Annotated in this window: 95 protein-coding genes, 1 tRNA gene and 1 pseudogene (2 of these 97 only partly in view); 69 read left to right on the top strand and 28 right to left on the bottom strand. The window is 55.8% G+C overall.

From position 1 onward, the window contains the following. The 4 genes in view from OR1_RS01675 to OR1_RS01660 are tightly spaced (at most 39 nt apart) and all read left to right on the top strand, a layout consistent with a single transcriptional unit that may run on beyond the window. Window positions 1-782 carry the 3' portion of a hypothetical protein gene (locus tag OR1_RS01675; RefSeq protein WP_041969511.1) on the top strand. It extends 406 nt beyond the left edge of the window, so the window shows 782 of its 1,188 coding nt (coding positions 407-1,188); its start codon lies off the left edge, out of view; the stop codon is at window positions 780-782. 22 nt (window positions 783-804) lie between these two features. Beyond that, window positions 805-1,719, top strand: coding sequence for a leucine-rich repeat domain-containing protein (locus tag OR1_RS01670; RefSeq protein ID WP_041969510.1), 915 nt, complete (start codon window positions 805-807; stop codon window positions 1,717-1,719). Continuing rightward, entirely contained in the window at window positions 1,716-2,900 is a 1,185-nt protein-coding gene (locus OR1_RS01665) for a hypothetical protein (RefSeq protein WP_041969509.1), read from the top strand. Before OR1_RS01670 ends, OR1_RS01665 begins: the two co-directional genes overlap by 4 nt. Before the next feature lie 39 nt (window positions 2,901-2,939). Further along, on the top strand, window positions 2,940-4,259 hold the full coding sequence (locus OR1_RS01660; protein ID WP_041969508.1) for an OmpA family protein: 1,320 nt from the start codon (window positions 2,940-2,942) through the stop codon (window positions 4,257-4,259). A 69-nt stretch (window positions 4,260-4,328) separates the two neighbouring features. On the opposite strand, the gene OR1_RS01655 is transcribed toward OR1_RS01660, so the two are convergent. The 3 genes from OR1_RS01655 to OR1_RS01645 all read right to left on the bottom strand — a co-directional run bounded on the left by OR1_RS01655 (window position 4,329) and on the right by OR1_RS01645 (window position 5,850). After that, the gene (locus tag OR1_RS01655; RefSeq protein ID WP_041969507.1) at window positions 4,329-4,592 is read right to left on the bottom strand and encodes a hypothetical protein; all 264 of its coding nucleotides are present in this window, start codon (window positions 4,590-4,592) and stop codon (window positions 4,329-4,331) included. 134 nt (window positions 4,593-4,726) lie between these two features. After that, complete coding sequence (locus tag OR1_RS01650; protein ID WP_041969506.1) at window positions 4,727-5,143, bottom strand: secondary thiamine-phosphate synthase enzyme YjbQ; 417 nt, start codon at window positions 5,141-5,143, stop codon at window positions 4,727-4,729. A gap of 35 nt (window positions 5,144-5,178) precedes the next feature. Then, a complete protein-coding gene (locus tag OR1_RS01645; protein ID WP_041969505.1) occupies window positions 5,179-5,850 on the bottom strand; it encodes a metallophosphoesterase in 672 nt (223 codons plus the stop codon). A 288-nt stretch (window positions 5,851-6,138) separates the two neighbouring features. Between OR1_RS01645 and OR1_RS01640 the strand changes: the two genes are divergently transcribed. The 4 genes from OR1_RS01640 to OR1_RS01625 all read left to right on the top strand — a co-directional run bounded on the left by OR1_RS01640 (window position 6,139) and on the right by OR1_RS01625 (window position 9,978). After that, complete coding sequence (locus tag OR1_RS01640) at window positions 6,139-7,056, top strand: metallophosphoesterase (protein ID WP_052440190.1); 918 nt, start codon at window positions 6,139-6,141, stop codon at window positions 7,054-7,056. A 96-nt stretch (window positions 7,057-7,152) separates the two neighbouring features. Then, window positions 7,153-8,328 (top strand): 8-amino-7-oxononanoate synthase, encoded by a 1,176-nt coding sequence (gene bioF, locus OR1_RS01635; protein ID WP_041969581.1) that lies wholly within the window; start codon window positions 7,153-7,155, stop codon window positions 8,326-8,328. Then, a complete protein-coding gene (locus tag OR1_RS01630; RefSeq protein ID WP_041969504.1) occupies window positions 8,328-9,155 on the top strand; it encodes an alpha/beta fold hydrolase in 828 nt (275 codons plus the stop codon). Before bioF ends, OR1_RS01630 begins: the two co-directional genes overlap by 1 nt. Beyond that, window positions 9,142-9,978 (top strand): methyltransferase domain-containing protein, encoded by an 837-nt coding sequence (locus OR1_RS01625; protein WP_041969503.1) that lies wholly within the window; start codon window positions 9,142-9,144, stop codon window positions 9,976-9,978. The genes OR1_RS01630 and OR1_RS01625 overlap by 14 nt, the downstream gene beginning before the upstream one ends. Window positions 9,979-10,040: 62 nt before the next feature. Here the strand turns inward: OR1_RS01625 and OR1_RS01620 are convergent, their stop codons facing one another. The 4 genes from OR1_RS01620 to OR1_RS01605 all read right to left on the bottom strand — a co-directional run bounded on the left by OR1_RS01620 (window position 10,041) and on the right by OR1_RS01605 (window position 14,514). Continuing rightward, window positions 10,041-10,316: a helix-turn-helix transcriptional regulator gene (locus OR1_RS01620; protein ID WP_041969502.1), complete on the bottom strand. Its 276-nt coding sequence runs from the start codon at window positions 10,314-10,316 to the stop codon at window positions 10,041-10,043. An 80-nt stretch (window positions 10,317-10,396) separates the two neighbouring features. Beyond that, window positions 10,397-11,371 (bottom strand): ABC transporter ATP-binding protein, encoded by a 975-nt coding sequence (locus OR1_RS01615; RefSeq protein ID WP_041969501.1) that lies wholly within the window; start codon window positions 11,369-11,371, stop codon window positions 10,397-10,399. Beyond that, the gene (locus OR1_RS01610; protein ID WP_041969500.1) at window positions 11,368-12,321 is read right to left on the bottom strand and encodes an ABC transporter ATP-binding protein; all 954 of its coding nucleotides are present in this window, start codon (window positions 12,319-12,321) and stop codon (window positions 11,368-11,370) included. Before OR1_RS01610 ends, OR1_RS01615 begins: the two co-directional genes overlap by 4 nt. Window positions 12,322-12,426: 105 nt before the next feature. After that, window positions 12,427-14,514, bottom strand: a complete 2,088-nt coding sequence (locus tag OR1_RS01605) for an HD domain-containing phosphohydrolase (protein ID WP_041969499.1) — start codon at window positions 14,512-14,514, stop codon at window positions 12,427-12,429. A 373-nt stretch (window positions 14,515-14,887) separates the two neighbouring features. Between OR1_RS01605 and OR1_RS01600 the strand changes: the two genes are divergently transcribed. From OR1_RS01600 to OR1_RS01470, 27 genes are all read left to right on the top strand, one after another. Next, a complete protein-coding gene (locus OR1_RS01600; RefSeq protein WP_370543315.1) occupies window positions 14,888-16,000 on the top strand; it encodes a SpoIID/LytB domain-containing protein in 1,113 nt (370 codons plus the stop codon). Between the two features lie 3 nt (window positions 16,001-16,003). Beyond that, window positions 16,004-17,035: a tRNA preQ1(34) S-adenosylmethionine ribosyltransferase-isomerase QueA gene (queA, locus tag OR1_RS01595; protein ID WP_041969498.1), complete on the top strand. Its 1,032-nt coding sequence runs from the start codon at window positions 16,004-16,006 to the stop codon at window positions 17,033-17,035. A 21-nt stretch (window positions 17,036-17,056) separates the two neighbouring features. Continuing rightward, complete coding sequence (gene tgt, locus OR1_RS01590; protein ID WP_041969497.1) at window positions 17,057-18,178, top strand: tRNA guanosine(34) transglycosylase Tgt; 1,122 nt, start codon at window positions 17,057-17,059, stop codon at window positions 18,176-18,178. A gap of 82 nt (window positions 18,179-18,260) precedes the next feature. Beyond that, window positions 18,261-18,584, top strand: coding sequence for a preprotein translocase subunit YajC (gene yajC, locus OR1_RS01585; protein WP_041969496.1), 324 nt, complete (start codon window positions 18,261-18,263; stop codon window positions 18,582-18,584). Window positions 18,585-18,615: 31 nt separating this feature from the next. After that, window positions 18,616-20,217, top strand: coding sequence for a protein translocase subunit SecD (gene secD, locus OR1_RS01580; RefSeq protein ID WP_041969495.1), 1,602 nt, complete (start codon window positions 18,616-18,618; stop codon window positions 20,215-20,217). A 14-nt stretch (window positions 20,218-20,231) separates the two neighbouring features. Further along, window positions 20,232-21,149 carry a protein translocase subunit SecF gene (gene secF / locus OR1_RS01575; protein WP_041969494.1) on the top strand — a complete coding sequence of 306 codons (918 nt, stop codon included), beginning with the start codon at window positions 20,232-20,234 and terminating at the stop codon, window positions 21,147-21,149. 16 nt (window positions 21,150-21,165) lie between these two features. Then, complete coding sequence (locus OR1_RS01570; RefSeq protein WP_041969493.1) at window positions 21,166-21,747, top strand: tetratricopeptide repeat protein; 582 nt, start codon at window positions 21,166-21,168, stop codon at window positions 21,745-21,747. A 174-nt stretch (window positions 21,748-21,921) separates the two neighbouring features. Then, window positions 21,922-23,637: a single-stranded-DNA-specific exonuclease RecJ gene (recJ, locus tag OR1_RS01565; protein WP_041969492.1), complete on the top strand. Its 1,716-nt coding sequence runs from the start codon at window positions 21,922-21,924 to the stop codon at window positions 23,635-23,637. Continuing rightward, window positions 23,637-24,536, top strand: a complete 900-nt coding sequence (locus OR1_RS01560; RefSeq protein ID WP_041969491.1) for a cation diffusion facilitator family transporter — start codon at window positions 23,637-23,639, stop codon at window positions 24,534-24,536. Before recJ ends, OR1_RS01560 begins: the two co-directional genes overlap by 1 nt. Before the next feature lie 304 nt (window positions 24,537-24,840). Next, a complete protein-coding gene (locus tag OR1_RS01555; protein ID WP_041969490.1) occupies window positions 24,841-26,052 on the top strand; it encodes a hypothetical protein in 1,212 nt (403 codons plus the stop codon). A gap of 15 nt (window positions 26,053-26,067) precedes the next feature. Further along, window positions 26,068-26,784: a hypothetical protein gene (locus OR1_RS01550; RefSeq protein ID WP_041969489.1), complete on the top strand. Its 717-nt coding sequence runs from the start codon at window positions 26,068-26,070 to the stop codon at window positions 26,782-26,784. A 33-nt stretch (window positions 26,785-26,817) separates the two neighbouring features. Then, complete coding sequence (locus tag OR1_RS01545) at window positions 26,818-29,088, top strand: hypothetical protein (protein WP_041969488.1); 2,271 nt, start codon at window positions 26,818-26,820, stop codon at window positions 29,086-29,088. A gap of 251 nt (window positions 29,089-29,339) precedes the next feature. Beyond that, window positions 29,340-29,849 (top strand): DUF4019 domain-containing protein, encoded by a 510-nt coding sequence (locus OR1_RS01540; RefSeq protein WP_041969487.1) that lies wholly within the window; start codon window positions 29,340-29,342, stop codon window positions 29,847-29,849. A 129-nt stretch (window positions 29,850-29,978) separates the two neighbouring features. Continuing rightward, window positions 29,979-31,157 (top strand): hypothetical protein, encoded by a 1,179-nt coding sequence (locus OR1_RS01535; RefSeq protein ID WP_041969486.1) that lies wholly within the window; start codon window positions 29,979-29,981, stop codon window positions 31,155-31,157. A gap of 52 nt (window positions 31,158-31,209) precedes the next feature. After that, window positions 31,210-32,046, top strand: coding sequence for a cytochrome c biogenesis protein CcsA (ccsA, locus tag OR1_RS01530; protein ID WP_041969485.1), 837 nt, complete (start codon window positions 31,210-31,212; stop codon window positions 32,044-32,046). Window positions 32,047-32,067: 21 nt separating this feature from the next. Next, window positions 32,068-33,417: a cytochrome c biogenesis protein ResB gene (locus OR1_RS01525; protein WP_041969484.1), complete on the top strand. Its 1,350-nt coding sequence runs from the start codon at window positions 32,068-32,070 to the stop codon at window positions 33,415-33,417. A gap of 143 nt (window positions 33,418-33,560) precedes the next feature. After that, window positions 33,561-34,553 (top strand): WG repeat-containing protein, encoded by a 993-nt coding sequence (locus OR1_RS01520; RefSeq protein ID WP_052440189.1) that lies wholly within the window; start codon window positions 33,561-33,563, stop codon window positions 34,551-34,553. A gap of 2 nt (window positions 34,554-34,555) precedes the next feature. After that, on the top strand, window positions 34,556-34,972 hold the full coding sequence (locus OR1_RS01515) for a hypothetical protein (RefSeq protein WP_041969483.1): 417 nt from the start codon (window positions 34,556-34,558) through the stop codon (window positions 34,970-34,972). Window positions 34,973-35,169: 197 nt separating this feature from the next. Next, window positions 35,170-36,414 (top strand): efflux RND transporter periplasmic adaptor subunit, encoded by a 1,245-nt coding sequence (locus OR1_RS01510; RefSeq protein WP_041969482.1) that lies wholly within the window; start codon window positions 35,170-35,172, stop codon window positions 36,412-36,414. Then, window positions 36,404-37,624: an ABC transporter permease gene (locus OR1_RS01505; RefSeq protein WP_041969481.1), complete on the top strand. Its 1,221-nt coding sequence runs from the start codon at window positions 36,404-36,406 to the stop codon at window positions 37,622-37,624. Before OR1_RS01510 ends, OR1_RS01505 begins: the two co-directional genes overlap by 11 nt. Further along, window positions 37,617-38,312 carry an ABC transporter ATP-binding protein gene (locus tag OR1_RS01500; protein ID WP_041969480.1) on the top strand — a complete coding sequence of 232 codons (696 nt, stop codon included), beginning with the start codon at window positions 37,617-37,619 and terminating at the stop codon, window positions 38,310-38,312. The genes OR1_RS01505 and OR1_RS01500 overlap by 8 nt, the downstream gene beginning before the upstream one ends. A 122-nt stretch (window positions 38,313-38,434) precedes the next feature. Beyond that, complete coding sequence (locus tag OR1_RS01495) at window positions 38,435-39,661, top strand: FtsX-like permease family protein (RefSeq protein ID WP_041969479.1); 1,227 nt, start codon at window positions 38,435-38,437, stop codon at window positions 39,659-39,661. Window position 39,662: 1 nt separating this feature from the next. Then, the gene (locus tag OR1_RS01490; RefSeq protein ID WP_041969478.1) at window positions 39,663-40,823 is read left to right on the top strand and encodes an ABC transporter permease; all 1,161 of its coding nucleotides are present in this window, start codon (window positions 39,663-39,665) and stop codon (window positions 40,821-40,823) included. 10 nt (window positions 40,824-40,833) lie between these two features. Then, window positions 40,834-41,508 (top strand): ABC transporter ATP-binding protein, encoded by a 675-nt coding sequence (locus OR1_RS01485; protein ID WP_041969477.1) that lies wholly within the window; start codon window positions 40,834-40,836, stop codon window positions 41,506-41,508. Next, complete coding sequence (locus OR1_RS01480; RefSeq protein WP_041969476.1) at window positions 41,508-42,845, top strand: DUF2318 domain-containing protein; 1,338 nt, start codon at window positions 41,508-41,510, stop codon at window positions 42,843-42,845. The genes OR1_RS01485 and OR1_RS01480 overlap by 1 nt, the downstream gene beginning before the upstream one ends. Further along, entirely contained in the window at window positions 42,842-44,107 is a 1,266-nt protein-coding gene (locus OR1_RS01475; RefSeq protein ID WP_041969475.1) for a hypothetical protein, read from the top strand. The genes OR1_RS01480 and OR1_RS01475 overlap by 4 nt, the downstream gene beginning before the upstream one ends. A gap of 80 nt (window positions 44,108-44,187) precedes the next feature. Then, complete coding sequence (locus tag OR1_RS01470; RefSeq protein ID WP_041969474.1) at window positions 44,188-46,035, top strand: tetratricopeptide repeat protein; 1,848 nt, start codon at window positions 44,188-44,190, stop codon at window positions 46,033-46,035. 21 nt (window positions 46,036-46,056) lie between these two features. On the opposite strand, the gene OR1_RS01465 is transcribed toward OR1_RS01470, so the two are convergent. Further along, on the bottom strand, window positions 46,057-47,649 hold the full coding sequence (locus OR1_RS01465; protein WP_052440188.1) for a tetratricopeptide repeat protein: 1,593 nt from the start codon (window positions 47,647-47,649) through the stop codon (window positions 46,057-46,059). 3 nt (window positions 47,650-47,652) lie between these two features. Continuing rightward, window positions 47,653-49,161 carry a hypothetical protein gene (locus OR1_RS01460; RefSeq protein WP_041969473.1) on the bottom strand — a complete coding sequence of 503 codons (1,509 nt, stop codon included), beginning with the start codon at window positions 49,159-49,161 and terminating at the stop codon, window positions 47,653-47,655. Window positions 49,162-49,314: 153 nt separating this feature from the next. On the opposite strand from OR1_RS01460, the gene OR1_RS01455 reads away from it, so the two are divergent. Continuing rightward, the gene (locus tag OR1_RS01455) at window positions 49,315-49,797 is read left to right on the top strand and encodes a hypothetical protein (protein ID WP_041969472.1); all 483 of its coding nucleotides are present in this window, start codon (window positions 49,315-49,317) and stop codon (window positions 49,795-49,797) included. A gap of 36 nt (window positions 49,798-49,833) precedes the next feature. Here the strand turns inward: OR1_RS01455 and OR1_RS01450 are convergent, their stop codons facing one another. The 10 genes from OR1_RS01450 to OR1_RS01405 all read right to left on the bottom strand — a co-directional run bounded on the left by OR1_RS01450 (window position 49,834) and on the right by OR1_RS01405 (window position 60,371). Beyond that, window positions 49,834-50,835: a glycosyltransferase gene (locus OR1_RS01450; RefSeq protein ID WP_370543319.1), complete on the bottom strand. Its 1,002-nt coding sequence runs from the start codon at window positions 50,833-50,835 to the stop codon at window positions 49,834-49,836. A 91-nt stretch (window positions 50,836-50,926) separates the two neighbouring features. Next, a complete protein-coding gene (locus OR1_RS01445; RefSeq protein WP_052440186.1) occupies window positions 50,927-51,892 on the bottom strand; it encodes a glycosyltransferase family 2 protein in 966 nt (321 codons plus the stop codon). Further along, window positions 51,889-53,130 (bottom strand): glycosyltransferase family 4 protein, encoded by a 1,242-nt coding sequence (locus OR1_RS01440; protein ID WP_041969471.1) that lies wholly within the window; start codon window positions 53,128-53,130, stop codon window positions 51,889-51,891. The genes OR1_RS01445 and OR1_RS01440 overlap by 4 nt, the downstream gene beginning before the upstream one ends. Continuing rightward, window positions 53,127-54,101: a polysaccharide deacetylase family protein gene (locus OR1_RS01435; RefSeq protein WP_041969470.1), complete on the bottom strand. Its 975-nt coding sequence runs from the start codon at window positions 54,099-54,101 to the stop codon at window positions 53,127-53,129. Before OR1_RS01435 ends, OR1_RS01440 begins: the two co-directional genes overlap by 4 nt. After that, a complete protein-coding gene (locus tag OR1_RS01430) occupies window positions 54,098-54,748 on the bottom strand; it encodes a methyltransferase domain-containing protein (RefSeq protein ID WP_160295191.1) in 651 nt (216 codons plus the stop codon). Before OR1_RS01430 ends, OR1_RS01435 begins: the two co-directional genes overlap by 4 nt. A gap of 15 nt (window positions 54,749-54,763) precedes the next feature. Further along, window positions 54,764-55,915, bottom strand: coding sequence for a GNAT family N-acetyltransferase (locus OR1_RS01425; RefSeq protein ID WP_152609773.1), 1,152 nt, complete (start codon window positions 55,913-55,915; stop codon window positions 54,764-54,766). Between the two features lie 80 nt (window positions 55,916-55,995). Beyond that, the gene (locus OR1_RS01420) at window positions 55,996-56,976 is read right to left on the bottom strand and encodes a hypothetical protein (protein ID WP_052440185.1); all 981 of its coding nucleotides are present in this window, start codon (window positions 56,974-56,976) and stop codon (window positions 55,996-55,998) included. Further along, the gene (locus OR1_RS01415) at window positions 56,973-58,304 is read right to left on the bottom strand and encodes a flippase (RefSeq protein ID WP_041969467.1); all 1,332 of its coding nucleotides are present in this window, start codon (window positions 58,302-58,304) and stop codon (window positions 56,973-56,975) included. Before OR1_RS01415 ends, OR1_RS01420 begins: the two co-directional genes overlap by 4 nt. A 10-nt stretch (window positions 58,305-58,314) precedes the next feature. After that, complete coding sequence (locus OR1_RS01410; RefSeq protein WP_272946184.1) at window positions 58,315-59,319, bottom strand: glycosyltransferase family 4 protein; 1,005 nt, start codon at window positions 59,317-59,319, stop codon at window positions 58,315-58,317. 68 nt (window positions 59,320-59,387) lie between these two features. Next, window positions 59,388-60,371: a glycosyltransferase family 2 protein gene (locus OR1_RS01405; RefSeq protein ID WP_041969465.1), complete on the bottom strand. Its 984-nt coding sequence runs from the start codon at window positions 60,369-60,371 to the stop codon at window positions 59,388-59,390. Window positions 60,372-60,567: 196 nt separating this feature from the next. Between OR1_RS01405 and OR1_RS01400 the strand changes: the two genes are divergently transcribed. From OR1_RS01400 to OR1_RS01380, 5 genes are all read left to right on the top strand, one after another. Then, the gene (locus OR1_RS01400; protein WP_370543318.1) at window positions 60,568-62,046 is read left to right on the top strand and encodes a cobalamin-dependent protein; all 1,479 of its coding nucleotides are present in this window, start codon (window positions 60,568-60,570) and stop codon (window positions 62,044-62,046) included. Window positions 62,047-62,049: 3 nt separating this feature from the next. After that, window positions 62,050-62,358, top strand: a complete 309-nt coding sequence (locus OR1_RS01395; RefSeq protein ID WP_041969463.1) for a rhodanese-like domain-containing protein — start codon at window positions 62,050-62,052, stop codon at window positions 62,356-62,358. Continuing rightward, window positions 62,358-63,095, top strand: coding sequence for a response regulator transcription factor (locus OR1_RS01390; protein ID WP_237754193.1), 738 nt, complete (start codon window positions 62,358-62,360; stop codon window positions 63,093-63,095). Before OR1_RS01395 ends, OR1_RS01390 begins: the two co-directional genes overlap by 1 nt. Continuing rightward, window positions 63,096-64,169 (top strand): cell wall metabolism sensor histidine kinase WalK, encoded by a 1,074-nt coding sequence (locus tag OR1_RS01385; RefSeq protein ID WP_052440184.1) that lies wholly within the window; start codon window positions 63,096-63,098, stop codon window positions 64,167-64,169. It abuts the gene before it with no gap. Window positions 64,170-64,351: 182 nt separating this feature from the next. Continuing rightward, the gene (locus tag OR1_RS01380) at window positions 64,352-65,818 is read left to right on the top strand and encodes a B12-binding domain-containing radical SAM protein (RefSeq protein WP_041969462.1); all 1,467 of its coding nucleotides are present in this window, start codon (window positions 64,352-64,354) and stop codon (window positions 65,816-65,818) included. Window positions 65,819-65,878: 60 nt separating this feature from the next. Here OR1_RS01380 and OR1_RS01375 read toward each other — a convergent pair whose 3' ends face one another. Genes OR1_RS01375 through ubiE form a run of 3 tightly spaced genes read right to left on the bottom strand, consistent with a single transcriptional unit; the run spans window position 65,879 to window position 67,332 of the window. Further along, window positions 65,879-66,256, bottom strand: a complete 378-nt coding sequence (locus OR1_RS01375; RefSeq protein WP_041969461.1) for an HsmA family protein — start codon at window positions 66,254-66,256, stop codon at window positions 65,879-65,881. A 9-nt stretch (window positions 66,257-66,265) separates the two neighbouring features. Then, window positions 66,266-66,622: a DUF4124 domain-containing protein gene (locus OR1_RS01370; protein WP_041969460.1), complete on the bottom strand. Its 357-nt coding sequence runs from the start codon at window positions 66,620-66,622 to the stop codon at window positions 66,266-66,268. Beyond that, a complete protein-coding gene (ubiE, locus tag OR1_RS01365; protein ID WP_041969459.1) occupies window positions 66,622-67,332 on the bottom strand; it encodes a bifunctional demethylmenaquinone methyltransferase/2-methoxy-6-polyprenyl-1,4-benzoquinol methylase UbiE in 711 nt (236 codons plus the stop codon). Before ubiE ends, OR1_RS01370 begins: the two co-directional genes overlap by 1 nt. Before the next feature lie 45 nt (window positions 67,333-67,377). Between ubiE and cdaA the strand changes: the two genes are divergently transcribed. The 3 genes from cdaA (at window position 67,378) to OR1_RS01350 (ending at window position 71,673) form a co-directional block, all read left to right on the top strand. Beyond that, window positions 67,378-68,841 (top strand): diadenylate cyclase CdaA, encoded by a 1,464-nt coding sequence (cdaA, locus tag OR1_RS01360; protein ID WP_370543317.1) that lies wholly within the window; start codon window positions 67,378-67,380, stop codon window positions 68,839-68,841. A 114-nt stretch (window positions 68,842-68,955) separates the two neighbouring features. Next, window positions 68,956-69,975, top strand: coding sequence for an NlpC/P60 family protein (locus OR1_RS01355; protein ID WP_370543314.1), 1,020 nt, complete (start codon window positions 68,956-68,958; stop codon window positions 69,973-69,975). 48 nt (window positions 69,976-70,023) lie between these two features. Further along, a complete protein-coding gene (locus OR1_RS01350; protein ID WP_152609772.1) occupies window positions 70,024-71,673 on the top strand; it encodes a B12-binding domain-containing radical SAM protein in 1,650 nt (549 codons plus the stop codon). Window positions 71,674-71,748: 75 nt separating this feature from the next. On the opposite strand, the gene OR1_RS01345 is transcribed toward OR1_RS01350, so the two are convergent. From OR1_RS01345 to OR1_RS01335, 3 genes are all read right to left on the bottom strand, one after another. After that, window positions 71,749-72,165, bottom strand: coding sequence for a hypothetical protein (locus tag OR1_RS01345; RefSeq protein WP_041969456.1), 417 nt, complete (start codon window positions 72,163-72,165; stop codon window positions 71,749-71,751). Between the two features lie 77 nt (window positions 72,166-72,242). Continuing rightward, window positions 72,243-75,479, bottom strand: coding sequence for an AsmA-like C-terminal domain-containing protein (locus OR1_RS01340; RefSeq protein WP_041969568.1), 3,237 nt, complete (start codon window positions 75,477-75,479; stop codon window positions 72,243-72,245). Between the two features lie 107 nt (window positions 75,480-75,586). Continuing rightward, window positions 75,587-75,961 (bottom strand): PilZ domain-containing protein, encoded by a 375-nt coding sequence (locus tag OR1_RS01335; protein ID WP_041969455.1) that lies wholly within the window; start codon window positions 75,959-75,961, stop codon window positions 75,587-75,589. A 299-nt stretch (window positions 75,962-76,260) separates the two neighbouring features. Here OR1_RS01335 and rpoH point away from each other — a divergent pair, with 299 nt between their 5' ends. From rpoH to OR1_RS01295, 8 genes are all read left to right on the top strand, one after another. Next, window positions 76,261-77,118, top strand: coding sequence for an RNA polymerase sigma factor RpoH (rpoH, locus tag OR1_RS01330; protein ID WP_041969454.1), 858 nt, complete (start codon window positions 76,261-76,263; stop codon window positions 77,116-77,118). A gap of 72 nt (window positions 77,119-77,190) precedes the next feature. After that, window positions 77,191-77,946: a molybdopterin-synthase adenylyltransferase MoeB gene (locus OR1_RS01325; protein WP_041969453.1), complete on the top strand. Its 756-nt coding sequence runs from the start codon at window positions 77,191-77,193 to the stop codon at window positions 77,944-77,946. Between the two features lie 80 nt (window positions 77,947-78,026). Continuing rightward, the gene (locus tag OR1_RS01320) at window positions 78,027-78,605 is read left to right on the top strand and encodes a superoxide dismutase (protein WP_041969452.1); all 579 of its coding nucleotides are present in this window, start codon (window positions 78,027-78,029) and stop codon (window positions 78,603-78,605) included. Between the two features lie 71 nt (window positions 78,606-78,676). Further along, window positions 78,677-79,891 (top strand): efflux RND transporter periplasmic adaptor subunit, encoded by a 1,215-nt coding sequence (locus tag OR1_RS01315; protein WP_041969451.1) that lies wholly within the window; start codon window positions 78,677-78,679, stop codon window positions 79,889-79,891. Window positions 79,892-79,951: 60 nt separating this feature from the next. Continuing rightward, window positions 79,952-80,659 (top strand): ABC transporter ATP-binding protein, encoded by a 708-nt coding sequence (locus OR1_RS01310; RefSeq protein ID WP_041969450.1) that lies wholly within the window; start codon window positions 79,952-79,954, stop codon window positions 80,657-80,659. 2 nt (window positions 80,660-80,661) lie between these two features. Beyond that, entirely contained in the window at window positions 80,662-81,816 is a 1,155-nt protein-coding gene (locus OR1_RS01305; RefSeq protein WP_041969449.1) for an ABC transporter permease, read from the top strand. Between the two features lie 218 nt (window positions 81,817-82,034). After that, window positions 82,035-87,071, top strand: a complete 5,037-nt coding sequence (locus OR1_RS01300) for a CxxxxCH/CxxCH domain-containing protein (RefSeq protein WP_237754192.1) — start codon at window positions 82,035-82,037, stop codon at window positions 87,069-87,071. 16 nt (window positions 87,072-87,087) lie between these two features. Then, complete coding sequence (locus OR1_RS01295; protein ID WP_237754191.1) at window positions 87,088-94,047, top strand: fibronectin type III domain-containing protein; 6,960 nt, start codon at window positions 87,088-87,090, stop codon at window positions 94,045-94,047. Between the two features lie 139 nt (window positions 94,048-94,186). On the opposite strand, the gene OR1_RS01290 is transcribed toward OR1_RS01295, so the two are convergent. Together OR1_RS01290 and OR1_RS01285 are read right to left on the bottom strand one after the other, a co-directional pair. Beyond that, on the bottom strand, window positions 94,187-94,795 hold the full coding sequence (locus OR1_RS01290; RefSeq protein WP_041969448.1) for a hypothetical protein: 609 nt from the start codon (window positions 94,793-94,795) through the stop codon (window positions 94,187-94,189). Further along, entirely contained in the window at window positions 94,792-96,000 is a 1,209-nt protein-coding gene (locus tag OR1_RS01285; protein WP_041969447.1) for an ExeA family protein, read from the bottom strand. Before OR1_RS01285 ends, OR1_RS01290 begins: the two co-directional genes overlap by 4 nt. Before the next feature lie 137 nt (window positions 96,001-96,137). Between OR1_RS01285 and OR1_RS01280 the strand changes: the two genes are divergently transcribed. From OR1_RS01280 to OR1_RS01210, 15 genes are all read left to right on the top strand, one after another. Further along, entirely contained in the window at window positions 96,138-97,304 is a 1,167-nt protein-coding gene (locus OR1_RS01280; RefSeq protein WP_041969446.1) for an ABC transporter permease, read from the top strand. A 7-nt stretch (window positions 97,305-97,311) separates the two neighbouring features. Then, window positions 97,312-98,055 carry a hypothetical protein gene (locus OR1_RS01275; RefSeq protein WP_041969445.1) on the top strand — a complete coding sequence of 248 codons (744 nt, stop codon included), beginning with the start codon at window positions 97,312-97,314 and terminating at the stop codon, window positions 98,053-98,055. 109 nt (window positions 98,056-98,164) lie between these two features. Further along, window positions 98,165-99,553 carry a hypothetical protein gene (locus OR1_RS01270; protein ID WP_041969444.1) on the top strand — a complete coding sequence of 463 codons (1,389 nt, stop codon included), beginning with the start codon at window positions 98,165-98,167 and terminating at the stop codon, window positions 99,551-99,553. Window positions 99,554-99,608: 55 nt separating this feature from the next. Further along, window positions 99,609-101,123 carry a LysM peptidoglycan-binding domain-containing protein gene (locus tag OR1_RS01265; RefSeq protein WP_041969443.1) on the top strand — a complete coding sequence of 505 codons (1,515 nt, stop codon included), beginning with the start codon at window positions 99,609-99,611 and terminating at the stop codon, window positions 101,121-101,123. Window positions 101,124-101,157: 34 nt separating this feature from the next. Beyond that, window positions 101,158-103,089 carry a GspE/PulE family protein gene (locus OR1_RS01260; protein ID WP_041969442.1) on the top strand — a complete coding sequence of 644 codons (1,932 nt, stop codon included), beginning with the start codon at window positions 101,158-101,160 and terminating at the stop codon, window positions 103,087-103,089. A gap of 121 nt (window positions 103,090-103,210) precedes the next feature. Further along, a complete protein-coding gene (pheA, locus tag OR1_RS01255; protein WP_041969441.1) occupies window positions 103,211-104,287 on the top strand; it encodes a prephenate dehydratase in 1,077 nt (358 codons plus the stop codon). A gap of 151 nt (window positions 104,288-104,438) precedes the next feature. Continuing rightward, on the top strand, window positions 104,439-105,335 hold the full coding sequence (locus OR1_RS01250; protein WP_041969440.1) for a prephenate dehydrogenase/arogenate dehydrogenase family protein: 897 nt from the start codon (window positions 104,439-104,441) through the stop codon (window positions 105,333-105,335). Continuing rightward, window positions 105,332-106,618 (top strand): 3-phosphoshikimate 1-carboxyvinyltransferase, encoded by a 1,287-nt coding sequence (gene aroA, locus OR1_RS01245; protein WP_041969439.1) that lies wholly within the window; start codon window positions 105,332-105,334, stop codon window positions 106,616-106,618. The genes OR1_RS01250 and aroA overlap by 4 nt, the downstream gene beginning before the upstream one ends. Further along, entirely contained in the window at window positions 106,618-107,349 is a 732-nt protein-coding gene (gene cmk / locus OR1_RS01240) for a (d)CMP kinase (RefSeq protein WP_041969438.1), read from the top strand. The genes aroA and cmk overlap by 1 nt, the downstream gene beginning before the upstream one ends. Next, window positions 107,349-108,197 (top strand): 4-hydroxy-3-methylbut-2-enyl diphosphate reductase, encoded by an 849-nt coding sequence (gene ispH / locus OR1_RS01235; protein WP_041969437.1) that lies wholly within the window; start codon window positions 107,349-107,351, stop codon window positions 108,195-108,197. The genes cmk and ispH overlap by 1 nt, the downstream gene beginning before the upstream one ends. A gap of 77 nt (window positions 108,198-108,274) precedes the next feature. Then, on the top strand, window positions 108,275-110,026 hold the full coding sequence (locus OR1_RS01230; protein ID WP_041969436.1) for a 30S ribosomal protein S1: 1,752 nt from the start codon (window positions 108,275-108,277) through the stop codon (window positions 110,024-110,026). Between the two features lie 49 nt (window positions 110,027-110,075). After that, on the top strand, window positions 110,076-110,357 hold the full coding sequence (locus tag OR1_RS01225) for an integration host factor subunit beta (protein WP_041969435.1): 282 nt from the start codon (window positions 110,076-110,078) through the stop codon (window positions 110,355-110,357). Between the two features lie 37 nt (window positions 110,358-110,394). Beyond that, window positions 110,395-110,481, top strand: a tRNA-Leu gene (locus OR1_RS01220). 327 nt (window positions 110,482-110,808) lie between these two features. Further along, complete coding sequence (locus OR1_RS01215) at window positions 110,809-111,993, top strand: AAA family ATPase (RefSeq protein WP_041969434.1); 1,185 nt, start codon at window positions 110,809-110,811, stop codon at window positions 111,991-111,993. A 287-nt stretch (window positions 111,994-112,280) separates the two neighbouring features. After that, the gene (locus OR1_RS01210) at window positions 112,281-112,529 is read left to right on the top strand and encodes a hypothetical protein (protein WP_041969433.1); all 249 of its coding nucleotides are present in this window, start codon (window positions 112,281-112,283) and stop codon (window positions 112,527-112,529) included. Window positions 112,530-113,038: 509 nt separating this feature from the next. Here the strand turns inward: OR1_RS01210 and OR1_RS01205 are convergent. Beyond that, the gene (locus tag OR1_RS01205) at window positions 113,039-113,584 is read right to left on the bottom strand and encodes a hypothetical protein (protein ID WP_052440183.1); all 546 of its coding nucleotides are present in this window, start codon (window positions 113,582-113,584) and stop codon (window positions 113,039-113,041) included. Window positions 113,585-113,801: 217 nt separating this feature from the next. Here OR1_RS01205 and cysE point away from each other — a divergent pair. Next, window positions 113,802-114,480: pseudogene (gene cysE, locus OR1_RS01200) on the top strand (serine O-acetyltransferase). Window positions 114,481-114,610: 130 nt separating this feature from the next. Beyond that, window positions 114,611-115,343, top strand: partial view of a tRNA 2-thiouridine(34) synthase MnmA gene (gene mnmA / locus OR1_RS01195; protein ID WP_041969432.1) — the 5' portion only. It continues 332 nt past the right edge of the window; 733 of the gene's 1,065 nt are visible here — the first part of the coding sequence; the start codon lies at window positions 114,611-114,613; the stop codon falls past the right edge of the window.

Raw genomic sequence — 115,343 nt, 5'->3', positions numbered from 1 at the left:
ATAGAGATAGAATGGCGCGGACAACTCTGAAAAATGCCGGCTACGGCGATATTGACCCTGCCGAACTGAATAAGAAGCGGTCAAAGGCAGAGGATGATGCGCTTGCAGACAGGATCCTTCAGGAAAAATACGGCATTACGAGGGAACAGGCGAAAACGATATCAAAATCATCGACCGAAACTAAACGCGCCTATATGCAGAATCTTTCCGCGCAGAAAGAGGCTGACGACCTGACAAAATCGAAATCCGAACTCGAAGCGGAGAAGGATGCCAAGACAACCGAAAAAGAGTTCCAGGCGCAAATGGAAAAGATCATCGGCATTCACAAAAAGTTTGCCGCCAAGGTGAGTGAACTCGACCAGGATAAATCCGCCAAGGCGCTTGAGAAAAGCACCTCCCGCTATGAGGAGCTGCGGCGAAAATACGCCACTGGCGGAAAAGTCAGCTGCAAGGAACTGGTCGCCGAGGCGCAGAAAAACTACGAGCAAAAAGAACAGTTCTGCAGCAGTCATGCACCGAAATACCTGAAGCTGCTCGCTGAATACCGGGGTGCGATCGAGAAAAACACCCTGGAGTACAATCGGCTGGACGAACTGTTGAGCGCAAAGCAGAAAAACGATATTGGGGTGGGGTTACCGGAGGCGGCCTTCGGCATGTCCGAACTCTCGGCAATCAGCAGTTATGCCGGTGCCCTCGGGGACGCCTACAAGTACGATCTGACCCCCCGCGGCGAAGGTCGACCTGATACTGATTCATGCAGTTCAGGCATGGGGGTGTACTGACAGCTTCCGCAGGAGTTGATGCATGGTTAGATCGATTTTCGTCATACTTGTCTTTGCGCTACTGATTCTTGTGCCGCCTGGTGGCGCATACGGGGCTCAACCATCTGACGACCCGGAAACTATCCGCAAGGAGCTGAAAAATATCAACAAAAGCACCAACTGGAGCGACCCGGCATCGGTCAAAAAAGCCAGCGAGCGGACGAAGCAGTTGCGGAAACAGCTGCTGAAACTCCAGGTGCAGCGCACCGCGGACGCACCAGCACCGCCGCCGCACCCTACAGCTGAACAGCAGGAAGAGGCCGCCAAGCAGTCAGAAATCACCGGAAAGATGTTGGACAAGATCCAGGAGGCCGCTGACAAGGGGGAAGGGGCGCTGTTTGACCTGGCTGAGCCGGTGCGGCAGGAAATCGAAAAGGAGTATGAAGAGGATCGGGACAAATCGATCAAGAACCAGGCCTACTACCGGGGGCTCACCACCCTGGTGATTGATCTCTCCCGCAAGGAGGCACCAGTGCTCATCAACTTGCTGGAGAAGTTCACAGGCATTAAGATCCTGGTGTTGACCGGCGGCGCAAACGGCGCCCCGGTCGATCTGCCGATGATTCTGGACAAGGCGAAAAACATGCCGCTGACCGAGCTGCACATTTTCAATTTTCGTGGATTCCTGGTCAACGTGCCGGAATCTATTGGCGCCTTCAGCGGCTTGACCAAGCTCTCGCTGTTCAACAACAGCCTTACGAAAATCCCGGAGGCGATCGCCACCATGAAGGAGTTGCAGGTTCTTTACGTGGACATCAACCCGATAACTACCCTGCTGCCTACGGTCAAGGGTCTTACCAATCTCACCGAACTTGGCGTCGGCAAAACCAAGATCAGTGCGGCGGAACAGGAGCAACTGGCAAAGCTGCTGCCGAACTGCAGGATAGTCACCCAATGAAAAGACTGGTATTGCTACTTCTCTTTATGTTTGCCACGGTTGTGAATGCCGGTGCCTATGAGGATGATGCAGTATTCATTTTGAAATCGGCAGATATAACTGATGATTCGTATTTTCTGGTGGATCTTGCACACACCAAGATTCTTAATAAGTTGATGAAATCATTTCCATGTCTGCGTATCGTATCTCAAGGTGATATAAACAACTTAGTGGCATATGCCAGACAACTGGAACTGAAAGGTGATAATTCAGGGTTGGATGCTAAGATCATAAATGGTGTAAAAAATGTCATGGGCGCAAAATACCTAATCGCATTAGTTGCCTCGCATGACTCCAGAACAGGATATCGTTTGTTAATCTCAGCAATTTCGATGAAACAGAAAGGAGACACTGAATTTTTTAGGGATGGAGGTCTTTTCTCTACGCTTGATAAAGCTGAGGATGAACTCGAACCGCTGGTCGATAAACTGGCCAAAGCATTTGTAAAAAGGACTAGCGACTCCAAATGGGATAATGAAGTCTGCCCATTCAAGGGGCGGGTAGATGTAACGTTCACGTCCAAGCGCAAACAGCATAAGGAAGACACCTATTACAGCTACTGCAACGGCGATGACCAGCAGGGAAAGAAGTCCGAGACGATCACGGCGGATGGTAAAGAGCTCTGGAAGCTGCAGCGCTTTGGTAATCCGAACACATACGGAACAATGGACTATTCGTCCACGGAAACTTACATGAAAGAAGAGGTTGACGGTTGCCACGTCTGCTCATCAGGACGAAAGGGGCCGTGGAGGTTCAAGGATGAAGTGAAGTCCAGCATTGGGGTAAGCGGTCTTTTTGACAGTACCAGCAGTACAGAAGCAGGCCAATACAAAAACAAGGATACGACGATCAGGCTTCATTTTTCCGGTGACGGCACCTATGAGATAATAGTCAGGGCAGTATCGGCTGAAGGGAAAAAGAACACCACCCACACCACAACTGCTGAAGGAACCTGTGATCTGCTCAACAAGCGCGATGCCCAAAAAGCAACCTTTACCAAATCGTTGGACAAGAAGTTCGGCCCGTTCAACGGTACCGTGTTCGACAAGAAACTGACCGGGAAACAGACATTTAATATACCGAAGGAAGAGATTGGCGAAGAGAACGAATTGACTATCGATTTTGAACTGGAACGAAAGTAAAGACTGTACATCGTGCTGAAAATATCAAGGAGGAGCCAAATGAAAACAAGAATACTGTTGAGTGTGATACTGCTGGTTGCCGGTACCGGCCTCTGCCAGGCGGGCTGGCTGGGAGACACGATACAAGGGGTCGGGAAGCGGCTTGGCAACCGAGGAGTGAATGACGCCGGCAACGGCGCCTATGATGCGGCCAAGGGGGGCCTTAAAGATGCGGTGAAGGGAGATACGGACGCATCTTCGAAACAGCCGTCTGGATCTAAGCAATCAACGCAGGGGGCTCCGCAGGATGTTCAGTCTGCATCGGCTTCTAATGGCGAAAACCTGTCCATCGAAGAAGCGGAAAAAGTCCTGACCAAGTTCGATTTTGTCCCCGGCGACAAGATGATCTTCTTTGACGACTTCTCTGATACGGACGTGGGTGAGTTCCCGCGCAAGTGGCACCTCAACGGCCCCAAGCCTGGGAACAACGGCGCCGTAGAGGTCGTCGAGTACCAAGGGAGAAGGTTGCTGAGGAGCAACCCTGCGAGCAAAGGTCAGGAGCAGTACCCGTCGGTCCAATACATACGTCTGAACCAGAAGGGGGATATGCCAGAGAAATTCACCGTCGAGTTTGACGCCCTTCTCAGCAACGCTCTGAAGTCGAATGCGAAGTTTCCCAACCGGTACTTCCTCTTCCTGCTTGGGGATAAGCAGGGGTGGCCAGGGACCGGTGCCGGTCATGGAAAACAGGCAGGCAAGATCCAGTTCTCCGGGGTGGAGAACATCTCGCTGAATACGTCAACGAAACTAAACGTGCAGGATGAGAAGATCCACCATATCTCCGTCACGATCAACGGGACGTTCGTCAAGGCTTACGTCGACGGCACCCGCGTCATTAACGATCCAGACGGCGTCAAGAGGCCGATTCGGCAGATCGGCGTTGGAATGGCGAACATCGCCGGGTACCAGACCGATATGATGATGTTCACAAACTTCCGCCTGGCTGCAGGGGGGAAGGATATCAAGTCTGCGCTGGATACGGACGGCAAGATCATTACCCACGGCATACTTTTCGATACCGGTAAGGCCACCCTCAAGGCCGAGTCGTTGCCGACCCTGAAGATGATACTCGGCCTGTTGACTGACGATCCGGAACTGAAATTCTCCATCGAGGGACACACCGACAATCAGGGGAACAAGAAAATCAATCAGCCGCTGTCCGAGAACCGGGCTGAAGCAGTGAAAGCCTGGCTGGAAGGGAAGGGGATCGAGTCGTCACGGCTGAAGACGGCAGGTTTTGGTGACACCAAGCCGATCGATTCCAACAAGACCCTGGAGGGACGGGCCAACAACCGGCGGGTGGAGTTCGTGAAGTTCTGATTCCTGGAATAAAGAGAGCCGCTTCCCGGTGTGGAAGCGGCTCTCGATGATTTTCAAGCCATGATTGGCTTATTTCTTGTCATCAGCCTTCTTTTGCTCTTCTTTCTTTTCTACCTTTTTCCCCTTTTTTGAATCTTTCTTTTCCTTTTTTTCTTCTTTCTTTTCCGTTGGCTCTTTTTTGGTGCTGTCATCGGCCTTTGCGTGCGGGACTTTGGGGGCGTTCCCCGTTTTCTTAGGCGGGGCCTTCGGCACGTTGGTTTCGGTGGCCATGGTGGCGCCGGCAAATACTAAAACCAGCAGCAGCGAACAGAGTACGGCAGATATTCTTTTCATGCGCTTCCCTCCAAACTGTAGTGGTGCTGCAAATTGGAAAAACTTTACAATAGGGTAAGCCCGTGGTCAAGAAAACTGAGGTATTGTATGAAAGTATAATCCGGGAGATGCTCGGCTGTCTCGCCTCCTGGCGCTTATTCGCCGATAATCTTGACCAGTACCCGCTTGCGCCGTTTCCCGTCGAACTCCCCGTAGAATATCTGCTCCCATGGGCCAAGATCGAGTTTTCCCCCGGTTACGGCCACCACAACCTCTCTTCCCATGATGGTCCGCTTCAGATGGGCATCGGCATTGTCTTCGTAGCCGTTGTGCCGATATTGCGAATACGGTTTCTCGGGTGCCAGCCGTTCCAGCCATACCTCCAAATCGTTATGGAGCCCGGCTTCATCGTCATTGATGAATACGCTGGCCGTGATGTGCATGGCGTTGCACAGGAGCAGTCCTTCCCTTATCCCGCTCTCCTGCAGGCAGTCTTGGATGGTTGCGGTGATGTTGACAAATCCTCGGCGGGTGGGGATGTCGAACCAGAGCTCTTTCCTGAAGTGCCGCATGAGATTCTCCTTGGGCATTGTGGTAACTGTGTTATCTAAAGATCGATATTGGGGGTGTGGTGCAGGGTCAGCGTCTGCATTTCCAGGGCTACGAGGTTGCCGAACTGGCCGCGCCCCTTGAACACACATCCTCCATCCAGTACGATCCGGTCGGATTCGAGGCTGGCATATATCTCCGGGAGGCTGTGCACGGTATGACCGCAAACGATCCGCCGGTTTCCGACCCGATCGGGAACTGCCGGGAGATCGCGGCCCCACAACATGGAAACGGTGTCCGCAAACGGTTCGCTGGCAGTGCAGTTGATCCCGGCATGGCTGAGGACGAAGTTGTCGAGCAGGATATAGTAAGGGAGAGTATCGAGAAACCTGCGATACGGTAAGGGGATTTCGCAGGCGTCCTCCACATTGAAGCTGCGGAGTGTCGCCAAGCCGCCATTTTCTATCCAAAGGGAAAAATCGCTCCGGTTGCTGCATGCGTTCAGCAGCATCTCTTCATGATTCCCCCGCACCGATCTGATGAAATACCCGGCATCCTGCAGCCTGATAATGGTATCTAGAACTTCCTTGCTGCGCGGTCCGCGGTCGATAAGGTCGCCCAGAAGGTAGATCTTGTCGCTGTTGCGCACTGCCAGGATCTTGAAGAGCAGGTTCCGGAGCGTGAGGGCACAGCCGTGGATATCGCCGATAACAAATGTTCTTGAGCTCATGGCAATATTCTATATCACGCTGATAGGCAAGTAAACCCGGGTATGATATAGAATAACCCCAAGGAGTTGCCATGTCGCTGTTTCTTCTGACCTTCTTCGCCCTCTACTGTTTGATGCACGCCTATATCTACCTCAGGGTCAGGCTGTTGATTACCGGCCCTATTAAGAGAAGGCTGATCATTGGCCATCTCTTTTTGATGGTCATCGTGCCGCTAGTGGTCCGGATGGCCGAAAAAAAACGGTTTTGCCGACCTCTCCGTAGTCATCGCCTGGATTGGCTACCTCTGGATGGGGTTTGCATTCATTCTGATCGTTTTTCTGGCCCTGTTCGATCTCGGGATGATAATAGCGGCGGTTGCCCGCGCTTTGGGCGCAAAAAGGGTCGGGGAACGGCTGAAACTGCGCTTGTTGCGTGTTGTGGTTGTGGCTGCGGTTGTTTGCACCTGTTACGGGTTCTGCGAAGCCCTTATGATCCGGACTGAACACCTCACGATACACAGCCCCAAGATCCCTCCTGGAACCGATAGAATCCGGATTGTCCAGATCTCCGACGTTCATGTCGGGGTGATGATCGGCAAGTGGCGGCTGAAGCGGATGCTCGAACCGGTCCTGGCTGCCAGGCCGGATATCCTCCTGGCCACAGGGGATATGGTCGACGGCCAGATCCACAGGCGCAACGGTCTTGTCGAGCTGTTCCGGGGGGTGACGCCCCGTTACGGCTCATTTCTGGTTCTCGGAAACCATGAGTTCTATGCCGGGCTGGAGAATTCACTGGCCTTCCTTAAGGATTCCGGATTCCGCATTCTCAGGAAGGAGACGATTCCGGTACTTCCGTATCTTTTGCTCGCCGGGGTTGACGACTCTGCCGCGCAGCGCTGGGGTGATGCCGGCAGCAGCGACGAGCACGGGTTGTTGCCGGCGCAGGGTAATGCTGCTTACACGATCCTGATGAAACACCGTCCTGCGATTGCCCCGGAGAGCAGGGGAAAATTTGATCTGCAGCTTTCCGGCCATGTCCACAAGGGGCAGATATTCCCTTTCAATTTTCTCACCTACCTGTCGTTTCCGGTCTGTTCCGGAGAAAACCGGCTGGCAGACGGTTCCATGCTCTATGTCAGCCGCGGGACCGGTACCTGGGGCCCGCCGATCCGCTTTCTGGCCCCGCCTGAAGTGACTGTAATCGATCTTGTTCCGGCATTGCCATAGGCTGGTCAACCATTGTTCCGGTGAGGGTTGACCAGCACGCTTCATTATGATAGGTATTGACCTTTACTGCCATACTGTTACAGGGAGAATGCCGTGCTGCAAGGTTTTCGGAGAGAGCTTGATCTGTTGAAGGACCAGGGACTTTATCGGCAGCTTCGGCTCATGGAGAGTGAGCAGGGGAGCCGGGTCACCATGAATGGCCGGCAACTGTTGCTGCTTTGCTCCAACAACTATCTGGGGCTTGCGACCCATCCGGCGCTGAAAGAAGCCGCCATCAATGCGATTGAACGTTACGGCACCGGCAGCGGCGCAGCTCGGCTGGTATCCGGCAACATGGAACTCCACGAATCCCTCGAAAAGCGGATCGCACGTTTCAAGGGAACGGAAGCGGCATTGCTCTTCAACTCCGGTTATGCGGCCAATACCGGCATAATCCCGGCGCTGGTGGGAAGGGGTGATACGGTATATTCCGATCGCCTCAATCACGCCAGCATCCTTGACGGGGCATTGCTCTCCCGGGCAAGACTGGTCAGGTATCCGCACAACGATCCCGCAGCCCTCAGACGGCTTATGGGGAAGAGCGGCAATAACGGGCGCAAATTGATAGTAACCGACGGCGTCTTCAGTATGGATGGAGATATTGCCCGCCTTGAAGAGCTGGTTTCGATTAAACGGGAGTTCGGGGCACTGCTGATGGTGGATGATGCCCATGGAACCGGCGTCCTGGGCGAGGGGGGAAGAGGAAGCGCCGAATTGTACGGGGTTGCGGCAGATGTGGATATCCAGATGGGTACGCTTGGTAAGGCGCTCGGCAGCTTTGGGGCATATGCGGCAGCAAGGCAAGAGCTGATCGACTACCTGGTGAATACCTCGCGGAGCTTCATTTTTTCGACCTCGCTGCCACCGGCAGTAGTGGCCGCATCCCTGGCTGCCATCGATCTGGTTGATGGCGACGAGGGCGCTGTATTGAGAACCCGGCTGCAAAGAAACTGCACGCTGTTTCGGGAACGGCTCGTTGCCGCAGGTTTTGAACTGTCCGGGAGCTCGACCCAGATTGTGCCGATCATGGTAGGAGATGCGGCGCTGACAATGGAATATACCCGATTGCTTTTGAATGAAGGTTATTTCGTGCAGGGGATCAGGCCGCCAACAGTACCTGCCGGCACCTGCCGGCTGCGCTGCACCATCATGGCGACCCATGCCGAGGAGGATCTTGCCGGTGCCGCAGTTGCGCTGACCCGAGTGGGGCGGCAGCTGGGAGTGATTAAATAATGCCGTTCATAACCACTGAAAACGGCGTAGCGATTCATTACGAAGATCACGGGGCCGGCCGTCCCCTTGTCTTTATCCATGGCTGGGGGATGAGCGGGCGCGTATGGAAGTTTCAGGTCGACGCATTCAAATCCGGCTACAGGATAATTACTCTCGATCTGAGAGGGCATGGAGAATCGGTTCTACCGGAAGATGCCGGATTGTCGATGCCGGACATTGCCGGTGATATAGGGCAGTTGTTCGCTGATCTCAACCTTGCCGATGCGACGCTGATCGGCTGGTCCCTGGGAGCCCAGGTAGCTCTGGAGGCCTTCCGGCTGGCCGGCAGCAGGCTCTCGGCGCTGGTGCTGACAGGTGGAACGCCTCGCTTCAGCGCCGGAGAAGGGTACGAGTTCGGGTTGCCTCCGGTCGAGGTCCGCGGCATGGCGCTCCGGATCAAGCGAGACCGGTCGAAAACCATGGGTGATTTCTTCAGGAGGATGTTTGTCGAAGGGGAGATGACAAAGGAACAGAACCAACGGGTGGTCAAGGAGATCGTTATCCCCTCGCGACAGCCGGAATCAGCAATTTTGTTGAGGGCGCTGGAGACGCTGGCAGAGTCCGATCAACGGGAGATACTGACTGCAATCGGCATTCCTGTGCTGCTGATTCACGGGGCCGCGGATACAACCTGTCTGCCGGATGCCTCTCGTTTCATGGCGGCCAGGATCAGGAACGCAGAGCTGTGCATAATCGACGGGTGCGGCCATGCTCCGTTCATGTCGAAGCCGGACGAATTCAACCGCCTGCTCGGCGGTTTTCTGGCGAGGGTATATGCCGGGCATTGATCGACTGAAGGTGCGCCGCTCTTTTGACGCCCAGGCACATGAATACGATCGTCACGCGGTGGTGCAAAAAAGGGTGATCGATCGCATTGTCCGGTTGCTGCCGCCGGATATCTCCCCGGGCCTGATCCTCGATATCGGTTCAGGTACCGGTGCGCTTCTGCAAAGGATGGCCGCTCGTTATGCGGAGTCCCGATTGATGGGGCTCGATATGGCGTTCGGTATGGGGGTGGCGGCCCGTGACAGGCTGGCCGGGAACAGCCGGGTGCAATTCGTCACTGCGGATGCCGAACATCTGCCGTTCAGCGACGGATCGTTCGACCTGGTGCTCTCGACATCGACATTTCAATGGCTTGAGAGACTCGAACCGGCATTTATGGAGCTGCGGCGGGTTTTGCAGCCAGAGGGGCGTTTCTGCTTCGCCCTGTTCGGGGAGCAGACCCTGTTCGAGCTGCGTGATTCATACCGGGCTGCTTTGGCGAAAGAGGGGAAAGGATCTCCGGATCGAACCCATAGATTCAAGAGTTCGGATAATGTGGCAACTGCGCTGGCGGTTGCCGGCCTTGAGTTGGAGTACTTGGTTTCGGAACTGGAAGTAGACCATTACCCGGATGTCCCGCACCTTCTGCGCTCAATCAGGCGTATCGGAGCCGGTAATGCCGCCCCCGGGAGTTCAAGGGGGTTGTCGGAACGCCGGGTCATGCTGGGAATGATGGCAGAGTATCAAAGGGTATTCGGTGGGGACGGAAGAATTCCCGCTACCTACGAGGTAATTTACGGAGTTGTCAGGAAGAAGAGTGCTGCCACCGGCAGGAGCGCCGGATAATGTCGCTGCGATGAGCTCCTGAATTCTACGGATTTGTTCTCCGGGCCATAACCCGGAAAAGCTCAGGTTAAAATTTCGATCAGTTTTTTCGCCAAGGGGTGCACGACCGTGTAATGTACTTCTACCCCGTCACGCTTCCCCTCGATGATCCCCTTGTTTTTCATCAGCGCCAGGTGCTGTGATACGGTGGCCTGAGGTAGTCCGAGACACTCCCAGATATGTTTTACATTGCACTCTTTTGCGCAGAGTCCTGCGACTATTTTCAGCCTTATCGGGTGACCGAGCACTTTGAAGATTTCAGCCTCAGAATCAAAGTTCCTGCTTTTGTCGAATTCCATTTTTGAAACCCTCCTGCTGAGTCAGCCAACCGTAAATGCTTTTGTATAGTGCTGTTTATGAGAATTGTCAATAAAAAGAGTTAACTAAAAATTTCATTGCTGAAATGACATGCGGCAAAATGGCCGGGAGATTTTTCCTCCAGGGTGGGGCGCTCATGCCGGCACAGCTCTCGGGCGTATCGGCAGCGGCTTCTGAACGGGCATCCCGTCGGGATCTCCAGGGGTGAAGGGACGTCGCCGGCAAGCACAATCCGACCGGTTTTAGCGGAGGGGTGAACCTTCGGTATTGCCGAGATCAGGGCTTCGGTGTAAGGGTGCCTGCAGGAGGAAAAGACCTCATCCCTGCTGCCGAGTTCCACAATCCTGCCGAGGTACATGATTGCGATACGGTCGCTGACATGACGAACGACCGAGAGATCGTGGGCTATGAAGGCGAGGGCAAGGCCATGGCCCTCTTTAAGCTCCATCAGCAGGTTAATGATCTGGGCCTGTATGGAAAGATCAAGGGCAGAGACCGGTTCGTCGGCTATCAGCACTTGCGGTCCCGATGCCAGTGCCCGGGCTATGCCTATTCTCTGGCGCTGTCCCCCGGAGAATTCATGGGGGAATCTGTTTGCGAGTTCAGGCTGGAGACCGACCTGAAGAATGAGGTCAGAGACCCGTTCCTTCAATGCTGTTCCTGAAGCGATTCCGTGGATGACAAATGGTTCGCCGATTATGTCCCCGATGCGCATCCGTGGGTTCAGGGATGAGAATGGGTCCTGAAAAACCATCTGGACCGATTTCCTGAAATCGGACCGGCCCGCTTTCGACATCTCGTTCAGAGGGGTGCCCCGGTAGAGCACCTGGCCGGAAGAGGGAGGGATCAGCCCCATCATGATTCTTGCCAGCGTCGACTTGCCGCATCCTGTTTCCCCGGCAATTCCGAGGGTTTCGCCAGCTGCAAGCGCAATGCTCACATCCGCAACGGCCATGAGCAGTTTACCGGCACCGAATGGGCCTGAACTGGAAATAAAATGCCTGCTGACGGCTCTTGTTTCGATCAGTGCAGTCATGTCTTTTTCCAGCATCTGACCATGTGGCCGTTGGCTGTTTCCCTTACCGGCGGGGGTTCTATGCGGCATTCCTTCTCCGGGTCACGGCAGCGGTCGCAGAAACCGCACCCCCTGACTTCATTGTCAAGACCGGGAACCTGTCCGGGGATAGTCGGCAGTCTGATTCCAGGGGCTGCCTTTTGGGGGAGCGAGTCCAACAGCCCCTTGGTATAGGGGTGCAGCGGATTGTCGAACAGTTCCTTCGTGGAAGCGGACTCGACGATCGTTCCCGCATACATGATCGCGGTCCTCGCAGCGTTCTCGGCTACTATGCCGAGATCATGGGAAATCAGGATCATCCCCATGCCGCTCTCTCTTTTTACCTGGTTAAGCAGATCGAGTATTTGCGCCTGGATCGTGACATCCAGGGCCGTAGTCGGTTCGTCGGCAATCAGGATCAGCGGCTTGCAGGAAAGGGCCATAGCTATCATTACTCTCTGGCGCATGCCGCCCGAAAGCTGGTGCGGATAATCGCCGCACCTTGCCTCAGGAGAAGGTATTCCGACCTGATGAAGCAAAGATACGCTTTCCCTGAACGCCTCCTGCTTGCTGAGACCCCGATGGAGCCTGAGCCCTTCGGAAACTTGCGCGCCAATGGTAAGGACCGGATTGAGCGAGGTCATCGGCTCCTGAAAGATCATTGAGATCCGGGATCCTCTTATCCGGCGCATCTCGGTCTCGCTGAGCGTGGTCAGCTCGACGCCGTCGAGTGTTATCGAACCTCTGTCAATTCTCCCTCCAGGTGGGAGAAGCCTGAGCAGGGAAAGGGCAGTCATGCTTTTCCCGCAGCCGGATTCACCGACTATTGCCAGGGTTTCACCTTCGGCGACATTGAAACTGACACTTTTGATCGCCCTGACTTCACGTCCTGCTGAGTTAATACAAACGGAGAGATCACGGACTTCTAGCAATTGATACTCCGGCTATGATCGGAATTGGGATTTGAAACGGCTAGGAATATTTCCGCTTTATAGCATGAATTGTCAGGATGCTGCAAACGGTTTGGGGATTGATAATTATGCGATACTGTTTGAGATTGATTCAGAGAACTCTGTTGGCCGAATATCGGGTTTCACCCATATTCCTGCGGCAATGAGCTCAGCTACGAACTTATTGACGAGTTCCGGGTCGAACTGGGTTCCGGCATTCCGGTACAGCTCCCGGACGGCTTCAGCGACAAGCATCGCATTGCGGTAGGGGCGGTCTGAGGTCATGGCATCAAAGGCATCGGCAATGGCTAGAATCCTGGATTCGAGAAGCAGCAGATCTGCGGGATGTCCATACGGGTAACCCCCACCGTCAAAGCGCTCGTGATGCTGACCGATGCAGGTTCGGACATCCTGAAGAAAGCCAATCGGTTCCAGTATCCTCATTCCGATGAGAGGGTGGTCCCTGAGATGGAGAATCTCCGCCGGAGTAAGGGCGCCGCGCTTGTGCAGAATGGCAAGGTCGATGCCGATCTTGCCGATATCATGCAGTATTGCGGCCCTCTCTATTATGCAGAGCCGTTCTGCGGAGAGTTCCAGGCCTCTGGCCAGCATGAGGGAATAGTTGGTCACTCGTTCCGAATGTCCGCGGGTGTAGCTGTCGCTGGCTTCGATTGCCGAAACAAGAGACTGTATCGTGCTCAGGTAGTTTCTTTGCTGATCCTCGTACAGTGAGGCATTTTTGATGGCAATGTCGGCCTGGCTGCCAATGGTGATGAGCAACTCCAGGTCTTCGCCGGTAAAAGGCGATTGATCAATGCGATTGACGACATTGATGGTGCCTATGACATTGCCGCTTGCATGGAGCGGAACGCAGATGACCGATTTTTGCTCGAACCCCAGAGGGCTGATCTTGCCGAACTGAGGGTACTCATTCAGGTCCGGGATAAGGAGCGGGAGCTTGTTGGCAATAACCCACGAGCAGATGTTCAGTGTTTGGGCGTTCATTGTGATCGGCTCTGCGCCGTGGTAATGATGCCCATGGAGCGTTGAGACGGTAATGGTATCGGATTCGGGTTCATAGAGGGTAATAAACCCTTTTTCCCCCTGAAGGGTCTCCATGGTGGACTTGACAATAAGATCGAAGAGCGGTGCCGTCTCCATTGTGGAGCTGATCCCCAACCCGACCTTCTGAAGGGTCGAGAGCCGGGCTACCGCTTGTTCCAGGGTTGTGTTCTTGTCTTCCAGTTCACCGGCAAGGTCGGCAATCTTGTAATTTGCTTCTTCGATCTCTTCGATCCGCTCTTTAAGCGAGATGTTGAGCGATTCGATCTCCCTGAGCTGTTCTTCAAGCTGCTCGTTCATAAGGTGAATTTCCATGTGATGAGCCAGCTTTTCCTGTGTCCTGACCAGCTCGCCTTCATTTTTCACCGCAGAATCCATCAGTATCTGCAGACGCTTTACCATGCGATTGAACTGACGTGACAAGGTATGCATCTCCCTGCTGCTGGTGCAGATAGGAGAAGTGACAAATTTCCCTTCTTCAATCTGTTGCATGGAAAAGAGAAGCGATTTAAGCGGGGTATCGAGGTAGATGACCAAAAAGAAGAAGATGGAAACAAGTTGCAGCAGAATGATGATTGCAGCGGTAAAGATGGTTTCTCGCTTCGTGGTTGACAGGAAACCTTTGAGATAATCGGTCGGCGTTTCAATTTCGAGCAGCCCCAGCACTTTTACCGAGCGATCATGGCACTCTAGGCAGGCCGGGGAATTCAGAATCGGCGAAATACTGACGAACTCATTATCGCCGAGGTATGTTCCCGCAGCGGTGATTCCTTTTTTATAGGCCAGCAGCGATCTGCTGAAAGCGGTTTTGCCTATTTCTTCAGGATTGGCGGAGTTCAGGACCTTGCCGGATTCATCGATGATTCTGAGGGTCTTTATCAGTTTCTGATTCGAAATCTGGGAAAATATTTTGCGGATATCCCCTGAATGCCCGGAGAGCATGGCATCGGTAATCGATCCCTTTATGGTTTCGGTGAGCATGGCGGTGTTGCGCTGCGCAATCCCGGTGATAGTGGCGTTCTGCTGTTTCAGGGTCACCAGTGATGAAACAGAGACGATTGTTACCACTATGATGGTAATTATCCCGAATATTTTTGTTTTAAGGGAAGTCATTGCAACCGGTATCCTGAAAAGTTTCTCGCTTTGGCAGAGCGGTCAAAAGTCATTTGGCGGTTAATGTTTGCTAACAAGCCAGTATTATGAGTGTTTTTTAGCAGAGGGGCTGCCGGGATCGGCAACCTTCAAGAAGCAGTTTGATTTCCGGAAGCCGATGTTTATGGCGGATTCGTTGCGAATAACCGATACCCTTGACAAGAGAAGCTGCTCCAAATATCATTGCCGCCGCCATGAACAGGCATGAGTCATTTTTCTCATTAAAGCAAAACGTCGGCCAACTTGCAAGAAGACTTCTCATTAAGGACAAAAACAATTGACTTTGATCGATGATGTATGATTTCATCATTAAGTTTTTGCAAAGGTTAAGAATTTGCGCCTGACAATCTCAATTTTATTCCTGGTTATCCTGCTGCCGTCAATGACGGCGGGGAACAGCGGTTTTCGTCAGGAAATGATACGAGTCGCACTTTTCAGAGGTGTCGAAAGCGTCAGACTCGACGGCAACGGCATCCTGGCAACCGATGAAAAAGGGGAGCCGTTGCGGCTTTCGTTCCCGCTCGAAATTGCAAAAACCAGGGGCGGGATCTCTGTAAACGAGACGGTGCTGCGAGGCCTCAAGGTTTCGGCGCCGGTGTTTGTGAACGTAAACGGTAAAGGGTACCGCGGTGTCATAGAAATCAGTGCCGCAGATAAAGGGCTCCAGGTAATAAACGAGCTCCCTCTGGAGGATTATCTGGTCGGGCTGATAAACTGCGAGATATCATCGCAGTGGCCGATGGAAGCAATAAAGGCCCAGGCTGTAATAGCAAGGTCGTATGCGATTTTTCAGCGAGATGCCCGTAAAAACGCGCCGTATCATCTTGAATCGACCGTAATGGACCAGGTCTATGAAGGGTGTGACATAGAAGACAGCCGCGCTGCAAGAGGGGTAAAGGAGACTGCCGGAGAAGTCCTTACTTTCGGAGGCTCGACCATACAGGCGTTTTATCATTCCAACTGTGGCGGTCATACCGAGGCATCTGAGAATGTCTGGGGGTATAAACTTCCTTACCTGCCGGGAGTCGCTTGCCGATACTGCCAGAACGTTAACTCCTACCGTTGGGAACAAAGAATTCCCCTGCGAAAGGTGGAAACACAACTGAAGGCGGCCGGGATCAATATCTCGGGGCTACGGGACATTCGTCCCGGCTCTCGTAACAAAAGTGGCAGGGTTTCGGAACTGTCTCTCTTTGGCACCCGCGGCAAGGTGACGGTTTCAGGGGTTGCCCTGCGCAAGGCGCTCGGTTACAGCATCATAAAGAGCACGAACTTCGAGCTGCGTATCGACGATGGTGACGTTCTGTTTTCCGGTTCCGGCAATGGCCATGGCGTCGGCTTGTGCCAGTGGGGGGCAAAGCAGCGTGCTGCCGATGGTTTCGATTACCGGGAGATCCTTTCTTACTACTACCCCGGCACAAGGCTTACGGCGTTGGCCGTTGATTGATCGATGCAGCTTGCTGATTTTGACTACGAACTCCCTACGGAGCTGATTGCCCAGGAAGCTACCGAAAAGCGCGACGCCTCCAGGCTCATGACCTTGAACCGCGTCAGCGGCGAGGTCGGGGACACATCCTTCGGCTTGATCACGCGTTTGTTCCGGCAGGGAGACCTGCTGGTCCTCAACGATACCCGGGTTATCCCGGCAAGGTTGTTCGGGTGCAAAGAGAGCGGCGGCAAGGTCGAAGTGTTTTTAGTCCGCCGCCTGGAGTTTCCCGGCGAAATCTGGGAGGCGATGCTAAGATGTTCGAAACCTCCCCGGCCCGGCGTGCGGATATTCTTTAGCGGAGGGATGACGGCGTCTGTAGCCGGAAGGGTAAATGACGAGTGCTGGCAGATTGATTTTGACCGGCCCGATTTATTCCGGGAATGGCTTGATTGCCACGGCATGGTGCCGCTTCCTCCGTACATAAGGCGCCAGGCGGATCAAAAGGACCGCGATCGATATCAGACGGTCTTTGCCGCTGCCAGTGGGGCAGTAGCAGCCCCGACAGCAGGTTTGCACTTTACCGAAGAACTCCTGGCAGAGGTGGGGCGAGGTGGTGTCGCCATTGCACCCTTGACACTTCATGTGGGTTTGGGGACGTTCCTGCCGGTACGGTGCGATGACCTGAGCCAGCACCGTATGCACCGGGAGCGCTATATTATTCCACAGGCCACCGCGGAAAAAATCTTTGCCACCCGGCGTAACGGAGGGAGAGTGATCGCCCTCGGCACAACAACCGCCAGAGCACTGGAACACGCAGCATGCGACGACGGCACGGTGATGGCAGGGGAGCGGGATGCCGATATCTTCATTACTCCCGGTTACCGGTTCAGAGTGGTGGACGCGCTTATAACAAATTTTCACCTCCCCAAATCGACCCTGTTGATGCTGGTCTCGGCATTTGCAGGTAAGGAGAGGCTTTTTCAGGCATACGCCGAAGCGGTAAAACGCGGGTACCGGTTTTACAGCTATGGTGATGCCATGTTCATTTACTGAATTCAGAGTACGAAGGTTTTCTTGGCAGCCATATCTTTCAAGCTTATCAAGCAGGACGGCCCGGCGCGTCTAGGCTCTTTGAAAACCTCTCACGGGACCATCGATACCCCGATCTTCATGCCGGTAGGCACCCAGGCGACCGTCAAGGCGATGACCCCTGACGAGCTTTTGCAGGTAGGGGCGCAGATCATCCTCGGGAATACCTACCACCTGTATCTGAGGCCCGGACATGAATTGATCTCCAGGATGGGTGGTCTGCACAGCTTCATGGGATGGAACGGACCGATTCTTACCGACAGCGGCGGTTTCCAGGTGTTCAGCCTCGGAGAGCTCCGCAAGATTACCGAGGAGGGAGTGCGCTTCCAGTCGCATCTGGACGGTTCATACCACATGTTGACGCCCGAGCGGTCGATAGAGGTTCAGGAGGCCCTTGGCAGCGACATCATGATGTGTTTCGACGAATGTCCGCCATCGCCCGCTGACAGGAACTATGTCAGCCGTTCCCTGGAGATGACTACCAGATGGGCGCGGCGGTGCCGTGATGCCAGGAAGAGGGACGACCTGGCACTTTTCGGGATCGTCCAGGGGGGGATTTTCGAGGATCTGCGCGCGCGGAGCGCCTATGAACTCCGGGAGATCTCGTTCGACGGTTATGCCTTGGGCGGGGTATCAGTTGGCGAGGAAAAGGAACGGATGCTGGACGTGATGAGATTCACTGCTCCGTACCTTCCTGCCGACGCCCCCCGTTACGTCATGGGGATCGGCACCCCGGAAGACCTGGTGGAAGGGATCAACGCCGGTTACGACATGTTCGACTGCGTTATGCCCACCAGGAATGCCAGAAATGGCATGCTTTTTACCAGTTTTGGCCGAGTCAACATAAAGGGTGCGGTTTATGCGGAAGACTCCGGACCTGTTGATCCGGAGTGCGATTGTTATGTCTGCCGGAATTTCAGCCGGGCATATCTGCGCCATCTTTACCGGGCGGGTGAGATCCTGTCATCCAGGCTCAATACCTGGCATAATCTGCATTTTTACCTGAACTTGATGGCGCAGGCCAGAAGAGCCATCGGAGAAGGAAGGTTTACGGATTTCCGCCGGGAGTTTTACGCAAAACGACTGAATTCAGGAGAAGGGGAGTAATTGCCGTCAGGCGGCTTTAAAATTGCCGTTTGCCGGTAACCGGCCTCAATCCATAATCCCAGATATATTGGAGGTAATATCGATGTTAGGATTAGCATTTGCAATGGGGACACCGCCAGGCGGCGCTCCTGCCGGCGGCCCGCAGAGCGCCCTTATGAATCTGGTTCCGCTGGTGCTGATGTTTGCCATTTTCTATTTTCTGCTCATCCGTCCCCAGCAGAAGAAGGCAAAAGAACATCGGGCATTGCTCGACAACCTCAAGAAGGGTGACCAGGTGGTTACTGCCGGCGGCATGCACGGCAAAGTGACGGCAATGGACGAAACTGTCATAACCCTTGAAATTGCCTCCGGAGTGAACGTCAAGTTCAACAAAGGGCACATTGCTTCTGTTGTAAAAAAAGACTGATTCGCACTCATCCGAAAGGAGCATTACCGGTATGACTAAAGGTTTTGGCTCACGCGTTATTTTAACTCTGCTATTTTTGCTGCTGTCGTTTGTCTATATTACTCCGACCCTTGTCAGTAAACTGCCGTCCTGGTGGAAAGGGATTCTGCCTAACGACAAGATCCACCTGGGCCTGGATCTCCAGGGCGGGACCCACCTTGTGTTGGAGGTGGATACGGTCAAGGCGGTGGAAGGTGCGCTTGACCTGATCGCCACTGATCTGGAAGATACCCTTACTGCCCAGAACCTCCGGTATAAGCGTATCGGCCGGGTGGCTCCTGACAAGGTCCAGCTCACCCTTTATGATAAAGGGACCGCGGACAGCGTCCAGGCGCAGATCAAGAAGAAGTATCCGGAAATGGAGCTTCTCTCTCCTGTAGACGAGGGGGGATTTGTCAATCTTCAGATCCGGATGAACGACAAGGTGGCCCAGGACCGCAAGGACAAGGCAGTATCCCAGGCTCTCGAGACCATTCGGAACCGGATCGACCAGTTTGGCGTCTCTGAGCCGACGATTCAGCGTGAGGGCATCAACCATATCGTTGTGCAGCTCCCGGGTATCAAAGACCCGAAACGGGCTATCGAGCTGATCGGCAAGACCGCACGTCTTGAGTTCAAGCTGGTGGATGAGAACATCAATGCTGCCATCGCCACCCCTGGAACCCTTCCTGAAGATGATGAGCTGCTGCTGGAGAAAAAGGTCGACCAGACCACTGGCGCGGTCTCCGAAATACCGCTGGTAGTGAAAAGAAAAGCGATGATTACCGGTGACCTGCTGACCGATGCCCAGGTCCGGATCGATTCGCAGTTCAATCAGCCTTATGTGGCGATCGAGTTCAATTCCACCGGAGCCCGCCTGTTCGACCAGGTGACCGCAGCCAACGTCGGGAAAAGATTTGCCATTGTGCTGGACAGCAATATTTACTCGGCTCCGGTAATCCGCGAACGGATATCGGGCGGCAGCGCCCAGATATCAGGCTCGTTCACTGAGAAGGAAGCAGCCGACCTCGCTATTGTCCTGCGTGCCGGTTCTTTGCCGGCGCCGGTAAAGATCATTCAGAACGTGACTGTCGGTCCTTCCCTCGGCCAGGATTCCATCAACAAGGGGTTGATTGCCGGTCTCATCGGCGTGCTGCTGGTAATTGTGTTCATGACCGTTTACTACAAGGCTTCGGGGCTTGTCGCCAACCTTGGGATGGTGCTTAACATCATATTCCTCATGGGGGCGCTGGCAGCTCTGGGTGCGACCCTCACCCTCCCGGGCATTGCCGCTATCGTGCTTCTGGTCGGGATGTCGGTAGACTCGAACGTCCTGATCTTCGAGAGGATACGGGAGGAGTTGCGCCTCGGCAAAACCCCTGGCGCAGGGATAGACTCCGGATATGACAAGGCGTTCCTGACCATTATGGACTCCCATGTCACCACGCTTATTACCGCTGCGGTGCTCTTCCAGTTCGGTACCGGCCCGGTCAAGGGATTTGCCGTTTCCCTGTCCCTCGGTATTATTATCAACCTGTTTACCTCCCTGGTGGTTACCAAGGTGGTCTTCGACTTCTGCCTGAGCCGCCTCAGGGTCAAGAAGCTGAGTATTTAAGGGGGAGGAAAGACATGGAACTTATCAAGAAGACAAACATAGATTTCATTGCGATGAGGAAGATCTCTTTCATCGTTTCCGGGATAATGACCATAATCGGGATCATTGCCATGGTTCAGATCTGGCGGGGCGCGGCAAACATGGGGATCGATTTCTCCGGCGGGACATCGGTGCAGCTCAAGTTCGCCCAGCCGGTCCACATGGACCAGGCAAGGGCTGCGCTTGCCAAGCACAACCTGAAAGAGGCCAATCTCCAGGATATCAAGGAAGGTAACAAGCTTTTGGTCAAGGTAGGAAGGACCACGCTGGAGGCCGGCAAAGCTGCCGACACCATCCAGGATGTCTTCCGGAAGGAGTTTCCCGCCAACCCGTTCACAGTGGAAAGCTCCACCGAGATCGGCCCGTCCATTGGCGACAAACTCCGCAACGACACGCTGATAGCCATTGCCATCTCGTTGCTCGGAATCATCATCTACATTGCCTGGCGGTTCGATTTCAAGTTCGGGGTCGGCGCCACCATTGCGACCATGCATGACGTATTTGCCATGTTCGCGGTCTTTTTCATCTTCGGCAAGGAGTTCAACCTGCTCTTCATAACTGCGGCCCTGACCATCGCCGGCTATTCCCTGACCGACACCGTAGTCGTCTTTGACCGGATCCGCGAAAACATGCACAAGAACCTCAAGGAGCCGATAATCTCGGTTTTCAACAAGAGTATCAATGAAGTTCTGTCACGGACGATTGTTACCTCGATCACCACGTTTCTTGCTGCGATCTCGCTGTTGCTGTTCGGAGGCGAAGTGATCCACGATTTTGCCTTTGCGCTCGTTGTGGGTATTGTCGTAGCAACCTATTCATCCATTTTCGTTGCCAGCCCGATCGTTGCCCTGTGGGAAGGTAAGGCGCTGAACAAGGTCGAAGCCAAAGCATAAAAGGGAGGATATAACTTTGAACAAGGAACAGATTCTTGTAGCAGCAGTTGCACTTATCGCCGGACTTCTCATCGGGTACATGATTTTCACAAACAAGTCGGAAAAGGCCCAACAGACCCAGTCCTCGATTCCGATGGGTTCGGGAAGCCCCACGGATTATCAGGCCCGGATAGCCGAGGCGGAAAAACTGGTCGCCAAAGAACCGACCAATCGCCAGGCATGGGTTCAGCTCGGCAACGATTATTTCGACACCGACCAGGCCCAGAAGGCGATCACTGCCTATGGTAAGGCCCTGGAACTCGATCCCAAAGACCCCAACATCCTGACCGACCAGGGGATCATGTACCGGAAGATGGGATGGTATGACAAGGCACTCGCCAACTTCGAAAAGGCGAACCAGATCGATCCACGGCATTCTCAGAGCCTGTTGAATATCGGTGTTGTCTACGCCACGGATCTGAAGCAGGCCGATAAGGCGCTTGCCGCATGGAACAAGTTCCTGTCCATTGATTCCACCAGCCCCACGGCACAGCAGGTCAAAGGGATGATGGAACAGCTCAAGTCAAATCCGCAGGGGATGTCGCAAGGGATGAAATGATAGCGTTTCAATAGCTCGCAATGCTGTATTATCTACAAGGCATTGGTCTTGCGATGTGTTGACCGCGGCCCATGTCCGGTTTTTGTATGCATTGACTCCAGCTTTTCGTTGTTCCGTTGAATATTGACTAGTAGAGAAACCCCGCTTGAGCGGGGTTTCTTTTTCGAGGTTATTGTGCAGCCGGTTACGAAGAAACGATGGACAATAAGGACAGCCGATGAAGACGCAATCGGGCTTCTGGTCCGGGAGAAATCCCTTTCTCCGTACATTGCCAGGGTACTGGTCAATCGGGGAATCACAAGTTCCGAGTCGGCAACGGCATATCTTTCCCCGTCTTTGTCAGCACTGCATGAGCCGATGTTGCTGGCCGGCATGGACCGGGCCGTAGAGAGGCTTGTCGCTGCCCGCAGCAACGGCGATCCGGTCTGCGTCTACGGTGACTACGATGTCGACGGCATAACCTCGGTCGCTCTTCTGATCTCGTTTTTCCGCGCAGCCGGCATCTCATGCTTCTATCATATCCCTCGCAGACTCGAGGAGGGCTACGGTCTTTCCTGCGACGGCATTTCCTTTGTCGCTTCCCATGGGGCAAAAGTCGTGGTTTCCGTTGATTGCGGGACGACCGCCGTGGATGAGGCGCGGCTGGCTGCGACACTCGGGATTGACCTGATAATTACCGATCACCACACTCCCGGTGATGCCCTGCCGGAAGCCTATGCGGTAATAAACCCGCAACGGCCTGACTGCAGCTTCCCTTTCAAAGGGATTGCCGGAGTAGGTGTCGCCTTCAACCTGCTGATGGCGCTGCGCCGGCGGCTTCGTGAAGATGGCGCATTCAAGGACTCCCCGGAACCGGATCTGCGTGAATACTTCGATCTCGTCGCTCTCGGCACCATCGCCGACGTTGTTTCGCTCCAGGACGAGAACCGGACTCTGGCCAGGTTTGGACTTAAGGCCATTGAAACTTCGACACGCGCCGGAATCATTGCGCTCAAAGAGGTTTCAGCCGTAGCGGGAGAGGTCAGCTGCAGTTCGGTAGGGTTTCGGCTTGCGCCGCGCCTGAATGCCGCGGGACGGCTGGAAGATGCCGCTCTCGGCGTCGAGCTCCTGCTCTCCGACGATATCCACGCTGCCCGGCGGATAGCTGCGGAACTGGATGCCGGCAATTCAGAGCGCCAGGCAATAGAGAAGGAGATCCTTAGGAGCGCCGTTGCAATGATCGGCGACTCTTCCGGGATGTCATCACGGAGCAGTATCGTGCTTGCCTCGGAAGAGTGGCATCCCGGGGTCATCGGCATTGTTGCGTCACGCATCGTCGATCTCTATCATCGCCCCACCATCCTGATTGCATTGCAGGAGGGTGTCGGCCGTGGTTCGGGGCGCAGCATCCCCGGTTTCCATCTTTACCGGGCGCTGCACGCATCTGCCGATCATCTGGTAAAATTTGGAGGTCACCGTCAGGCTGCCGGGTTATCCATAGACGAGTCGACCCTGTCGTCATTCGTTGAAAGATTCGATCAGGTGGCGGCAGGCGAGCTATCCGAGGATGACCTGGTCCCGGAGCTTCTGATTGACGCCGTGCTTGCTCCGGAGGATTTGACGCTCGACCTGGCGCAGAGCCTTGCGGCGCTATATCCTTTCGGGATGGGGAATCCTGAGCCGCTTTTTCTGCTCCGGGACTTGCGGGTATCTGCGACAAAGGTTTTAAAAGGCTCGCACCTCAAGCTGGTTCTCGAAGTAGCCGGGCAGCGCATTGATGCGGTTGGTTTCGGCATGGCCGGCCGAAGCGTGCCGGAACGTCTGGACATTGCTGCCCAGCTGCAGGTGAATGTCTGGAACGGCAGGACCTGTCTGCAGCTTCGGCTTAAGGATTTCAGGGAGAGCGGGTAATGGATAGAGACGAACGTTTTGCCCGGGCCGACCGGGTAATAAAGGTCGGCTTCTGGATAAACGCCTTCCTTATGGTGATGAAACTTCTGGCCGGGCATTTCGGCAACTCGGAAGCGGTATTTGCCGACGGGGTCGAGAGCGGCTGCGACTTCATCGCCATCCTCTCAACCATAATCGCACTCAAGATCGGCCGCAAGCCGTTCGACGACAAGCACCCCTATGGTCACGGCAAGGCCGAGAGCATTTCTGCCGTCCTGGTCGCGCTGGTGATCTTTGCCACCGGTGGCGGCATCCTTTACAATGCCGTAACGACCATCATCAACCGGGAGTATGCCGAACCGCAGCTGATGGCGGTCATTGCCGCCTTTGCGACTATCGTGATTAAAGAGACCCTGTTCAGGTATTCCCGAACCGTGTCGAAGCGTCTTGAAAGCCCGGCAGTCGAGGCAATTGCCAAAGACCACCGCAAAGACGCCCTCACATCGGTCGCTACCCTGATCGGTGTCGGCGGCGCATATTTCGGCATTGTCTTGCTGGACCCGCTCGCTGCCGGTCTGACAGCATTATTCATCTTTCATATCGGCTGGGAGACGTTCCGAAGCGCAGCGCATGACCTGATGGACGGCCAGCCGCCCGAGGAACTGATTTCAGGGGTAACGGCAATCGCCGAGTCGGTTCCCGGAGTCGAACATGTCCACGAAATACGGGGTCGTCGCTCCGGCCAGTATCTCATCGTTGACCTCAAGCTCGAAATGGACCCCGAGATGACCGTCAAAGAGTCGCACGACATTGCCACCGAGGTCAAAAGGCTCATCTTCGAGCGGTTCCCCAATGTCGGCGATGTGATGATCCATATTAATCCGCATGAAGAGGAACATGAAGACCTGATACGTTTATAGCCCGCATTGCAGCATTCCTCACGAAACCTCGGTGATTTCCGGGTGTTGTCTACAATTAAAAAATTTCAAAAAAGTAATAATGAATTAATTTTAGCGGTTGGTTGAAATTGTAGGGTCCTAATGGTATATCAACCTGTGGAATAAAATATTACTAATTCATACAACTTTTTTTCGCGCTGCCCTGTAGAAAGCCAGCTGGCTGCCGATAAGAACTAAATCGCAATCAGACCATACAGAACAGGAGGTGGTTCCAGCGGGGTAGTATGGTCGCAGATGATGAATTCAATAGAAAGGAGGTCGACTGATGGGGATTATCAGGAAACTCTTGCTGACGTTGATTCTCGGCGCCGTTTCTGTAACTGCCTGCTACAGCGCTGAAATTCACGGCAGAAGTTCTACCCAGTTCATGTTTTTCAACAATGAACTGCTCGAGCGCAGGCAGGTTCTACTTGCGGAGTATCTGCGGTTGGGAATTACCAGTATCGACAAGGAAGGCAAATTCAACATCTATGGTTACGGCAGGTTAAACCAGGATCTGAATGCCGGAGAAGGGGGGGGCGGAAGGCTGTATTACCTTTACGGCGACTACCGTGATCTCTTCGACAAGATCGACTTCAGGTTGGGCCGTCAGTTTGTAAACATGGCAGCAGGGTCTGCCATCATCGACGGCGCCCAGGTTACTCTCAAGAATGTAGGCCCGGTGGCTTTTACCGTAATGGGCGGAAGAGACGTAATCTTCGGAGAAACCGGCGAACTCGGGAACAGCGGCAATACCGCATTGGGACTTGCAGCCAACCTGGTCGGTTTCCAGAAGACCGACCTAGAGCTCTCGTGGTTTCGTAAATGGGATCAGGGTGACATCGCCCGTGATCATCTCGGCGCAGCTTTCAAGCAGTACCTGTTCAACAGCATAAGGCTTTACGGTAATACCCGCTTCGACCTGGCGACCGAGTCATTCAACGAGGTTCAGGCAGGTGTAAAATACTTCCCGATGACCAACCTGATATTCACCGCAGAATGGTTCCAGAGCTATCCAACCTTTGACTACACATCCATCTACTCCGTGTTTGCTGTAGACCGTTATCAGGAAGGGATATTCCGGGTTGATTATAACTTCAATGAGATGGTTTCCGCGAATGTCGGCTACAACCGCCAGCTGTATGATGAAGGTGCGGCAGCGGATGTTTATCACGTAGGGATCGCAGTCCGGCCGATTGAGCACCTGAAACTGGGTGCCGAATATGACAAACGCAAGGGTTATTACGGCGATGCCGATGGCGTCATAGCTGACGTATCGTATGAATTGAATAAGGACGCCGAACTTTCCGGCGGCATCAATTATGATGTTTACCAGCGTGACAGTCTGACCAATGATGAGATCGCCCGGCGTTACTGGCTGGGCGGCAAATATAAGATTACCAAAAATATGGCGGTTTCGGGTCGAATCCAGAATGATGTCAACGTCCATTTTAAGGAAAATGTCAGCGGTCGTCTGGCGTTCGACTACGACTTCTAGAAAGGGGGTGCACCTGTGAGGAAGTTTTGTTTTCTTGTTTTCATCGGCGTTCTGTCTGTCTTGTACGTACAGCAGGCAGTGGCGCAAAAAAAGCAGTCACACAGCGAATATGCTGAAATGAAGATCACTGAATGCAACGACTGCCACAAGGGCGAAGGGGTGGCCCCCAACCATGGACTGGACTGGGTTCGTGAACACCGGACCATGGCAAGCCGCGCAGGCCATAACTGCGAGCAGTGCCACAAGCAGTCGTTCTGTCTTGACTGCCACTCCGGCGGCGGAATAGATGCGAGTCTCGAAAAAGATGCAGCACGGCTGAATTACATACCCAAGAGCCATCGCAGCGATTTCATGAGCCTCCATCCGATCAAGGCCTTGGACAACCCGCAGTCGTGCAAGCGCTGTCATGACCAGAAGTACTGCAACGAGTGCCACTCCCGATTCCCCGTAGGGGGGATGAGGATCAAGTCGCATCTGATGAGCGGCGGCGGCGTGGTGCCGGGTGGACCTCAGCGCCAATCGGCCTATATTTTCACAAGCGAGCATGCGTCCGAGGCACGGCGCAATCTGCAGTCGTGTGCATCCTGCCACCCGGAAGGTGATGTTTGTGTCAAGTGCCACGCAACCGGTGGGGGGGTCAGGCCGCACCCGAAGAGTTGGAAAGCCGGCAATTTCAGGGAACGGACCGACGGCAAGATGTGCCGCAAGTGTCATCTGCCGGGAACCTATTGATAGAATCAAACTATAACGCAAGGAGGAATCAGAATGAGTAGAAAAATCTTCACGTATTCAGCAATGCTTGCATTAATGCTGTCAGCGGCGGCCTTAAGCGGTTGCGGTTCGGACAACAGAGGGAGCGATACCGGGGGTGTGGCGAAAGTTGGGGAAGGCACTTGCCGGGTTTGCCACGTAGCCACCCTTGATCCGAAAACAGGTGCCAATATTGTTGAACAATTTATTCCCTCGGCACACAATAGTGAACACGCTGGATGCCAGGGGTGCCATGGCGGCGGAGCCAATCACAACGGTGCCGGTCCGATCCCGTTTCCTGACCCGTTGGCCGCTGACAGGTGTATCTCCTGTCACATCCCTAAATATACCGGTGGCAACGACCTTACCGATCTCTTCACGCTGGCCAAAACCCAGGGCTTTGCGTCTCAATGCGCCAGATGCCACACCGATCCCGTGGCCAATCCGCGCGGCGATGTTCACGGTGCCAAGGCAACAGGTAAAAAGTGCATTGAATGCCATGCCGCAGTGATTACAGGCCCGCGTCATGGAGCTGGCACAGCCGATAATAACGGCGTACGTGCCGTTGTCGGCGAATTCTCCAAGTGGTCACACCATGTAACGGGTGTCAATCTGCAGGATGCCCACTGCGCCGCCTGCCACCTCGAAGGTATGGCAGAAGGTGGGGCAATTGTTGTTAACCCCGCCTATCACATGGCTAACGGCAATACCCACCTGCGTAACGCCGATACCGATGCCGACATGGAGTGGAACCCGGACGCTCCGAACCATACCACCATGGACAACTACTGCATGAGCTGCCATGATGCCAACGGTGCAACTTCTCCACAGAGTGCTGCAATCCGTGCTATTATGATCCCTGCAGCCGGCAAAACCGCCTCTGCAAGCAACCCGTTCGGCGATACCATCTCCAACCGTTACGACAAGATGCAGCGTCCGGCCGTTGTTGATGCCAGCAGCCAGTTCAACACATCCAACAACTCGCACCATGCTGTAAAAGGCCCGCGCTACACCGGCCGTACCCGGGCAGCCGGCTCACGCCAGATCGCATCTCCTGCTACCTTTGCCCAGAACTCGTCGGCACTTCTGCAGGGTACGCGTTCCACTATCTTCGACGCCGGCAACTTCAACCAGCTCTACACCCCGCTTGAGAACGCAGGCGGCGAAGCAGCCCCGCGTACCGGCGCTGCAACACTGGGCGACGACTCGACCCTCCATTGCGGCGACTGCCACACCGTCGGTCAGTGGAAAGCAGGCGTTGCTACCAACGCTGCCGGTCAGCTGAACACTGTAGCAATCGGTGCCCACGGCTCCAACAACGAGTACCTGCTGCGTAACAGCATCGGTACCGACCAGCGCCATACCCAGAACGCATTCACCACCGACAGTAACAATGTCGTTACCTACACCAACCCGAACGGTGCCTTCCTGGTCTGCTACAACTGCCACTCCTACAACAAGTACGGCAGCATCTATATCGGTACCGGTCTCGGCAGCAACACTCCTGGCTCCATCGGCCAGCCACATGCAGGCGAATATGATTCGGCAGGTCGCTGCAACGGCATCGGTAACACCATACCGTTCAACGGCTACACAACAGGCACGGCAACTGACGGCACCCAGTTCGTCAGCCGCTTCTTGGGCCCGATCAGCAAATACTCCTCACCAGCTACTTACGCCGGCGAGCAGAATCCTGACTTCGGCAACATCTTCGGCATCCAGTGCGCCAACTGCCACAACTCCGGTATTGGCAACGCGTTCGGCGGTATCCACGGTTCCGCCAATAACCAGAACACGACAACTCAGACTGCTGATGCTTCTGTAAAAGGCGGCGCTTACGTCGACGGTATGGGCAACACTGTCAAGATTCAGCGCTTCCTGCCCGGTCTTGGTAACGCCATGCACGTCCCTGGTACTCTGGGTGGCATTACCGGTGGCTCCGTAGTACCGGTCAACACTGCAACCGGTCCTGCCTACACTTACGTCACCGGCGGTGTATCAAACGACACCAACTGGGAGCAGAAGGCCTGGAACCAGACTACCGGTACCGTATTCAATGCTGCTAACCACAGCGTTGCACCTACTGCTTCTGCCGGAGCTGGCTGCTACACCCTTGGTGGGGCAACTGCAGCTACATCTGCTCTGCGCGGTCCTTCCGTTACCGGCGCAGGTGGAGCAGCAACAGAACTGCTCGATACCTGGGGCGCCTGCGAAGACCACGACGCCGCACGAGGCAAGGGCGATCACGGCCCTGTCAAAGCTATTGTACGTCCTGTAACTTACTAATCCTAGTCGTAATGTGGAGAGGGTATCACCCTCTCCACAGTGCTGAACATGCTTTGAAGGCCGGCACCCAGGTGCCGGTCTTTTTTTGAGGAAATCCAGCATTACCCTTCACTATTTCAGCGATTATTACCGTTGACGGCAGCAAAACCTTGTTGTTATTATTCGGAGCGCCTCAACAGGCTTGTTTGTGCTCTGTTGAGACATAGCGACCCGGTATGAGTGTTATATCACCCTGATTTATGGAGTTAGAAATGAAGAACATATTCTGTAGCAAAACTGCTGTCTTGCTGTTTGTCATGCTCTCGTTAAACGGTTGCAAGTCCAAACAGGAAGCACCTGCCACGAGCACGGGCTCTCCACAGGAAAAAGCCGCGCAAACTGCACCCGCCACTGTTCAGGTTAAACCAGGGATTGCTTCGAATCAGGATAAGGCCGATGCCCAAGCAGCAGCTGTTCGCGTGCTTGCCTTACTGGAATCAGGTGATTTCCCTGCCCTCTACAGGGACGCTGCTGCGGGGTTCAAACAAATCGGCAGTGAGGATCAATTTGTCGCAAAATTTCAAGATACCCGGAAGAGAGTGGGTGTGCTCAAAAATCCGCAGCAAATCAGCGTCGGAACACTCCCCGGCAATGGCTATGTCTTACAATACCGGGTTGAGAACGATCTCTACAAAACTGATTATCGCCTGACGTTTGCCCGCTCTCAGAGTGGTAAAATGGAGCTGGCCGGATTAAATCAGCATGATGAGTTGAAGAAGTAGCCCATGTGCTGGTTTGACCGGCTTAGAGACAGAGCTTTCCGCTTACTATTTATCCTATAATCTGTTATATGCGTGTGTCGGATTGCCGATAGCAGCGACTTCAGTTTTTAGAAGGAAACTAATCGCTTTATGAATGATGAATCAAAACTTTACCGACTGGTCCTGGTTTCCCCCTGGCCTCTACTGATCTTTCTTGTCATCCCGTTGCTGGTTATTCTGAGCGTTGCGCTGCACTTTCGTATCCCCTTGATAGCGTCCACCACACCGCTTCTTGTTAACAATGTCTGTTTTGCCATTTTTATTGCCTGCCGACTGCTTCGTTATCTTGCCGTCATGAGAAAGCCTTTGAGATACGGAGCCGCTTGTTGCAGGCCGCGCCAGAGTATTACACTCCCATTGCCGGTTGCGGAAGTGCGAGCATCTCTGCGCAGCTCCGGTTATCTCTTCGGATCTGTGGGCAACTACGGGGAGAAGCAGGATCTTGGCTACCTGGGTACCACGGTTTTGTATTGTGGTCTGCTCATTCTCCTTTCTGTCGGCAGCCTGGATAACCTGAGGAAATTTTCCGGAGTGCTTCTGGACGGTATGGGTCCAACAACAGACCTGAACAATATCCTGTCATACCGCAGTATAGCCAAAGGGCCTTTGGCCGCTACTCCACGATCTCTGCCAAGAATGCAGATCACCAACCAGTTCTTTCCGGACAGTACCTATCCCTTGGGGGCGACGGAAGTCTCCTTTCATTCTGAGGATGGGAAAGCCCTCAAATATCTGCTCAAGCCCAGAGATCCGGTCACTTTTGGTGACTATGATATCTACATGGCAAAACTTGTGTTCGAGCCCCAGATAGTAATTAAACGGAGCGACACGCAGCAGCCCCTGTTTGATTCGATCGTTACGCTCAATCCTCTTGTGCAGAAACGAGGTGTGTACAGTTTTTACGGTCTGTTTCAGGGATACAATCTGGCTGGAGGGGTCTATTATCAACCCGAAAAAAGCTCTCTGTTAGTGGTTGTTAGCCGGAATGAAAAGAAGGTTGTAACTGAGATGGCTTTCCAGGTTGACAAGCAGGTGGAACAGGGAGATTTTATCATCTCCTGCGCAAAGATGGGACAATGGTCCGAGATTCATGTCGTACATAGAAGGCATAAGGTTTTACTGGTGGTCGGCGGTATCATTGCGTTAGTCGGCCTTTTGCTGAGGGTTGTGATCCGACCGCAGCGGGTCTGGCTGGAAGAGGCGGCTGAAGGATGCACGATCTGGTCATCAGGCAAGGAAACGATGAACGTGCTCAAGAGCAAAGACTAAGGAAGAAGGTCGAAGGCCTCCGCTTTCAACCACCAGATTAAGGAGTAGAACAATGGCATTCTGGGAAATGGTTTTTTATTTGGTAGCGATGGTTGCTTATGCACTTGCTGGAGGAGGCTTCATTTACTCCTTTGTTTTCAAGAACCCGAGGGTGGTTTCTAAGCTGACATTGCTGGTAGCCTTTGGTTTCCTGGCCCAGACGATTGCAATCGTCGCCAGATTCAACGCAACAGGGCATCTTCCCTGGTCGGGTCATTATGAATATACATTGATGGGGGGGTGGTTCATTATTGCCGGTACCCTTTTTGTTGGTTGGCAGAACAAGCAATTGCAGGGGTTAGCGGTCGGAACCGTTCCTCTTGTGCTTATAATGCTCGGTTACGGCTACATGCAAAATCCTGCGCTCACCCCAATGGCAGCCAGCCTTAAAACGGTATGGCTTTATATCCATGTCTATTTTGCCTGGCTTTCCTTTGGCGCCTATTCTCTGGCTATGGCAGCTGGGGTGTTATTTCTGCTGAAACAGAAGAGTGAAGCTCAGGAAGTACCGAATCCTACCTATGATCGGTTTCCCTCTCTTGGGCGTCTGGACGAGTTGATTTTCCGCTACGTGGTGTTCGGGTTTATTACCGATACCATCATGATCTCGGCCGGGGCAATCTGGGCAAAAGACCTTTGGGGAAGCTACTGGGCCTGGGACCCAGTCGAAACCTGGTCCCTAATCTCCTGGCTTACCTATGGCATTACCATCCATCTGCGGGTAACCTTTGGCTGGCGTGAAAAAAAGTTGGCCTGGCTGGCAATTGCCGCTCTCAGCACCGTCATTATCTGCTTTTTTGGCGTCAACCTGGTTGTTAATACCAGTCTGCATGTATTTCAGGTAAGGTAGAAAGGACGCCTGAAATACTTTATGTTAAATAAATTAATCAAATACCTCAGTTCTCTTCGCTTTACCATCCTGCTAATCTGTCTCCTTGCCATGATCTTTGCGGTCGGCCTATGGATACCCCAGCAGAGACTGTTAAAGACGATTTATCTCCAATGGCAAAAGAATGCGCCGGGCTTGGTGGCTTTTCTTGATGCGCTTGGGCTGACCACTATCTATACTTCTCCGATCACTATAACTTTATGGCTGCTGTTCTTTCTCAATCTGTCGCTTGTTCTATGGCAACGCTGGCCAATCATAAAAAGCCGAATAACGCTCTCTGATGCGAAAATCGCTGATCCAGTGACTGTGGGAGGGTATCCGTTCCGGAGTTCCTACCCCCTGCCGGGCGATCTGGACAGTGAGAAAATTATCGGATTGCTCCGGAAAAACCGCTACACGATACTGGGTGACGCATCCGGCTTTTATGGCGTGAAGAACCGTATGGCGCCAGTTGCCTTCATGCTCTTTCACCTCAGTTTCTTTTTGATCCTTCTTGGTGGAGTGGTCAGCGTATATACCGAGTTTGTCGGCTATCTCGATCTTGCCCAGGGAGAATCTTTCCAAGGGGAACTAAGCCGCTATAATGCATCGCCGCAGCCGAAAATGCCGGAAATCGGTTCTCCGCCGAGTGCCTCGTTTACAGTGAAGAGCATTGTGCCGCGGGTTGTCCACAATACGCCAACAGGAATCAGTGTGCTGCTGGTTGACAGCCAGGGCCAGAAACACGATGTCGACATCAACAGGCCCTACTCGACCGAGCACACATCGTTTGTCTTCAAACATCTCGGTGTATCGCCGCTCTTTGTCCTGAAGGATGCGTCCGGCAAGGAAACCGGCGGTGCCTACATAAAACTCGATGTTCTACAAAGGAAGCCGGACCGGTTTGTCCTCGGCCCGTTTTCCTACACGGCAACTTTTTACCCTGATTATGTCCTGGAGGGTGGGAAGCGGGCCACACGTTCAATGGAATTCAACAATCCGGTGTTCTTCATTGCCGTGGAACAAGCAGGGAAAAAGATCGCTGAGGGGCTTGTTCCGAAAAACGGCGCTCTGGAGTTTGCCGGCTACCGCCTTGAAATGCGTGACATGCCTTTCTGGGTGCGCTTTTACGTCGTCAAGCAACGCGGGCTCTCAATCCTGTATGCCGGTTTTGCCATTGCCACAATTGGTGTCATCTGGCGGCTGCTCTTCTACCGCAGAGAAATCGTTGGCGCCGTGCGGGAACAGGACGGCGCACGCTGTCTGGTGGTGGCTGGGCGCTCCGAATACTACAAAAGCCTTGCGGAAGATGAGTTTACCAAACTGTTCAAAGATATTTCCGGTAACGGCTGAGGTGTGTGGTTTCCTCCAGTATGAAGCTGACTTACATAAAATGGAGAATAATATGAAACGTCTACTGATTCTCACAGTTGCATTACTGACACTCTGCACCGCCTGCCAGCGGGAAGAAAAAAACGGTCGTGCTGGATAACTCATTGCGCCTTCTCGTGAAGTTCAATGGGAAATACGGTTACTGTGACCGTGGCGGGACTACGGTCATTCCACCTCAATTTGACTCGGCTTCCATCTTTTCCGAGGGACTTGCTGCGGTTCATGTCAACGGCAAAGACGGTTTCATCGATGCCAACGGGAACATGATAATCCCTCCCAGCTTCGATAAGGCATCAATTTTCCTGAATGGCAGGGCATCGGTCCAGAAGGGGGGCAAGTGGGGCTACATCAACCAGAGCGGTAAGGCGGTTACCGACATGGATTACCTGTCCACGTTCGCCTTTACGGATGGACTGGCAGCAGTGGTTGTTCCCAATGGGAGCAGTGCCAAGGCGGGCTTTATCGATGAAAGAGGCAAATATGCCATAAAGCCCCAGTTTGATGATGCCGCGCAGTTTTCCGAAGGGCTGGCTTCTGTCAAGGTCGGCAGACAGCATGGCTATATCGATAAAACCGGCAAGATGGTAATACCACCGCAATTTTATGAAGCAGCCATGTTTCGCGATGGGCTCGCCATGATCAAGATCAACGGCAAATTCGGCTTAGTAGGTTTTATCGACCATAGCGGCAAAATGGTAATCCCGGCACAATACAGTGAAGCAACCAATTTTAACGATGGGGTTGCCGCTGTAAAAAAGAAAGATACCTGGCAATTAATAGACAAAACCGGGAAACCGATAATCAACCAGGAATTCCCCTCACCAACCCTCTTCACCGAAGGGCTCGCGCCGATGATGGTCAAGGGGAAAGTCGGCTATATGGACAAGCAGGGCCAGATGGTGATCAAACCGCAGTTTGATGCCGGTTCCATCTTTGTCAGCGGTCTTGCACCGGTAAAAGTAGGTGAGAAATGCGGTTTTATCGACAAGACCGGGAAAATGGTGATAGAAGCGCGCTTTGAATGGGACCAGCGTTCAATAGACCAGTACACTCATTTCAACACGCATTTCAGTGTAGATCCACCAAAGGATAAATAGCAATGCAGATCGGCCCGGGACTTGGCGTCGCAATCATGATGAACAACTATTTCCACGACATGGCCACCGGCCTGTTGGTGGGAAGCGGCTTCGCCCTGCATGCCATTATGCGCATCCAGGCGACTATGAATACCCCTGAGGCGACGCTCTTCTTCCTGAAGACTAACAGCCATATGAAGAAGCTGTTCAAGTTCGCCCTCTGGTGGGTCGTCTTGGGCGGGATCCCGCGGACCATCTTCTACACCAGCTTCGAATGGGCCAACGCTGCCGACAAACTGCAGATCCCGGCACTGGCGGTGAAGCATGTCATGATGTTCACCGTGGTGGTCTGGGGGATAATCGCCTGGCGGCGGATGCAAAAAAAGGTCGAGCTGTTGCGGGAATCGCTGCCTCCGGAAATGCGGGCAAAGGTCGAGTAGTCTCAGATTCGTCGCTCATCTACGTATTATAATATCGCCAACTGCTCGTCCCCTGCCTGCATAACACAGAGTTGGTTATGTGGCCAGGGGACGTGCCGCATCAGGTCATTTATGCAACACTGCATTACTAATAGCTCACATTATAAGTTTGTTGTCCGCTGCATCTGCGCACGTAGAGTTTGTACGAGAGGAACTGAATGACCGCATTTCGCTTTTCATTTCGCCGGCATGTTGCCGGCGGTTTACTGATCGTGGCTGTGACCGTTTTGGCCGGTATGCAGCTGCGGGGTAAAACTGTGCAGGGATATCCGGTGGAGCGGCGGGATCTGTTGCAGACGGTTGTGACAACCGGCAGAGTTACGTCATTGGCTCGCGTTGATGTGGGGAGTCAACTGCTTGGCTCGGTTGCCATGGTCTATGTAGATTCCGGGGATCGGGTCAAGGCAGGTGATCTGCTCATACGGCTGCGTGATGAAGAGGCGAGGGCGGCACTTGAACAGGCCCAGGCCGTTGTGCGGGAACTTGAAGAGCGGCTGGCCCAGATCGGGTCAGTTGACGGGCCGGTCAGCCGGCAGAAACTTGCTGAAGCCGAAGCAACGCTACGGCACGCGCTCAACTCCTACGAGCGGGTAAAAAAGCTGTTTGATTCGGGTATCTACAGCAGGGCAGACCTTGATGAGGCGGTAAGGGCACGCGATGTCGCTGCCGGTGCAGTGGAACGCGAAAAACTGCAACTGAGCAACAGCCACCCGCAGGGGGGGGATATCAAGCAGGCCAGGGCACGCCTTGCCCAGGCGCGGGCCGCAGTGGATGTTGCCCGCGAAAAGCTTAGCCGAACCCTAATCACCGCACCGGGTGATGGGACGGTGATTGCCCGGAAAGTTGAAAAAGGTGATGTCGTGCAGGCGGGCGTATCGCTTCTGGTGCTGTCAAGGTCCGGGCGGACCCAGATAACTGCGCAGGTGGACGAGAAAAACCTTGGCTTGCTCCGTGTCGGACAGACTGCGGTCAGCTCCGCGGATGCCTATCCAGACAAGACATTCCCAGCCGGTCTTGCGACCGTTGTGCCTGCGGTTGATCCGCAGCGGGGCACGTTTGAGGTCCGTTTTGACGTTGCCGATGCCCCGGCGTATCTCGTGCCGGATATGACGGTTTCCGTGGAAATTGAGGTTGCCCGGCACCCCAAGGTCCTGACCGTTCCGTCTGAAACCGTTCGGGACGCATCAACCGCTCCCTGGGTGCTGGTAGCCCATGAAGGGCGGGCTGAGCGCCGGAACATAGTGCTCGGCATCCGCGGTAGCGGTGAGAGTGAAGTACTAAGCGGTCTTACAGAGGGGGAAACAGTCCTTGCCGACGCCGACAAAGTGGCAATCGGCAGCAGAATCTCCCTGCAGTCAGCATCAAGCAATACCAAACCCGGTGTGAAAAACAGTGCGCATTGACTGGCTGCTGGCACTTCGGTTTCTGAGAGAAGGGCGGGCCCAGACCCTGTTCATGCTTGGCGGCGTCGTCATGGGGGTGGGGGTCATCGTATTCCTGATCTCGCTTATTACCGGGCTTCAGCGCAGCATAATCGCGAAGACCCTCGGCACCCAGGCGCACGTGGTCATGAGGCCACCGGATGATGAAGCCCGGAGGATCATCAAGCCGAGCAGCACGCTGGCTGTTTCGGCCAATATCGAGCGCCGTGCCCAACGGTTAAGTTCCATCCTCCAGTGGCAGCAAGTCATACGTCTGCTGGAATCGCGAAAAGAAGTCACCGCAGTGTCGCCCCTAGTTTCAGGCCCGTCGTTTGCCGTGAGGGGGAATGCCACCAAGTCTGTTGCGCTGATGGGGGTGGAGCCGGAACGGTACACCGCAATTGTGCCGATGTCGTCGTTCATGAAGGAAGGCGCGTTCCGCATTACTGCCAACGATGCCGCGATCGGCATCGACTTGGCGCGTGATCTGGGGGCATCGCTAGGCGATAAAATCCGCCTGCAGACTGCAGATGGCCGCAGCGAGACCATCACGGTCGCCGGAATATTTGACGTAGGAATTCGCGACCTCAACCGCCGGTGGGTATTTATTACACTCCGGTCAGCACAAAACCTCCTTGATCTGGTCGGCGGAGTGTCGAGTATCGACGTTGCCATCCGGGATCTGTTCGCTGCAGAGGTCCTCAGCGGGCGGCTGGCTGCCTTGACCGGACTGACCGCCGAAAGCTGGATGAAAACGAATGCACAGTTGATGGTCGGTCTACGGTCGCAGAACGCTTCCAGTTACCTGATCCAGTTTTTTGTCATTGTTTCGGTCGCTTTCGGCATTGCTAGCGTGCTTGTCGTTTCGGTCATCCAGAAATCACGGGAGATCGGAATCCTGCGCGCCATGGGCTGCTCGCGTCAGCGGATTTTGCGGGTATTTCTGCTTCAGGGGGGGATCGTTGGGTTGGCTGGCTCCTTACTCGGCTGTGGAGTGGGGGCGGCGCTGGTGACCTTTTTTGCGCGTACCGCGATAAACCCCGATGGCACCCAGGTGTTTCCAGTGGTTCTCGAACTGCACATGTTTTTGCTTGCAGCCGGAGTGGCCACTATCACCGGCATTCTCGCGGCAGCCGCTCCGGCGGTGCGAGCGTCCAAACTGGATCCTGTGGTGGCAATCCGCAATGTCTGAGCATACGATCCACACGCCTATTCTTCAGTTGACCGATGTCCGCAAGGAGTACGGCAGCGACGGCATAACAACCGAGGTTCTGCACGGGATCAGCCTGACCATGGAGCAAGGTGAATTTACCGCACTTATCGGTCCTTCCGGATCAGGCAAAAGCACCCTGCTCAACATCATCGGCCTGCTGGAACAGCCGACCGGCGGTTCTTTGCTGATGCAGGGACGTGAGACCGGAACAATGCCGGAAGAAGAGTTGACCCGTCTGCGCGGCAAGAGCATCGGGTTTGTTTTTCAATTCCATCACCTGATTCCGGCATTCACCGCTCTCGAAAATGTGATGCTGCCTCTGATGCTCGAAGAGGGGCGACTGACTCCGGAGCAGCGTGAGCGCGCTGTCTGGCTGCTTACACGAGTCGGTTTGGCCGACCGCGTTGACTTCAAACCGGGCAAGCTCTCCGGTGGTCAGCAACAGCGGGTTGCCATTGCCCGTGCACTTGCTGTCAATCCGCCTCTTGTCCTTGCTGACGAACCGACCGGCAACCTCGATACCGCTGCGGCTGATGGGATTTTCAAGCTTTTGTATGAGATAAACCGGGAATCAGGGACAACGTTCCTGATTGTCACCCATGACCCGCGTCTGGCAAAGCGCTGTTCGAGGGTGGTGGAACTGGTTGACGGACGGGTCGTGTCGTAAACCGGTTCTCCACCTGTGTCTGCACAAGCTGACACCTCTCGTGTATTAAAGAATTCTTTTCGGCTGGAAGCAAACTATGATACATTCCACGAAAATGGCCTTAGCGTAGGAGAATATCCCCGTTGCTGTTCAGAATCCTCAAAAACTCTTTCCTCAAACGTCCCAAGGCTGTGCTCCTGATTTTCCTGTCGATCACCATGGGTGCCGCTGTTGCCACAGCTTTCCTCGGCATCTCCGGTGAGATTTCCCACAAGATGGCGCTGGAGCTGCGCAGCTATGGCGCCAACATCCTCCTGGAACCGTCTGCAGTGGAGGGCGGTTTTTTGCGCGAGGAAGACCTGCCGAAAATCAAGACCGTCTTCTGGAAGTACAATATCACCGGATTTACCCCCTATCTGTTTAGCATCGCCGAATTTTCTGCAGGGGGCAAAAAGGAACGGGGGGTTGTTTCCGGAACATGGTTCGCCAAACAGCTGGAAGTGCCGGGCGAGGACTCTTCCATTCAGGGGATAAAGGGAATTGCCCCTTGGTGGGAAGTACAAGGGCGATGGCCTGAAGATGCTGCTGAGGCAATAATCGGGGCGGCGCTGGCCAAACGGCTTAATGTCGTTGCCGGCGGTGATGTAACGACGATCGTGCGTGGCCGCAGCCAGCAGTTCCGGATTGTCGGTGTCGTCACTACCGGTGGCTATGAGGAGGAGCAGTTGTTCGCGCCACTGGTAACGGTTCAGTCGCTTCTGCAGCTGCCGGGAAAGGTTTCCCGCGTTTTGGTGAGCGCTCTTACGGTGCCCATGGATGATTTCGGCAAGAAAGACCCGGCCACTATGTCCAAGGATGAATACGAGAAGTGGTATTGCACGGCGTACGTGACCTCAGTGGCCAAGAATGTGGAAGAGGTCATGGCCGGTAGCCGCGCCAAACCGATCTGGCAGATTGCCAGCGCCGAAGGGGCTCTGCTGAAGAAGCTGAATAGTGTGATGCTGCTCCTCACCGTGCTGGCTCTGGGGGCTTCGGCCACAGCGGTATCCACCAGCCTGATGGCCTCAATGGCGGAGCGGAGTCCTGAGATCGCCCTGATGAAGGCGGTCGGGGCTGACCGTTTCCAGATCAGCGCCATTTTTGTCGGGGAAACCCTGCTCATTTCAATGGCAGGAGGGGTGGTCGGCTATCTGCTCGGTGACCAGCTCGCCGAGGTCATCAGCCGAACGGTCTTCAGCTCCACCATCGTATCCCCACTCTGGCTGTTCCCGACCGCTATAATCTCGGCCTTAAGCGTTGCCATAGCCGGTAGTGTGGTCCCTCTTCGCCGGGCGCTCCTGATCGAGCCGGTGCGGGTTCTGAAAGGATAATATGCACAGGCGCCGTTGGCTGCTCCAACTGATTTTACGTGCACTTGCCCATCGCAAGGGCCGCACCCTGCTTCTGCTGGCGGTGCTGGCCATGGCGTCGAGCCTGGCCACGGCCCTGGGTATCGTCTCGTCCTCAATGGGGAAGCGGGTGGCGGAAGAGGTCCGCAAATACGGGGCAAACCTGATCGTAATCCCCGAGTCAGCCCGTCTTGATGTCGGAAGCGGGGGGCTCAATTTCGGCGTTGTCAGCGAACCTGCCTACCTGCCGCAGCGTCAGGTGGAGGACGCCCTTAACAAAAGCGGCCTGAAGGTGGAGCGCTCCTTCCATCTGCGTGGCGCCATGCACTGGAAAGACAGCGACCTCATGGTGGAAGGGGTGAATTTCGCCGATATCCGCCGCCTTTTCCCCTGGTGGCAGCTAAAGGGCAGATGGCCCGCAGCCGGTGAGACGGTGGTCGGCAGCGATCTGGCAACCCGGCTGAAACTCAAGCCTGGTGATACGCTGGAGCTTGACGGCAAGGCTCAGACCTTAAGGCTGCGCATCTCGGGCATTGTATCTTCCGGCGGCGAGGAAGACGGCCTGCTGTTCCTGGCACTGCCGGAACTCCAGCAGGCACTCGGCCTGGACGGACAGCTCACCCTGGTCCGGCTCATGGTGACCGCCGGTAAAGACAGTCTCAAAAAGAACGCGGCCGAACTACAGCTGCTCCTGCCATCGGCAAAGGTCAACGAGGTGCGCCAGACCGCCCGGACCTCCGAGGGGTTGCTTGCCAAGGTAAAACTGCTGATGATCATGGTAACGGCAGTGGTACTGGTCTCTGCCGGAAGCAGCGTTGCCGGAACCATGAGCACCACGGTGCTGGAGAGGGGCAAGGAGATCGGGCTCATGAAAGCGATGGGCGGGACCCGTTGGGAGGTCATGCTGATCTTTTGCGGAGAAGCGGCAATGCTGGGGGTCCTGGGCGGGGTTGCCGGGTATCTCTTTGGCAGTGTTATTGCCCAGTTCATCACCAGAACGGTTTTCTCAGCCTCAGCAGAATTCATCCCTTGGTTCTCCGGCATATCCCTGGGGGTAAGTCTCTTTCTGGCTCTGCTGGGAAGTGTCGGGCCGATGATAGCGGTGTTTAAACTCGATCCGGTGAGAAGCCTAAGAGGGGAATAAAAGGATTATGATGGCAACAACAATCATTGAAACAGGCGGTCTGACCAGGAGCTACGGCGATATCTGCGCCCTGAAGCCGCTTGATCTGCAGGTCCCGGAGGGGGAATGGCTGTCGGTTATGGGGCATTCCGGCTCCGGGAAAAGTACTCTCATGAACCTGGTGGGGGGGCTTGACCGGCCCAGCGCCGGTTCTTTAATGGTTGGCGGGGAAGATCTGCTGGCGCTGTCCGAAGATGGCCTGGCACGTTTCCGCCGGGAATTCGTCGGCATAATATTCCAGCAACACCACCTTGTTCCTTACCTGACGGCCGTTGAGAATGTGATGCTTGCCCAGTATTTTCACAGTGTCCCTGATGAGGCGGAAGCCAGGTCGGCCCTGGAGCGGGTCGGGCTCGGCCATCGCCTGAAGAACCGGCCCGGCGAACTTTCGGGCGGTGAACAGCAAAGGGTCTGCATTGCCCGGGCGATAATCAACAGCCCGAAGCTCCTGCTGGGGGATGAGCCGACCGGAAACCTGGACCACAAGAGCACGGTAATGATCATGGAACTGCTCAAGGAACTGCGGGCAGAGGAGCGATTCACCGTTGTCATGGTAACGCACAACCAGGAAGTGGCAGCCTGGGGGGACCGGACCATCTACCTCGATGACGGGGTGCTGGTGCGTGAAGAACGGACGAACTCCTGATGGTTGCAGTGAAACTCATCCCCCAGCTCATCTCATGGTTCGGGATTGTCCTGGTCCTGTTGAGAGGGTTCCCCGGGCTTCGATCAGTCGTGACGACGACAAGCATATCCGGGTTCGCGATCGGGGTGTCCGGAGCTTTTTTCATGTTCCGTTCACTTCCGGCGGCGATTCCATTCGGGGCTGTAAAGTCGGCACTGGGAGTAAGTTTCCTCCTGCTCTGGGGGATATCCGTCGCTGCTATCTATCGCAGCACCGGCCGTAGGGTGACGATCTCCTCGGGAGCACGGCTTGTCAATACCTCGATCGGCGCTGGGACTGGAGCAGTTCTGGCAGGCATAATAACCGGGTTGGTGTGCGCCTGCCGGATTTCCGGAACCGACGGCAACTTCCCAAAGCTGCTGTTCCTGGTTTTGATCGCCGGAATTCTGACCGTTATCGCCCTGGCGGTGGAGAAGCGGCTGCCGGCTTCATTGACCGTGTCACCGTCGGGTATGCTGACAGCTGTTGTGGCACTCCTGCTTTTCTGCTCATCTTCAAGCCTCCGCCTCGACCTTTTTTCGCCATTAAGCATGAAGGTGATGAAGGGGGTTCATGATTTCGTTCATCAGTTCATGGAATCGGTTCTGATTCCGGATCACCTTTTCGTCCGTTCCGTTGTCTGGGGATACATCGGTCTCCTGTTCGGCAAAGAGGTAGGTTTCTGGGGGGGTATGATTATCTGGTTTACCCCGGCGATTCTGATTGCGCTGGCTATAAACTTCCAGAGATTGCCGTCGGTGGCCCATATCCGCCAGGGAGCACGCCGCCGAAAACTCCTCGCCGATGCCATCCGGAATAAACGGATGCTGCTGATAACACCTTTGTTTTCCCTGGCAATCTTTGCCGCAGCGGCTTATCAGAGCAGTTTCCCCAGTGTCGAATATTGGGACCCGAAACCTGAACCGGTCACGGCGAGCCCATCCGGGGAGATCTTCATTCCGAAGAAGGGAGAAATCAATCTGGAGGACGGCAAGCTTCACAAATACCTGTTCAAACAGGAAGGAAAGGAAGCACGTTTCTTCGTGCTGCTGTCACCAGCCGGGCAGTTGACCGTTGATCTTGATGCCTGCGCCATCTGCAAGCCGGACGGCTACGGACAGGCCGAAGGGTCGGTGATCTGCTACTACTGCAAGACTCTGATTCCGCTGGACACCGTGGGTAAACCGGGAGGATGCAATCCGGTGCCGATTCAATTCACCGAAAAAGCGGATGGTGTGGCCATTGACGGTATGACCCTCCTGAATGCCTGGAGTTCGACTGTCAGGGCAACGGCACGGGTAAAGGAGGGGGGGAAATGAAACGCCTGCTCCAAACTATCCTCACAGCGGCATCGTCCCGAGCCTTGCCCCCCCTTGTTGTCGGGTTCTTCTTTCTCGTTTATATCGGGATCGCCTTCTTCACTAATGAGACCTTGATTACTTTGATGGCCTTCACCCGCAATAGTCTTATCCTGGACGGTATTCTTGCCTTGATCCCGCTGAACAGCGCGCTCCGTATTCTGCAAGAAACGTGCTGGCACCTTAAAAAGCGCAGGGTACTGAACGGGAAAACGTCTGATGTCAAGCCGGCGCTGTTTGACGAATCCGTTGAACTGACGGCTGCGCCCTCTTTTTCGGACCTGCAGTCCCGTCTTGGCGCTGTGGGATACAAAACCCGGCGTTCGGAAAATGCAGTTACGGCCTGGCGTGGAGCCAGTATTTTCCCGGCACGGATACTCTTTCTGGCCGGGACGTTCTGCCTTTTCACCGGCATCCTCATAAGCATAACCACCCGGACCTCACACCGGCAGATGGTCGTCGAGGGCGAACCGCTGCCAGTACCGGAAGGGATCGGGGGCAGGGTAGAGCGGATCACCCTGGCCAACTCGTCCGGCCCGATACTGAGGAAGACCTTGACCATGGAGGTCGCTCCGTCGAGTTCAGGGTACGGGAAAAGGGTATTCGGGATATATCCGCCGTCCATGTATGGAGGGTCTTTCGTCTATCCCCGTTACCTGGGGCTGGCCCTTTTGCTGCGTTTCTCCGCTCCTGACTTGCCTGCGGGTATCGAGAAACACAGCATCCTGAATTGCTACCCGCCGGGAAAAGAGGCTAGCGAAGAAATCCCCGGATCACCTTATCGAATCGTGTTCAGCATTCCGGAACCGGTTGCCGGCAGTGATCGTTACATATCCTATATGACGGGTAATGTAACTCTCAAGTTCAAACTGCTGAAGGGCAAGGAAGTTCTTTTTTCCGGGAGCGCTCCAGGTGGCGGAGAATTTGTTCGCGACGGTTACCGGCTGGCTTTCCCCGACATAAGGCGTCTTGTGGTTACCGATTACATTGGGGATTATGGCGTTTTCTTTATCTGGGTGGCGGCGCTGCTATTTATTGGAGCAGGCTGTATCTGGCTGCCGGTACGGCTATTCTTCCCCCGCCGGGAGATGCTGTTCAGATATGATCAGGGTGTCGCGACCGCTTGTTCTTTGGCCGAGGGGGGAGCAAGAACGCACGCCGGGGTGTTTCACGAAATGCTCGATATGATTGATGCACGGAGAGGTGAGGCATCAGTTGTTTAGTATCCGCGGCTTGATGCATTAGCACAGCTCCTGCAGTTCCCGAATGGCAACAGCCCAAGTTTCACGGAGTAAACCTGCGAATGACGGTCCCGCAAAAACATGCCGTGTTCCGATTTGGTTTTTTAATCATCCTTATAGCAGCGCTATATGGCTCGACCCTCAGTCATGGTTTTGTGTGGGACGACGCCTTTATAATCGTCAATAACCCGCTTCTGGAAAAACTGAGCAACATCCCCCAATTCTTCCTTTCCGAAGACACAATCGAAGACTCTACCGGATATTACCGTCCTGTGACATATATCTCTTTTGCTCTGGATCGTGCCGTCTGGGGGGGAAATCCGACCGGTTACCACATCACCAATCTGGTCCTGCATATGGTGGCAGTGCTACTTTTTTACGCCGTGACTGCAGCGCTGTTCAAAAAGGAATGCCTGGCTCTTGTCGCCGCCCTGATCTTTGCACTGCATCCCATGGCAGGTGAAACCGTAAATTTTCTCTCCGGCGGCAGGAATACACTGCTCTCTGCCAGTTTTGCCCTGCTGTCCCTGCTTTTCTACATCAAGAATTATCGGATTCCTGCGGTCGCCTGTTTTGCTGTGGCAATTTTTTCCAAAGAATTCGCACTGTTGCTGCCGATGGTTTTCCTCGTTTATGATTGCCGGATACTGAGGGAAAAGATTCGTTTCAGCAGGTATATCCCGTACATGATTCCTGTTACCATCTACCTGATTCTCCGCTCTGTCGCGGTCCAGAAGGCAAATTTTCTCGCGGGAATCGGTATCTCGAACATAATTACGGCGCCATATCTGGTGGTAAGATACGCACTGAACATGATCGTCCCGGCGCAGCTGAAAGTCTTGTACAACGTTCAACCGGGCATGGTTGCCGGGATACTATGTTCAGTGGTTATTGTGGTCGTGATTGGCGCTGTTATTGCCTTCAGAAAGCATGCTGAACTCGTGTTTTCAGCCATCTGGTTTATTCTCTTTCTCCTCCCTGTCATCAATATAATCCCGATTCATTCAACGACAATGATGGCCGACCGGTATGCCTATTTTTCATTGATGGGCTTTGCTCTCTGCCTGGCGTTCATAATCTGCAGATTTAATGGGAAGGGCGTGGCAGTCGGAATCGTGACCCTTTGCACGCTGTATGCTTTTGTCGGGTTCAGTCGAAACAGCATCTGGAAATCTGAGATCGGATTTTTTACCCGCATGACAAAAGACGCTCCGGATACGTTTGTGGGGTTTAGAAATCTCGGGTTATCGTATTATAAACAGGGCCAAATCGCCCAGGCGGTGGCCAACCTTGAAGCCGCCGATTCCAAACCGGATATAGCAACAAAATATCTGATTGGAGATTCATACATATTCTGGAAGGAAAATATGCCGGGCAAGGCTGAAAAGCCATTGTTCAAGGTTATGGAACGGGAACCGCTCAATCCGGAACCGTATCTGGTATTAATGATGATGGACGAACAATATGGGAATATAAAACGGGCGCACTCATATCGCGATAAACTAAACGAAATGGGGCATGGAATAGACAAGATACTGGCTGACAGGACCGTTGAGTTGTGTCGTGCCGGAGAAACATATCTATCCAGACGGCAGTTCGTCGATGCGGAGATTTTTTTCTGGCAGTCACTGAAAATCAATCCTGATTATATCCCGGCTCTCATTGACATGGGAAGCCTGAAAGCGGAACAGGGAGATTATGCAAATGCGATGGCGTACTTGAACAAAGTGCTGGCAATCGACCCATTGAATAGCACGGCACACTTTAATCTATCGGCACTGTACAGGATGCAAGGAAGATTTTCAGATGCTCAGAACGAAATGATCAAGTTCAGGGATTCGGAAGCCGTGGCGCAACATAAGAAGGGGAGCATAAGCAGCAGTAGCCCGACAGCAGGAGGGCATCAATAGCCTGACCAGGAGGCTGGCCTTTCAATGTTTGCCGAGTATCCTGATGGAATCGAGTAACGAACTCGCGTAAGCTGCATTCAGACGTTGCAACTGGCGGTATTCCTGCTGGGCGAAGTCGCTGTTTCCGGCAATGAGATAGGCATATCCCAGACGATAGTGGCTTTCCGGGTCGTTGGCGTTGATCCATACCGCCTGTCGGAAGGCTTCAATGGCCTCGGAGTTTCTTCCCGCTATCAGCAGTGAATTCCCCAGATTCCTGAAACCTTCGATCCCTTTGGGATTCAGTCGTACCGATTCCTGGAAATGCTGCAAGGCTTCATCGTTGCGGTTGTGCTGGGCAAGGAGGATCCCCATGTTGTTGTGGGCCAGCCAGTTCCGCGGGACCACGGCCAGGGCATGGGCAAAGAGGTCGTGGCTGTTCTGCCAGTAGCGGATCTGTTTGATTGTCACCACTGAGAGGATGACAATGACTGCTGCCATTCCGCACCCAGCCACCACCACCCCGTGGCGCCATTGCCCAGCCAGCTCCGTCACCCCCCACACGATGATCAGAAACACCCCGATCAGCGGAACGTAGGTATACCGGTCCGCCAGGGCCTGTCCCCCCACCCGGATGAACCCGATCACCGGCACCAGCGTGATGAGATACCAGAGCCATCCGAACAGGAGATAGGGGCGGCTTTTTCTCTGCGTCGCCACCAAAACGGTAATGGCCAGCAGCAGACCGAACGCCCCGGCAACCTTGAGCGGAGTGACGGCGTCAGACTCGAAAGGGTAGAACAGTGCCAGATCGGCGGGCCAGAACATGTTACGGATATATTTCACATAAGAAATCAGGGCATTACCGCTGTGCAGAAGCATGGAACCCTGGTCAGTCTGGAGCAGCGCCCCGACAACAGCATGAGCCCGGAGGATCATGAATGAAGCGGCAGCTGCCAGCACCAGGAGAGGGATTTTTTCTGCCAACAGGGTCTTGGCATTGACTCCGGTTGCTCTATTGAGTGGCCAGTAGTCCATGAGCAGCAGCACGATCGGCAGTGTCACCGGCATCTGTTTGGCCATCAGCCCAAGGGCAAAGAAGATGGCCACCGGGAGATAGCGTTTCATGGATGGCTTGCCGGCGTACCAGACATACAGACACATGGTTAGGAGCCAGAAAAGGGTGGAGAGGAGATCCTTGCGTTCGGCCACCCAGGCGACCGACTCCACGTGCAGGGGGTGAAGCGCAAACAGGAGCGCCACCGCGAGGCTACGGCCGACAAAACCGGTAAGACGGCAGAGCAGGGCGCAGAGCAGCAGGGTATTTGCGGCGTGGAGGATAAGATTAGTGGCGTGATGCCCTGCGGGATTCGAGCCGAACAGCGACACGTCCAGCATGTGGGAGAGCCAGGTGAGCGGATGCCAGTTGCCGGCGTGAAAGGTGGTGAGCGCCCAGAGGAACCCATTTAACGACAGTCCCTGCTGCACCACCCTGTTGACCGTGACGTAAACGTCGTCGTCAAAGTCGATGAAGTCATTATGCAGCACCGGCCAATAAACAACGACGGTCACCATGGCAACCAGGCAGAGGGCTGACGCAAACCGCCACTTGTTGTCCGTGACATTACTTTTCACCGGTTACCTCGGCATCCATGTGTACCATTCCGGGGTTACGTGCATCAGGAACCAGGGGAAATCATAGGAAATGAACAGCAGCGCCGTTGCCAGCGCCAGAGCAAGCCGGATGCTCCGGTTCTGGAAGAGCTGCAGCAGGTAGTGGCTTGACAAAACTGAGGCTGGGACCAGGATGGGGAAGATATAGCGGCCATACACGGTGAGCGATGGTTCTCCGTAGTTGAGATAGGAATCATAGTTCAGCATGTACATGATATATCCCGCATAGAAGAGTGCCACTCCTGTCATTCCAGCGGCTAGCCATCCCGATTTCGCTGGACGGTAGCGGATGAGAAAGCCCACGAATGCCATAGCCATGATCAGATAGAGCGGCACCATCCAAGGTGTGCTCTTGAACATCCCCAGATGGGCCTTGATGCCGAAGATGGTAGCGGACATGATCTGTAACCAGACCCCGGCGTAGCCGGGCGGGGTCAGCCAGAGCTTGGGGTTGGCTTTCAATTTTTCATAGTTCATCAGGAGGTAGAAGGTATCTGCCTTGTCGCTGGGATGCTTGATCTCCCCTGCCTTGATCAACGCATCCATGTAAGAGATTTTGCCGTCCTTGTAGTCGTTGAATATCCTGCCGCGCGCATCCAGTCGATACTGCGTTGCGGCGGAAGGGGATACGACGGTTGCCATTTGCGGGTTCAGGGTCCCGTAATGCCGATAATTCCCTCCGTACAGCTGCAGGTTCAAGCCAATTGTGACCAGTAGCAGCAGGGAAGCAGCAATCGCATAACTGGTCTGTTCCCGGAAATATCGACCTACGGCAGCCGTTAAATGGGCCAGGTATTTACCTTCATGGACCAAGAGTAGTACGTTCAAGGCTAGAATCAGAGGGAGAAAGGTGACTTTGGTCAGGCTGCCTGCCGTCTGGCAGAGCCACGAGGCGGCAAGGAGACCGCCTGAGCGCTCCTTGAAGAAGGCAAACTGGAAATAGATGGCCATTGCCGCAAGGAGGTTCGTCAGGTTGTCGTAAGACACGGAGGCTGACAGAAAGGAGAACATGGCGGTATTGGTCATGACGATCAACAGAAGCAGTTGGGCCAGCCGGTCGGAAGTCAGGAGCAACAGGGTCTGCCGGGCGAAGTATACCGTTCCGAAGGCGAGGGGGATATTCAAGAGACGCAGGAAGACCAGGTCGGAAATGCCGAAGATATTGAGGTGGAGCAGCTTGCCCATGACAAAGTAGTAGAGCCATGGGATGTTGGTGACCAAGCCGAACTCGTAGGTTGCGGGAGAGTTGCCGGGAAACAGGAAGACCTTCGAGAATACCTGGCAGATACCGGCGTGGGTCACCTCGTCCGGCGGGATGAACGAGGAGATGTTCAGGGCGAAAAACAGCAGACGGGCGCCGAAATAAGCCAGAAGTATACCCGTTGCCCACTTCAGAAAAGAGGCGGGGACTGAATAATCCTGGTTCGTTGTTGCTGCCAGCTGGCTCTGTTTCGGCGCTGATCCTGATGACATTGTTGCCAACCCTTCCTGTTCGGTCAGTTAGCGCAGCATGGTAGCAACTAAGTGCGGAATAGTCAATTTTGTCCGCCGCAACCCGAGCTTTGTTTATCAGCAATTCTATGGTATGTTTTTTACCTGAAAACCCACATTGCAAGGAGCTTAAGAATGAAGAAAAACGTTTTTGTCGCTGCAACGCTGAGTATAGTTTTGCTGTCAGGTGCCCTCGCCTGTGATGCTGCCCAATGGGTGAAGAACAACACCGACATCCCCAACAAGAACGTGGAGGCGAATTACTACGATGGCAAGAGCGTCAAGGTTCGTAAGGGCATTCTGTCCTGGACCGAGAAGACCATCCTGACCGATTTCGGCTCTAAATACTATACCAAGCATCTTTCCTCGTATCCTGCCTGCCAGAAGAACATCGAAAAAATGGGGGCTGTCACCCACCACCAGATCGACCTGGAGATCAGAAAAGGGAAATTCAGAACCGTTGCCAAGAGAAACTACAACAATGCCGATCAACTGGTCTGTACGGACAAGGATATGGGAACCGAGCTGAACAAGTCATGGCAGGAAATTCTCTATCAATCCCCCATTTACTTCAGGGAGTATGAGCTGGTGACGAAGTACAATCTCGGGGAAATATGATCTGATCTATCATCAGGGGCGGCGTTCGCTCCGCCCCTACGATGTTTCAACCATCGCCGCCAGAGAACGCCACGACATCTCCTTGGCAGCGAATGTCGCAACATTTTTTGCAAAATCAACATCCCTGTGGTTGAGAAACCATGTTATCCCCTCGGCAATGGCCTCGGGACTGTCCGGGGCCACGATCTTGCCCGTGTAACCATCCCTGATGACCTCGCGAAATCCACCCACGTCCGTTGCCAGAACCGGTTTGGCAAAGCCGTAGGCAGTGGCTATGACTCCCGATGTCCTGGTGCGGCGATATGGTAGGACCACCAGATCCGCCTCCTCAAAGAAGCGGCCCATCTCCTGGTCGGAAACGTAGCGATCGATGAGCTCCACTTTATCCGAAATGCCCAGCTCATCGATCAGCCCAATGTATACTCCCTTGTCGTCCCAGAATTCGCCGGCGATCCGCAACGAGATGTCATGTCTTCTCAGGATGCCCATTGCCCGCAGCAGAACATCCAGCCCCTTGTACGGTCTCACAAAGCCGAAGAACAGCAGATGCAGGGTGTTGTCCTGCTCGCGAGCATGACTGGTTTCGTACCGGAACAACGGCAGCAGATGCTTCTTCACCTTTGCGGCCGGGTTGAATGCCAGGACTTCCGCTTTCTCCTGCTCGGAGTGGACAATCAGGGCATCGGCTCTGCTTAGGGTTATTTCAGTCAGCAGCTTTTTCAACCGGCCGTTTTCATGCTCATAGACGTTGATGCAGAGGAGAACAACCCTGATCCCCTTCTTCTTCAGTCTCCCGGCCAGGTACAGGTACATGGGAGTGAAGTAGGTGACCCACCAGGGGAGGAGGACGATTTCGGCCCGAAATGCAACTATATTCCGCACAGCGGCATGCCAGGTCAGGGGGTTGATGGAGTCGAGTGCGAAGGTGACACGGCTGAACTCATGGCGGATGTCGTCGCGGTCAATGTCCGGGTCAGTCTGGCTTTTTCTGCCGTACAGCAGCTCGGGATACTGGCGCCGGTAGCTGAGCAGCAGCAGTTCGTGCCGTTTCTCCAGCTCCTGCCCCAGAGAGTGGCAGTACTTGGCGATCCCGCCCGGAAGGGGGGAATGGGGGCAATAAGGCAGATTCTCATGGGGTGCGGCCTGTCATCAGTTCAAGCCTGTCCTTGAACAGCTTGCAGAAGTTCTCCCGGTTCAGCAGTCGCAGGTCGCTGCGGTTTATTCCCCGGTTCAGAACAAGGGAGCGCACGACCGTGCAGATGATTGCTGCGGTGGCGGTTATCATCCTGCTGGCTCCCAGCAGTCCCGGCAGGCTTTCCCGGCACCTGATGCTGCAGGCGGTGTACACCCTGGTGATCGGTGCCCAACTGAAATGCCGGCGGGTAACGGCAAGCGCTTCCTCGCTGTTGTCGATGAGCGCAGCCCGGTTCATGGTTTTGGACGACCCGTGGAGCCGGTAGGTTGCCAGCAGCTGCGGCAGGTAGCAGCACGGAACGCGCCTGGCGAGCCTGATCCAGAGATCGTAATCCATGACGAACCTGAGTGACATGTCCAGTCCCCCGACCGCTTCGAAGTCGTCTCTCCGGAAAAAGGCCGTTGGCTGGCAGATGATATTGGCCACGGCCAGCCTCTCAAGAGAGAACTCTTCAGTATGATAGGCGCCGATGATATCGCCTGACGGATCAATGTAACGGGCATCGCCATACAGGAGACCCAAGTCCGGGGTGGTGCGGAAAAAGTCGGTTACGGTCTGCAATGCCCCCGGCAGATAGGTGTCGTCGGAGTTGAGCCAGGCGAAGATTTCTCCGGATGCCATGCGGAACCCCTTAATCAGGGCATCGGTCTGCCCCTGGTCCTGCTCGCTCAGCCAGCGCAGGGAGATTCCACTGCAGCGTACCGGCCACTTTCCCTGTTTAAGACGGTCATCATACCGCTTGATGATTGCGACGGAATCGTCGGTCGAGCCGCCATCGACGATGAGGTAATCGATAGCGAATTCTCCTTCCTGGCTGAGCACGCTTTCAATGGTCTCGGCCAGGAACTCCCCCTGGTTGAAGGAGGGGGTGACGATGGAGATTATGGTATCGTTTTTCATCTGCCGATGATCTCCCGGTAGAGCGCCAGATGCCGTGCGGCAACCTTGTCCAGGGCAAAATCCTGTTCCGCTTTCTTCCTTGCCTGCACCGATGTCTCGTGGATTCGCGCGCTGTTCTCCAGCCCCCAGGTTATTCCCCGCGCCAGATCGGCAGTCTCGTAAGGGATTGCCAGGTATCCGCTGCGCTCGTGGTCGATCAGGTCCGGCACCCCGCCCTGGCGGAACGCCACGCAGGGGGTGCCGCAGGCCATGGCCTCCATGGCGGCATAGCCGAGAGTTTCCTGTATGGAGGGGAACACAAAGAGATCCGCCGCCGTATAGATGGAAGCGAGGCGCGAGTCATCATCCTGCCATCCCAGGTTATGGACCCTGATGCCGCAGATCTCGGGGAGTGGCTCGTTTGCTCCGAACATGACCAGCTCCAACTTGTTGCCGGAGGCGGACGCCGCAACATGTTGCAGGGCCTCTGCCAGCAGATGGAACCCCTTGTTACGGTCGCTGGTTCCCCCTTTGGCACCGAACAGGAGCAACTGACCGTCCCGGGGGAGGGAGAGCGCCTCACGAGCCTTCTGCTTGTCGCCAGGCGCAAATCGGTTGATGTCGATGCCGTTGGGGATCACCTCTACCCGGACATGGCGAAAGAGCGAACTGGTTTGGGCGCAACCGGCCATCCAGCGGCTCGGTGCCACCAGGGTAAGGTTCATGCCTTGCCAGGCCTTGTCCTTTCGCTGCCAGACCTGGCGGGAAAGGTCGTCTGCTCTAGTTGAGTTGAGCACCGGGCAGCTGCCGCAATCCTCCCGGTAGCGGGTACAGTCACCGGGAAGATAACAGCCGCCGGTGAAGGGCCAGGAGTCGTGGAGGGTCCAGACGAGCGGTAGTTTAAAGCGGGCCAGCGTCTCCAGGCGCATCATCCGGGCGACCCAGTGGAGATGGATGAGGTCGGGGGCGGTTTTGGATGCCAGTCCCGCCAGTCTGTCGGGAAGACTGGCGGCGCAGAACGGGCCGTTGGTCTTTCCCGGATCGATTCCGTTGAGGAGTTGTTCGATGGAAGGCCGCATCCTGGCCGATACCTTCCCGCAGAGTGATGCCGGTCCGGTGACCAGGGGGTCATGTCCAGATTTTCGCTGCACATGGAGCCGGGCGTCCACCTTCTGGCTGCAAACCCCATGCAACAGCCGTGTGGCTGCCTTGGCCGCCCCCCCCTCCAGATCGGCACCGTTCAGGTAGAGGATCTTCATCTGGTCCAGAACCCCCGGATCTTTTCGGCAAACAGCTCCACCGGCCAGTCTCGGACCAGGTGGCGTGGTATCTGAAAGGGTTCGGTCCAGCTATGGGCCTGGCCGGGGAAATTGGCGGCCGCTTTGATGAAACCCGCTTCACGGCACAAGGTCATGCTCTCCTTCGTATAGTCGCTACGGCGGCCAAAGGGGTAGGAAAAGACCCGGATTTCCCGCCCGATCCAAGTCTCCAGCTGCTGTTTCGAAGTCATGATCTCTTCCTTCTGCCCGGAGCTGGAAAGTGCCGCAAGCCTCGTGTGCGATACCGTGTGGGCGCCGATGGTGACGAGCCTGCTTCCTGCCAGGATTCGCAGTTCTTCCAGGGTCATGGACCGGTGGCGATCGTTCGGCGCCGTTTCCATTTCCGCCCATCCACGCACCCGGGAGAGCCACTCATTTCTCTGCCGGGGCGTCGCGTCGTTCATCAGCCGGACCAAACCATCATACATGACGCGCCGTTTTACCTCGGTGACTGTTCCCCACGATCCGGTGCCCAGGTCAAAATGCGGCGGCAGCTTGTGTGTACCCAGGATCAGCCGCTGCAATTCGTGCCACCAGAACTCCTGGCCGGTGCCGATGTTGCCGGTGGTGACGAAGAAGGTCGCCGGTACGGCCAGTTCCTCCACGATCGGCAATGCCTCCAGGAGATTGTCGGCGTAGCCGTCGTCGAAGGTGACAGCGATGGCTGGTTTCGGAGTCCCGGCCCAATCAGCCTCGAAACGGACCAGCGGGAAATTGTCCTTGAGATATTTCATCTGGGCGCGGAAGTTTGCCGGGGTCACGGCCAGCATCTCCGGGTCAGATGCCAGGGTCGCCACCCGGTGATAGACCAGAACCAGTACCGGCGCGTCGAGGCGGTTCAGCAGCCGGTTGATCGGGGTTAACACCAGTTTACGCGCCGCTTCTGAAAGTCTTCCTGCAAAGGCTGTCATCGAGAGACCTTTTGCCCGTCTCTGTTGGTGTAGATGTAATAGTCAAGTGCGTGATGATGCAGCTCCGCCACCTTGACGAAAGGTGAATTAGTCACTATGGCTTCATGGTACTCAGGATTGAAATAGATGATGGTCACTTTCCTGGGGGCCTTGACCAGAGAATTGCTGATGTTCCTGATGACGCTCTCCATGACGTGGCCCGGAAACGGGCTGAAGAAATAGAAGTAGTTGTACCCGTCCAGATCGAGGAAATTCGTCGCGTCGCTGACCCTCATCTCCGCATTGGCGATGCCGAGTTTGGCCAGATTTCGTCGGGCAATGGCCACCAGTTCGGGAGAGATCTCCACCCCCATGATTCGGGCAAAGGGGTAATGGGACATGGTAATGAGAGCCCCACCCTTGCCGGAGCCAAAGTCCACGATAGCATCCTGCGGGGTTATCTTCAGGCTGTCGAGCACCTTTGCCAGGTGGAGCCCCCCTGAATTGGCGTAGTAGTGGCACCGCTCTTCCGGAAGCTGCAGTTCGGCAAGATAACTGTTCCTCAGGTCGATCTTCTGCAGATGGACACGGATGCGAAAGATGAATTCGCGCCACTCGCCATGAAACAGCAAAGACAGGGCGTTTACAATGTCAGTAGTCAATGCCATGCACATACCTCGGGCTCAATCAGAGCTTCCAACTCTGCGAGGTCCTCTGCGCTTTCCGGTCACAGTATAATGGACCTGCCGCCAAGCTTTTATGAAATGAGGAGAAACCATGGACTTGATCCATTTAACAGCCCTCATTCTCCCCAATTCAGTCAAATTGCTCATGCCATACGCGGCATGCTCCAGTCGGCCTGAAAGATTGTTCGGCCAGATACGGACTTCATGACAAGAAACAGGGGCAGCCCGCCAATGCGCCTTGTAGGGCTGGTCGCCGCGCGAGAAGTCAAAGGTTTTACAGCCGTTTAAGATAGCAAGTTGAATTGAGGCCAGTATTGAAAGGTTGCCCGGAGAGAATTCGGTGATCGAAGGATCCATTCCCGCCAGATATGAATAGACAGATTTCCTGCTCATGAACTGGTACTCAACTGAGATGGGTTTGCCATCGTATTCCAGCCAAACAAGCAGTAATTGATTGCGCTTACATAATTCAAGAGCGACTGTTTCGTGGAACTCACGGAACCTTTGGTCGCTAAAACAACCCTGCGGCTTGGCTGGCTCGCTCCAGCGGGCGCTGTGGAGTTGCAGAAGTATTTCAAAACCCTTATGGAAATCTTCTATGCCTGAAACTTTATGCACACTCACCCGGCCTGACTCGAGATATCGCTGCTGCAGACTTCGGCACTGTTTACGATGTGACTTGGAAAGAATCATCAGATACTCTTCCCAGGTTGGTGGGAGCTCTATTTCCCAGCGGTTATGGAGCGATCTTCTGAGTACCGGAAATCCCATATCGGCCATGCATGCTACCGTTGAGTTGATGTTGATGTCATCAGCATCGACCGAATCGAAATGTACTGCGTTCCACTCATGCTTTATATCGAGGATGAACTGGGCCACAGCATGGCTCACTACTTCTTCACACTTGTCAGCAGCCAGCCAGGTAGTGTGGTTAGTAGAGGCTTCACCTGAACCAAGAAGGCAGACAGTCCTGCGTTTTCCCTGAACCCGGATATAGAGCGGTGTCAAGCCGACAAGAGTCCCACCCTGTTCATGGAAAAGCAGTACGCTCAACTCATCCTCAGGCGCAGCATAATATTTCCACCAGATAAGGAGCCATTCCGGGGACCGCATCGGAGTGCCATCAGCCAGAACTCGCCATGCATCCAAAGAAGCTTCCAAGTCTGCTAGGCAGCGGATCCGAGTCGTTATAAGAGGTGTTATTCCCACTAGGCGAAAAGCTCCATAATTTACCAGTAACAACCCCTTTCTATCTTGTCCTTGTTTGCCGGGGTTTCCGTTGGCAGAGGGCGCACCCAGTGCTCATTGAACAGTTTTGCCGTGCTGTCGGCATACTCACGCTCCCATCGCTTTCCTTTTATACCGAAGAGTATCTGGGTGACGCCGCCGAGATGGATCGCCTGCTTGCCCAGCTGCTTGGCGAACGCCGCCAGCGGGAGGCCATAGGCGCCCGCTCCGATGATGCAGATGTCGAAATCGATCTTTGTGATCCCATCGCACATGTGGCGATACGCATCGAACCAGGTGGCGAAATCCACCCGCGAACCGGCAATGGATTGTACTGTCTTGAGTGTCTTCAGCTCGAACTCAGGCAGCACGTCAGGGCAAGAAAAGAGCAGGCGCCGCTTTTCCGTATACTGCTTCTGAATCGACTCGGAGAAGGGGTGAACGACCAGCACCTTCCGGCCGGCCAGCCTGCTGCTCCAGGGATTGCCGAACCGGAACGGTTCAAGGCTGTCAAAGTCTACCAGGTCGGCCTTTCCGCAATAGGTATTGCAGATCACATCTTCGTACGGGTTGAACCAGACCCCCATGGCATCGACCTGTGGCAGGTGCTCCAGGTACAGTTCCGCAAAGGCGTCGAGGGACGCGTCATCGACCGGAAAGAAACCGGCGGGGTTGGCCATGGTGGCTTTGATCTTCCCGCTGTACCTCCTGTCTGCCCCGCGCCGCTTTTCCAGATAGAAATGGAGGCAGGATAATTCCACCGAACCGAGTCGGGCAACCAGCAATGGTTCGTTCCTGGAGACCAGTTCCGCAATGCGGTCATTCCCTTCCTGACTGAAATGGATCTCCCGGTGGTACCCCGTTCCGCGAAATCTGATCAGGTCCTCTTTGGTGATGGTCACGAGGTGAAGGGCCTGCAACGTATCGAGAAGCCGATTGATGCGGAGCAGTTCCCGCTTTATGAAATCATTGATAATGCTCATTGTTTTCTTGATCCAAACCCCAGAAAAGCCCTTGTGTACAGGGTTAAAAGGTCTCGCCTGAGCAGGCAGGGGAAGAGTACTACGGATGCTCCCTGGGCGAGCAGGTATGAGAAAACGGCACCCATGATCCCGAATTTCCTGATCAGGAAAAAGTTGGCAATAACGCTGACCAGCGCCGCCAGGAACGTTCCGACCAGGTTGGCGATCCGCACGTCGTTGTTGATCACCCACAGCGTCTGGGCCATCCCCTGAAAAATGAAGATAATTACAAACACCAATGCACTCAACAGAACTGCCGATGACCGGAATTCCGCCCCGTACAGAAGACTCACCACCCATGGGGACGCCACCGCAGTCAGCCCGGCTCCCAGAAAAGCCACTATAGCAAAGAAACGGAATATTATCACGAGTGCATCCTGATACTCCGTTTCGCCGCGGCTTTTCATCCGGGCGACAAACGGTGCCAGGCTGGCGACCAGGGTTGCCGGGATGACATTCCATACCTGGACCAGGGTGAGCGCCGCGGCATAAATGCCGAGTTCCTTTTCACCGAGCATTTCCTTGAGCATGATCTGGTCGATTCTCATGTACGCGGTTATCATTACTCCGGTAGTGGCAAGCGGCCAGCAGAGGTGCAGGAGTTTTTTCGCCTGGACAATGTCGGCGCGCCACCGGCCGTCGGTCGGAAAGCGCCGGTAGGCAACGAACAGGGCAACCGCCAGTGCGGCCGATTCCAGGGAGATAACACCGGCAAAGGCGATCAGTGGAGCCTTGGTGAGCAGGAGAAAAACCCGTAAGCCATTGGCGAAAAGATAGGAGGCGAGCTTTGCGAGAACCGTCCGTTTGCTCTGGCTCTGGCTCTCAAACCAGAGGTCAACCGTGTCGGATGCCTGGAAGACCAGCATTGCGCCGACTATGACCGTCATTAGGCAGATCTGCGTGTCATCCGGATGGAATAGATACATCATGCCTGTGGCGGTCAGCCAGCAGACGATACCGCTGACAATCCGCAATCTGAGCGACGTGCCGAGAATGACGCCGGTATCGCCCTGATTTCGGGCAATGTCCCGTACGATGAAGCCATCCGCTTCAAGTCCGGCGATGACCTGAAAAAAGGCGATGAAAGCGATGATGTAGGCAAGTTCCCCGAACCGGGCAGGGCCGAGATAGCGTGCGACCCAGGCGCCGACGCTCACGCCGATAATCATCCGGAGGACCCGGTCGAACAACAGCCAGCCGGTGTTGCCGACTGCCTTTCGGAGGTGGGGCCTTCCTTCCAGCCATTCTCTGATGATGCCGGGCAGGTATCCGGTCCAGGCTGAATTCATCGGAGCAGGGTCATCCTTTCAGTGCTTCCAGATACTGTTCCCGGAACTGCTCGACCAGGTATTCCGGCCGCAACGCCCCGGCTGTTTTCGGTTCATTCAGTTCGGCGATGACTGCATTTGCCAGGGCAGGGTGATCGTCGTAAGGGACAAGCCTGCCATATTCCCCGCTGTTCAGGATTTCCCGGATACCGTCCACATCGGTGCCGACCACACGGGTTCCGGTCGCGAGGGCTTCGATGACGGTGATACCGAATCCCTCGAAAATGGAAGGCACGACAACGCATTGGGCCTGGTTGTACAATTCGTTCAACTGGTCATCGGGAACAAAGCCGAGGAACCTGACCGAGCGCTCCAGATCCAGCCTGGTAACAAGCGTCTGCATTCTTTTCAGGTCCCTCCCCTTACCCCCAACCAGCAAGAGGGCGTCAGGAAGCTGTCTGCGCACGAGAGCCATGCTCCGAATCAGGAACTCGATCCCCTTGCGTTTATCGATCCGGCCGATATAGAGCAGTGCGTGGGGCTTTTTCTGCATCTTCATCTGGTGAAACCTGCCGGTGTCAACGGCATTATGAATGACCCGGATTTTGTGCTCGGGAATCTCGTAATGCTCGATCAAAGCGGCTTTTGTCGCTTCCGACACCGCGACGATCCGGTCGGCGAGCCGGTATGTCCTCTTTTCAAAGGGGAGGAATATGATCTTCCAGAACTGTGAACGGATATGGCTGATTTGCTGATGATAGGTGTGGTGGCAGGTGACAATGACCGGAACCGGGAGCCGGCGGACGCAGAGTACTCCGCCCGGGCCGGCATGGATATTCAGGCTGCCCAGATGATAGCGGGAAATTATCCGTTGGGCATTGAAGTGAAACCAGAGGGAAACGCCAGCCTGCTTGAGAAAACGGACTGGAAGGTAATCGATTGGAATGTGGCGGGGCAGCGAGTTGATTGCCGGGGAAAAGAACAGCAGATCCTTGTCCATTAGGCTTACGAACATCTGATAGGTGTGCCTGCCGATACCGCCGATCAGCGGGTAAAAATCGTAGGTAATGACCCCTGTTCTGATAATACACCTCTGACGCGTAGTTATTGCTGTTGGTTCTTACGGGTGCCTGAATGCTGGTCTTCCGTTCCGGGGTATTCCAGCTTTTTCACCCTATACTGGACATCTTCCATTAGGCGACGGTTAACCGCCAGGAGATCAGCCAGAAAGGCGGTCAGCATGGTCTGGAAGCCGACACCCAGCAGTATTGAAGCCAGTATCAGCGATTGCACATGCCCGGCGCCATCACCGGTAAAATAATAGTACAGGAACCTGATTGCCCCGAGCAAACCGAGAGACAGGGCCGTCAACCCTACCGACATGAAAAATCTGAAGGCTTTGTACACGACGAAGATCCTGACGATCGTGACCAGGGATTTTCTGATGTAGGAAGAATTGCTCTTTACGAGGCGCGACGGACGCAAGTTGCAGTTGACGCGCACCGGAACCGCAGTAGTGGCAATGCTTTTCTGGCCCGCCTGGATTATGGTTTCCAGTGTATAGGTGTAGTCGTTAAAGACATTGAAACGCATGGCAGCTTCGCGGGTCATGGCCCGGAATCCGCTTGGCGCGTCGGGAATATTGGTCTTGCTGACAAAGCGTACTACGGAACTGCCGGCCTTTTGCAGTATCTTTTTTGCCAGGGAAAATGACGCGATTTCGTTGATGGGACGGGCACCGATAACTACATCGGCTTTACCTGCAAGGATCGGAGCGACCAGCGCCGGAATATCGGCAGCCATGTACTGGTTATCGGCATCGGTGTTGATAATGACGTCTGCACCCAGTTTGATGCAGCTGTCGAGCCCGGCCAGAAAGGCCCGTGCCAGACCCTGGTTTTGGGTGAAGCTGACCAGATGGTCTACGCCGTTATTCAGGGCGGTTTCAGCAGTGTCATCCGTGCTGCCGTCATTGATGACCAGCCATTCCACGCTGTCAAACCCCGGCACATGACGCGGCAACTCTTTCAAGGTAATCGGCAACGCATCGGCCTCGTTGAAGCATGGTATCTGGATGATGAGTTTCATATGCCTTGTGCCTCTCACACCTGAAGCAATCGGGAAACCGGTGTTGATATATCATTTATTGGCGGAAATTGCCCGTTTTTTCATGGCAGATGATTAACTTGGCCAATATTAATCATGGAACATTCGGGTGCAATATGATAAATTCGGCTCATATTACAGCGAGAAACCGATTCCATTTCGGTGAACTCCCGGGAGAATCCAGATAGAAACGGCAGCACGCCCCAGCAGAATCCTCTTTGTAACCCCCCCCTATCACAGTGGTGTAGACGAAACAGCCGGTCGCTGGATACCGCTCGGCATGGTGTACCTTGCCGCGGCAGCGCGACAGGCAAACGTGTCGGCGTCGATTTACGATGCCATGGCCAAGGGGCACGGCTACCAGGAGATGGAGCACCATTTTCGTGAAGGCCTGGCGGATTATGTGGCCTGCAGCGCGATCACCGCTACCATCAATGATGCCGTCAAGACCCTTGAACTGGCCAAAAGTATCAACCCGGATACCGTAACCATCCTTGGCGGTGTTCACCCGACCTTCATGTATGAAGAGGTGCTGGCAAGCTCTGCTGCTGTGGACTACATCGTCATCGGGGAAGGGGAGATAACGCTGCAGAATTTGCTGGAGGTGCTTGAGGCCGGCGGCGATCCCGCGTCGGTACCCGGTCTTGCCTTCCGTGCCGCTGACGGCGCCGTTATTGCCACCGCTAGGCGCACCCTGGTGGAAAATCTTGACGACCTGCCGGCGGCATGGGAACTCATCGACTGGCCTGACTATACATGTCTGGTCATCCCCGGTTCACGCCTTGGGACAATCAGCACCTCCCGCGGCTGCGATCACGATTGCGCCTTTTGCTCCCAACAGAAATTCTGGGAGCGGTCCTGGCGTGCCCGTGATCCGCAGAGGGTGGCCGACGAACTGGCATATCTGTATGGCACCCACCAGGTTAATGTCTTCCTGCTCGCCGATGAGTATCCAACCAGAAACAGGGCGCGATGGGAAGACCTCCTCGATGCCGTCATCGCCAAAGATATCCCTGTTTATCTTCTGATGGAAACCAGGGCCACGGACATCATCAGGGACAGGGAGATCCTCTGGAAGTACCGCAAGGCGGGGATTGTCTACGTCTCCATCGGTATCGAGACCGCCGAGCAAGGTTTTCTGGACGCCATGGGCAAAGGGCTGGTAATCGAAGAAATCAAAGAGGTCTTTGATCTGCTGCGGCAGCATGAGATCGTATCCGAGGGTTCTTTCATCCTTGGGTTACCCGATGAGACCCCGGCAAGCATCAATAAGACCATCCAACTGGTCCAGCAGTACAACCCGGATATCGCGAACTTTCTTACCTACACCCCCTGGCCGTATGTTGACGGATACGCGGACCTGGAACCCCTTATTCGCGTCCATGATTACGGGAAATACAGCATGGTGGACCCTGTCCTGGAGCCGCGCAACATGGGGATGCTTCAGGTTGAAGTAGCGCAGGCGGACAGCTACCGCCGCTTTTACATGGGGAAGATCATCGAATTCATGACCATGAAGGCGACCTTCCGGCGCGACTATCTGATGGGCATCACCAAGCTGTTCATGGGAAGCGCTTTTGTGATGAGAAAACTGGGTATCGGGATACTCGGCAAGATCCCGGCAAAGGTGGAAGAGTTGAGAAGAGGAAAAGGCTGAGATATGCAACCCAAAGAGCTGGCGGAAAAAATAGCGGCCGGGCAGCCCCCCGTAGTGGTGGACGTCCGCACCGGTTTTGAGTTCAGGGCCGGCCATATCGAAGGAGCGATCAATGCCCCGATCTGGAAAATCATGCTGCGCCTGGCGCCACTCCCCGCGGATAAACAGGCGGAGATGGTTGTCTTGTGCGAACTCGGGCCCCGGGCGGTAATGGCCAAGGCCTTGCTCGGCCTCTTCGGTTATCGCAACATGATACTTCTTAGCGGCCATATGGCAGCCTGGCGGCGTTCGGGTCTTCCCTTGGAGAAGTGATGGGCGAGAATATTTTGGAGAGCATGCCTCAAGCCATCGGCAACCAGGGTACGGTGCTGATAGTAGAAGACGACCGCAATACCGCCGCGCTGGTTGCCAAGTATCTGGAGCGGGAGGGCTTTTCGACAGTGGTGGTCCATGATGGTGGACAGGCGATACCGGCTGCTGACGACTGTAATCCGGTTTTCGTGATCCTGGATGTGATGCTGCCTAACCTGGATGGCTGGGCAATTTGCCGGGCATTGCGCAGTAGTTCCGATGTTCCGGTCCTGATGCTTACGGCGCGGGAAGAGGAGGCTGACCGGGTTGCGGGGCTGGCCATGGGCGCCGATGATTACGTGGTCAAGCCGTTCAGCCCCCGGGAACTGGTGGAGCGGGTCAAGGCAATCCTGCGGCGCAGCAGGCCGGTTGCTCCCGCTGTTATGGCAGTCCTATCGTATGCCGGGTTGGAGCTGGACCCCGAGAAGCGCCGGGTGACCCGAAATGGAAAGCTTGTTACCCTGACAACATGGGAATACAAGCTGTTGCATGCCCTGATGAGTTCTCCCGGAAAGGCCTTTTCCCGTGACGAGCTCCTGAGCCAGTGCTATCAGAACAGCGAGGCGGTTATCGACCGGGTCATTGACGTGCATATCGGGAAGCTGCGCCAGAAGATCGAGGACGATCCTTCCCGCCCCTGTTTCATTCAGACGGTGCGCGGCCATGGGTATGCGTTCAGCGAGCACCTGGGGGAATAGATGCGACAGCGGCTGCTCTGGAAACTGTTGATAGGCCATTTTGTCCCGATATTCGCGATTTTCTCGCTGGTGGTCTGGCAGGCTGTGGACAAACGCGCGGCAGAGTACTACCGGGAACTGACCGAACGGTTTCACGTTGCGCCGCTGGATGCGCATAACCGGTTTCTGGAAGCGATCCACCAGCACATGTTCTGGGGCGTCTTCGCTGCCCTGACCTTTACCCTGCTCTTTACCTATCTCCTGACCACCTGGGTTCTCCACCCCCTGTTGAAGATCACCGACATCACCAAGAAAGTTGCCGACGGCAATTACTCCGAACGGGTCAACGTGGTTTCCCGCTACGAAGGGGGGCAGCTTGCCGATGCCTTCAACCATATGGCCGAGAATCTGGAGACGATTGAAAGGCTGCGCAAGAACATGGTGGCCGACATATCCCACGAGCTGCGCACCCCGCTGACCAACCTGCGCGGATACCTGGAAGGGTTGAGCGACTCCGTCATCCCGCCGGACAAAGAGACCTTCCAGATGCTGGAGCAGGAGGTCCTGCGTCTGGTCAACCTGGTTGACGACCTGCAGCAGCTGGCAAGAGCCGATGCCGCCAGGGCGTTTCTCGACTGCCAGAAACTATCCCTTCATGAGCTGCTCGGTCAGATCATGGATCTTTACCGGCCGAATTTTCAGGAGAAGCAGATTGAGGTGCAGTGGCGGCTTGATCCCGGGAGCGATCTGGTGACTGCAGATCGGGACAAGCTGCTGCAGGCGATTCGCAACCTGGCAGACAATGCCTGGAAATACACGCCGCGGTGCGGGAGCGTCACGATCTCAGCGCAGCGTTCCGGCGACGGCATAAAGACCGTCTTCACCAACAGCGGCGCAGTAATCGCGGAGAAGGATATCCCCTATCTGTTCGAGCGATTTTTCCGGGCGGACCGGTCGCGCTCCCGGGATGCGGGGGGGGCGGGTATCGGCCTGGCGATCGTCAAGGAGCTGATCGAAGCGCACGGCGGCACTGTGGGTGCGGGAAGCGACGAAAGCGGCACAAGCGTCTGGTTCACGCTCCCTGATTCATGTTGATAGGCTGAAAGCCGTTCGGAAACCTTTCCTGCCTTTGATTTAACCCCGTCTTTCTTTACCAAATCTTTACATGACAATGTCAGTTTCCTTGTTAAAGTATTCCAGAAAACATTATCGGATCAGCTGCACCGCCGATATCCTTCATATTTTCTGTAATGCATTCCAGAACAGGGGAGACACAGATGAGCAAGATTCTTTTTGTAACAGCGCCTTATCATTGCTGGGGAGTACAGGTCGTCGGCACCTGGCCGCCGCTGCACCTGGCCTATCTCGCCGGAGCAGCTCTTGAAACGGGGCATGAAGCCAGGATATTCGACGCCATGAACAAGGGGGTCACGTTTGAGGAAATCAGGCAGGAAATTGAAGCATTCAAACCTGATTACGTCATGACCCTGGATTACCTCCCGGTTACCGGCGCCATCAGCACTGCCACGGTTCCCGACGCCCTGAAAATTCTGGATGTCGCCAAAGAGGTCAGTCCCGATATCGTTACCCTGTTGGGGGGGCCTCACCCCACCTTCATGTATAATGAGATCATGGAGGATGTCAGCAACCACGTCGATTTCGTGATCACCGGCGAACCGGAGCAGACTCTGAAGCAGTTGCTGGCAGCGATTCCCGAAGGCACGGCAAAAGGGGTCAAAGGGATTGTTTACAAGGAAGGGGAGCAGGTCGTTGCCAATGAGAAGCAACCCCACATTGTCGAACTGGATTCCCTGTCGCCGGCATGGCATCTGCTGGACTGGAATGACTACAAGTATCGTGTTGAACCGCACGGCAGAATGGCATCGATTCTGACTTCGCGCGGTTGTGACATGGAGTGCGCATTCTGCAGCCAGAGGATGTTCTGGCGCGAGGACTGGCGCTGCCGGAAACCGGAAAAGGTCATCGATGAGATGGCCCATCTGATCGATACCTATGATATCAACTATTTTACGCTGATCGATGCCTACCCGACCAAGATCCGGGACCGGTGGGAACTGTTCCTGGATTTGCTGATCGAGCGGAACTTCGGAGTGCGGCTGCTAATTGAAACACGGGTGGAAGATATCATCAGGGATGCCGATATCCTGCACAAATATCGGGATGCCGGGATCATCCACATCTACATCGGCGCGGAGAGTGCCGACAAGGACACCCTGAACAGCCTCAACAAGGGGACCAGTTTCGAGCAGAACAAGCAGGCGCTGGATCTGTGCCGCGAGGCAGGCATCATTACCGAGGCGTCGTTCATGATCGGTTTCCCCAACGAGACCTGGGAATCCATAGAAAACACCATCGAATCCGCCAAGTATCTCAATCCGGATATCGCCGTGTTTCCGGTGGTGACCCCCATGCCCTTCACCCCGCTTTTCAAGGATATGAAGGACCGGATCCGGGTGTGGGATTACTCGAAATACAACCTGGTAACGCCGATCGTAGAACCTAACGAAATGACCATGGACGAGATAACCCAGGCGCTCGGCACCTGCTACATGAAATTTTACAGCGAAAAGGTGCCGGAAATTGTTGCTCTGGAGGATGGATTCAAGCGGCGTTACATGATGAGCGCATTCAGGCTGATGATGAAAGACCACGGCAAACATTTCGATTTTGCCGGCTCCCATATGCCGATGCATTTCACTACGGATACGTTTAAGAGTTATTGATATTGTTGGCTGTCGCGTAATCAGCGGTCCGGCGAGAAATTGCCGGGCCGTTTTTTGTTTTTACTTCAGACGCATCATGCCGGAGATGGCGCCGCTGAAAAAGGCTATCAGCCAGCAGCCGTATATGCTCAGGCTGACACGGTGGAAAACACGGTTGACCGCCTCGGCCTTGTTGGCAAGGGAAGCGATAAGTGCCAGTAGAAAATGGAAGGCCATCCCCACCAGCGAAGCGATGCCGGTGATGTTATGCCATTCGGGAGCCTTGCCATAGGTAAGGGCGAACAGGTTCATCTGGTGGGTGCCCAGATAGTCGCACAGCAGGCCGATCCCGAAAATTATCAGGTGTTTCCGGTGAAGACCCTGTTTCCGCCCGCTGAATACGGCCCATGTGTAGAAAATCAGGGCCAGGTTCATCCAGATTACTGCTTGTATCAGCATTACCCGTTCCTACTCATCAGGGTCGTGGGACCTTCTGGGTCTTCTGGCCGGGCGATTCCCGGTATTTGCCGGGGCATTCGGAGAAATCTGGGGTTGGGGACTAGGCGGGGCTGCCATCGGCTGGGTGGCTGCATCTGGTGCGGACCCCGGAGCCGCGGCCTGTTGCTGCTTATTGTCACCCTTCTCCTCGATTCCCAGGTTGACCGTCTTGACCCTTGCTCGATACCGTACCGGAACATCGTACATGCTGTTTGAATAGTGACTGACCCCCTTGTTGTCCTTCCATGTGAATATCTCTGCATTGACTGTTGCTGCTGAAAGTAGGCAGAATGCTATGGAGGTCTTTAAAAGAGGAGGCAATCGCATCAGAGTTTTTCTCCCACATAAACGGTGGCGATCCCGAAGGTGAGGTCATGATGGGTGATGTTACTGAACCCGGCCTGTGCCATCATCGCCTTGAAATCGTTGCGTGACGGGAACTCCAGCACCGAGTCGGGTAGGTACTGGTAGGCGCTCTTCTTTGAGATGAGCCCGCCGATTTTCGGCAGGACGGTGAGAAAATAGAACCGATAAAGCTTTTCAAAGATAGGCGATGCGGGCATGGAAAATTCGAGGATCACGGCACGCCCGCCAGGCTTCAAAATCCGGTGCATCTCTGCCAGCCCTTTGGGGCGATCAACCACGTTGCGGATGCCGAAGGCTATGGTTGTGGCATCGAACTCCCCGTCTGGGAAAGGGAGTGCTTCGCACGGGGCGATCTCGAAGGTGATGCGGCCCGAATGTGTGGACGCGGCCACTTTCTGCTTGCCGATCTCTACCATCTCCCGGCTGATGTCGGCGCCGACGATGGTGACATCAGCCGGTGTCTGTCTCGCTATTTCCAGGGCGATATCTCCGGTGCCGGTTGCGATATCGAGTACCTTGCCTCCTGGCGAGGTCTTTATCTGCGATACGGCAAAGGTCCGCCACCGCCGGTCGATCCCCAGTGAAAGCAGCCGGTTCAGCAGATCGTAACGCGGGGCGATGGTGTCAAACATCTCCCTGATCCGCTCACCTTTCTCCGATAATCTGTACATTGACCCTACCTTTTCCGGGTAAATAATGTTATAAATCCCTCTCTAATTATCACACCGATTACTGCTGCGCCAGTCAAATCGTCTCCGGAGGGATATCTGCTCCCTTATCTAAGACCTCAGGATATTGCCGATATCATCATTATGAGCGTCCTTGTGTACCAGCTTTACAGCTGGTTCAAGAACACCAAGGCGTTGCAGGTGGTCCTGGGCCTTGCGTTCCTGGTGATCCTTTACGTGGTTACCCGGGCACTTGGCCTTTTCATGACCAGCTGGATCCTGCAGGAGCTGGGCACGGTTGTATTTGTCGTTATCATCGTGATTTTTCAGGTCGAGATCCGGCAGGCGCTGTACCGCTTCAGCCTGCTCCGCAACTTCTTCGGCAGACAGGAGAATCTGCAGCAGCTGGACTTTATGGATATCTCCACTGCTCTATTCGCACTTGCCGCTGAGCGAACCGGCGCACTCGTCGTGTTTCAGCGCCGGGAGCCGCTCGATGAATACCTGCATCACGGTGTCCCGTTGGACAGCGTGGCAAGCGGACAGCTGATCGGCACTATCTTCATGAACGGTACTCCCTTGCACGACGGGGCGGTCCTGATCAAAGACGGCAGGGTGGCGCAGGCATCGTGCCATCTGCCGCTGTCGCTAAATACGGAACTCCCCAGGAACCTGGGAACCAGACATCGGGCCGGAATCGGCCTGACTGAACGTTCCGATGCCGTGGCAGTAATGGTGTCGGAGGAGAGGGGCGAGGTGACGCTCGCCATTTCGGGAGAGATTGAACGGGTCAATTCGCCCGAAACCCTGTCGGAACGGCTGAACGCCCTGTTGTCGGCTGCGGCGCCGGTCGTTGAACCAGAGACGATCAAGGCTCGCCTGCTCAAGAATTTCTGGCCCAAGGTCGTAACCGTTGGTCTTGTGCTTGTCTGTTGGCTTATCATTACGGTCAAGCAGGGGGGGATAGTGTCGGTGACCGTTCCGATCAAGTTTCACAACCTCCCGGACGATGTGGTGCTTATGAAAAACGTACCAGAGGATGTTGAGGTGCAGCTGAATGTCTTTTCCAGCCTGATCCCGTCACCGCGACAACTTGATATTGTTGCCGATATCAATCTTGCCAAGCTCAGGGAAGGTATCAGCGTACTGCCGATCCGTACCGACGACTTCAAGCTGCCGCTCGGGGTTGTTGTAACCTCGGTCAAGCCTTCGTCTGTCCGCGTCCATGCCGATCGCAAGGTTCGCAAGGAGCTGCGGGTAAAGGTCAAGTCTATTGGCCGCCTTGCCGGTAGTATGCATCTGCGCCGCATCATTGCGGAACCCGGGTCTGTAACGGTCGAGGGGCCGGCTTCTGTGCTTAGCCGCCTGACGGATGTGGAGACTGAGCCGCTTGATCTTGCTGCGATCAGGCGTAACGAGGTGGTAGAAAAGCCGTTGCAGCGACCGGCTCCGATGGTGGGGGTGCTGCATGAAGGTCAGGTTAAACTGCGTGTAATTACTACAGAAAAATAATTTTTTGCCTGCCGGGGCTTGACAAAGAGGAAGTTTTGTTATATAAATTTTGGCGCTTGTGATTTTTTTTAGAACAATCAAGGGGGAAGCATGCGGAACTGCCTACGAGTATTGATGCTCAGTATCATTCTTGCTGTAATTCCTTCTCTGTCACATGCAGCAAAAACCCACAAGGTTAAGAAAACCGAGACCCTCAATTCCCTTGCGCGCAAATATCATGTTTCCGTTGCTGATCTGAAAAGCGCCAACAATCTCGTGAGTGCGCAAGTCAAAAAGGGTGACACTCTCATCATCCCTCCTCGCAACCTCCAGGCTGACACTGCTGATTCCAAGCCGGAAAATTCTTTGACATACAAGGTGAAACGTGGCGACACCATTGCCAGGATCGCGAAAAAGACCGGGGTCTCGGTTGCCGATATCAAGCGTCTCAATCACCTCGGTAAAAAGTCCCTGAAACTCGGGCAGGTGATAGCGTTGCGTGCCGAGGAGCCTGCAAAGGAAGAGGCTCCCAAAGTTGCCCGGCGGTACTCGTTGCGTTATTCGGAGCTCCTGAGCGAGAAGGATTACGAACAGAGCCTGAGTGACCTGACCGATTCCGACCCGGGCAGGCCCTCCGAGATTCAGAAGCCCGTTGCGGAAGCGCAGACAGACAATGCCAAACAGCTTAAGCATGCTGCCTACGGTTTTCTGGGCACCCGTTATCGTTTCGGCGGGAACACCCGGAGTGGCCTTGACTGTTCCGCTTTTGTCCAAAAGGTATTCCGCGAGCTGGAAGTTTCGCTCCCGCGCAGTGCCAGGGAACAGTTTGAAGTCGGCAACGAGGTGCCGTTCGGTGATCTGAAAAAGGGGGATCTGGTCTTTTTCAGGACATACGCCCGCTATCCCTCTCACGTGGGCATTTATCTCGGCAACAACCGGATGATCCACGCATCATCCCGGGATCGTCGCGTGGTAATCTCATCTCTGAATTCAAGTTACTATCGTTCGCGCTACCTGGGTGCAAAAAGAATTTCCAAGATCAACCCGGAACTCTTCCGGTTTGACGATCTCCTGACCGGAATCGAGGAAGAGCCGGTCGATGATGCCAACAAGAACGATACCCTGGATACATTAGGCGTATCATTGAATAACTGAGTTCATTCCCATTAGCATAAAAATCCGGTCGTAAGACCGGATTTTTTTATGTCCGAACCCGACATGCACATCTTGCTGGCATATAAATCACATCGAGAGGGAGCTGATGACCCCTATACCTCGCTTCTTCCGGTAGGACTCCTGACAATTAACGCCGTACTGCGTGAGGCCGGTTTTAGCAGCCTTGTAGCAAACCTTTCCCGTATTGGCCGCGAAGAGATCATCCGGCTGCTCAGGTCTGGCGCCCCTTCTGTCGTAGGACTCTCACAGTTTACTCACAACAGGTTTGAAACCCTTGAAATGGCACGGCTCGTAAAAGAAGTGCTTCCGGGATGTTTTGTGCTGCTCGGGGGACCTCATGCAACCTGCCGCTGGCAGGAAATGCTGGAATCATCTCCTTGCGTGGATGCCGTTGCCCTGGGTGAAGCGGAGATGACCATGCTTGAGCTTGCCGGTCAGCTACGCTCGGGAGGCATTGATCCCAGCCGCCCGATTCCGGGCCTGGCGTTCAGGGGTGCGGACGGAAGGGTTATCTCCGGCGGTCAGCGTCCGGTTGTGGAAAGACTTGATGAAATACCTCTTCCGGGCCGTTATATCGATAACAGCATCGGGGTTGATCCCCGGCAGCAACTGGAGTTTCTGATAACTTCGCGTGGCTGCCCATCGGCATGCAGTTTCTGTTCATCCCCCCGCTTCTGGGGAAGAAGGCTCCGCTTTCGTTCCCCAGGCTCCATGATTGAAGAAATCCGTTACCTGCGGGACCGGTATGGGCTCATCTATTTTTCGATCCGCGATGATACCTTTACTGCGGATCGGAAACGAGTGCTGGAGTTCTGCCGTTTATTGCTGGAGCAGCGAATATTTGTCCTCTGGAACTGTCAGTCCAGGGTGAATGCGCTGGATAGTGAGATGCTGGGCTGGATGAAGCGTGCCGGGTGCGAGTGTATCCAGCTGGGGGTCGAGTCCGGATCGCAAAAGGTGCTTGAATGCCTGGGCAAGAAGATCACTCCTGCTGAATCAGAGACTGCCGCCATTCTTATCAGGGATGTCGGGATCAGGTTGTCAGTTTATCTTATTTCCGGGACTATCCCTGAAACTGACGAAGACATCACGGCAACCTGCCGCCTGATCGAATCGATGCGCCCCAGTGACGGGCAGGTATCGCCTCTTGTCTACTATCCTGGAACAGCGCTTTTTGAAGAAGGCGTTAAACGGTTCGGGGTTGCACCGGACCTGTTTGAACGGGACCGCTCTCCTTCTTTCCCTGTCAGGGCAGACCATAATGTAGCAAAAACCACCCGAAGGCTTTTGAAATCGCTTGAGTCTGTTGCGGGCAGAACTCAATTCATTGATTCCGATTACCGAGGTCACAAGAAACTGCTCGGCTACTGCCATACTACAAACCTAATGGCTGGAGAGTATCTTGCCGCTTGTGGTAATGAACTTGGGGCGGAAAGGGAATATCGGGAAATTGTAATGAGCGAACCGGACAACCCCTGGGGCTGGTTGGCTTTGGGCGAGTTTTACGGTGACTGCGGCAGGATTGATGATAGCATCGCTGCATTCTTGAGGCTAAGCGAGTTGGTTCCTAGCCATGAGCCTGCGTTCAGAGCGCTCGGTGAACTCTTCAAGCTGACCGGCGACAGAAAAAAATCGAGATACTATCAGAAGCGAGCTGACGAACTGCTGGCAGGGTAGGTTTGTCAGATAGAATAAAACAAGGGCGATACGGAAACGTATCGCCCTTGTTTTATGAAGCATGTTCAGACAGGATTACTTGCCGGCGATACGGAGACCGGGAGCGAAGATGATCTTGTCGAAAGTCCGGTTAAGGGTCTTGCTCTGGAAATTGACCATCGGGGGTGAATCCGGGAATTCAACGACATCTCCCTTGGCGACTTTGGTTTCCATAACAGCTACCCACAACTTCTGGCCGTTCTCTTCAACAAGGGCATAGGTGTAGCCACCGGAATTCATGGTCTCGGTAACTTTGCCTTTGTGCCCTGCGCCAGCGGGGATCTCGATCTTCTGGATGCCGGCATGCGGATTGCCACCTTGGGCAGCGCCCGGTGCTGCCTGGCCGGCCGGAGCCGCAGCCGGGGCCTCGGCTTTAGGTGCTTCCTGCTTCTTGCTGCAGCCAAAGGCTGCAAGTGCAACGATTGCGAGTACTACTACTATCTGCTTTTTCACCTTAGAACCTCCTATGGGGGGTGTAATTGACCGTTTGCCAAAATATCACAGGAAAGAAATTTAATACAATAAAAAAATTACTTTCCTATAATCACCTCTCCGGTGTCAGTAACCAGTTTGGCCGGAAGTTCAAAAATCCTGCGGAATATGTCGAACACTCCCTTGGCCATACCTTTCACCGGAATTGCCTTAACCTCAGGGTTTTCCAGCTGTCCCTTTGCTTCAAAATATGCCGTTACCAGTGTCTTGTCCTTGCCGGTGAGAATCCATCCGACCAACGGAATGTGACTGACAACTTTGTCAATTGTCTGTAGCGGTTTTACCCCGATGGTAGCATTCAACTCATCCTTGTAAAGGTTGTAGCTCCCAACGGCGGAGATATTGATGGCATCGCTGTCCACATAAAGATTACTGGTGGCGACAATGCCGTCCTTGATCGAAAAGTTGCCGGTTATTTCGTTGAACGGCATGCCGCCGGTCACCATATCGGGAAGCTGGAACTTGACCAGTTGCGAAACATTGAGTATGGAAAATATCTTCGACAGTGTGGAGAACCGCTTTAATGAACCTTCCTCGATCCGGATCTTTGCCGAACCGAGCGCGGTGCGCTTTATTTCGGCAGCGGTGTCGCCTTTTGCCGAAAATTCTCCCTGCAGGTCAACTGTTCCCTTGATCTCCTGTTTTTTTACTCCGAGCGCATGGAAAAGACTTTCTGCCGCTGCCCCTTCGAGCTTGCATCCGACTTGCATTCTTCTGGCCGGCCCCGGTTGGGTGGTATCGACCCTGGCGTTGCCGGTAAGCCTTCCACCGGCAAGGATTGTTGAAACCGGCTGCAAATAAAGGATACCGTTTTCCAGCAGCAACTCCCCCTTTGTTTTTCCGAATGGGATATCCAGGGCCTGAACAGAGTCTGCAGTTATCACCGCCTTGACAGTGGGGGGAGAGGCGGTAGCAGGGCGTTTCTCCTGTTCCAAAGCAGTCAATAACAGAATGTCGTCGACATCAAGATGTGGCGATGTCACGATCAGGTCGGCGTTCGGACTGGTATCGGTGTTGCGGATGGTTCCTTTGATGGCGATATTTGTCTTGTTGAACTGTCCCGACAGTGCGGCGATATTCAGATCCTTGTCCTTGAGAGAGATGTTTCCCGCTAAGCCGGATATTTTCATCCCTTTAATCGGCGGGATCAGCCCAAGGTCGACCGGGTCCAGGAGCGGCGATGAGAAGGCGAGCCTGAGCGAGGGGGAGTTGAAGCCGCTAAGCGCCCCCTTGCCATGAATTATGGAGCTGCCGAGACGTGCCGAGAGCTGTGATGTTTCGAGTGAATTGCCGGAGAAGCTTACTGTGCCGTTGATTGCGCTCAATGGCCGGATCTTGCCGGACGGTCTGACCGAACATCCCGCCATTGATGCGGTGCCTCTCCATGCCAGATCGGCCGGGTCTCCGGTAACGGACTCCCCTTGGATAGCGCCCTGCAGGATACCGCTCGGTTGGTAGGGGAGCACCTTGGGGATCATGGCGGCAATCTCGTTTACCTGGAAACGGTTGGTCTTAAGGTCCACCCCTAGCCAGGGTTTGCCTGAATAACGGTAGTTTGCAGCCAATGAGAGGACCAACGGCGCTAGAGTGTAGCGAAGGGAGGTGAGTTTTATCTCTTGTCTGGTCAGCACGCAATTGAAGCCGGCATTGTTCTGGCGTCCGGCCGGTTTTCTGACCAAGTCGGGATAACTGTAGGCCGCATTGGTCAGGTCCCATTCTCCGGTAATTGTATAACTGCTAGTTGTGCCGCTGCCGTTGAGATGCAGGGAGGAATCTCCGCTGAATCCGAGGTCTTGTCCCCATTTCTGGCCCAGGAGCCAGGCAATTTCCGCTTGAGTCGGTTTCATCTCCATGGAAAATGGGTAAGCGCATGGGGTTACGAGCGGATAATCGGTAATTCTCCCTTCCAGAGAGAATGGCGAAGCTCCGAATCGGGCCTTCATAGCGTGCAGGATGAAATCCTTCCCCTTCATCTCGAGTACCCCTTTGATGCTGTTAAAGGTGGGGACACTCTTCCCGTATGTTATCAGCCCCTGTTCCACTCTCCCCTTAATGTGGAGAATATTGTAGTTGTCTCCTTTTTCCATGTGTAGAATCTGGCTGATCCTGCCGTCCAACGATCCTTCGTCCAGCTGGTAGGTGCCGCCCATGATATGCTGCTCAATGTAATCGGCCGTATCCTTCACGATTATCCCATACGGTATGTAATTCCTGAACTCTTCAAGCCTGAATGCGGAGGTGGTGGCCTTGGCCGATATCCTGGGGTCGCGGGTATTTATGTCCAGAATCCCGCAGCTCCCTTTGACCTTCAGGTTGTCGACCTTCAGGGCGATTGATTTGACATTTACCGCTGTCGGCGTCCTCTCAAGATTGTATTCGACATGAAGGTTCGCCGGTGTCAGCACGGCATGAAACACCTGCGGGTAATCGAAGCGGAGCCCTGATACGGTGATCTCTCCTGAAGATGTAAAGCTAGAACTCTTCCCTTTCAGGCCGAGGTCGAGGTCGAACCGGCCGGCAATCTTCCTGAACGGCAGATAGTGGGAATAGTATGCCCAGAAAAATCCCGGCTCCAGCTCCTTGGCCTTCAGTTTGAGGCTGATGTCCGTTTCGCGAAGGGGATTGCCCTTCTTGGGCAGCCGGAAAGTTCCGGCGAGAGAGACCGGGCTTTTCATGTCAGGGGCCTGTAATACCGCCTCCAGTTTTACCCCGGTCTTTTTCCCCCGCCCCAGGTTGTCCAGAGAGAGATTGGTCCCGGAGAGCTTCAGTAGCAACCCTTCAGGGGTCACAGCCATATCGGAGAGTTTTATTTCGGCATTTGCGAGGGTTATCCCCTTGAGGTTCACTGCACTGCCGCTTTCTTTGCTCGTCAGCAGGTCGCTGATGTTGAATTCGCCGGATTTGTAGCGGATAAGAGCTATGGACGGTTTGTCCAGCTTTAACTCGGAAAGGACGATGTCCCCTTCCAGGAGATGAAACAATGAGAGTCTGACGTCAACTCTTTGGGCGGCGAGAAAGTCGGAGACGCTGTCTTTTTCTTTGATTACGACATTGCTGAACGTGAACGCCGGACCATGAATCAGCGTAAAATCCCAATTCGCTTGAGTGTAAAGGACTTTCCGATTCAAGGCTTTTTCAAGCTGGGTGAGGATTTCGGCTTTATAGGTGTTGATATCGAGGAGACGGTTGAGCAGAAGCGGCGTCAGGTAGATAACGCTTGCCAGGATCGAGACGCTGATGATGAGAACAATGATTGCGGAGCGATTAATTTTCATAACGGACATCAGCGGCCGATAACGAGGCGAAAGCACGGCTTCCGGAAATGGATCAGTGCTGCTGCAAAAGGGATGGGATCAGCATCATCCAACGGCGGTGGTCAATGTTACTCTTGACTCTCTTGCTTGTGTTTGATGAAACTGAACAGCTCATCCATGACCTTGCCGCTATCGCCGGTGTTGTGGGCCATGATATTGCGCAGATGGATAAAGGATTCCGTGTTCATTTTGACGAATTTCAGTGCCAGTCCTTCCGGCGAACTGCGGATGACTTCACCCTGGAGGTTTATGGGGATCTGCGGCGAAACACCGGTAAGGTAAATGGTTATTTCGACCTCTTCTCCGGCGGGGACCGGATCGGTAATCCGGGCAAGCATTCCCTGGAGGCTGAGATTGTCAACTTCTCCCTTGAAGCTTTTGTCCTGCCATTTTATTACAGTTCCAACATTGAACGTGATTCGTGAGAAGTTGCGCTTTTCCATGAAACAGCCTCCTGAAGTGCAAAGCAGTAATCGGCATAATAAGTTATTATGGCCACAAATCTCAACTTATACGTTTCTAATTGATCATAATCCGCGCCATTGTCAAGTAGTTAAGGTCCCAGTACCAGAGTTCTTATGGATATTTTCCCGATCGGTTGCCAGAAAATTTCTTAAGCAGCAATATCCTGAACAAAGATCTTACCTGCACCCCTTGAAATTGCGTGCGGTTATTGTTATAGTATTAGCACTCAGGGGAGAAGAGTGCTAACCTGCGTATTGCAAGCTGAGGAGGTGTAAAAATGACAGCTACCATGAATCTGCCGGTTGTTGCGGACAGCCTTTCCATCTACATGGGTGAAATCAGGAAATTCAAAGTTCTCACTCCGGAGGAGGAGCATGAACTTGCCGTCCGTTTCCATCGTGACAAGGATATCGAGGCTGCCCATACCCTTATTACCTCAAATCTTCGTTTCGTGGTCAAAATTGCCGCTGAATACCGTTCCTACGGGATGAAGATGATCGACCTGATTCAGGAGGGGAATATCGGCCTGATGATGGCGGTGAGAAAGTACGATCCGTTTCGTGGAATACGGCTGATCTCGTATGCCGTGTGGTGGATCCGCGCCTACATCCAGAATTTCATAATTTCTACCTGGAGTCTGCTCAAGATCGGGACGACCCAGGCACAGAAAAAGCTGTTCTTCAAGATGAACCAGGCGAAAAACGCGATCAAAAGCCTCATGGGCGGGGACGATACCAAGGCTGCGGCTGAATCGCTGGATGTTAAAGAGTCGGAACTGATAGAAATGGACCAGAGAATGCGGGGCGAATTTTCTCTCGACGCCGGGATTGGCGACGAGGAGGGTTCGACCATGCTGGAAACCCTTGCCGATGACCGGCTCAATCAGGAGGAGATGCTCGGTGAACTTCAGGAAAGCCGTCAGCTCAGCCGTGAGATCGGCAAGGTAGTCGCCACGCTGAACGAGAAGGAACGCTTCATCATCGACAAGCGGGTGACAGCCGATGAGCCGCTGACACTGCAGGAGATTGCCGCCCATTTTTCAATTTCACGCGAGCGGGTGCGCCAGATCGAGGAGGCCGCGTTGCGGAAGGTCAAGACCGCCTTGACCCCAATTCTGGCTGCCGGGGCCGCATAGAGGCTCCATGCTATCGAACGGTTACGGGAAGGGGTTGCGCGAGCAGCCCCTTTTCTTGTATCCTGCTGCGCTATGTTGAGTCGCGATCAGAAAGAGCGTTATAGCCGCCACCTGATGCTTGAAGGTGTGGGGAGCACTGGCCAGGAACGGTTGCTTGCCGGGAAAGTGCTGGTGATCGGCGCCGGGGGGCTCGGTTCTCCGGCAACTCTCTACCTGGCCGCGGCCGGCATCGGGACACTCGGTGTTGCCGATGCGGATATTGTGGAACTGTCGAATCTGCAGCGCCAGATACTGCACACGACGGCCGATATCGGTTCCCCCAAGACAGCCTCTGCAAGACGGAAACTGGAGGCAATCAACCCAGAAACCAAGCTGATTCCATATCAGCTTCGAGTGGCTAGGGACAATATCCCGGAGCTGCTCAACGGTTACGACTTTGTCCTGGACTGCACCGACAACTTCGAGACCAAATTCCTGATCAACGACGCCTGCGTCCTGGCCGGCAAACCTTACTCCCATGGCGGCATCTTGCGGTTTTCCGGCCAGACCATGACCGTAGCGCCCGGCAGATCCGCCTGCTATCGCTGCATCTTCCCTGAACAGCCGGATGACTCGACTGCGCTGGCCTGTTCGCGGGCCGGGGTTATAGGCGTGCTACCGGGCGTAATCGGTACTATCCAGGCAACAGAGGCGATCAAGCATCTTCTCGGCATCGGTGAGCCGCTGTTGAACAGGATGCTCACGTACGATTCCTTGCGAATGAAATTCCGGGAGATTCCGATCCGCCGCTCTCCGGAGTGCCCGATCTGCGGTACCCTCCGGCCATAGTCGACTCCTCACTTGCATTTCTGTTCTTTCGTGGTATCCGTTTAACAAGATTCAACCCTAAATATGGAAAGGAGAAGAAGATGACTTATGTGGCTAAGGACTATTCAAAGCTCGTCGGCATGGCCGGCTTCAGCGACGCCCTGATCAACAACCATTTCACGCTGTATCAGGGGTATGTGACCAATACCAACAAGGTGCTGGATGCCCTTGACGCGCTTGCCAAGGGGGACAAGGCAGCTACCCCGGAATTCGCGGAGCTGAAGCGGCGCCTCGGCTGGGAATTCAACGGCATGAGGCTGCACGAGTTGTATTTCGAGAACCTTGGCGGTTCTGCGCCGTTGAACAAGGGGGGAAAGCTGGCGGCAAAGCTGGCGGAGCAGTTCGGCAGTGTCGAGGCATGGGAGAAGGAGTTCCGCGCCACCGGCGCCATGCGCGGCATCGGCTGGGTGGTAACGTACCAGGATTCCGCTACCGGCAGGTTGATAAACTTCTGGGTCAATGAGCACGATGTGGCCAATCCAGCCGGGTGTCAGCCGATACTCGTCATGGACGTGTTCGAGCATGCCTTTATGTTGGATTACGGCCTGAAGCGCGCCGACTACATAGAGGCCTTCTTCAGGAACATCGACTGGAATGCCGCTGAAACCCGTCTCAGGTAATATTTTCATGACCTGAACAGAATCTATAAACAAGGCGGGGTTAATAACCCCGCTTTTTTGTGGGGTATCGCATGTCGGAGAGTGATCTCAGCAGTCTAAAGATCGACAAAAAAACAGCCGGTTATCGACCGCCTCGGCTGAGGAAGCGGTTAACCCTGTGCGGAATCGTTCTGGCTGTCATTGTTTTGCTTGTTGCCGCATGGAGGATGTTTTCCGTCACCACGGTTGAAACGGTTACTGTAAGCCAGATCTATCCTTCCCAGAGTTTCACGATCCTGAACGCCAGCGGGTACGTGGTCGCGCAGAGAAAGGCGGCCGTAGCGCCGAAAACCACCGGCCAGATCGAATGGCTGGGGGTGGAAGAGGGGAGCCGGGTCAAGGGGGGGCAACTGCTTGCCAGGCTGGAGAACCGGGACGTGACCGCAAACCGGGACAGTGCTGCGGCATCTCTGGACACGGCCCGCGCCAACCTCGACCAGGCCAATGCCGAGCTGATCGATGCGGACCGCGCCTTTACCCGGGCCAGGCAGCTTGTTGACGCAGGCGTGCTCTCCCGGGCCGATTTCGACACTGCCGAGGCCCGTCTGAGCCGGGCAAAGGCCGCCTCAAAAGCGCTGGCGTTTTCGATCAAGAGTGCGCAGGCAGGTCTAGCTGCAGCTGACGCAGCCCTGGAATACACGATGATCAGGGCTCCGTTCGATGCGGTAGTATTGACCAAAAACGCCGATGTCGGCGACATCGTCACGCCGATCGGGGCGGCGGCGAATGCAAAGGCTGCGGTCGTAACCATTGCCGATCTCGCGTCCATCCAGGTGGAAGCGGACGTTTCCGAGTCAAACCTCGCTAAGATCAAGGTTGGGCAGCCCTGCGAGATTCTGCTGGATGCCCTCCCGGATGCGCGGTTTCGCGGCGTGCTTTACACGATAGTGCCTACTGCCGACCGGAGCAAGGCCAGCGTTCTGGTTAAAGTGCGTTTTATCGATATCGCGCCGGGGATACTGCCGGAGATGAGCGCAAAGGTCGCATTTCTGGAGCGGGAGGTAAAACCTGGGGAACAGAGCCCGAAGACCGCCGTACCGCAGGAGGCGATGGTGAAGCGGGGTGGCCGGTCAAGCCTGTTTGTTCTCAAGGGTGACCGGGTCAGGGAAGTTAGCGTGACTGCCGGAGAAAAGATCGGCGACCTGGTGACCGTGCTGAGTGGGGTAAAGGCTGGAGAGGTTATCGTTAGCCGTCCTCCGGAAAATCTCGGCAACGGGGCAAAAGTGAAACTGGCGGAGAAAAAATAATGGCTGCCAGTTATGACATTACTGCTGCAGCCGGGACCATGCCGGCGATCCGGGGAGAAAATGGACTCTGAGCCGCTGGTCAGGATAACAGGGGTCGCGAAGTCATACCGGCGCGGTAGTCAGTTGGTGCCGGTGCTTGAAGATATTACCTTTGCCATCCCTTCTGGCGAGTTTCTGGCTCTGATGGGACCGTCCGGATCAGGGAAAAGCACACTCTTGAACCTGATTGCCGGAATCGATACCGTTGACAGCGGCAGTATCCTGATCGGAGGCGAGGAGATTACCGGTCTGTCGGAACAGGAGATGGCGGCATGGCGGTCGATGAATGTCGGTTTTATCTTCCAGTTTTACAATCTGATCCCTGTTCTTACTGCGTTTGAAAATGTGGAGCTGCCGTTGCTGCTTACCGGCCTGTCGCGGCGTGAACGCCGTAGCCATGTTGACACGGTGCTCGAACTGGTCGGCCTTTCCGACCGGATGGATCATTATCCCGGGCAGCTTTCCGGAGGGCAGCAGCAGAGAGTCGCCATAGCCCGGGCAATTGTAACCGATCCCGCAATCATCGTGGCGGACGAACCAACCGGCGACCTGGACCGGGTCTCTGCCGGTGACATCCTGCTCCTGCTGGACCGGCTGGTCAGAGAGTTCGGCAAAACCGTGATCATGGTAACCCATGACCCCCGCGCCGCCGAGAAGGCGCATCGGGTAATTCACCTGGAAAAAGGGTTGCTGGTGACCGACCCCGGCTTCCATGACTCTCACCACTGACCATGTTCTTCCTTAAACTCATCATCAGAAATACCATGCGCCACCCTCTCCGGTCACTGCTCACCGTAGCCGGGGTGGCAATCGCCATCATCGCATTCGGATTGCTGCGCACCCTGGTAGAACTCTGGTATCTCGGCGCCGAATCGTCTTCAGCTACCCGCCTGATTACCAGAAGTTCCATTTCCCTCGTGTTTTCTCTCCCAATATCCTATCGCGACAAGATCCGGCAGGTCCCGGACGTGACCGCAGTGGCAAATGCCAACTGGTTCGGAGGGATATACAAGACCGAAAAGAATTTTTTCCCTAATTTTGCGGTATCCGATAATTACCTCGATCTGTACCCGGAGTTCATGCTTTCCGGCGATGAATTGAAGGGGTTCCGGATGGACCGCAAGGGAGCGGTGGCAGGTAGGAAACTTGCATTAAAACATGGCTGGAAGCTCGGGGATCAGATTACGCTCAAGGGGACGATATTCCCGGGAGAGTGGGATTTCGTGCTCCGCGGGATATACCGTGGGAGTGAGCGAACCACCGACGAAACCCAGTTCTTCTTCCATTGGGACTACCTGAACGAGACCCTCAAGCGGACCATTCCGCGCCGGGCCGATCAAACCGGGATCTTTCTGGTTGGTGTCAAGAGGCCGGAACAGGCTGCCGAGGTTGCCCAGTCAGTTGACGACCAGTTCCGGAACTCGCTGGCCGAAACGCTGACCGAGACGGAAAAGGCCTTTCAGTTGAGCTTCGTGGCTATGACCGAGGCAATAGTGATTGCAATCCAGATCGTCTCTTATGTGGTTATTGTGATCATCATGGTAGTGGCGGCAAACACCATGGCCATGACTGCCCGCGAACGGATATCCGAGTACGCCACCCTCAAGACCCTCGGATTCGGGTCGATACATATCGGGGGAGTGATATTCGGCGAGTCGCTGGCGGTTTCACTGGCAGGCGGGCTGATCGGCATTGCGGCCACTTATCCGGCGGCACATTGGATAGAATCCGAACTGTCCCAGTTTTTCCCGGTGTTCCGGGTAACCGGCGAGACCGTGCTGCTCGACCTCCTGGCCGCCTTGGTGGTTGGTTGCGTAGCCGGTGTTTTCCCTACCTGGAGGGGAGTGACTATCAAGGTAGCGGACGGATTGAGGCGGATCGGATAACATATTGAAGTCCCATGTAAAATTATAATTCAGTAATTAAGATTATTATGACTAAAAATTAAATATTATTTTTACTTAGAGAATGTTATCTAATATATACGCATAGTTAGATTTGTTGGTATTAATTAGAGAGGTCTTATTTCATGCAGCCATTACAATGGTGTCAAGCCAGCCGTCTGCAGATTGTCACATGTTGTTGTTCGGGAATATTGAAGCGATTGGGCCGATATTCCCGTTTTTTTTATCTGCTGTTAGTGGCTGCGGTCATTTCTCCCGGAACCGTTTCGGCGTCAATTGAGTGTTACGAGTGTCATGGGACGAGAATTTCGGATACTGCCGGGGATTTCCGCCCCCTGGACGACAGTTCGGGAAGAAACCCGCAGTCCGGAGGGTTTCCGGGAAGCCACAGGACTCACCTTCCTGAAGGAGCCACAAAATCTAGCTGCGTTGTCTGCCACCCCGGGACCGATAACTACGCCATCGATCACAGGGATGGCAAGATCAAGATATCATCAAATATCAACAGTTCTCCCCTTACGGCCCGATACAAAAACCAGACATCGGTTTTTGCAAACTCGACCTCGGCATTTGCTCAGACCCCGACGCCAACCCTTGGCGTGTGCAACAACGTTAACTGTCATTTTGAAGCTGTAACCCCGGTTTGGGGCAGTCAGCCGTTAATCGCGCCGACTAACTGTAATTCCTGTCACGACGCCCCTCCGGATACCGGCAGTCACACAAGGCATTTCAACTCACTGTCATCCGCTTCGGGGCGAACGAGTACCGGTATCTGCAGCAAATGCCACCCATCCTATGCCAGCGACCCTAAGCCTTTCATCCATGCTACCAGCGCCGGCCGGAGGGGACATGCAGTCACTTTTGTCGTATCCCCCAATAATGGCGGCAGTTATGCAGGCAGCGTCAATGCCGGTTACCTTCCCAGTCAGAACCCGGTTAGAAACGGTATCTGCGCAAACCTGTATTGTCACAGCGACGGCAACGACGCGGGCCAGTATCAACAACCGCAATGGGGCGGGTCTCTGCCGGAAAACTGTTCCGGTTGCCATGGCGGCACCAGGGATAGCAGTTTGCCGATCAACACCAATGCGCACGGCAAGCATATAAACTCGTATCCTTTTGCCTGTCAGAAGTGTCATGCGGCAACGGTCACCGATGTTCCGAGCATCGCGGACAAGTCCCTGCATATCAACAAGGCCAAGGACGTCGCATTCAAGGATGCCGGGGATTTCAACCGGGACAGCAAGGCATGCAATAACACCTATTGCCACAGTGACGCCATGGGCAGGGCCCCGAAAGTAGCGGTGGCCTGGACCGATACCACGCCTCTCGCGTGCGATTCCTGCCACCGGGGGACCAGGGCCAATACCCTGACCACCATGACCTCTGCCGGGCACGGCAGGCTGGTCGGCGACCAGTGGATCAGGAAATACCCTTGCTACTACTGTCACTACGATACGGCCAATACGGACAACACCATTAAAGACAAGACAAAGCATGTCAACGTCGTCAAGGACGTTGTCATTGCCCCGCAGTGGCGGATCGACAACAGGCCTTTCCCTGCCTACAGCTCGGCAAGGAAAACCTGCTACAACGTGTACTGCCATAGCGACGGGACGGCAAACCCCGACATTGACAAGACCTACCGATGGGACCAGGGGCGGACGGAGTGCAACAGCTGTCACGGCCATTCCATCAATACCTGTTCCACCAGCGGTTGTCATGACGGTACCATCCATGATGGCCGGTTCTGGCCGGTATATACCCACTGGAGCAGCGGCCAGGAGTGGCGCGCCGCAGTGCCGATGTTCAAGAACGAAGGGCCGGGGGCGCAGCGGGCCAATTCGCACCCACGCCATGTCCAGACCAATTTCACCTGCAATAAGTGTCACGCGGTAACGATCGTCAACGGCGACTGCCGTAGCTGTCACACCGGCAGTACCCCTTTGGGGAGCATGAGGGAGACGGCTCACATCAATGCCGATTTCCATGTCAACAAAGACAAGGATGTCGTCTTCAGTGAGGGCGGCACCTATTACTCCTCGTCCAAAACCTGCACCAATACCAAATGCCATAGCGGCACCGTAATCCCCAAATGGGGGGATTCGGTCAACGGCAGCATCATCTGCCTCGGCTGCCACGGCAGCAATGATGCCGACCTGGATACCTTCGGCGGTTTCGGTAACGGCACTCAGGCAAAGATAAACCTCAACCACTGGGTGACCACCGGCCATGGCCGTTATTCCACGTCAGGCCGTTACCCGGCATCGAACAACCCGGCAGCGAATTTCCCGGCAAACCCTTGCTGGTATTGCCACGATAATACCGTGCTCCACGGAAACACGGACAACCCGTTCCGGCTGCGAAAGCACCTGCAGTACGAACAGAGATTCGACAAGGAGTGCGTCTACTGCCACATGCAGCATCAGGACTATGAATGCCTCAACTGTCACGTAGGTCAAACCAGCCTGGCTCCGCAGGCAACCTCGGGCGGGATCGTGATCAAGCTCCGGACCGGCGGCAGCCGGACCGACTGGACTTCCCATACCTATACGACCGGTTGTACGATGGCTGCCTGCCATGACTCCGATGACGGCACCTTTGCCTCCGGCGGTCACAAAGGCCATTCTACCGGGGCCGGAATCTGGACCGTCGAGCAGAAGAACGATATCAAGAACCAGTATGTCATGATGGGGGTATGCCTCCAGTGCCATGACGACGATGCCGGCGGGCAGTGCACCTTCTGCCATGGGAGCAATTCAACGAAATATTCGCTCGGGTTCGATCCGGGCACCGGTTTTGTCAAGCCGAAAAAGGCCAGGGCATCGGCAGCCCATTTCGGCAAGAAGCATTACGGAGCGTTCATCAAGTCGGGAGGCTGGACAAAGAATGCCCAAGGCAAATACACGGGGACCTGGAAGGGTGGGAAATTCTGCTGGGATTGCCACGACCCGCACGGCGACTCGAACATCTTCATGATCCAGGACCAGGTGGCCACTGCCACTGACGGCAAGTTCGGCGTGCCTGTGAGCAGGTCGCCGGTCTCTTTTACCAGCAAGTCAACCGGCACCGACTATGCCGGCGCTCCCAACAAGATCTGCAATGTCTGCCACGGGGCGGATTCCAAGCATTACCTGAGCAACTTCAGTGACGGCCACAACAGCAACAAGGTTTGCACCAACTGCCATATGCACCGTTTTGCCGATGCCCATGCCGACTCGCAGAGCTGCAACAGCTGCCACACCAATGCGAAACCGGTGCCCAAGCATGTTGCCTTCGGCCTTTCGGTCATCTGCGTCAAGTGCCATTCCGGCATCATCGGTAATCGGGCCGATGTCGTCGGCCAGTTCAACAGCAACTCCCATCATGTCCAAGGCCCAACCCTCACCGGCAGGCACTGCTACGCCTGTCACTGGGAGGCCACGCCGTTCGGAACCATCGATCCGTCGAAACATGAAGGATTCAACTTCAACAGCTATTCAGGGGTCAAGAATGCCAAGGTCGATCTGGTCGTCTGGCAGCCGGGCGTTCGTCCGACCTTCTACAGCACCACGTCGGCGGTACAGTTCCTGGCCAACAGGATCAATACGGTCAGCGAACGGATTGAGATCGGCAAACTCAACAACCATTGCCTCTCCTGCCATTCCGACCAGAACAACGATACTTCGCCGTTTGGAGACTGCCGGACCCCGCGCCAGTACGCCTGGGACGGGCAGTCCATCGCCAGCCGCTATTCACAGCTGGGAACAGCCACTTGGGGCAAGGTGAACTCCTCCACCTGGACGAATGCCAACAAGAAGGACAATGTAACCAAGGCATTCTCGGCTCACGGCAATGCTGCCATGAACCAGGGTGGGTGGAATGCTGCCGACGGTTACGACGCCGTGTCGCCGAACACGAGAGCCAGCGCGATCAGTGTCCAGTGCTACGATTGCCACAACTCCCACGGTTCCAAGGTCAACGGCACGACATCAAGTTACCTGACCTTCAACAACACCAGGAACGGCGCCAACCTCAAGGAAACCCAGAAGGACAAGGGGGGCTATGGCGTAACCTATATGGCCCAGCCCAACATATCGGGCAAAAACGCTTATGCTGCCGGCGCCGGCCAATGTTTCGACTGCCACGAAACCCAGAACGGTTCGACCTCCAAACCCTGGGGTTACCAGTCCACCTTCGGCGCCACCCAGCCGATCATGGGTTATGACGACAGTCCGAGGTTCGGCGGCGGGACCAAGGGGCGGTACACCCGCTTCCCGTTCCGCAAGACCACTGTGGCGGGCACCCATTTCTCGGCTTCCGCAATGCTGAATTACTCTTCGCACGAGCGGATCAACGGCCTATGTACCCCGTGTCATGATCCGCACGGTGTATCACCGACCCTGGGCGACCAGATGGCTTATGCCGTGCCGTTGCTCAAGGGGACCTGGATGACCAGCCCGTACAAGGAGGATGCGCCTCCGGTAACCGCCAGCGGCGGTACTGCCATTGCTCCGTATCGCTGGGGCGGCAACGCGTCGTACACCGGCTGGTATTATCGCAAGCCTTCCGTACCGGTTCCGATCGGCTGGAATACCGACCGGAATACCTTTGCCAATACCACTCCGTACAACACCTTCAACAGGATTGCGGAGAGCGACAAGCAGTTTGCTGGGCTCTGTACGCGCTGCCATCAGCAGAACAAACTGACCAATACCGCCAATCCAAACCCGGATTGGAAATCGCGGGAGCGGGTGCATAAGACCGTCAAAGGGTGGGGGGCAAACAACGAGCATTCATTTACCTGCTCCAAGTGTCACCAGCCGCACTCTTCGGCCTTGCCGAGGCTGATGGTCACCAACTGCCTCGATTACCAGCACCGCGGCCGGGTCGCCTCCGGCGGCAAGGCATCAGCTGCCGACACGTTCCCCGGCGGCTACGTTTACAACTATGCCAATTCCGGCGGCGGGCATTGGGGCTTCCCCATCGGCAGTATCATCAAGAGTCCGACCGGCACGGATACCACCAGTATCAATGATGCTGCCTACAAGGCTGACCGGTACAAGTATGAGGCGTTGACCCAGTGCCATCTGCGGCGTTCCGGCCTGACAATTTCTCCGGATTATCCGTCCGACTACACGATGCCGTCAGTCAATGGCCAATGGCCGCAGGAAAACTTCTGGAACCAGGTAACGCCATGGAACGACCCGAACAGCCCGAACAGTTCAATTCCGTCGCATAGCAACAGTTATTACTGAAACTAGGATAATTGAAATGAACTCGATAATGAGAAATTGCCTGAAATTGTTTGCCGCTTTTGCCATCGTGACGCTCACCGAGTCGATTGCTCTTGCCGGCGGTGGGGATGCGCTATCCGGGTTTCCGAAGATTGACCAGGTCGCGAGAAAACAGGAAGCGCGCGCCGCTGTTTTCTCCCCTCTCAGCAGCGCCGTGGTGGTAACCGGCTATCAGAACCTGGCCGGCGATGTCAATGACAGCGCCTACACAGTCAAATACGATGCCTCTGGGACACCGGTGTGGCGGGCCACTTACGATCCCTCCTCCGGGATCGAACGTGGCGTCGCCCTGGCAATGGACAAGAACCGGGATTCGATCATGGTTGCCAGTGTCGTTGTTTCGGGAAAGCCGTCAGTATACGTGACCCGATACCACGATAACGGCACGCAAGCCCCAACGGTTGTCTGGAGTAATACCTGGTCCTCCGGCGTTACCGGCGGCGCTGACCATCCGCTGGCCATTGCCTATGATCCGGTTCTCGACCGCGTTTACGTGGCCGGATTTACCCGCAGCGGCAACGGCGACGACGATTATCTGCTTCTTGCCTTTGATAATAACGTTAGCGGCGACAACCCGCCGCTTTGGTCCGATTCCTATGGCGCAAGCGGGGCGGATCGCGCCTATGCCGTAGCAGTATCTGCCGACGGCACCAGGATTGCGCTTACCGGGGAATCGTCGAACGGTACCGATCTCGACCTGGTGACCGTGCTCTGGGATGCCGCCGGCAGCCAGCAGCGAAACTGGAGAAAGGGTGGAACCGGTTCGTTGGACGACAGCGGTCTGGCCCTGGCCTTCACCCCTTCCGGCAACATCGCCGTGACCGGTATGCTGGCAAATATCCGCGGCGGAGATATTTACACCGCAGAGCTTGCTCCCGGATCTTCAACCCCGGTATGGGAAGCCACACACGATGCCGGCTTTGACGACCAGCCGAGCGCGCTGGTTGTCGATCAGGCCGGCGACGTCTATGTTTCCGGTTATGCCGGACCGCTCCCCGCGTTCTCAAAGCTGTTTCTGGTCAAATATCACAACAACGGGACATCCTTGCCCGATACGGTCTGGAGCGCCACTTTCGATCCCGGATCAACCAACATATCCGGAGCTGTCGCCCTGACGGTGGACAGCTCTGCCAACCCCACGGGAGGAGTGTATGTGGCCGGTTGGCGGGATTATTCCGGAGTGAAAAAGATCGTGGTCCTGAAATACGGGCGCAACAACGGCCGGTTGCTCTGGCAAAAGGAGTGGGACGGCCTGTCCGGCAAGAGTTCCGTTCCGGTAGGAGTCGGCATGCAGGGTGGGGCGGTCGTGGTCCCGGCCTGGACCGACCAGACGCAACCGCTTGACGGCGGTATACTTACCGCCACCGGCGGAAGCACCGTGACCCTGGAGAACAGCGGCAAGGCGTGGGGCTCAAACGTGTGGGCCGGCTACTATCTTTACCTCGTTTCTGGACAGAACACCGAAAACAACGGCCTCTTCAGGCCGATAAAATCGAACGGCCTCACTCTGCTGACCCTCGACTCTGCCCAGGCGTTTCCCAAAACCGTGGCGGTAGGCGATCAATACTATATCTTCGACCAGGACAATATCGATTTCGCTCTGCTCCGCCTCGACCGGGGAACCATGGACCCGCCGACCGCCCTGGCTGCGCAGGCGGACAGCAATACCTCGGTAAAACTCTCTTTTGAAGACAACACCGAGAGCGAAACCGGGTTCAAGGTTTACTGGAAGATCGGCGAGAACGGCAACTGGTGCAATGATGCGGCAGCCTGGGACATCCCGTCCAGCACCCCTTCCCAGACCGGCACCGTAAATTGGACCGCCACCGGACTGACCTCTGACACCGATTATTACTTCAAGGTGGCATCGTACCAGGGGGTAACTGTCGGTGATTTCTCCAATGTGGCCAACGCCATAACCCGGGGCGTCATCACTTTTTCGCCGACCTCGGGGAGTTACAGCTATACCGATCCGCAGGGTGGAGACGACACCCTGATCAGTGCCGCCTGCTACAGTGGCGGTAATCCGGTGTTTTTCGGCTCGATCTATGCCGATCTGAACACCAGCGGCCAGCCTTCCTACGATTTCTACACCTTTAAGACCACCAGGGATTTTTCGACTGTTTCCTGGTCCGACAAGCTGGATGGCGGGTACGATGAACATGATACGGCAGTGGCAATGGTTGTTGACGCCAACCGGGAGACGGTCATTGTCGGCACGTCAAGCCAGGGTGTTTCAGGCGTGGGTAACATTCCATCAATATGGGGGCACAAATATGCGTATTCTCCCGCTGTTGACGGTTACGGCCAGGCAGTGCCCCTCTGGACCAACCAGCTGAACGGTTCGGGCAATCTTGCCGACCATGCCGATGCCGTTGCGGTACAACCTGTTTCACCGTACAGCGTCGCCATCGTCGGGCATGGGAACGCGGACCTGACACAGATAAATTATTATGTCCGGAAGCTTTCCCCTACAACCGATCCTGCCGCGCCGCACACGGATTTCACCGTGGAAAGCAGCAGTGCGTACCAGTTCAGCGACAATACGCCTTTTACCGGCACCCCTAATCCGACCGCAACCGTCATGAATGCGGCTGGCGATGTCTTTGTGGCCGGATGGCTGCAGGGTTCCGGAGGCAACAACAATTGGTTTGTCAGCAAGCATGACGGGACAACCGGGAATAAGGTCTGGCTGGAGACATTGGGTGGTTCGGGCGATGACAAGCCTTTTGCCATGGCCCTGGACAGCAGCGGTGATCTCTATGTCGCCGGTTACACTACCGATGCCGCCACCGGGTTTACGGTCATGACGGTCGCCAAGTTTCAGGGGAGTGCAGCTGCCGGCTCGTCCAGCCTTCTCTGGACACGGAAATACCCATCCGGGACCCCAACCGGGAATTCCGCGGCAAGAAAAATCAGTTATGACAGCTATGCCAACCAGATCGTGGTCGGCGGCGAGGTTTTTGTCACTGCCGGAGATAGCGATTTGGCGCTGCTCAGGTTCGATACCGCAGGCGATCCCTTGTGGGACAGGACGCTGCGCCGTTCCGGAACGTCCGAGACCCTGACCGGGCTCTCAATAGACCCGTCAGGCTACATATACATGAGCGGTGACAGCGGCACTGGCGCCAATGCCGATATCGTGGCCGCAATCTACACTGAATCCGGAAGTTACGCCGAGGCGTTCGCTTATAACGGCACAGCCGGAAAAGAAGACCATGCCGCATCGCTGGCCACCAACCAGTTCGGCGAAGGGTTCATCGCCGGATACACCACCTCGGCAGCCGGGGACAAGGATATGCTGGCGCTCAGGATCGTCAACAATCTCGTCATCATGCCGACCGGACTGAGCGCAACTCCTCAGAGCGATTACACCAAGGTCACCCTTGGCTGGACCAATGTCACTGCCGGCACCACCCCATATCTCAGCCGCAGCGTAAAGGATTCCGGGATCTGGGTCAGCCCTGCCGGGTTGACCAACGGGCAGCTTTCCGCCGATGCCGTGACGTTCACCGATACCGGCCTGCTCCCAAACACAACCTACTGTTGGCGTCTTTATGCGGAAAAAGGAACGGTTACCACCCGCCATACAGCCGAGGTTTGCGCCCCGACCGTTTATGCGCCTCCGGCAGCACCGGTTCCGACCAATCCGACCTCTTCGGTGAACTCGCTCAGAATCACCTGGACAAACGTTGCCGGGAATACCGGATATCAACTGGAGCGCAAGACCGGGACCAGCGGCACTTATGCCGTCATCGCCTCTCCTGCTGCCAATGAGACCAGTTATGACGATACCGGTCTCTCGACATCGACCGCGTACTACTATCGTTTGAGCGTGCGGAACGTGTCCGGGCTCTCCCAGCCCTCGACCAATTCCGCGCCTGGATACACGGCGCCGAACCCGGTTACGACCTGGTATTACGCGGCAGGAACCAGCTCATCCAGTATCAATATCCAATGGTATGCTCCCAGCGGCTCATCGGTAACCGACTACCGGATCGAGCGCCGGCTTGCCGGCGGCAGCTGGGCAACCGTCACTACCACCGGCTCCAGCTCATACACCGACAGTACCGGCCTCGTTGCCAACACGGCCTACGAATACCGTATCTATTCCCGGTATAACGGCGTTGAAACCGTAACCCCCAGCCCGGGCCGGACCGTAAACACCCTGCTTGATCCGCCGACACTGCAGAACGCCACCGTCATTTCCGACACCTCCTACTCTGCCACCTGGACCCAGGTAGCCGGCAATACCGGGTATACCGCAGTCGCAAAGAGCTGTCCCGGTTCCGTGGCGACTATGCTTGCCAACCCGGCCGGGAATTGCACCGCCATCGAAGAGTCTACCGCGGTCGGCACCAATATCGTCACAACGACCGGTTCCACATCAAGCAATATTGCTTACCGGGGGTGGTACATCGTTGTCCGCACCCAGAGCGCCGGCGGGGCATCGGTTAACAGCAACGGAATCCTCTTGTTCAAACCGATGTCCGTAACATTGTCCAATGTGGAGATTCCGGGTTCCGGCCAGCTGAAGCCGGTTTGGACCAACACCACCGAAGAAAATTTCGATGTCCAGCGCCGGCCTGCAGGCGGTACCTGGACCACGGTCAAATCGGCAATTGCTGCCGACACCCTGAACTGGATCGATGCCACGGTTACCGACGGCACCGAGTACTGTTACCGTATTCGCGCCTATACCTCGGCAGGGGGGCCGGCGGACGCCTATTCCAACGAGATCTGCAAGACTGCCCAGGCGCCCCCTTCGCCACCGCAGTTGACCATGACCGCTCCGACCTCGACCTCGGTGAAACTGGAGTGGGTGAACACCAACTATTCGGCCACTGATTTTGACGTGTATCTGAGCTCCTACAATTATGGTTCCGGGGGCAAGCCGGAGTCATACAGCGCCTGGGGCGCTTCCTCGAAGGTGGGCAGTGTCACCGGCTGCGCATCGGGCGCCTTGTGCAGCTATACCTACAACACCAGCAGGGGGGCAGGATTGACCGGTTTCGTCCGGATGAACTACAACGGCACCATGATCGATTCGCAGGTTGCGAGTCCGACAGCCGGATATATCCAGACAGTGCCGAGTCCGCCGACCATTTCCTCGACTTCGGCAACGTCCGCGTCGATAACGATCAACTGGTATCGTGTGGATCCGGCCTACAGTTACAAACTGTATTATAAGCGGTCATCCGACACAGACTGGAGCACACCGCTCGCTATTGCGTATGCCTGGAATCCGAACCCATATCCGTACACCCTGTCGGGGCTGTCATCCGGTACCCCGTATCAAGTGAAAGTAGAGTCAGTCGGCAAGTACCAGGAATCGGGCGATGCGGTCGTTGCCAACATCTCCACTGTGCCGCTGGCGCCGGCCAAACCGGTGATCAGCAATGTCGGGCAGAACCAGTTGACCGTAACATGGGAGAGCGTGGCTTCCGCAACCTCATACAAACTGGAGCGGTCCACCGATAATTCGACCTGGACCGTCGCTACTAACCAGAATGTGCTGACCTACAACGATTCCGGCCTTGCTGCCGGCACCAAATACTGGTACCGGGTCAAAGGGGTAAACTCCGGTGGCGATTCCGTTCCTTCGGAGCCGGAAACAGTAACCACAATACCAGCAGCTCCCGGTGTGCCGCTGCTGATCACCCGTTCCGACAGCCGGATTACCGTAGGTATCCGCACCATGAAAGGCGCGACCGGATACAAGGTCTACCGTAAAGATGGCGGGACCGGAGGGACGCAGAACCTGACCGCAACGGTGAGTGTTCCTTACGCCGAGTCTTATTGCGGATCCGCCTACCCGACAATAAACTGCGCGGCGTCGTCCGCACAGATTTACGACAGTGACGATACCGGACTTAGCGCCAACACCAGCTACTGTTATGCCGTTGCCGCGATCAACGCTGCCGGTGACTCGGCAATCGGCCCGGAGTATTGCACATTGACCAGCCCGTACGCCCCCGCTGCACTGGTCGGGGAGTCCATAAGCCCGTACAAGGCGCTGTTCACCATAACCCCGGGAACCGGGGCCGCACCAACCGGTTATCAGCTGGAATACAAACAAGGGGATAACTGGAGCCTGATTACGCGAATCCCTTACGGAACCAATACCTACACCCTTTCGGGTCTGCTTGGCCCTGGCGGCACCGGCCAGTTCAGGGTCAGGGCGTACAAACAGCTCGCAGATGACTTTACCTCAGGAATCAACCCGGCGATCTGGTCGCAGCAGGTGGTTATCCGCGATCCCAGCAATGTGGTCACGGTGAACGCAACGACCCCGCCGCTCAGCTATTCGACCTCGAACGGCAACTCCTCGATTGTTGCCGCCAACGGCGTGGCTACGCTATCCCAGTCATCGACCGGCAACGGCACCACCAACAGCTGGAACTCAGCCGCCATCAAACTGGCAGACGTTTCACCTTTGTTGGGAGACTTCGATTTCTCCACCAAGATGCGGCTGCCGGCCGGGGAGATTACCGGTAACCAGTATCACGTCTATGCCCGCTTGCAGTTCAATATGCCGGCTACCTCAGGAAGGTCGAACTTCTTCTATGTCGGCAGGTATGCCAGTACTGCAAACGGCTATGAAATCTGCTGGACCCTGGATGGCGTATCGACCTGTAACGGCACGGGCGCGAACAACACGGAGGGTGGGCTGCGGATCACCAGGACCGGCCGTACTGTATCCGGCTGGATGGCGAACAGCAAGGGTAATGCCTGGCAGCCGTTCATGAGCCATACCGAATTCCAGGCCGCATCAGGCACCTCGGGACAGATATCACAGTCCCTGGCGCGCAGCGAAGCGATGTCGCTGGTTACCGATCTTGACGATACCCAGCTGATAGGGGCGATCACCTCGCCGTCCAACGAGGTGACGGTCACCATGCAGAACTATAACGGGGTGCAGAACAGCTGCCCGTAGATTGATGCTGAAGATGGTCTGAACCATCACCCCCGGCTCTCTGTCTCCGGATCGGAGAGGCCGGGGGTGTTCTGTTTTTACCAGGGGATTTTTGCTCTGGAATCGGACATGACTGGTGATGACCCGGAGGTGAACTGCTTCAATGCGGGGCAAAGGCCGATGATTGTATGACTTCGAAGGTCTCCCCATTGCGGCCAAACCTGACCCGGTTCTCCCGGATCTCAAGGACCCTGGCGCCGGCCACTTCAGCCCCTTCTCCGACAAGTGCTCCATTGATAACCGCCCGCCGCATATTTCTCTCGTCCTGAAAGGCGATCCCCGAGACAGTTATAGCGCTGGTTGCAACGCCATCGTTGGGGGGCGCCGCGGGTTCCGGTATTCGCGGGGCGGTGGCTGGCTGCTGCTGCCGGGGTGCCGCCGGTGCCGGCTGGATCTGGATCGGAGCCGGCGCGATTTCCGCTTGCGGTTGGGGCGCTGCCGGTGGTGATGAGGGGTCCGCCGCGGTATTTTGGGGCGTCTGACGTGGTGGCGCCACAGGGGTTTCCCCTGTCCTGAGCAAATACCAACCGGCGCTGGCAGCGACAAGCGCAATGATGATTGCTGCAGCGGCGAGCGCCATGGGGGCGCGTTTCGGTTTCCGCGGCATGCCGCGGTAACTCAGCACCTCGGGGCGGATATCCGTGCCGGGAAGGCGTCGGGAGCGCCGCTCCTGCTCCATCTTTCTTAATGCGTCCAGTATCAGGCTCATTTCCGGTCACCTCCCGGCACCGGAACTGCGGCGCTCTCCGCCCCGGCCGCAAATTTGCCGCCTGATCGCTGGTAGAGCCGGCTCAGGGTCTTCCCTCCCGGCTTGCCGTCCACCTTAAGCCCTTCGGCCTCCTGGAATCTTCTGACCGCCTCTGCGGTCCTGTTATCGAAAACCCCGTCCGGCGTCCCGCTGAAATGTCCGGCCGCTTTCAGCATCACCTGCAACAATCTGACGCCGTTGCTGTCTTCGCTTGCCGCACCCTTTGCCGCTGGAACCGGAGAACTCGGCTGTGGCGCCGGGATCTGAGTCCAGTAGAGCGCGACCCCCGCAATCAGCACGACGGCAATCAGGGCCGACGCTGACAGATAGCGGAATGATCGCCTGCGGGGATTTTCGGTCCTGATGAGGTCTGCAATCGCGGTAGCAGCCATTTGATGCGTCACTTCGCGGCGTTCTTTCGTATAGGCAAGGAGTAACGCCCGGTCGCAAACCGCGTTTACCAGCCTGGGGAGTCCGCCGGAAAAGCGGCCGATCTTATCGGCGGCAGCAGCGGTGAATGTGACCGGCTCTTTGCCGCCGGCGGCGACCCTGATCCGGTGACGGATATAGGAATGAACGTCCTCAGCTGCCATCGGTTCCAGATGATAGCGCACCGTTATCCGCTGGTTGAGCTGCCGTAATTCCTGCCGGGACAGCAGCGCTTGCAGCTCGGTCTGGCCGACCAGCACGATTTGGATCAGCTTTGACTGCTCGGTTTCGAGGTTCGAGATGAGCCGGACCTGTTCCAGCACCGCGGTCGAAAGGTTCTGCGCCTCGTCGATAACCAGCACCACGGTATGCCCCGCACTGTTCTCCCGGAGCAGGAACTCGTTCAGGGATTTGTGCAGTTCGTGGATATCGTTGGCAATGCAGGGGAGGCCGAACTCGTTGTTGATCTCCTGCAGCAGCCCGAGCGGCGACACGGTCGGATTGAAGATAAAGGCGCTCCGGCAGGTCTCGGATGAGAGCTGGCCGAGAAAGGTCCTTATTATGGTAGTCTTGCCGGTACCCACCTCGCCGGACAGCTCGATGAAACCGGCGCGGGTGTCGATGGCAAAGAGCAGGTGGGCAAACGCCTCCTGATGGTGCCTGCTCATGAACAGGAATTCGGGGTTTGGTGTGAGGGCGAAAGGGGGTTCTTTGAACCCCAACTGTTCCCAGTACATAGTTTGTATATTCCTTTGGTGAAACGTAACATCTATCTATCACATTGCTGCCGAGTCATAAAGGCAAATTGGCCTATCTGGCCAACTGCCCCGCTCTTTGGTAGACTTGTTTGAATTTGATGCCGGGAAATTATTTCATGCCCATACCCATATCCTACAGCTTCAGAAATCTCTGGACCCGGCGGCTCACCACGGTGCTGACCGCGATCGGCATGGCCCTGGTGGTGTTTGTCTTTGCCGCCACCCTCATGCTTTCCGAGGGGCTGCGCAAGACCCTGATCGCCACCGGCTCGCCGGAAAACGTCGTGGTGATCAGAAAGGGGTCGCAGTCCGAGGTGCAGAGCGGCATCGAGCGGAACCAGGCATCGATAGTGGAGAGCCGGCCGGAGGTCGCCATCGGCCCTGACGGTCGATTGTTGCTGGCCAAGGAACTGGTGGTGCTGATCAATATCCCCAAGCGGGAGAGTGGCAAGCCGTCAAATGTCGTGATTCGTGGGGTCAGCGAGAGTTCGCTGCGGCTCAGGCCCCAGGTTAAGCTCGTCTCCGGCCGGATGCCCCGGCCCGGTTCGGTGGAGGTAATTGCCGGGAAGAGTATTGCCGAGCGGTTCAAGGGCGGGGGGCTGGGTGAGACCCTGCGGTTCGGCATGCGCAACTGGAAAGTTGTCGGCGTGTTCGATGCCGGAGCGACCGGGTTTTCTTCCGAGATCTGGGGCGATATCGATCAGCTGATGCAGGCGTTCCGGCGGCCGGTATACTCGTCGGTCCTGTTCCGGCAGCGCGATCCTGCTCAATTCAAGCGGTTGAAGGAGGAGATCGAATCCGATCCGCGCCTTACCGTGGAGGCAAAACTGGAGAACAGGTATTACGAGGACCAGTCAGAGGCGATGTCGACCTTTCTGCGCATCATGGGGATAGCCCTGACCGCCATCTTCTCCATCGGTGCGGTGATCGGCGCCATGATCACCATGTATGCCGCAGTGGCAAACCGGGTTATCGAGATCGGCACGCTGCGCGCACTGGGGTTCACCCGGGGGAGCATCCTGGCGGCATTTGTCTTCGAGTCCCTCTTTCTGGGGCTCATCGGCGGCCTGCTCGGGCTGTTTTTCGCGTCGTTCATGCAGCTGATAACAATCTCGACCATGAACTGGCAGTCGTTTGCCGAACTCGCGTTTTCCTTTACCCTGACCCCGGCAATCACTGTCAAGGGGTTGCTCTTTGCCCTGTTCATGGGGCTCGCCGGAGGCCTGCTCCCCGCGTTCCGGGCCGCCCGGATGAACATAGCGGACGCACTCAGATCAACATAGAGGTTGCATGAAATATTTCAGCTTGAAATTTGAAAAGATCGTCTGGGTGATGCTGGTTCTCTCCTTCGGATTGTACGGTCTCGACTACCTGCTGTTCGGCCAGGGGCGGGAGATCGGCGTCGGGCTCCTGGGAAATCTGGCATTCCTGCCGATTTATGTCCTGTTCGTCACCCTGATGATCGAACGGGTTCTGAAGGCGAGGGAGCGCGATGCGTTGCGCCAGAAGCTGAACATGGTGATCGGCGTGTTCTTCAGCGAGATCGGAACGGTTCTGCTCCGGGACGGGTTCGGTTTTGTCCGGGAATGCAGTGCGCTTCGGGAACGGATGAAGGTGTCGGGCCAGTGGCAGGATACGGAGTTCCAGGCAGCGGCCGAATTCCTGAAGAAACACCCGATGCGGATCGACAGCCGTGATGGCGATCTGTCGGAACTGCGGAGCTTCCTGGTTTCCCGGCGGCAGTTCATGCTTGGGTTGCTGGAGAACCCGAACCTGCTGGAGCACGACGACTTTACCGAACTCCTCTGGGCAGTCTTCCACCTGGTTGAGGAACTGGAATACCGGACCGATCTGGCCCGGCTTTCCGAAGCCGACCTCGATCACCTCTCGGGCGACATCAAGCGCGCCTATACCCATCTGCTCAGCCAGTGGCTGCTCTATCTGCAGCATCTGAAAAACGATTACCCGTACCTTTTCTCCCTGGCCGTCCGGACAAACCCGCTGAACCCGGAATCACGGGTTGAGATCGATTGAAAGAGGTTGCGGTTCAAGATGTCGGAGCGGAATCCGATAATGTAATAAGGGCATATCAGCGAAAATATTGGATCCATAGAATGACACAGACCCCGGATCAGATGGCGCCATGGTAACCATAATAATAATTTCAAATGATCCGCATGTAATGCACCTCAAGGAGCGCTTTCAGCCGCTCATAAAGGGACAGATCTGCATCTTTTCCGATTTTGAGCAGGGTTTGATGGCGGTTTTCGACAAGAGGCCGGCATCGGTGTTTATTCAGCGCGAGATCAACGGCACTGCGGCCGAGGTTATCGCCAGGCAGATAAAAGGGTTGCTGCGCGACGGTTCCCCGCGGATCATCCTGATGGGGGCAATCGCCGGCTCTCCCCAGGAACGGCCGAAATGCTTTGACGACAGCTTTGACTTTGCCGCCACCGAAGAGGAACTCAGCTCGTTTTTCGGCGCGCAGCTGGAAAAAATTCCGCATCTGCTCTGGAAAGACGGAATGGGGGCTGCGGAATGGGTGGCCGCAACTGCCGAACATGAAATGCCGGACCAGGAGCTGTCGCTGGTCACAGTCAGCGATTCGTCGCTGCTGACCGACCCGTTTTCGCTGTCGCAAACGGACAATCGCAGCGATTTAGGGCATGTTTCGCAGCTCAACGCCAGGACAGAGGCGGCTACCGGGCAAACTGCGGTTCCTCCTCCTGCCGTGGTTCCGCAGGCGCCGCCCGGCGTCGGTCATGGCCGGGTACAACCGCCGCCGGCCCAGGTAAAGAAGACGCCACCTGCGGGCCGCAGCGCGGAGAGCGTCCGTAAACCGGAGCCGGCCCAGAAGCCGCCGAAGAGGGCCGCAGCGACGGTAACCGCTGTTCGGCCGGAAGAGGTGGCGGTTCCGACAAGGGCAGCTAAAGAGGATTTCTCATCTTTTGGCGTGAGGGGGGTGAGCTTTGGCCGGCAGGTGAATTGGATCTACCTTGCCGGGTTCGTTGTTGCTGCGGTATTGGGTGGGGTGCTGTATTTCTCCGGCAGCATTCCGGCAGGCAGATGGCTGACCGGCGGCAAGCCGGCGCCAGTAAAGCCGCAATCTCCGGCTAAACAGGCCTCGGCCCCAGCAATCCCTCTGCAGCACCAACGGACAACGGTTCGCCAGGTGCGGCCGGCATCTCTGCCGCAAATGATTCCGGTCAACGGTAAAGACCCCCAATATTCCGCCGGCCATCCGGGTTGGGAACGGTTCAGCTCCAAAGGGTACGATTTTCTGGTGTTCCGGTCGAACAATGAAATCAAGGCGGTCCAGGTTGTCGCCTCGCGGGACAACGTCATTACTCCTGCCATGATTGCCGAACTTCTGCAGCAGCTGTGCGGCAGCTCAGCCTATACGTCCACTGGCACAACCGGGAAAAACGGCTATATTTTAGAGCAGGCCGGCCTCCCCGGTGGAGGAGAACTCGTTATCTACCGCAAGAAGCCCGATCCCCGGGTCCGGGGGGTAGTCATAACCGTACCGTAGTCAGGTGCAACTATTTGCATTCTTATGCCATGAAGTTTATTGCCCAGGAGTTTTCATGATGTTTTCCGCTGCACGGCTGTCAACCGCTCTTGCCAGCCTCTCATTGCTGTTGCTGACCCACAGCATGACGGCTTTTGCCATTGATCCCCGTTTCGATCTCGACACCAGGATGCTCGACAGCAGGTTCGATGCCGGCAAAAAAACCGTTGCAGCAGCCGGACATGCCGAAAAACGCCAAGAAGGGAAAAAGACGCCGCGCTCTTCCCGGTATACCGTAAAACCGGGCGACAACCTTTACCTCATCCTGATGGGGAGATACGGCCTGTCGGAAAAAGAGGCTGATGCCGTTATCCCCCGGCTGAAGGAGATGAACGGGATCAGCGACATCAGATCGTTGCGGGTCGGGAGCACGATCACGATACCGCTGGGCGGGAAATCGGCCCGGCCCGGCCGCACCGGCGCGGTTAGACCTGCTAAGGGGACTGGCCAGTCCGCTTCCCAGCAGTTACGGATGTTCCAGCAGGTGCGCCTCGAAGGGAGCGCGGACCTGAGGTTTGTCAAGGGGGTCTGGGACAGCCTGTTCCCATTGAACCGGGATCGAGCCGAAGGCATCAACCTGGCGGGGCAGAATTTCGAACTTGCTCTCGATCCCGAGCGGTTCCCGGTTCTCCCTGCTGCCGACGGCGGCCGGATTCTGGTCGATCCGGGAGGAAAACTGCCGCCAATGGTGAAAAGCCTGGTTCAGACCCTTGACGATGTCCGGGTGGTGAGTGAGGACCCGGCAAATGTCCGGAGGTTTTATTCGGCACTGCTGTCCGAGGCGCGGTTTTTCTCTGTTGCCGAGAACTTCAGCATCGACTTCGGCAGCAGCCCCCAGCTGACCGTGACCAGTGACTACAAGATCGAAAAAAACCCGGAAAGCCTGATGAACCAGGATATTGTCCTGTTGAACGTGACCGAGGGGAGAGGCGGCACCCCGCCGGCGCTTGCCTCATTCCTCTCCCGGCAGGGGTTCAGGCTGATCGAGCCTTTGACCGCTGGCAGCCGGCCCCCGCAGGAACGGGGACACCGGCTCCACCTGATTGCCGGCGCCAATGCGCTGGAACTCACCGACCGGATCATGGATTCCCTGGATCTCAACTATTCCAGTGATGCGAAAGTCGAGCTGTTCGGCCCCAGCGACAGCGGTCTGCGGCTCGATATCTCGGCAGACCGGTATTTCGAGATGCGCGGCGAACGGTTCATCGTGACCCGGTTCAACGGCGATCCGGTATTCTACACCCTGATGCGCCTGCTGGAGACGCGGGGATACCGGGTCGTAATCCTGGAAGAACGTGACGATTTCCGCAGGGTCGCAGAAAAACTGCTGTCGCGGCTCCGGATCCCGGCCAGGTTTGACCGCCAGCCGCTCTGGCCGGCCCGGGATCGTTCCTACAGCGTCAAGTTCCCAGGTTTCATGCTTCTCGACCCGGCCAGCGGCAGAAAGACCGTCCTGACCGGGAGCAGTGTCGATCCTCTGATCAGCGAGCTCGTTACCCTGAACGGTTATACGGTTTTTCCGTCGCCATAAACCGGCAAGTCTAACCCTGTCCCGGAGAGTTGCAATGGCCCCGAAGAAGATGGGCGAAATCCTGGTGGAAAACAAGCTGATCACCGAGCAGCAGCTCAGTGAAGCCCTGGAGATGCAGAAGCTCTTCCCAGGCCAGACGATCGGCCAGCTGCTCTGCAAGCTCGGCTACCTGAACGAATCCGATCTCTCCTACATCTTGGAACAGACCGGCAAACGGCAACGGCTGACCGACCTTCTCATCCGCGACAAGCTGATCTCCAACGACAAGCTCGGTAATGCCCTGGCCCTGTCGAAGCGGGAAGATATCCCCCTTTACCGGGCGCTCTACAAGCTCAATTACCTGGAGGAGTCGCAGTTGGCCAAGATTATCGCCGGCCAGTACGATCTCTCCTTTGTCCAGATCGACATCCAGGAGATCGACCCGGGCCTTTCCCGGTATCTAAATGCCACCTTTGCCCAGAAACGGAGGATTGTGCCGATTGCCCGGATCGGGTCCACACTGACGCTGGCCATGGTCTATCCGCTCAAGCTCCAGGAGCTGAAAGAGCTGGAGGCCTCGATCCGGCACCGGATCATACCGGTAATCGCGACCGAGTCAGACATCAACCGGGCGCAGCAACGGCTGTACCGGGCCTCTGCAGCCCAGCAATCGTCGTCGGAACTGATTGTCGAGCAGCTGACCGACGACAGCATCGGCGATCTGTTGAGCGAAGGGCGCGCGATCGACGAACCTGATGTCGAGGAAGAGGTGCGCAAGGTAACGGAGCGGGACAGCATCATCGTCAAGCTGGTGAACAAGATCATCTTCGATGCCAGCCTGAAAAAGGCCTCGGATATCCATATCGAACCATATCCAGGCAAGAGCGACGTGATTGTCCGGATGCGGGTTGACGGTCACTGTTCGGTATACCAGCGGATTCCGTACCGGTATAAATATGCCATCCCCTCCAGGATCAAGATCATGGCCGACCTGGATATTGCCGAGCGCCGCCGGCCACAGGACGGCAAGATCAATTTCAAGAAATTCGGCCCATTGGACATGGAGCTGCGTGTGGCCACGATGCCGACTGCCGGCAACCTCGAGGACGTGGTCATCCGGCTTCTCGATACCGGCAAGAGCGTGTCCCTGGAGCAGGTGGGGTTCAGCGAGCGCAACCGGAAGATTTTCTGTGACGCGATGCGCCAACCGTACGGCCTGATCCTGGTTGTCGGGCCGACCGGCTCCGGCAAGACCACCACCCTTCATTCGGCGATCTCCGGCATCAACTCCCCGGAAAAAAAGATCTGGACCGCGGAGGACCCGGTGGAAATAACCCAGAACGGCCTGCGGCAGGTCCAGGTGAACACCCGGATCGGACTGACCTTTGCCGCTGCTCTCCGCTCGTTCCTCCGGCTCGATCCGGATGTGATCATGGTGGGGGAGATGCGCGACCTGGAGACCGCCTCGATCGCGGTCGAGGCCTCGCTTACCGGCCACCTGGTGCTGTCCACGCTCCATACCAACTCGGCCGCCGAGACCGTTACCCGGCTCCTGGATATGGGGCTGGACCCGTACAGTTTTTCGGATTCGCTTCTCTGCGTGCTGGCCCAGCGCCTCGCCCGGAAGCTCTGTAACGAGTGCAAGGCCGCCTATACCCCCGGCACGGAAGAGATCGCCGAACTGGTCGAGGAGTTCGGGCCGGACCAGTTTGCCGCAACCGGCATCAACCTTGCCGATCTGACCCTGTACCGCGCCGTGGGGTGCCATTCCTGCGGCAACAGCGGCTACTCGGGACGGATGGGGCTCCACGAGCTGCTGGAGTGCACCGACCCGGTCAAGGGTCTTATCAAGCGGAAGGTGGATACCGACATGGTCCGGCGCCAGGCCATGGAAGACGGGATGCTGACCCTCAAGCAGGACGGAATCCTGAAAATATGCAAAGGGTTAACCGATATCCACGAGGTGCGGCGGGTCTGCATCAAATAGTGACCGGCGGCCCACCCGGACGATAGGGTCGTCCCGAGCCAAATCACTTGCCTTTTCCGAGCTCTTGCTATACAGTACCTCCCTCTTTTGCCTTCATACCCCATCCTGCGGGTGACACCCCATGACAGATGTTAAGACTCTCGATGAACTGCGTCGTGAAATCGACGGCCTGGATGACCGGATCCTGGAAATTCTCAACCGGCGCGCCGAGCTGGTAATGCAGGTCGGCAGGATCAAGACCCGCGAAAACCGCGAATTCCACGTGCCGAGCCGCGAGCGCGAGATTTACGAGCGGCTCGCCGCATTGAACAAGGGACCGTTTCCGACCGAGTCCATCCGCAGCGTCTTCCGGGAGATCATCTCGGCTTCGCTGGCCCTTGAGGCGCCGATGAAAGTGGCGTTCTTAGGGCCCAAGGCCACCTTTTCCCACCTGGCGGCCATGCAGCACTTCGGTCTGGCCGCGGAGCTGGTGCCGCAGAAGTCGATCCCGGCCGTGTTCGAGGAGGTGGAGAAGGGGCGGGCGCTTTACGGCGTCGTGCCGGTGGAGAACTCCACCGAAGGGGTCATTTCCCACACCCTCGACATGTTTACCGGCAGCGATCTCAAGATCAATGCCGAGATCCTGCTGGAGGTCTCCCATTTCCTCCTCTCCCGTACCGGCCGGATCGAGGATGTGAAGAAGATTTACTCCCATCCGCAGCCGTTGGCCCAGTGCCGGCGCTGGCTGGCGGAAAACCTCCCCAACGTGCCGCTGGTGGATGTCGCCTCTACCACCCTGGCGGCCCAGATCGTCAGCGAGGACTATTCGGCAGCAGCCATCGCCAGCGAATACGCGGCGTCGCTGTATGACCTCAAGGTCGTGCGGGAGCGGATCGAGGATCAGGTGAACAATGTTACCCGCTTCCTGGTCATCGGGAGCAAAATGGCCGAAAAGTCCGGCGACGACCGGACTTCTCTGATGTTCTCGGTCAAGGACGAGCCCGGGATTTTGTACCGGATGCTGGAGCCGTTCGCCAAGCGGGGGCTGAACCTGTCCAAGATCGAATCCCGGCCGAACAAGTCCAAGGCCTGGGAATACATCTTCTTCCTCGACCTGGCCGGCCATGTCAGCGAGCCGGAAGTCAGCGAGGCGGTGCAGGAGTTGAAGGGATACTGCCAGTTTGTGAAAATTCTGGGATCGTACCCCAAAGCCAAATAGGAAGCGGCTCTTTTCCGTTCTGGCTGCGTAAGTCTTCGGGCTTGTGTGCTCGACGTACAAAAGTACGCCTGCGCACAACCCCTCGACCGCCTTGCCAGAACGAAAAATTTCTCGCTTCCGGTAATACAATCATTGTTTCAGGAGTTAATTTATGCCGCTGATCAAGCGGTTGGCAATAATCGGTGTTGGCCTCATCGGCGGCTCGCTCGCCCGCATCCTCAGGGAACAGGGGGAGGTTGGGGAGGTGGTCGGCATCGGCCGCGGCCGGGCCAACCTGGAGCGCGCCGTTGAACTCGGCGTGATCGACCGCTATTTCCATGACCCCGTTGCCGGGGTCGCTGGCGCGGACATGGTCTTTATCGCCACCCCGGTCTGCACCATTGCGGCGCTCGTCTCGCAGATAGCACCGGCGCTTGCACCGGGCTGCATCGTCACCGACGGCGGCAGCGTCAAGGGTGATATCGTCAGGTCGTGCGAGCCGCTGGTCCCGAGCGGTTGCCATTTCGTGGGGGGGCACCCGATCGCCGGAACCGAGAACTCCGGGGTGGAGGCGTCGTTTTCGACCCTTTACCAGGGGCGCAGGTGCATCATTACCCCGACCGAACGCACCGACCCGGCGGCGCTCGCCAAGGTTGTCCGGATGTGGGAGCTGGCCGGGAGCAATGTGGTGCAGATGGATGTGGCAAAGCATGACCGGGTGGTGGCCGCCATCTCGCATCTGCCGCACATGGTTGCCTACAGCCTGGTCAATGCGGTCGGCGAATATGACGGCTGCGGCGAAAACATTCTCAAGTATTCGGCCGGCGGTTTCCGGGATTTTACCCGGATCGCCTCGTCCGACCCGGTCATGTGGCGCGACATAGCGCTGCAGAACCGCAACAGCATCCTGGAGATGATGGACCTGTTTGCCGGCTATTACGCCCGGTTGCGGGAAATGGTGGCCAATGGGGACGGTGCGGCCATGGAGCGGTTTTTCGTCAGTTCCAAGGAGTACCGTGACGGAATCGTGAACCAGGCGGCATTGCCGAGGGTAAAGGAGGAGTCGTGAAACCGTATACAGTGCAACCGGCCCGAGGGGTCCGGGGAGAGATAGCAGTCCCGGGAGACAAATCGATTTCCCATCGTTCCATCATGCTCGGCTCGCTTGCCGGGGGGACCACCACGGTGCGTGGGATGCTGCGGGGCGAAGACAACATCTCAACCCTGAAGGCGTTCCAGGCAATGGGAATCGAGACCGCTGACAACGGCGAGACCCTGACCATCTGCGGCAAGGGGCTGCGCGGCCTGGCCGAACCATCCGACGTCATCGACTGCGGCAATTCGGGCACGACCATCCGCCTGATCACCGGGCTGCTCGCGGCCCAGAACTTCTTTACCGTGCTCACCGGCGATCAGTACCTCCGTAAAAGACCGATGAAAAGGGTCCTGGAGCCGCTCTCCCTGATGGGGGCCTCGATACACGGCCGGGCCGGTGGGGACAAGGCGCCGCTTGCCATAATCGGGCAGCGGCTGAACGGGATCTCCTATGCCTCCCCGGTTGCCAGCGCCCAGGTCAAATCCGCCCTGATGCTGGCCGGCCTCTATGCCGACGGCGAGACCGTGGTTACGGAACCGACCCTGTCCCGCGACCATTCCGAGCGGATGTTCCGGTACTTCGGGGCCGATGTCGAATCATTCCCCGGCGGCGTTCGGGTCCGGAGCGGCCGGGAGCTGGAAGGGCGCGAAATAACCGTTCCGGGCGACATCTCGTCCGCAGCCTTTTTCATTGTGGCCGCACTGATAGTTCCCGGTTCCGAACTGCTGATAAAAGGTGTCGGCGTCAACCCGACCCGCACCGGCGTACTGGATATCCTGGCCGGGATGGGGGGGAGCATCGAGCTGCTTGACCGGCGCGAGCTGTCCGGCGAACCGGTGGCAGACCTGCTGGTCCGTTCATCGCGGCTGAAAGGGATCGAGATCGGCGGCGCTGTCGTGCCGCGCGCCATCGACGAGTTCCCGGTCATCTCCGTTGCCGCTGCCTGCGCTGAAGGAAGGACCGTGATCCGCGACGCCGGTGAGCTGCGGGTCAAGGAGACGGACCGGATTGCGGCGATGGCCGCCAATCTCCGTCTCAGCGGGGTAACCGTGGAAGAGACGAAGGACGGCATGGTGATCGACGGGGTGGAACGTCTCAACGGGTGCGCTGCCCAGAGCCGGGGCGATCACCGGATCGCCATGTCGATGCTGGTGGCAGGGCTGGCCGCCTCGGGGACGATAACCGTTGACGACACGGAGTGCATCGCCACCTCATTTCCGACTTTTATCCCGCTGCTGGAAAAGGTTGCCTGTTGATGGGGCTGGGCCAAAGGACGGAACGCGCAAACGGTCTGATCGTAGCCATCGACGGCCCGTCCGGCGCCGGAAAGAGCACCATAACACGGCGCCTGGCTGAGCGGTTTTCCTATGTATATATAGATACCGGCGCCATGTACCGGACACTGGCGCTGGCAGTCAGCAGGGCCGGGGTGTCCGGCGACGATGACAACCGGGTCATCGAAATCTGCCGCGGCGCGAAACTCTCGTACAGCGGCGCAAACGGCCTCCCCCGGATAACCCTCGACAACGAGGATGTCGCCGACCTGATCCGCACCCCGGAGATCAGCCTTCTGACCTCGAAGATCGCGAGCAAGAAAGCGGTCCGGGAACTCCTCCTTCACAAGCAGCGGGAGATGGGGAAAGAGGGGGGGGTGATCCTCGAAGGGCGGGATATCGGCACAGTGGTCTTTCCGGACGCAGACGTGAAGTTTTTTCTCTCCGCTTCTGCCGAGGAGCGTGGCCGTCGTCGCTACCTGGAGTTGAAGGCCAAGGGGGTGCCGGTTGACCTGGAAAACACCGTTGCCGAAGTGCTTGCCAGGGATCGCCAGGACGAAAGCCGCGACCATGCCCCGCTCAAACAGGCAGAGGATGCCATGGCGATCGATTCGACGTCACTGTCCATCGACGAGGTTGTGGCGGTCATGGCAGGGGTGATCGAGAAACGGCTTGCCCAGGCGCTGCCGTCAAGCTGCGGAGGAAACGATTGATGGAGATTATTCTGGCCAGACAGGCCGGCTTCTGTTTCGGGGTCAAGCGGGCCACGCAAATGGCTTTCGAGGCTGCCGATAAAGGGGGGCGGACATTCACCCTCGGGCCGATCATCCATTCTCCCCAGGTGGTCCAGAAACTGGAGGATATGGGGGTCAAGGTCCTTAACGACCTTTCCGAGCTGGAAACCGGGACGATCATCATCCGTTCCCATGGGGTCACCTCCGGAGAACTGGAAGAGGCGGTCCGCAAGGAACTGGAAATAGTTGACGCCACCTGTCCCTTTGTCAAAAAGGCGCAGGAGCATGTCCAGAGCCTTTCTTCTGCCGGGTATGACGTCGTTGTGGTCGGCGATGCCGATCATCCCGAGGTCCAGGGGATAGTTTCCTATGCCGAGGGGAAGGTGTACGTCGTCGGTTCCGGGGTCGAGGCGGCCAAGCTCCCCAAGATGAGCAAGATCGGGGTAGTCGCCCAGACCACGCAATCCTTTGAAAATCTGGAAGATGTGGTCAGGGAGTGCCTGAGACGCGCCAGCGAACTCCGGGTGTTTCATACCATCTGCGATGCGACGGCAGTACGCCAGGAAGCGGCCAAGGATCTGGCACGTCAGGTCGATTGCGTCATAGTCATCGGCGGCTTCAACAGCGGCAATACCAAGCGGCTGGCAGAGGTCTGCGCTGAGATCCAGGAGCGCACGCATCATATCGAAATTGCCGAGCAACTGCTCCCCGAATGGTTCGCCGGGGTCGAGCGGGTCGGCGTCACTGCAGGCGCTTCAACACCAAAATGGATCATCGATGAGGTGATTGAACAGATCGAACGGATCGACAGGGACAAAAACGGTTGAATTTTTTTGTTCTGTGCTAGGGTATGGCGGCTAACCGTAGAAAAAGCAATGAAACATCATGAGGGGGTATTGGGTTGATGAGCGAGGAAAAGAGCCTGGACAAGCGGAATGATATGCCGATCAAGCGCTTTGCCGATGTTGAGGATGAGCACGAGCAGGGGGCGCATGGCGGCGAGTTCGCCGAAATGTTCAATGACAGTATAAAGCAGTTGCAGGTGGGCGAGATTGTCAGGGGCGTGGTTGTTCAGGTAAACCAGGATATCGTGCTGGTCGATGTCGGCTACAAGTCGGAGGGTGTCATTCAGGCTAGCGAGTTCCTGAACGAGGAAGGTGAGCTCACGATCAAGGTCGGCGACGAGGTACGGGTCCTGTTCGAGCGCGAGGAGAACGATCGCGGCTATATCGTGCTCTCCAAGCGGAAGGCCGAGAGCCATCTCGCCTGGGACAAGATCAATGAGGCCGGCGGCGAAGGCGGCGTCATCGAAGGTAAGATCACCGGCAAGGTAAAGGGCGGACTGACCGTGGATATCGGCATTCAGGCATTTCTTCCCGCCTCCCAGGTGGATCTGCGCCCCAGCGGCAATCTGGACCGTTATATCGGCCAGACCGGCATGTTCAAGGTCATCAAGATGAACCGGAAGCGGGGGAACGTGGTTCTTTCCCGGCGGGTCATCCTCGAAGAAGAGCGGGAGAAGCTCAAGGAGCAGACCATCGGCAACCTGTCCGAGGGGCAGGTGGTGGAAGGGATCGTCAAGAATATCACCGATTACGGCGCATTCGTAGACCTGGGTGGGCTCGACGGCCTGCTCCATGTCACTGACATGTCCTGGGGGCGCCTCAACCATCCGTCCGAGATCCTGAAGGTCGGCGACAAGCTGCAGGTCAAGGTGCTTAAATACGACAGCGCCAAAGGGAAGATTTCCCTCGGCCTCAAGCAGACCATGCCCGATCCGTGGCAGGATGTTGCCGACCGGTATTTCGTCGGCGCCAAGGTACAGGGCAAGGTAGTGAGCCTTACCGAGTATGGCGCCTTCGTCGGCCTCGAGGAAGGGGTCGAAGGGCTTATCCATGTTTCCGAGATGTCCTGGACCCGTCGTATCCGCCACCCCAATGAAATACTGACCATCGGCGAGACCATCGAGGCGATCGTACTCGGTGTGGACCCGACCAACCGTCGGATATCGCTCGGCTACAAGCAGACCCAGGTAAACCCCTGGACCGTTGTTGGCGACAGATACCCGGTCGGCACCAAGATCGAGGGGCAGATCAAGAATATCACCGATTTCGGCATGTTCATCGGGATCGAAGACGGTATCGACGGCCTGGTTCATGTCTCGGACATGTCCTGGACCAAGCGGATCAAGCATCCGGGCGAGATTTACAGCAAGGGGCAGACGGTCCAGGCCGTGGTGCTCAACATCGATGTCGACGGCGAGCGCCTTTCCCTCGGCATCAAGCAGCTCTCCCCGGATCCCTGGAGCGAGATTCCGAGCCGTTTCCGGCCGGGCACCCGCGTAACCGGCAAAGTCTCGTCGGTAACCGATTTCGGCATCTTCCTGGAGCTTGAGGAAGGGATCGAGGGTCTGGTGCATGTTTCAGAACTATCGCAGGAAAAGCTCGCCACACCGAAAGGTTTTGCGGAGCCCGGCGATCAGCTTGAAGCCGTGGTGCTGAGCGTCGATGTGAGTGACCGGAAGATCAGCCTTTCCATCAAAGCGCTCCAGACTGCAATCGAGAAGGCCGAGCTGGAGGATTACATGGGGTCGCAGAAAGAGGCCACTTCGAACCTTGGCGACCTGCTGCGCGGCATGAAAAACGGAGACAACTGATTACCGGCCGGTCCGGCCTTGATTTTAGATTTTGCATAGAGGTGACAGAATGACCAAGAGTGAACTCGTAGACAAACTGGCTGAAAAAAACGGCTCTCTCACCCGTAAGGAGTCAGAGACGATTGTAAATCTGATCTTCGATTCAATGGGAGATGCCCTGAGATGCGGCGAGAAGGTCGAAATCAGGGGGTTCGGCAGCTTTACCGTCCGTGAGCGCGGCGCCCGCGAGGCCCGCAATCCCAAGAGCGGCGAAATTGTCGATATCCCGGCCAAGAAGGTTCCTTTTTTCAAGACCGGAAAGGAACTCCGTGAAAGGGTGGATGCAGCATAACCGCTGCAGATCAGCCTGCCGCTGACTGCAGTGACAGGCCCGGGTGGCGGAATTGGTAGACGCAAGGGACTTAAAATCCCTCGCCCGTAAGGGCGTACCGGTTCGATTCCGGTCCCGGGCACCATCATGAATAAAGGCTTCACAGGTTTTCTGTGGAGCCTTTTGTTTTTTGAAAATCTTCGGCGTTATAAAGACGGTGTGACAAATTTATCTTCCAGGTGACGTTCGAGAATGGCCAACACTACTGCTTACGACCCCACCTGCAGCTAGTTCGCTGCTTCTGAAGGTGGTGGCAGAGTCAGGCAAGCACGTCACGCTCGAAGGAAAGAGAAGGGCGTGACAACTGCCGGTCTTGCCCGTACTGTCGGCACTGTGAAGTTATAGAAAATTATATCGACTTATATCGCGTTACTGGTATAAGTAGGTATAACTTGCTAGAAGGGAGGTGGCTATGGACAGAATCAGAAATCCTTTTTCACCCGGCGCAGGATCGCCGCCGCCGGAACTGGCCGGTCGGCAGAGTATTCTGGAGCAGGCGGACGTCCTGCTTGGCCGGGTGCTGGCGAAGCGCCCGGAAAAGAGCCTGTTGCTCACCGGGTTGCGCGGTGTCGGCAAGACAGTGCTGCTGAACGAGATTGAGCGGAGAGCGGTGAAGGCAGGCTATCGCACCATTCTGGTGGAGGCCCACGAAGGGAAGTCATTGGCGGTCCTGTTGGCCCCGCATCTTCGGCGGTTGCTATTCGAACTTGATCGGATCGCGGGAGCAGGCAACAAAGTCAAGCGGGGCCTTGCAGTGCTCAAGAGTTTTGTCGGCGCGATCAAGATTTCGGTTGGCGAGTTCGACATCGGTCTTGATATCGAACCGGAATCGGGAGCTGCCGACAGCGGTGATCTTGAGGTCGATCTTCCCAGTCTGTTCGTGACGGTGGCCGAGGCGGCCCAGGAACGCAATGTTGGCGTTGCCATCATGATCGACGAAATCCAGTATTTCAAACCGGTGGAGCTGAGCGCGCTCATCATGGCAATGCACAAGATGCAGCAGGGGCAACTCCCTCTGGTGCTGATCGGTGCTGGCCTGTCGATTCTACCTGGCCTTGCAGGGGAGTCCAAGTCGTACGCCGAACGGCTGTTCAATTTCCCTGAAGTTGGCCCGTTGACCGAGCCGGATGCAATCAGTGCACTTCAAGACCCGGTGCTGGCGGCTGAAGAAGAGTTTGATCCCGCTGCCTTGAAGGAGATATTTCGCTTAACGCAAGGCTATCCGTACTTCCTGCAGGAGTGGGGGTATCAGGCGTGGAACCATGCCGCAGCATCGCCAATCTCGCTGCACGTTGTGCAGGAGGCCAGCGACATTGTATCGAAGCGGCTGGACGAGAATTTCTTTCGGGTGCGATTCGACCGGCTGACTCCGCGCGAAAAGATGTTTCTGCGTGCAATGGCCGAACTAGGAAAAGGACCCTACCGAACGAGCGACATTGCCGAGCAGTTGAAAGTCAAGGTCAGCACCATGGGGCCGTTGCGCGCCGGCCTCATCAAAAAAGGGATGATCTACAGCCCTTCATACGGAGATATGGCTTTCACGGTGCCATTATTCGACGAGTTCATGCGGCGGACTATCCCCAACTTCGAGCAATGATCTCGTCATAGGAGTTTGCAATGCCTGAGCAGCCACGGACTGAACGCTGCACACAAAACCGCGAAGGTTGGTGGCTATAAATTCATAAGTCCTTTACTGGATGTCGAACTCCCTGAAGGATATGGGTTAAGCTATGAGCCGATCCCATTCAAGTAATCGTGGATCGTGCTTTCCCTTTTGCTCTCCCCCAAATTACCCCGTTTTCACCTACCTCCGGTGATTGTTTATCACCCATTTATCTCCTACAGTAAACTCAAATAAAACGATAAATCCTGGGAGGTTATGTCATGAACGAACTAATTCTGGCATTCGTAATCATCGGTTTCACATCGGTTGCTCTCGGGACCTTGTTCTTTGTTGTCGATTTCCTCCGTTGGAAGGCACGGGAACAGGGGAGCGATCTTCTGGTGAAGATTGTCGACCAGGACCACTGTTCGCTGTCTATCTCCAGGGGGATGCTTACGGAACTGCTCGCCTGCGGCAAAATTCTCAAGTATCGCGATGGCCGTCGCTGGGTGAAGGTTGGACATGCATGATGCTATCTGAACTGAACTGGCAATGATCTGGATGGGAGGGTACAGCCATGGTGCAACCGATAGATACTGTTTGGAAATGTTGCGAAACTTGCGAGTACTGGGGGGGAGGGCGGAGTCTTACCAGTTTGGGACTGGTGGCCCAACACGGGACAAAGAGGGCTCCCTGCAACCGGGCGACCAGGCTTGGCGATCAGGCTTGGCGATCAGGCATACCTTTGCGACAGCTATGAGAGATGGAGGGTGCTGGAAGCTCCGGTTCTCATTGATTAGCCGGTCCAACGGGAGGAATTGGTGATAAGCATTATTTGTTTTAGTAAAAGATATCGATATCGTAATGTCGAAAAAGCTTACTGCAAAATATTGTTAAAAATATATAACTATATTTGTTAGTTAATGTAAGTATTTATATAACTACGCGGAATAAAATACTGTTATTAATGTTACCGTTGTTTTCTGCGAGTTCACGTCTCATCTTGATAAAACGATGATAGCACAGGCAGGCGGGGGGGCTAATCTACTTTTTTCTTCTTCCGTGAGACCTTTTCGATGATATAGCCGAGCGACCGGTTGAGGATATGCTCCCGCTGCAGGATCGGGATTACCGGGCGGCGGCGCGATCCCACCAGTTTTATGTCCGCTTTTATCTCGGCATCGTCCCCATGGCTGAGTCCTTCGTGGTATACTTCCAGGGCCTCGTTTTTCTTTCCCTGCATGAGAAAGACCCGGCCGAGATAGAGATAATGCCTGGTGTTGCCCGGCTCGGCATCGATGGCGGCGCGGCAGAGTTCCATGGCGCGGCCGAACTCGACTCGCTCCTTTGCCAGGCAGAACCCCAGGGCGGAGTGCAGCTCCGGGGTCCGGATCTCTTCGTTGGCGCGTTCGAGGCAGACTAGGGCAAGGAGGGAATCGGAGTCCAGTGCAGCGAGCCCCCGGGACAGCAGCTCAACAGCGCTCACCCCGGCGATCTCCTTTTCCAGGGTGGCCAGCCGTTCGTGTGGATCGATGTCGAGCACACTCGCAAATGGATATTTTTCCTGATCTTCCGGAAGTAGCAAGGTATTTCTCCTGTGTGCACAATTCTTCAACCATAGCAGATGATAACGGTATTGCAAGGGGAGCAGTCATATCCGGATGTTGCGGCTTGAGATGGGGAAATAATAATTGATATAAATGGTCAGGTATGTTACCAGATAATTATTATCTGATTTCAATATCTTTTCGCATTGTGCCGGGACAGCCCTGCTGTCGGCGGGTTCCGGGGTGAGGTGATATATGTTTAGCAGGATGAAAGAAGACATAAATTCGGTTTTCGACCGCGACCCGGCGGCCCGGAACTTTCTTGAGGTGCTGTTCTGCTATCCGGGGCTCCATGCGATCTGGATGCACCGGATCGCCCACTGGTTCTGGACGCACGAACTGGTTTTTCCTGGGGCGGCTCACCTCGCAGGTCAGCCGGTTCATCACCGGTATCGAGATCCATCCCGGCGCCAGGATCGGCCGGAAGTTTTTCATCGATCACGGCATGGGGGTAGTGATCGGCGAGACCGCCGAGATCGGCGACAACGTTACCATGTATCACGGCGTCACCCTGGGCGGGGTCACCTGGGACAAGGTCAAGCGCCATCCCACCATCGGCGACAATGTGGTGATCGGTTCCGGCGCCAAGGTGCTCGGGCCGTTCACGGTCGGCAACGACAGCAAGATCGGCTCGAACTCCGTCGTGGTCAAGGAGGTCCCGCCGCACGCCTCCGTGGTCGGCATCCCCGGCCGAGTGGTCATGGCCTCTGAAGAGAAAAAGGTCGGCAAGCCGGATCTCGAACATGGCAAGATGCCGGACCCGGAGGCCAAGGCGATTTCCTGCCTGTTCGACCAGATCCGGGAGCTGGAAAAGAAATACGCCGAGCTGGCCAAAGAGCACGAGGAGCTGAAGAAGGTTGTTAACCGGCAATAAACAACGGTAATTCAAAAAAATCTTCTGTTTTTTCTTTGCGAACTTTGCGTCTTTGCGGTAAGAAATGTTAGGCAGAAATACTGGTAATTTTCGGGAAGCCTTCGGGCTTCCTCTTTATTTTGGAGAGCCGATGTCCGGGCCGGGAAAAATGAAGATCGCAGTGGCGATGAGCGGCGGGGTCGATTCCTCGGTTACTGCCGCCATGCTGCAAAAGGCCGGACACGAGGTCTTCGGCATCACCATGCAGGTGCTGGACGACGAACGGCGGCAGCATATCGACGATGCCGCGGCCGTGGCCGGCCATCTCGGGATTCCGCACCATACCGTCAACCTGGTAGAGCCGTTCCGTAAGGCGGTCAAGGATTATTTCGCAGCCGAGTACCGTAGCGGCCGCACCCCCAACCCGTGCGCCCGGTGTAACCCGCTGATCAAGTTCGGCCTGCTGCTCGACCTCGCCTTGGAGCTGGGGGCCGATTTCCTGGCCACCGGCCATTACGCCCGGGTCGAACACCCGGAGGCCGGAGCCAGCCGGCTGCTCAAGGGGATCGATCCCCGCAAGGACCAGTCTTATTTCCTGTTCGCCCTCGGCTCAGAACAGCTGGCCCGGGTCATGTTCCCGCTCGGCGGGCTCACCAAGGACCGGGTAAGAACAATGGCCGCCGAGTTCGGACTGCCGGTCAAGGACAAGGGAGAAAGCCAGGAGATCTGTTTCATCCCGGACGACGACTATGTCCGGTTCCTGGAAGCAGAGTGCGGCCTCTCAGCGCGGGAAGGGGCGGTTATAGACGGTAGCGGCAGGGTCTTGGGAAGGCATCATGGCATCCACCGTTACACCGTCGGCCAACGCCGCGGGCTCGGCATCG

This window comes from Geobacter sp. OR-1 (assembly GCF_000813145.1).
GTDB lineage: Bacteria > Desulfobacterota > Desulfuromonadia > Geobacterales > DSM-12255 > Geoanaerobacter.
This window is presented reverse-complemented; position numbering and strand designations above follow the sequence as displayed.

Excerpts from the sequence above, each read along its gene's own strand:
- OR1_RS01670 (WP_041969510.1), top strand. The coding sequence starts at position 805 with ATGGTTAGATCGATTTTCGTCATACTTGTCTTTGCGCTACTGATTCTT.
- OR1_RS01665 (WP_041969509.1), top strand. The coding sequence starts at position 1,716 with ATGAAAAGACTGGTATTGCTACTTCTCTTTATGTTTGCCACGGTTGTG.
- OR1_RS01660 (WP_041969508.1), top strand. The coding sequence starts at position 2,940 with ATGAAAACAAGAATACTGTTGAGTGTGATACTGCTGGTTGCCGGTACC.
- OR1_RS01655 (WP_041969507.1), bottom strand. The coding sequence starts at position 4,592 with ATGAAAAGAATATCTGCCGTACTCTGTTCGCTGCTGCTGGTTTTAGTA.
- OR1_RS01650 (WP_041969506.1), bottom strand. The coding sequence starts at position 5,143 with ATGCGGCACTTCAGGAAAGAGCTCTGGTTCGACATCCCCACCCGCCGA.
- OR1_RS01645 (WP_041969505.1), bottom strand. The coding sequence starts at position 5,850 with ATGAGCTCAAGAACATTTGTTATCGGCGATATCCACGGCTGTGCCCTC.
- OR1_RS01640 (WP_052440190.1), top strand. The coding sequence starts at position 6,139 with ATGGGGTTTGCATTCATTCTGATCGTTTTTCTGGCCCTGTTCGATCTC.
- OR1_RS01630 (WP_041969504.1), top strand. The coding sequence starts at position 8,328 with ATGCCGTTCATAACCACTGAAAACGGCGTAGCGATTCATTACGAAGAT.
- OR1_RS01625 (WP_041969503.1), top strand. The coding sequence starts at position 9,142 with ATGCCGGGCATTGATCGACTGAAGGTGCGCCGCTCTTTTGACGCCCAG.
- OR1_RS01620 (WP_041969502.1), bottom strand. The coding sequence starts at position 10,316 with ATGGAATTCGACAAAAGCAGGAACTTTGATTCTGAGGCTGAAATCTTC.
- OR1_RS01615 (WP_041969501.1), bottom strand. The coding sequence starts at position 11,371 with ATGACTGCACTGATCGAAACAAGAGCCGTCAGCAGGCATTTTATTTCC.
- OR1_RS01605 (WP_041969499.1), bottom strand. The coding sequence starts at position 14,514 with ATGACTTCCCTTAAAACAAAAATATTCGGGATAATTACCATCATAGTG.
- queA (WP_041969498.1), top strand. The coding sequence starts at position 16,004 with ATGCAGCTTGCTGATTTTGACTACGAACTCCCTACGGAGCTGATTGCC.
- yajC (WP_041969496.1), top strand. The coding sequence starts at position 18,261 with ATGTTAGGATTAGCATTTGCAATGGGGACACCGCCAGGCGGCGCTCCT.
- secD (WP_041969495.1), top strand. The coding sequence starts at position 18,616 with ATGACTAAAGGTTTTGGCTCACGCGTTATTTTAACTCTGCTATTTTTG.
- secF (WP_041969494.1), top strand. The coding sequence starts at position 20,232 with ATGGAACTTATCAAGAAGACAAACATAGATTTCATTGCGATGAGGAAG.
- OR1_RS01560 (WP_041969491.1), top strand. The coding sequence starts at position 23,637 with ATGGATAGAGACGAACGTTTTGCCCGGGCCGACCGGGTAATAAAGGTC.
- OR1_RS01555 (WP_041969490.1), top strand. The coding sequence starts at position 24,841 with ATGGGGATTATCAGGAAACTCTTGCTGACGTTGATTCTCGGCGCCGTT.
- OR1_RS01545 (WP_041969488.1), top strand. The coding sequence starts at position 26,818 with ATGAGTAGAAAAATCTTCACGTATTCAGCAATGCTTGCATTAATGCTG.
- OR1_RS01540 (WP_041969487.1), top strand. The coding sequence starts at position 29,340 with ATGAAGAACATATTCTGTAGCAAAACTGCTGTCTTGCTGTTTGTCATG.
- OR1_RS01535 (WP_041969486.1), top strand. The coding sequence starts at position 29,979 with ATGAATGATGAATCAAAACTTTACCGACTGGTCCTGGTTTCCCCCTGG.
- ccsA (WP_041969485.1), top strand. The coding sequence starts at position 31,210 with ATGGCATTCTGGGAAATGGTTTTTTATTTGGTAGCGATGGTTGCTTAT.
- OR1_RS01525 (WP_041969484.1), top strand. The coding sequence starts at position 32,068 with ATGTTAAATAAATTAATCAAATACCTCAGTTCTCTTCGCTTTACCATC.
- OR1_RS01515 (WP_041969483.1), top strand. The coding sequence starts at position 34,556 with ATGCAGATCGGCCCGGGACTTGGCGTCGCAATCATGATGAACAACTAT.
- OR1_RS01510 (WP_041969482.1), top strand. The coding sequence starts at position 35,170 with ATGACCGCATTTCGCTTTTCATTTCGCCGGCATGTTGCCGGCGGTTTA.
- OR1_RS01500 (WP_041969480.1), top strand. The coding sequence starts at position 37,617 with ATGTCTGAGCATACGATCCACACGCCTATTCTTCAGTTGACCGATGTC.
- OR1_RS01490 (WP_041969478.1), top strand. The coding sequence starts at position 39,663 with ATGCACAGGCGCCGTTGGCTGCTCCAACTGATTTTACGTGCACTTGCC.
- OR1_RS01485 (WP_041969477.1), top strand. The coding sequence starts at position 40,834 with ATGGCAACAACAATCATTGAAACAGGCGGTCTGACCAGGAGCTACGGC.
- OR1_RS01480 (WP_041969476.1), top strand. The coding sequence starts at position 41,508 with ATGGTTGCAGTGAAACTCATCCCCCAGCTCATCTCATGGTTCGGGATT.
- OR1_RS01475 (WP_041969475.1), top strand. The coding sequence starts at position 42,842 with ATGAAACGCCTGCTCCAAACTATCCTCACAGCGGCATCGTCCCGAGCC.
- OR1_RS01470 (WP_041969474.1), top strand. The coding sequence starts at position 44,188 with ATGACGGTCCCGCAAAAACATGCCGTGTTCCGATTTGGTTTTTTAATC.
- OR1_RS01460 (WP_041969473.1), bottom strand. The coding sequence starts at position 49,161 with ATGTCATCAGGATCAGCGCCGAAACAGAGCCAGCTGGCAGCAACAACG.
- OR1_RS01455 (WP_041969472.1), top strand. The coding sequence starts at position 49,315 with ATGAAGAAAAACGTTTTTGTCGCTGCAACGCTGAGTATAGTTTTGCTG.
- OR1_RS01445 (WP_052440186.1), bottom strand. The coding sequence starts at position 51,892 with ATGAAAAACGATACCATAATCTCCATCGTCACCCCCTCCTTCAACCAG.
- OR1_RS01440 (WP_041969471.1), bottom strand. The coding sequence starts at position 53,130 with ATGAAGATCCTCTACCTGAACGGTGCCGATCTGGAGGGGGGGGCGGCC.
- OR1_RS01435 (WP_041969470.1), bottom strand. The coding sequence starts at position 54,101 with ATGACAGCCTTTGCAGGAAGACTTTCAGAAGCGGCGCGTAAACTGGTG.
- OR1_RS01430 (WP_160295191.1), bottom strand. The coding sequence starts at position 54,748 with ATGGCATTGACTACTGACATTGTAAACGCCCTGTCTTTGCTGTTTCAT.
- OR1_RS01420 (WP_052440185.1), bottom strand. The coding sequence starts at position 56,976 with ATGAGCATTATCAATGATTTCATAAAGCGGGAACTGCTCCGCATCAAT.
- OR1_RS01415 (WP_041969467.1), bottom strand. The coding sequence starts at position 58,304 with ATGAATTCAGCCTGGACCGGATACCTGCCCGGCATCATCAGAGAATGG.
- OR1_RS01405 (WP_041969465.1), bottom strand. The coding sequence starts at position 60,371 with ATGAAACTCATCATCCAGATACCATGCTTCAACGAGGCCGATGCGTTG.
- OR1_RS01395 (WP_041969463.1), top strand. The coding sequence starts at position 62,050 with ATGCAACCCAAAGAGCTGGCGGAAAAAATAGCGGCCGGGCAGCCCCCC.
- OR1_RS01390 (WP_237754193.1), top strand. The coding sequence starts at position 62,358 with ATGGGCGAGAATATTTTGGAGAGCATGCCTCAAGCCATCGGCAACCAG.
- OR1_RS01385 (WP_052440184.1), top strand. The coding sequence starts at position 63,096 with ATGCGACAGCGGCTGCTCTGGAAACTGTTGATAGGCCATTTTGTCCCG.
- OR1_RS01380 (WP_041969462.1), top strand. The coding sequence starts at position 64,352 with ATGAGCAAGATTCTTTTTGTAACAGCGCCTTATCATTGCTGGGGAGTA.
- OR1_RS01375 (WP_041969461.1), bottom strand. The coding sequence starts at position 66,256 with ATGCTGATACAAGCAGTAATCTGGATGAACCTGGCCCTGATTTTCTAC.
- OR1_RS01370 (WP_041969460.1), bottom strand. The coding sequence starts at position 66,622 with ATGCGATTGCCTCCTCTTTTAAAGACCTCCATAGCATTCTGCCTACTT.
- ubiE (WP_041969459.1), bottom strand. The coding sequence starts at position 67,332 with ATGTACAGATTATCGGAGAAAGGTGAGCGGATCAGGGAGATGTTTGAC.
- OR1_RS01355 (WP_370543314.1), top strand. The coding sequence starts at position 68,956 with ATGCTCAGTATCATTCTTGCTGTAATTCCTTCTCTGTCACATGCAGCA.
- OR1_RS01350 (WP_152609772.1), top strand. The coding sequence starts at position 70,024 with ATGTCCGAACCCGACATGCACATCTTGCTGGCATATAAATCACATCGA.
- OR1_RS01340 (WP_041969568.1), bottom strand. The coding sequence starts at position 75,479 with ATGAAAATTAATCGCTCCGCAATCATTGTTCTCATCATCAGCGTCTCG.
- OR1_RS01335 (WP_041969455.1), bottom strand. The coding sequence starts at position 75,961 with ATGGAAAAGCGCAACTTCTCACGAATCACGTTCAATGTTGGAACTGTA.
- rpoH (WP_041969454.1), top strand. The coding sequence starts at position 76,261 with ATGACAGCTACCATGAATCTGCCGGTTGTTGCGGACAGCCTTTCCATC.
- OR1_RS01325 (WP_041969453.1), top strand. The coding sequence starts at position 77,191 with ATGTTGAGTCGCGATCAGAAAGAGCGTTATAGCCGCCACCTGATGCTT.
- OR1_RS01320 (WP_041969452.1), top strand. The coding sequence starts at position 78,027 with ATGACTTATGTGGCTAAGGACTATTCAAAGCTCGTCGGCATGGCCGGC.
- OR1_RS01315 (WP_041969451.1), top strand. The coding sequence starts at position 78,677 with ATGTCGGAGAGTGATCTCAGCAGTCTAAAGATCGACAAAAAAACAGCC.
- OR1_RS01310 (WP_041969450.1), top strand. The coding sequence starts at position 79,952 with ATGGACTCTGAGCCGCTGGTCAGGATAACAGGGGTCGCGAAGTCATAC.
- OR1_RS01305 (WP_041969449.1), top strand. The coding sequence starts at position 80,662 with ATGTTCTTCCTTAAACTCATCATCAGAAATACCATGCGCCACCCTCTC.
- OR1_RS01295 (WP_237754191.1), top strand. The coding sequence starts at position 87,088 with ATGAACTCGATAATGAGAAATTGCCTGAAATTGTTTGCCGCTTTTGCC.
- OR1_RS01290 (WP_041969448.1), bottom strand. The coding sequence starts at position 94,795 with ATGAGCCTGATACTGGACGCATTAAGAAAGATGGAGCAGGAGCGGCGC.
- OR1_RS01285 (WP_041969447.1), bottom strand. The coding sequence starts at position 96,000 with ATGTACTGGGAACAGTTGGGGTTCAAAGAACCCCCTTTCGCCCTCACA.
- OR1_RS01280 (WP_041969446.1), top strand. The coding sequence starts at position 96,138 with ATGCCCATACCCATATCCTACAGCTTCAGAAATCTCTGGACCCGGCGG.
- OR1_RS01275 (WP_041969445.1), top strand. The coding sequence starts at position 97,312 with ATGAAATATTTCAGCTTGAAATTTGAAAAGATCGTCTGGGTGATGCTG.
- OR1_RS01270 (WP_041969444.1), top strand. The coding sequence starts at position 98,165 with ATGGTAACCATAATAATAATTTCAAATGATCCGCATGTAATGCACCTC.
- OR1_RS01265 (WP_041969443.1), top strand. The coding sequence starts at position 99,609 with ATGATGTTTTCCGCTGCACGGCTGTCAACCGCTCTTGCCAGCCTCTCA.
- OR1_RS01260 (WP_041969442.1), top strand. The coding sequence starts at position 101,158 with ATGGCCCCGAAGAAGATGGGCGAAATCCTGGTGGAAAACAAGCTGATC.
- pheA (WP_041969441.1), top strand. The coding sequence starts at position 103,211 with ATGACAGATGTTAAGACTCTCGATGAACTGCGTCGTGAAATCGACGGC.
- OR1_RS01250 (WP_041969440.1), top strand. The coding sequence starts at position 104,439 with ATGCCGCTGATCAAGCGGTTGGCAATAATCGGTGTTGGCCTCATCGGC.
- cmk (WP_041969438.1), top strand. The coding sequence starts at position 106,618 with ATGGGGCTGGGCCAAAGGACGGAACGCGCAAACGGTCTGATCGTAGCC.
- ispH (WP_041969437.1), top strand. The coding sequence starts at position 107,349 with ATGGAGATTATTCTGGCCAGACAGGCCGGCTTCTGTTTCGGGGTCAAG.
- OR1_RS01230 (WP_041969436.1), top strand. The coding sequence starts at position 108,275 with ATGAGCGAGGAAAAGAGCCTGGACAAGCGGAATGATATGCCGATCAAG.
- OR1_RS01225 (WP_041969435.1), top strand. The coding sequence starts at position 110,076 with ATGACCAAGAGTGAACTCGTAGACAAACTGGCTGAAAAAAACGGCTCT.
- OR1_RS01215 (WP_041969434.1), top strand. The coding sequence starts at position 110,809 with ATGGACAGAATCAGAAATCCTTTTTCACCCGGCGCAGGATCGCCGCCG.
- OR1_RS01210 (WP_041969433.1), top strand. The coding sequence starts at position 112,281 with ATGAACGAACTAATTCTGGCATTCGTAATCATCGGTTTCACATCGGTT.